The sequence below is a fragment of the Nocardia implantans genome (assembly GCF_035544775.1).
In the GTDB taxonomy this organism is placed as follows: domain Bacteria; phylum Actinomycetota; class Actinomycetes; order Mycobacteriales; family Mycobacteriaceae; genus Nocardia; species Nocardia implantans.
Genome location: NZ_JAYKYQ010000018.1, coordinates 1 through 109,376, shown reverse-complemented (window position 1 = coordinate 109,376; position 109,376 = coordinate 1). Strand labels below are relative to the sequence as shown.

The following is a 109,376-nucleotide window of genomic DNA, read 5'->3' as shown; positions in this document are numbered from 1 at the left end:
GACGAACGCGCCATCCACGCCATGCCGGAGGACGTCACCGCTCGGCTCGCCCGATTCATCGGCACCCTGACGGCGCCCGAGAACGCCACGGTTCATGAGCTGTCGCGTGTCCGTGCGGGCCGATTCCGCCGCGATGGCAGATGTTCCCGTTCCGGCGCGGTTCCCGCGTCCACTGTCGACGAGCGCCGCCGCACCGGGGCGCGCAGGTTCGCCGCGGCAGCCGCGGTGATCGTCACCGTCGCCGCGGCGGGCTCGGTCGTCTCGACGATGGACGGCCGTGACGCCCCTGTCCCCGCCGCGCGTCTCGCCGTCGGCGACGACGAACTCACCGCCACCCTGGCGCTCGGCACGCTGGGCCGCCACACCGTCACCGGCTTCCTGTCCGACCCGGAAGCGTTACGGCGCTGCGTCCGCGCGAACGGGCTCGACCGCGCCGTGCTCGGTTCGGCCGACATCGCGTTCCAGGGTGATGACGCGGTGCTCGTCCTGCTCAACGGTCCGCGCCCGCCCGCCATCACCGTGCTGGTCGTCGGAACCGGCTGCGACACCGGTGCCCCGCAGCGAAAGGTGGTGCGGGACATCGGCTGATCTCGTCGCGGCAGGTCACCCTGTGCGCAGCGCACGGCAGCCGGCCAGTAGCGCGGTAGGCTATGACAGTCGTCATGGCCGAGGGAGGAGAAGGGGTGGCCGAAACGCCGCAGGCGCGGGATCGGATGGTGGCGGGCGCGGCCGACATGATCCGCCGCCACGGTTTGAACGCGACCAGCGTGCGGGAACTGGCCAAGCACGCCCAAGCGCCGCTCGGCTCCACCTACCACTACTTTCCCGGCGGCAAAGCGCAACTTGCGGCCGAAGCCGTGCGCTTCGCCGACACCCTGACCGCCCGCGAACTGGCGCAAGGGCTGGCGGCCGGACCGGTCACCGGATTGCGGACGTTCGCGGACATGTGGCGAAAGGTGCTGGAAGACAATAATTTTCAGGCCGGATGCCCGGTGCTCGCGGTCTCGATCGAGGCGCAGGGCGATGACGGCGGGCCGCAGCGGGCCGCGGCGGCCGCGTTCGAGAACTGGACCCGGCTGTTCACGCGGTCGTTGCGCGACCACGGTGCGAGCGCGTCCGACGCCGAGCAGACCGCCACCCTGATCATCGCCGCGGTCGAGGGCGCGGTGGCGATGTGCCGGGTTGAGCGCGGCACCCGCCCGCTCGACCGCACCGTGGACAAGCTCGAATTCCTGATCCGAGCCATCACCGGCGCTCGAGCGCCGCGCCCGAACGCGGCGACCTAGCGTGCGGGTTTCGTCGCGCTGACGTACTGCAGCAGGCGATGGACCCGCTGGTCGATCTCCACCAAACCCTCCTCGGCGAACAAGGCGGGAAAGGTCCGGCCGCCGAACACCCGCAGTCCGCTCAAACCGCCCACCACGCGGCTCACCTCACCGATCGGGTTGGCGGCACGGTGGCTGGTGGTGATGGCGATGCGGCCACCGGGTGCGAGGACGCGGATCATCTCGCGAGCGGCGACGAGCGGGTCCGGGATGAGGTAGAGGGCGCCGAAACAGCAGACCGCGTCGAAGGTTCCGTCCGCGAACGGGAGTCTGCGCGCGTCGCCGCGCAGATATCCGACGCGCGGTCCGGCGTTGTCCGCGACGGCGCGCGCCAGCATCGGCTCGGAGTAGTCCAGGCCGATCGCGTAGCCGTCGCCGGACAGCTCCTCACTCAGGTACCGGGTGAAATTGCCCGGCCCGCAAGCGATGTCGAGCACCTTCTGCGCGCCGCCGAGCCGCAGGGTCGCGACCGCGTCACGCCGGTCGGACGCGGTGGTCCGCCCGCTGGCGAGGTAGAACAGGGCCGGCCGCCACGCTCGCTCGTACACCGCGGCGAGCGCGGGGGCGTTCATCGTCTTCCGTGCGAGATTCACCGGAATGCGTCCCTCAGGCGCGGTCGACGGTGATCGTCATGCCCGCACCGCGCAGCCGCTCGGTGAGCGCGTCGCCCATCGCCGCGGCCGGGGTGAGGATGCCGGCGAGCTCGGGTTGCTTGTCGGTGTCGAATGCCAGGCACAGGCCGCTCTCCCCGAGCAGCACGGCGGTGGCCTGGTAGCCGGGGTCGCCGGAGCCGGAGAAGGTGGCGACGTACTTCGCGCCCGAGGTGGTGTGCGCGAACGTCTTCATGGTGAACCAGCCGCTCTTGCGCGCCTGCTCGCTCGGCCCGGTGCCGGGCTTGGGCAGCACGCGATCGAGCAGTTTGCGGCCCACCGCTGCCCGCGACAGCAGCGCTCCCGCGGTCATGCCCGCCACGATGCCGCCCGCCATGCCCGCCGCGACCAGCGGCGCCATCCGCGACTTGCCCGCGCTCATCACCTCGCGGTAGCGGAAGTTCTTGCCGTACACCCAGCCGAGCAGGCCGTTGGAGCGGCGCACGATCTTGGTGTTGTGCGCGGCCATGACGAATGTGCTCACCCATCCGTCCAGGCTCGGGTCGATGGCGCTCGCTCGCGACAGCGCCTGATCGGACTGGCGGCCGACGTCGGGATCCATCGACTTGTCCGGGCTCAGCGAGTACGGGTGCGACATCACCTTGCCCTTGGCCGGGTCGGCGGCGATCGCCTCCATCATGGCGCGGCCGGAATCGATGGTTCCGCCGCTGACGCCGCCCTTGAGCGAAGCCACCAGCGTGGTGTCGGCCAGCTCGCCGGTGTTGTCCTCGACCGTGCGGCGATAGAGCTGGTACACGCTCAGATCGGACGGGATCGAGTCGTAGCCGCAGGAGTTCACGATCTTCGCGCCCGTGGCGGCGGCCTGTTCGTGGTAGGCGTCGATGGCGTCGCGGATGAACAGCGGCTCGCCGGTGAGGTCGGCGTAATGGGTGCCCGCCTTGGCGCAGGCCGCCACCAGCGGCATCCCGTAGCGCAGGTATGGGCCGACCGTGGTGACCACGACCTTGGTGCGCGCCGCCAGCTCGTCCAGCGCCGTCTGGTCGTTCGAGTCGGCCACCACCAAGCCCCACTTCGCGGCCTTCGGGCCGAGACTCTCGCGCACAGCGGTCAACTTGTCCAGCGATCGTCCGGCCAGCGCCATCCGGGCGGATTCCGGCGCGGCCCCGACGAGATATTCCGCGGTCAGCTTGCCGACGAAACCCGTCGCGCCGAAGAGGACCAGGTCGTATTCCCGTGTGTCTGCCATGGTTTTCCGTTCTGCGGTCGTGTCGCCGGGCGGCGGCTACTCGGTGGTCTTCTTGCGCGGCCGTTGCGGCGCGGCGCGGGGACGGTCGGCGAGCCAGGCGTGATGGGCCCGGCCGAGTTCGGTGACCGGTGGTTCGTCGTAGAGCCATTCCCTGGCGATGCGATGCCAGTTCGCGGTGCAACCGAGGTGCCCGAGCATGCCGAAGGTCAGGAAGTCGGCGCGGCGCGAGAAGAGATGCTCCGGCGGCAGATTCTGCTGCTTCATGCCGGTGAACTCGCTGGCTCTCGGATCGACCGCGAGCAGGAAGGCGCCGCTGGCCAGCTCGGGGGTGATGGTCAGTTCCTCGTCCACCAGACACCATTCCGAGGCGGCCAGCACGTATTCCAGGCACTCCTCCGCGCCGATCTCCTGCGGCGAATCGATGACGCCGCGCTTGATCATCAACTCGCGCAGGTCTTCCGCGCGATCTTCGGCGGCGGCCCGCAGGCAGACCAGCTCGAACTGCACGTGCTCGGCATCCATACGGTTGAACAATCCGAAATCCAGGAAGCCGACCCGGCCGTCCGAGGCCAGCAGCACGTTGCCCGGATGCGGATCACCGCAGAATTCGTTGAAGGTGAACAGCGATCCCACGTAGAACCGGTAGATGATCTCGCCGATGCGGTCGCGCTCCGCCTGGGGCAGCTGCCGGATCTCATCGAAGCCCTTGCCCTCCACGTATTCGGTGACCAGCACCCGCGTGGTGGAGAACTCCGGCAGCGAGCGCGGCACGATCACGAACGGATGCCCGGCGTACAGCTCGGCGATCTGCAACTGGGTGGCCGCCTCGGCCCGGTAGTCGAGCTCGGCCTCCATGTTCAGCCGCAGCTCGTCCAGCACCGCGGGCGTCACCCACGGCATCGCGGACTGCAGCACGCGCCGGAACATGGCTAGATTCTTCAGATCCGCGCGCACGGCGGCGTCGATGCCCGGGTACTGCACTTTCACCGCGACCTGGCGGCCGTCGTGTAGTCGGGCCCGGTACACCTGGCCGATCGAGGCGGCGGCGACGGGCTCGGCGTCGAACTCGGCGAAGACCGCGTCGAGCGGCTTGCCGAAATCGTCCTCGATCACTTGGCGCATGGCCGCGAAGGAGACCGTCGGGGCCGCGTTGCGCAGCACGGCCAGGCGTTTCTGGAATCGCTCCCGATGATCCTCGGGCACCAAGTCGAGATCGAGCACCGACATCATCTGCCCGAGCTTCATGGCGACGCCCTTCATGGTGCCCAGCACCGTGACCACCTGCTCGGTGGTGCGGATCATCGACTCCTCGGCCATCTTCGCCCGGACCGCCTCGGATCTGCCCCGCATGGTCAACCGCGTGCGCTGGTTGCGAAGCACCGAACTGGCTGCCACCGCGCCCAGCTTCGTGCCACGAGCAAGCCGAGAGGTCGGTACTTGCTTCGCCATCGAGGTACCTCCGTTGGTGCCGCGGTCGGAGCGACGGACACGCGGGCGGCAGCGTGCGGGACCATGGTGTCCCGCGCGGACCGCCGTCGAGTACGGCGCCGGCGGTGACGCAACACACTCGGCGCACCGCTCGGGTTCAGACTAACCAAGGTTCCGGCAAAGTCGACAGTGCCGGTGAACTTTTGCAAGCGGTCCAGCTAGCACCGGGGGCCGATGGCTCGATTCAGTCTTGGGCGGGCGTCTCGGGGGTGGGCAGCACGTGCGGCTGCGCGTTGAACGCCGCGGGCGAACCGCCTGCCCGGGCCATGCCCTCGATGGCGCTCCAGGCGAGCATGGTGAGGTAGTCGATCACGTCCTCGCGCGACAGCGACTTGTTGGTCGACCACCAGTGCGTGGCCAACTGAATGCCGCCGACCAGCACATACGACGCCAGCGCCGCGCCCTCGGTCGCCACGCCCCGGTCCTTGGCGCGCTCGGTGATGACCGCGCACACCACCTCGGCGAAAAGCTTCTCGAACTCCGCCAGCGAGGACTGGTCGGCCGAGCCGTTGCCCATGATGAAGCGGTAGACCTCGGGGTCCTCGTCGACCGTGCCGACGTACTCGGCCAGCGCGGAGCGCACCAGCTGGTATTCGTCGGCGTCCAGGCTGATCGCGCCGTACACCCGCGGCATCAGCGTGGTTTCGATGAACCGCTGCATGGTCGCGTGGACCAGGTCGTTCTTGTCGGAGAAATAGCGGTAGAGCACGGTCTTGGAGACGCCGATCTCCGCGGCGATCTCGTCCATGCCCGCGTTGCTGCCCCTGGTGCGCACGGCGGCGAGGGTGCCGTCGACCAGTTCCTCGCGGCGATCGATCTTGTGTTGCCGCCACCGGCGCTTGCGGCCGTCCATCCGGCCGCTGCGCACCGCCGACGGTCGCTCGCCGACATCGACAAGGTCTTCGGTGGACAGCGTGGGCTCCCTCGTTCGTAAGTGCTCCGGTGGCTACCAGCTTAGGTCCCCGCTACCCGTGATATGCGCTTTTGAGCCCGGATGCGGTAGGAACCACAGTCCGCAGGCCCGGTGCGTCCGATTTGTGTGAAGTCGCTCGCCCCGCTCGCCACTGCGCCGGGCACAGCAGAATGGGAGGCATGGAGAAAGCTCCCGGCAATACCGCGGTGCTGGACGCCCCTGCCGCGCCTGCCGCCGCGCCCCTCGGCTTCGCCGCCGTGCTCGACGAGGCGGCCAAGCGTCGTGACCTGTGGCGGATGAAGGCGTTCGCCACCGGCCTGCTGGCCATGGCCACCGCGATCTATCTGTTCTGCCGCTGGACCGAATCGCGCGGGGCGGGCGGCGACTGGGTCGGTTACCTGCGGGCCGCCTCGGAGGCGGGCATGGTCGGCGCCCTGGCCGACTGGTTCGCGGTGACCGCACTGTTCCGGCATCCGCTCGGCCTGCCCATCCCGCACACGGCGATCATCCGGCGAAAGAAAGACCAGCTCGGCGCCAGTCTCGGCACCTTCGTGGGCACCAACTTCCTGGCGCCGGAAGTGGTGTCGGCGAAGTTGAGTTCCGCGCAGGTCTCCCTGCGGGTCGGGCGCTGGATGGCCGATCCTGGTCACGCCGCGCGCGTGGCGCAGGAGAGTTCGACGATCCTGCGCGCCGTCGTCGGCGTGCTGCGCGACGAGGACGTGGAGCAGGTCATCGACAACACCATCGTCAAGCGGATCGCCGAGCCGCTGTGGGGTCCGCCGATCGGGCGGGTGCTCGCGGAACTGCTCGCCGACAACCGGCAGCTGGCGCTGCTGGACCTGCTCGCCGAGCGCGCGCACCAGTGGGCCCTCGGATCCCAGGAGACGATCGATCGGATCGTCCTGCGGGACGCGCCGCAGTGGGCGCCGAAATTCGTCAACATCCTGCTTTCCGAACGGATCTACCGGGAACTGGTGGAGTTCACCTGGAAAGTCCGCTCCAACCCGGAGCACGAGGTCCGTCTCGCCGCCAATCGGTTCCTGGAGGAATTCGCCGAGGACCTGCAATTCGACGACGCCATGATCAAAAAGGCCGAGCGGGTCAAGGCGCAGATCATGGGCCGGGAGGAGATCACCGGACTGGCCTCGGCCACGTGGCGCGCGGCGAAGCGGCTGATCCTGGAATCCGCCGACGATCCGAACAGCACGCTGCGGCGCAAGGTCGCCGAGAACGTGCAGCAGCTCGGCGAGCGCCTGCGCGACGACGCGGATATGCGGGCCAAGGTCGACGGCTGGATCGATCGCGGCGCGCGCTACTTGGTGGAAAACTATGCCGGTGAGATCAGCACCCTGGTCACCGACACGGTTGCCCGGTGGGATGCCGATGAAGCGAGCAAGAAGATCGAATTGCAGGTCGGCCGGGATCTGCAATTCATCCGCATCAACGGAACCGTCGTCGGTTCGCTTGCCGGACTGGCGATCTACACGATTTCCCACGTGATGTTCGGCGGTTGATCCGCGGCGTGCGGAACGTTTGCCGAAACTCTGCTAGCAGACTGCTTGCAATAGCTAGCACCCTGACCTAGAATCGAATTCGTACAACCCGCCAGAAGGTGAGTGATGGCTGACCAGCCCGAGGTTTCCGCCGAGTACACCGACAGATCGGACGAGCACTCGTCCGGCGCCGGGGAACGAGGGGGTCGCGTCGTCAGTGCGGCGCACGACATCGGAGGCTTCATCAGGGCGCAGCGAGAAGCCGCGCAAGTCTCGCTGCGTCAGCTCGCCCAGCTGGCGGGGGTGAGCAATCCGTACCTCAGTCAGATCGAGCGCGGACTGCGCAATCCGTCCGCCGAAGTGCTCACGCAGATCGCGAAGGCGCTGCGGGTCTCTTCGGAGGTCTTGTACGTACGGGCTGGCTATCTCGAGCAGCGGCCGCACAGTCCGGTCCGGGACGCACTGCTCGCCGACACGTTCATCAGTGAGCGGCAGAAGCAGGTGCTGCTGGACATCTATGAATCGTTTCGCCGGGAAAACGGAGGAAACGAGGCAGGGGGGGATGTATGGGACAGCGACGTTCCGCGCACGACAACCGAAACTCCGCCACGCCAGGAGAACGAAACACCATGACCGAGAAGAACGCCACCGTCACCAAGCCCTTGCTCGCCACCGTCGGCGCGGGTGACGCCCTCTACACCGCCGTCAACGACGCCTTCGCCCAGGTGCGCGAGCGCGCGGCGGCCACCGAGGTGCAGGCCCGGGTGGAGGAGGCGCGCGAGCGCTTCGCCAACGTTCCCGCCGATGTCCAGGACCGATTCGAGTCGCTGCGCGAGCGGCTGTCGGGTCTGCCGTCGGAACTGCCCGACGACCTCGCCGAGCTGCGCGAGAAGTTCACCGCCGAGGAGCTGCGCGCGCTGGCCGAGAAGTACTACCGGCAGGCGCTCGACCTCTACGCCGACCTCGCCGTCCGCGGTGAGGAGGCCATCGAGCGGCTGCGCGCCAACCAGGTCGTCGATGAGCGGATCGGCAAGGTCGAGACCCTCTACGGCGACGCGGTCAGCCGCGCCGAGGACGTGCTCGAGCGCGTCAACGGGCTGCTCGGCCGCCCGGTCAAGGCCGAGGTCGAGGTCGAGGCCGACGCGGTGGCCGACCCGGCGCCGGTCGTCGAGGCCGAGGTCGTCGAGGTGACCACCGAGGCCACCCCGGCTCCGGTCACCAACGGCGCGCCGAAGAAGGCGCCGGCCAAGAAGGCCGCCACCCCGGTCGCCAAGAAGGCTCCGGCGAAGAAGGCCGCCCCCAAGAAGGCCTGATCCGCCCGCGGCAGAGACGATTCGACGCCCTCGCGCACCCCTGGTGCGCGAGGGCGTTGCTTCTATGATGGGTGGGGTGAATATGGTGCACGGATTGACCGGGATGATCCTGCTGGTGCTGTGGCTGGCGGCGCTCGGTGCGACGATTTTCGCGCTGATCCACGCCGTGCGTCAGCGTCCGGACGCGTTCACCGCGGTTGACAAGCTGACCAAGCCGATCTGGCTGGCGATTCTCGGGGCGGCCGTGCTCGTGCTCCTGCTCTCGCCCGCGGGTCTTGGCCTGCTCTCCTTCGCGGCGATCATCGCCACGGGTGTCTACTTGGCCGATGTGCGGCCCAAGGTGGACGAGGTGCAGCGGGGTCCGCGCTGGTGAGGGTGGAGTTCGCCGACGAGTAAGGGTGCTTGCACTAGCAAGCGGCGCGAATCGGGGTTACTGTATCTAGCAGTAACACAAAGGAGTGTCCGATGCGTGCCATGCTGCCGACCGCGTTGACGAGCTTCCCGGCCCTGCTCCGGAGCTTGCGCGACGCGCACAGCGCCGACCTGCGTTCCCGTACCTACCGGACCGCCGCGTTCAACCCGCCGACCGCGCCTCGCGAGGTGATTCCGGTCCGGGCCGGTGACGGGGCGCGGCTGCGCGTGCACGCCTACGGCCCGTCGGACGCCCCGGCCGTCGTGCTCGTGCACGGCTGGACCTGCTGCCTCGAATACTGGAATCCGCAGATCAACGCGTTCGCGGGCGAATACAGGGTGATCGCGTACGACCAGCGCGGTCACGGGGAGAGCGAATACGGCTCCAGCGAGCTGACCATGGACTTGCTGGCCGACGACTTGGCCGCCGTGCTCGACGCCGCGCTCGCGCCGGGACAGCGCGCGGTGCTGGTCGGACACAGTCTCGGCGGCATGACGCTGCAGGCGTGGGCCGGGCGCTACCCGGAGCGGGTCGCGCGCCAAGCGCTCGCGGTGCTGCTGACCAATACCGCGGCGGACCGGCTGATCCTGGAAACTACGGTCGTGCCGCTGCTGAACCGGCCGCTGCGGCTGCTGCAACTGAAAGTGCCGCTGCCGTTCCTGTTCGGCAGGCTGGGGCTCGCAGCCCCGATCGTCTTCCCCCCCATCGCGCCGGTGCGCTGGCTGTTCGCGCGCCAGATCCTCAACACCGCGGCCAAGGGCGAGTTGTTGGATTTCAGCATGGCCATCGTGCGGTCGTGTCCGGCCTGGGTGCGCTCGAAGTTCGGTTTCCTGCTGGCCACGATGGATGTCGGTGAGTCGGCCCGCGACCTGGTCGTGCCGACGACGGTGATCTCGGGACAGTTCGACGACATGACGCCGCCGGTGCACTCCGAACGCATCGTCGAACTGCTCCGGCAGACCGGCAGCCTCGCGCGTTACCAGGTGCTGCCCACCGGCCATCTCGGGAATGTCGAAGCCTACGAGCGGTTCAACGAGGAACTCGCGCGCGTTCTGACCGCGGCGAACAAGCCGAGCCGCGCCGATCTCGCGGGCTGACGCGCCGGGGGTTCGCGCCCCTCAGGAGAAGACGACCGTCCGGCGGCCGTGTACGAGGACCCGGCCCTCCAGATGCCAGCGCAGCCCCCGCGCCAGCACCACCCGCTCGATGTCGCGACCCTGGCGGACCATGTCGCGCACTTCGTCGGCGTGGTCGATGCGGATGACGTCCTGCTCGATGATCGGGCCCGCGTCCAGTTCGGCGGTCACGTAGTGGCAAGTGGCTCCGATCAGCTTCACGCCACGGGCGAACGCCTGGTGGTACGGGCGAGCGCCGACGAACGAGGGCAGGAAGCTGTGGTGGATGTTGATCGCCCGGCCCGCCCAGTGCTCGCACAGTTCGGCGGGTAGCACCTGCATGAACCGCGCCAGCACCACCGCGTGCGGGTCGTGCGCGTCCACCAGGGCGCGCACCTCGTCGAACGCTGGGCCGCGCTCGGCCGGGTCCTTGGGGAACGGCACGTGATGGAACTTCACCCCGTGCGCCTCCGTCATCGCGGCCAGATCCGGGTGGTTGCCGATCACCGCCTCGATGGTGGCGGGCAGTTCACCGCTGGCCGCGCGCCCGAGCAGGTCGTGCAGGCAATGGCCGTCCTTGCTCACCAGCAGGACCGCGCGGCGGCGCGCGCCGGAGTCCAGCAATTGCCATTCGGTATCCGGTCCGAGATCCGCGGCCACCCCGGCGAACCGGTCGCGCAGTTCCGCGATACCGAACGGCACCGTCGCGGCCCTGATCGCCTGACGCGTGAAGAACCAGCCGGTATCCGCGTCGGAGTGATACCCGGCCTCCACGATCGAGCCGCCGAACTCGGCGATGAACGACGTGATCCTGGCGATGATGCCCGGCCGATCCGGGCAGCCGAGAGTCAGCACATAGCGGCGGTCGTCCAGGGCGGATGGAGCGGAACTCATGAGCACATCCTCCCAGGCGCGCTGTGCGTTGATCATCGAGCCTCTGGGGCTATGATTGAAGTCAGTGAAGGCAATGGCGCTATTGCTGTCAAATCGGAGCAGGTGAGTGGATATGGCAAGGCTGACCGTTCGCGATCTACCCGACGACGTCCGCGAGGCGTTGCGTGTACGTGCCGCGCAGCATGGACGCAGCACCGAGGCGGAGGTGCGGGCAATCCTTATCGAAGCCGTTTCTCCCGTGGCGCAGGTGGAGCTCGGGTCGTTGCTCGCGGAGATCGGGCGCGAGGTCGAACTCACCGACGACGAATTCGAAGCGCTGAACGCGCGTGATCGACGGCCGGGTAGCCCCGTGGAGTTCGAGTGATCGTTCTCGATACGAACGTCATTTCCGAACCGCTGCGCAAAGCTCCAGACCCTGGCGTAGTCGCTTGGATCAATGCGCAACCTCTGCGCACTCTCTACCTGTCAGCTGTCACTGTCGCCGAGTTGCGGTTCGGCATTGCCGCGATGCCTCCCGGTAGGCGGCGAGACAACTTGCGCGACAAATTCGAAACTCGTGTGTTGCCCCTATTCGCAGGACGAGTACTCGCCTTCGATATCACCACCTCTGCGGTGTATGCCGAACTCATGGCTGCCGCCCGCGCCACCGGAGCTGCGATCGGTACTGCCGACGGCTATATCGCCGCGACCGCCAGCGCTGCTCGGATGGCCGTCGCCACTCGCGATACCGCGCCGTTCCGAGCTACCGGAGTGCCCGTCATCGACCCGTGGGCCTAGCGCCCGCTGCGCACGACCAAGCGCTGAGCCGGGGCTCAGAGGTGGTAAAACGGCTCCGCGTAATGGAATTCGCCGGTGATCTGGGAGTCGTAGGCCGACAGGGAGCGGACCTGGAAGTGGCTGATCCAGGCCGGGTCGTCGGGGGTGATGCCGAGACGGGCGGCGGGCACGAAACCGAAGCGCGGGTAGAACTCCAGGCTGCCGAGCAAGCCGATCAGTGGTTCGTCGAGCGCGTCGGCGGCGCCGAGCGCCGCGTGCATGAGGGCCGAGCCGACTCCGGCGCCCTGATGGTCGGCGAGAACGCCGATCGGGCCGAGGGCCAGCACGGGGAACGGGCCGACCGCGGCTCTGGTCAGGCACACGTGGCCGATCACGCTGTCGTGCTCGATCGCCACCAGCGACAGCGTGGGGATCCAGCCCTCGTCGCTGCGCAGCTTCGCGACCAGATCCACCTCTGGCGGGGCGGCGCCGGGACGATCACCGGACGCGGCGGCGTGGGCATAGCGAGGCGCGAATGCGCTGCGATGCACCGCCGCGATCGCAGTGGCGTCGTCGACGCGTTCGCGACGGATCAGCACGGTCGTCTCCTCCCGGACGAAGTAGGGCCCATCCGCGCACGTCGGTCGGTCGACCGTGGCGTCACGTGGTCCGATGCGCCATCAGCTACGAGTGTGCGGGAACTGCCGCCGGGCGCGCAACGGAATTCGCGTCCGGTATGCCAGACTCTCACCCCATGGCAAGTTCCGCGTCGCTGACCAGGGCCGAAGTGGCCGCCATGATCGATCACACGCTGCTCGCCCCGGAGGCGACGCCCGCGCAGGTCGGCGCGCTGATCGAAGACGCGCGGGCGTTGGGCGTGCTCGCGATCTGTGTGTCGCCGTCCATGTTGCCGGTGCGCGCGCCGGGACTGGTGGTCGCGACGGTCGCCGGATTCCCTTCCGGGAAGCATCATTCCCTGGTCAAAGGCGCCGAGGCGCGGCTGGCGGTGGACCAGGGCGCCGCCGAGGTGGACATGGTCATCGATGTCGGCGCGGCGCGCGCGGGTGATTACACGGCGGTGTTGTCGGACATCGTCACGGTGCGCGAAGCGGTCGGCGATCGAGCGCTGTTGAAAGTGATCATCGAATCCGCCGCGCTGCCGGACGAAGCGATCGTGCGGGTGTGCCAGGTCGCCGAACGCGCGGGCGCCGATTTCGTGAAGACCTCCACGGGATTTCATCCCGCGGGCGGCGCGAGCGCGCACGCGGTGCGGTTGATGGCCGAAACGGTCGGCGACCGGCTGGGTATCAAGGCCAGTGGCGGTATCCGCACCGCCGAGGCGGCCGCGGAGCTGATCGCGGCGGGCGCGACCCGGCTCGGGCTGTCGAGATCGCGCGAAGTGCTCGACGGCTTCCCGGCCTGACCAACAGCGGAAGACGTTCGCCCACATCGCCGAAGCGTTTGCGTGCGGCCGAAATGCCGTGCGGCGCTGCGGGTCAGCAGCGCATGTCGGAGCTGTCGCCGGAAGACTCGAGCTGGGTTCGCCCACCGGAGAGGTGGACATCGACGCCTGAGTCGGTGACCTTCAGGTCGGTCGCCGTCATGCCGAGCGGGTAGCTCTGCAGGCTCTTGGTGAACAGGTCGACGATGCCCTGCACCAGATCGGAGGGCAGGCCGATGCCGAGCAACTGCGCCGACATCGTCTCCACCTGCACCGTGCCGTTGACGATCTGCGGCTTCAGTTGGAGTTCGGCGAAACCGCCGAGCACCGACAGAGTGAGCATGCCGGTGCTCGCCGAGGAACTCACCCCGCTGACCATGCCGCCGAGGGTTTCCTGAATGCCTTCGTTGCTCCAGGTGACGTCGGCCGAGGAGCTGCCGATCACGCTTCCGTTCCGATCGGAGACGTCGACGTCGCGGAAGACGGCGTGCACCACCATCCCGACGGCCGGACCGAACTTGGAGTCGTCGCTGTTCACCTTCACCGAGGGCACCTTGCCGTCGATCCAGGTGAGCAGCATCGGCTTGGGCCCGAAGCCCACGTCGATCTTCGACCCCATCTCCTTCTCGAACTGCGAGCTGATGCAGTTCGAGACCGTGTGCCTGGCATAGGCCTCGCCGCCGACCAAGACCGTGGCGAGCAGAATCGCTACCACGGTCAGCGCGATCAGCAGGCCCCGCCGGTTGATCGTCGAGGTTGAGGTTGCGTTCGTACTCATGGCCAAAATTCTTCCCGACCTTTCTGTGCCGTCTCTGAGGAGGCAGTGAGGGGTTCGAATGTGACATGAAGCACAAAAAGCGAGCGTAGCCTGATGCCCATGGCTGGCGAAGCGGCAAGCCGCGCGATCGGATCCGCGGAACAAGGATGGCGCGTTCTGCGTCGCTGGGCCGGTCGGCACGCCGGTTTCTTCACGACTCGTCAGGTGCTGCGCACCGGGTGTGGGGCCCGGGTGCGGGCAGGTCTCGGTGACGGCTCGGTGACCAGGGCCGGAGTGGGCATGCTCCGGTTGGCCGGGTGGCGGGACGGTCCGCTCGACGAATACGCGATGTGGGCGGCCTGGTTCGACGGCGCCGCGGTGGTCTCCCATCAGAGCGCGGCGGAGCTGCACGGGCTCGGCAGTCTGCGCCCGCGGTTCCTGCATCTGTCGGCGCGGGCGGGACGCCCGCCGGTGACGCCGCGGCTTGTGGTCGTGCGCCGCGCGCTGACCGGCGCCGAGGTGGAATCGGCTGGTGCGTTCCTGGTGACGACGCCGGTGCGTACGGTGCTCGACCTGGCCGAGTCCGATATCGGGCAATCCGCCTTGAACGAGGTGGTGGCCGACGCGGTGGCCATCCACCGCTGCGCGGGCGGGGAGATCACCGACGCGGGGGCGCGCCTGTCGCCACGCGCCGCGCGCCGGGTGTACCGGGCGCTTGCCGTAGCGTGACGAAACCGCGCCGGCGTCAACCGAGCGGCGCGACCGCCGACCACGGCACCGAGAGCACGTTGTCGCGCAGGCGGCGGCGGTAATGGCGGATCGGGAACCCTTCGGCGTGCAGCGCCCGCGCCGCCGCGCGCCAGCGGACGCGGGGACCGTACGGCCCCAGCGGCGCGGCGTGCGCCCAGACGCGATCGGCGGCGGCGAGCAGCGTGTGGATCGGTTCACCGGGAATGTTGCGGTGGATCAACGCCTTCGGCAGGCGTTCGGCGAGGTCGGAAGGGCGCTCGACGGTGAAGGGATCCCAGGCCAGGGTGAGCGAGCGCGGCCCGTCGCGGTCGAGCAGAATCCAGGCGCAGCGCCTGCCCAATTCGTCGCAGGTGCCGTCGACCAGCAGCCCGTCCGGCGCCAGCCCGGCCAGCACCGTCGACCATGCCGCGCCGACCGCCGATTCCGGGTACTGCCGCAGCACGTTGAAGGCGCGCACCAGAACCGGTCGCAGCCCGGCCAATTCGAATCCGCCGCGGGCGAAGGTGACGCCGTCGCGGCCGGGCACCACGCGCTGCGGGTCGATCTCCAATCCGACGACCCGCACGTCGGCGCGGATCATGCGCAGCCGGGCGGCCAGCTCGAACGTGGTCCACGGGCTCGCGCCGTACCCGAGATCGACGACCAGTGGATCGGGCGCGACGCGCAGCCGATCGGCGACGAGGTCGTCGTTGATCAGCCAGCGGTCGCTGCGGCGGAGACGGTTGACGGCGGTGGTGCCACGAGTGATGGTGCCGACCGGTCTGGTCAGCGAGTGGGGTGCTGTTCTTCCAGCCACTGCACCGTGAACTCTGCCTCGCCGCGGAACAGGTCGACCAGGTTGACCAGCATCAGCTGTTCCAGGCGCGGGCCGACCATGGGGATGAACACCTTCGCCTCGGACGAGAAGCGCATCGTGCAGCCGGTGTCGGTGGGGAACAGGCGGATCGTGCCGCCGAGGCTGCCGGGGCCCGCCGGGATGGACGCCGAGTACTTGCCGGTGGTCTCATCCTCGGCGTACGGGCTGTAGAACTCCTTGCGGGTGATCACCATGTCCTTGCGCATCACCGTCTGGGCGATCTCCGGGAGCATGTCGCGGGGCAGTACGTGGTGCAGTTCGACAGAGATTCCGTCGTCGCCTGCCTCCAGCCGGGCCACTTCGTTGCCGGGGGTGTACTTCCGCATCTCTTCCATCCGCGCGTCCCAGTAGTCGCGGTTCGACAGCGCCGCGTACAGCTCTTTCGTGGTGTGCAGCGGATAGCGGGCGGAGTAGTCCAATCGGCGTGCCATGGGCTCACAGGTTACCGGGACCGGCGGCGCCGACCTCGCCGGGCGGGTGGAGTGCGGAACTCACACGAATGCCGGGACGGCACGATGTGACGTCGAACAGTGACCGCGCTGCGCGGCCGGTCAGTGCGCCGCGAGCCAGTTCTCGGTGAACTCCGCCTCGTTCTTCAGCAGCTCGGTGAGGTGCTCGGCGATCGCCTTCTCGATCTTGCTGCCGAACAGCGGGATCTTCACCTCGATGGTGCCGTCGACCGTGGTGACGGCGCCGGAGCCCTCGGCGGCCAAGGCGATGGCTCCGCGCACCTCGGCGGGCGCGCCATCGACGCGCGCGGTGAAGGTGGCCTGGTCTCCGGTCCAGTGCTCGACGCGCGGGATGATCAGATCGCCCGGCCGCACCGCCGTGATCGCGGCGGGGAGCAGTTCGGCGGCGATGGCCTGCACCATCTCGACACGCACTTCGTCACCGCTGATGGTGACCGAATCCAGCCGGGCGTTGGGGCCGCCGACCTGCGCGATGCGATCCTTCCAGTACTGGTCGTTCGCGAAAGCCGCGCGCACCGCGGCGGTCGGATGGGTATAGCGGGCCGTGTACGCCAGCGGTGTAGCCATGGCTCCACACGCTACCGTGTGGCGCTCGCGCTCCACGAGCCGTGCTGTCCGATCTGCTCGTGGGCTGAATACGCCAGCTCGTAGCCGATAGCGCGCACGCTACCGTTTACCACCGTGCGAACTTCACGAGTGGTTCCGTCGGATCTTCTCGCCGGCACCGGCGCGCGGCTGCGCGCAGGCGTGCGGCTGGCGGAGCTGACCACGCTGCGCGTCGGCGGCCCCGCGCTGGTCGCCGAATGCGCGACGACCGAGTCGCTGGTCGCCACGGTCCGCGCGCTGGACGCCGCCGGTGTCCCGGTGTTGCTGCTCGCGGGTGGTTCCAATCTGCTGATCAGTGACGACGGCTTCGACGGCGTGGTGGTGCGGATCACGACCACCGGCGTCGAGATCGGCGACGGCGGTGTGGTGGCCGAGGCGGGCGCGAACTGGGACGCGGTGGTGCGCGCGACGGTCGAGGCCGGTCTCGGAGGATTGGAGTGCCTGTCCGGCATTCCCGGCTCGGCGGGTGCGACGCCCGTGCAGAACGTGGGCGCCTACGGCGCGGAGGTGGCGAACCTGCTGCGCCGGGTGCGTCTGCTCGATCGCGCCAGCGGCGAGATCCGGTGGGTGGAGCCGGGCGAACTCGGTTTCGGTTACCGCACCAGCGTGCTCAAGCACCGCGACGACGCCGTGGTGCTCGCGGTCGATTTCGCGCTGCGCGCCGACGGTTCCAGCGTGCCGCTGCGGTACGGCGAGCTGGCCTCAGCGCTGGGCGCTTCGGACGGCGAGTCCCGCCCCGCCGCGCAGGTGCGGGAGGCGGTGCTGCGGTTGCGCGCGGGCAAGGGCATGGTCCTCGATCCCGCCGATCACGACACCTGGAGCGCGGGTTCGTTCTTCACCAATCCGGTGGTCGCGCCGGAGCGGGTGGCGCAGGTGCGCGCCGCGATCGCCGCCCACGTGGGCGACGTCGCGGTGCCGACCTACCCCGCGCCGGACGGGGTCAAGTTCTCCGCGGGCTGGCTGATCGAGCGGGCGGGTTTCGCCAAGGGCTTCCCCGGCGACGGCGCGCCCGCCCGGCTGTCGACGAAACACACACTGGCACTGACCAATCGCGGCGGCGCGGCGGCCGACGATGTGGTGGCGCTTGCCAGGACCGTCCGCGACGGCGTGGCAGAGCGTTTCGGGATCCGGCTGGAACCCGAACCGGTCACCGTGGGCGTCACGCTCTGACCCGTTGAGGCCGACACCACACGCTGCGCCGACGGGGCGCGGCGGGCGGCGCGCGTAGATTCGACGAAGTGAACCACCGCACCATGATCCGCCGATCGGTTGCCGTGGTGTCGGCCGTCCTGCTCGTGGTCGTCGCCGCGGTGGCCGGCTGCACGATAGACCGCGGCTCCGGCAAGCCGGGTCCCGCCGCGGGCCCGATCGCCAAGGCGACGTTGGCTCCCGCCGACGACGCGACGAACGTCAACCCGACCGCCCCGGTCTCGGTGACGATCAGTGACGGCACGATCGATCAGATCGCGCTGACCAACGCCGCGGGCAAGCAGGTCCGCGGCGAACTCGCACCGGACCGGCGCGCCTACACCATCACCGAGCCGCTCGGCTACGACGCCACCTACACCTGGTCGGGCACCGCCGTCGGCACCGACGGCAAGCCGATCCCGATCGACGGCTCGTTCCACACCCTGACGCCGAAGAGCACCGTCCCCGCGACCCTGAACATCGGCGACAACCAGGAGGTCGGCATCGCGGCGCCGATCATCCTGCAGTTCAAGTCCTCCGTGTCGAACAAGGCGGCGGTGGAGAAGGCGCTCACCGTCACCACCGACCCGCCCACCGAGGGCGCGTGGGCCTGGTTCCCCGACGACGGCGGCTCGCGCCTGCACTGGCGTCCGAGGAACTACTGGACGCCGGGGACCAGCGTGCACGTCTCGGCCCGGCTCTACGGCCTTGACCTGGGCGGCGGCAACTACGGCGATTCCGATCTGACCACCGATTTCCGCATCGGCCGCAGCCAGATCGTCAAGGCGAACGCCCCGAGTCACCGCATGCAGGTGGTCCGCGAGGGGCAGACGATCTTCGATTTCGCGGTGAGTTACGGCGAGGGCAACGAGGCGCGCAACGTCACTCGTTCCGGCATCCACGTGGTCACCGAGAAGTACGAGGACTTCATGATGTCGAATCCGCCGTACTACACCAACGTTCGCGAGCGCTGGGCGGTACGCATCTCCAACAATGGCGAATTCATCCACGCCAACCCGGAATCGCTGTCGGCGCAGGGGTCGGCGAACGTCACCAACGGCTGCATCAATCTGTCACCCGCTGATGCCCAGGCGTATTTCCCCACGTCCTTGTACGGCGATCCGGTCGAGGTGACCGGCACTTCGATCCCGCTTTCGGCCGCCGACGGCGACCTCTATGACTGGACCATCGACTGGGACACCTGGAAAACCATGTCCGCGTTGCAGGGCGCGCCCTCGGCTGTGGTCTCCGCCACCCCCCTGCCGCCGCGGCCCGCCGGAGCACGCTGACCGGTTCTAGCGCACCTTCACGTTCGGCTCTTCGGTCGCACCGTCGGCGTGTTCCGCCTCGACCTTGCGATCGGCCTCACGTTGGGCGTGCACCGCATCGTGCCGCTCGGCGAGCAGGTCGCGGATCTCGGTCAGCAACTCGATCTGGGAGGGCTCGGCCGCCTTGGGCGTGCCGAAGCGGTTCTTGATCGTCTTCATGGGCAGGATCAGCACGAAATACAGCACCGCGGCCACCATGACGAAATCGATGGTGGCCGTGATGATCGGGCCGACGGCGATGAAGGTAGCGGGCTTGGACGGGATCAACTGCACGCCGAGGCCGAGCTGATTGGTGCTGCCGAACACCGCCAGCAGCGGATTGATCACACCTTTCGTCACCGAGGTCACCACGGAGGTGAACGCGGTGCCCATGACGACGGCGACCGAGAGGTCGATGACGTTCCCGCGCATCAGGAACTCTTTGAAGCCCTTGAGCATGTGCCGAGTCACTCCCATCCGATGTCCTTACGCTTGCGGCTTCTGGGATGCTAACGGCTCGGGGCGAAGAGCGAAGGTCCAGCGATTCGCGGCCGGACCGGACGATACCCCGCGCTATGAGGTGCGGCGGGCGAACCGGCCCGCATCCGCCTGGTCGCGCGGCTTGATGATGATCTGGTCCAAGTTGACGTGCGCCGGCCGCGACGCGACGAACCCGATGACCTCCGCGATGTCCTGGGCGACCAGCGGATCGATGCCTTCGTACACCTTGGCCGCGCGCTCGGCGTCGCCGCCGAAACGCACCAGCGAGAACTCGGTCTCCACCGCGCCGGGCGCGATCTCGGTGAGCCGCACCGGCTGCCCGAGCAGCTCGCCGCGCAGCGTGCGGTGCAGCACGGCCTGGGCGTGCTTGGCAGAGGTGTAACCGGAACCGTTGTCGTAGGCGGTGAACGCGGCCACCGACGTGACGGTGACGATCAACCCGTCACCGGAGGCGATCAGCTTCGGCAGCAGCGCCTTGGTGACGCGCAGCGTGCCGAGCACGTTGGTCTCCCACATCCAGCGCCAGTCGTCCAGGTCGGCCTCGGCCACCGTGGCCAGGCCCTTGGCGCCGCCCGCGTTGTTGACCAGCACGTCGACGCGCTCGACCGCTTCGGTGAACGCCCGCACCGACTCGTCCGAGGTGACGTCGAGCGCCACTGCCGTGCCGCCGATCTCGTCGGCGAGGCGGCGCAGACGATCGACCCTGCGCGCACCGACGTAGACGTGATAGCCCTGCTTCGCCAGTTCGCGGGCGGTGGCCTCGCCGATTCCCGAGCTGGCTCCGGTGACGACGGCGGTGCGAGTGCTCATGCGAACAGATCCTAGGTGCGCGTGGTTCGCCGGGGCCGTGCGGTCACCGCGAGCACGGTTAGCCTCGGTGCATGGCTATACGGGACGTGGTGAGCGCGGACGGAACGAACATCGTCTACCGGGTGAGTGGTCCGGCGCAGGGCAGGCCACTGGTGCTGCTGCACGGCTGGTCGGCGAACCTGCGCTGCTGGGGCGGCGCCGCCGACGACCTCGCCGCGCTCTTCCGGGTGATCGCCGTCGACCTGCGCGGCCACGGTTACTCCGACATGCCCGCGGCGGGCTACGACGATCCGAAGAACTGGGCCGCCGACGTCGCGGCGGTGCTGGCGGCCGAAGACATCGAGTCCGGCGCGGTGCTGCTGGGCTGGTCCTACGGCGGGATCGTGCTGTCGGACTATCTGACCGCCTACGGCACCGGTGCCGTGGCGGGCGTCGTCTACACCGGCTCGATGGCGAACATCGGCCCCGGCGTGCCCGGCGCGGCCACGGGCAGCATGATGCAGGAGGCGATTCCCGGCGTCTTCGAGGAGAGCGCGGGGCGGGCGGTGCGCGCCTTCGGTGTGTTCGGCAACGCCAACACCGGACCCGGCACGGACAAGGGGCCCGATGCCCAACGCTTGTTCGGAGCCAGTCTCGCGACCCCGCCCGCGGTGCGCAAAGCGCTGTTCTACCGGACCGTCGACAACACCGAGACCCTCCGCACGCTGGACGTTCCGGTGCTCGTCCTGCACGGGACGGCCGACAGGGTCGTCCCCGTCGACAACGGCCGCTACATCGCGGAGGCGGCGCCGAACGCGCGGATGTCGTTCTGGGAGGGCGCCCAGCACGGCTTGTTCATCGAGGACCGCGCGCGGTTCGTCGCGGAGGTGAGCGCGTTCATCGAGAGCTTGTGATCGGAATCATGTCTGCTCTGTGATAGCTCTCACTTGCCGCGGATAGCGTGTCTGGGCCGGGGAACGCAACGTGCACTATGGATAGTGTGAGTCAGCGCCTGGACCTACGGCCGAACCGTATCGCCGTGTTATCGGTGCACACCTCACCACTCGCTCAGCCCGGTACCGGCGACGCGGGCGGCATGAACGTCTATGTCCTGCAGACGGCCGTCGAGCTGGCTCGCCGCGGCACCGAGGTGGAGATCTTCACCAGGGCCACCGCGTCGAACGTTCCGCCCGTCCAGGAGGCCGCGCCCGGCGTGCTGGTGCGCAACGTGGTGGCGGGCCCGTTCGAGGGGCTCGACAAGCACGATCTGCCCACCCAGCTGTGCCCGTTCACCGCGGAGGTGCTGCGTCAGGAGGCCAGGCACCTGCCGGGCCACTACGACCTGGTGCACTCGCACTACTGGTTGTCCGGCCAGGTCGGCTGGTTGACCAGGGATCGGTGGCGGGTGCCGCTGGTGCACACCGCGCACACCCTGGCGGCGGTGAAGAACGCCGCGCTGGCCGAAGGCGACTGTCCGGAACCGGCGACCCGCGAGATCGGCGAGAAGCAGGTGATCGCCGAATCCGACCGGCTGGTCGCCAACACCGCCGAGGAGGCCCGCCAACTGGTCGAACTCTATGGCGCCGACGCCGAGCGCATCGACGTCGTGCCGCCCGGCGCCGACCTGGCCCGCTACCGCCCCGGTGACAAGGCCGCCGCCCGCGCCGAGCTCGGGTTGGCCGCCGATGAGCGGATCGTCGCGTTCGTCGGCCGCATCCAGCCGTTGAAGGCGCCCGATGTGCTGGTGCGCGCCGCGGCCGAGGTCTTGCGCGCCGACCCGGAACGAAAACTGCGCGTGCTGATCGTCGGCGGTCCGTCCGGCAGCGGGCTGGAGCGGCCCGACGCGCTGATCGATCTGGCCGCCGAACTCGGCATCGCCGAGCGGGTCAGCTTCCTGCCTCCGCAGCCGCCGCAGCGGCTGGTGCTGGTCTACCGCGCCGCCGACCTGGTCGCGGTGCCCAGCTACAACGAGTCCTTCGGCTTGGTCGCGATCGAGGCGCAGGCCAGCGGCACGCCGGTGCTGGCCGCCGACGTGGGTGGTCTCGGCACGGCCGTGCGGCACGAGGTGTCCGGGCTGCTCGTCCCCGGCCACCGCACCGCCGATTGGGCCGACGCCCTGCGCTACCTGCTCGACGACCCGGACCGGCTGCACCGGATGGGTGAGCGGGCCGTCACGCACGCGGCCAATTTCTCCTGGGCGCACACCGCCGACGGACTGCTGGCCAGCTACGCCGCGGCCATGGCCGGTTTCCGGGACGAGCGGGCGGTCTTCGGCGGTCGCGGCTTGGCGCACAGCGATGTGCGGGAGGATGCGTACGACCGGGTGTCCGCCGACCGCACCGGCCTGGCCGGCGAGCGGACGGCCGCCCTGCTCGGTGAGAACAGTCAGGCGAGATCGCGGGCGCTGTGGCGGCGCCGGATGGGAGTACGCCGATGAACGAGGTGCAGACGACCGCGCGACTGATCGACGAGACGCTGCGGGATCGGGAGATCGAATACACCCGGCCGGGGGAGGAGACCTTCGTCGTCGTCCTGCCCGGCGAACGCAAGCTCAAGACCACCGTGATGGTGACGGTGGGCAAGCACGGGGTTCGCTTCGAAGCGTTCGTCTGCCGCAAGCCCGACGAGAACTTCGAAGGCGTGTACAAGTTCCTGCTGCGCCGCAACCGCAGGCTTTATGCCGTCGCGTACACCCTCGACCGGGTCGGCGACATCTATCTGGTCGGCCGCATGTCCGGGCACGCCGTCACCGCCGACGAACTGGACCGGGTGTTCGGGCAGGTGCTCGAGGCCGTCGACGCCGACTTCAACGTGCTGCTGGAACTCGGCTTCGCGGAATCCATTCGGCGCGAATGGAAGTGGCGCGTCTCACGGGGCGAGTCGCTGCAGAACCTGCGCGCCTTCGAGCATCTGGTCGATTCCGCCGACAAGCCGTAGCCGGTCGTCGCCGGGTCCGGCCCGCCGGGTGACAATCGCGGGTGGTTCGGTTCGGCGAAGGGACGGCATGGCGATTCTCGCTCTGGACATCGGCGCGACGAAGTTCGCGGCCGGGGTGGTCGGCCCCGGCGCCGAGGTGCGCGACGTGCGCCGGGTGGACGTACCCGGCGCGGGAGTGTGGGACGTCTGTCGCGAACTGCTGCTCGCGGTCGCGGGGGCGGAGCCCGTCGGCGCGGTGGGGATCGGCGCGGCCGGGCCGGTGGATGTGCGCACCGGCGTCACGGGTCCGTTGAACATTCCCGAGTGGAGAGCGGGCTTCCCCATCGTGGCCGCCGTGCGGGAGCTGTTTCCCGCCGCCGCCATTCGTTTCGCGATCGACGGCGCCTGCCTGGCGCTGGCCGAGCACCGCATGGGCGCGCTGCGCGGGGTGTCCGACGCTCTGGCCATGACGGTGTCGTCGGGAGTCGGCGGCGGAATCGTGGCGGACGGGAAGGTGCTGCTCGGGCGCACCGGAAACGCCGGGCACGTCGGGCACATCGTCGTGCCCGACTGGGACACGCCGTGCGGCTGCGGCGGCCGCGGCTGCGTCGAGGCGGTCGCGAGCGGCATGTCGTCGGTGCGGTGGGCGCGCGAGCAGGGCTGGTCGGGCACCACGGGGGCACGGCTGGCCGCGGACGCGCACGCGGGCGACGAGATCGCCGTCGCCGCGCTGCGCCGGGCGGGCACCGCGCTCGGCGCAGCGATCGCCTCGGCCGCCGCCCTGCTCGACGTCGACCGGGTGGTGATCGGCGGCGGTTTCGCGCAATCCGGTGCGCCGCTGTGGGATCCGCTGCGCGCCGCCGTGCACGCGCACGCCGGGCTGAGATTCCTGCGCGGACTGCGTGTGGAACTCTCCGCGATCAGTCACGGGGCGACGCTGGCGGGCGCGGGCGTGCTCGCCGCGGAAGAACTCGCCTGACATGGCGCTTTCCCGCGGGCGCAGCGACGGGCGGACGGGAACCGATGCGACCGCCGCGAGCGCACATGGGAGGATGGCCGCATGACGTACACCCTCGTGCTGCTGCGCCACGGCGAAAGCGAATGGAACGCCCTGAACCTGTTCACCGGCTGGGTGGACGTGCATCTGACCGACAAGGGCATCGCCGAGGGCAAGCGTGCCGGGGAGTTGCTGGCCGAGCACGGCATCCTGCCGGACGTCGTCTACACCTCGCTGTTGCGTCGCGCGATCTCCACCGCCAACATCGCGCTGGACGCCGCCGACCGGCACTGGATCCCGGTGATCCGGGACTGGCGGCTCAACGAGCGCCACTACGGCGAGCTGCAGGGCAAGAACAAGGCGCAGATCCGGGAGAAGTACGGCGACGAGCAGTTCATGCTCTGGCGCCGCAGCTACGACACCCCGCCGCCGCCGATCGACCCGGCCAACGAGTACAGCCAGGAAGGCGACGCGCGCTACGCGGGCATCGACGTGCCGAAGACCGAGTGCCTGCTCGACGTGGTCAACCGGATGGTGCCGTACTGGGAGTCGACCATCTCCAAGGACCTGCTGTCCGGCAAGACCGTGCTGGTCGCCGCGCACGGCAACTCGCTGCGCGCGCTGGTCAAGCACCTCGACCAGATCTCCGACGAGGACATCGCGGGCCTGAACATCCCCACCGGCATCCCGCTGCGGTACGAGCTGGACGAGAACCTCCGCCCGGTGCGCCCGCACGAGTACCTCGACCCCGAGGCGGCCGCCGCGGGCGCCGCCGCCGTCGCCGGTCAGGGCGGCAAATAGTCCGCATCACGCAGTACCGACGCGCTGTCACCCGGATCGGGTGGCAGCGCGTCGTCGTTTCGATGGGCGGTAGGCGTGCGTTGCCGTGCGACACGCCGGAGCGCTGCCGGTCCCTCCGCGACGCGACGTCGGCGGTTTAAGTTACCCACTGTTTTTACCGGCAAGTAAGTCGGTACACTCTGGTCGTTCGACCAGCCGAGAGGTGGATCACGTCCGATGAAGAACGCGTTGCGGGCCACGGTTGCGGCGGTTGCCGCCACGATGCTCGTCCCCTTGTCAGCCGGCGGCGCCGATGCCGTCGCGCCGCCGACCGGCCCTGACGGCGGCGCTGCGGGAGCGGCCTGGACGGCCACCCAGGATGGTCCACAGCAGTACCCGAACATCAACATCCAGTGGGACGTCCCCATCACGATGAGCGACGGAACGGTCCTGAAGGGCAACGTCTACCGGCCCGCCGACGTCTCCGGCCGCCCCATCGACACCCCCACGCCGACGATCGTCAACCTGACCCCGTACACCAAGCTGGTGTCGAACCTGGCCGATCACGCGCAGTCGATCCCGGGGCTGTCCGACGCGCTGATCGAATTCTTCCGGCAGATCGACATGAGCGGCACCCCGCTGTCCGGCGTCACCGATCTGACCAAGGCGTTCGGCGGCGGCGAACTGCGCAACTTCACCGTCGACCGGCAGCTGATCAAGAGCGGCTACACGCAGGTGGTCGTCGACGTGCGCGGCACCGGTTTCTCCCAGGGCGTCTGGGACATGCTGCGCGGACGTGAGCAGCAGGACACGGTCGAGGTGATCGACTGGGCGTCGCGCCAGCCGTGGTCCAACGGACGCGTCGGCATGAACGGCATTTCCTACTCCGGGATCAACCAGGTGCAGGTCGCCGAGAAGCGCCCGCCCGCCTTGCAGGCGATCTTCCCCGTGGTGCCCGGCAGCGATCTGGTCAACGACGTGCTCGCGCCGGGCGGCGGATTCGGCTTCAACTTCATCCCGCTGTGGCTGACCGCGATCAACGGCCTCAAGTTGATCCCCGATCTGGCCTCGGTGCTCAACGGACAGCTGGACACCACGTGGCTGGCCGACCGCGCCCGCGACCCGTTGACCTTCATGGACGTGCTGCTCAACGTTTACACCACCGCGCGCATCGAAGATCTCGACCCGCGCGCCAAGGAGTTGCTGACCGACGGTTCCGGCCCGCGCCAGGACTGGCTCGGTGATCCCAGCGACATCCGGACGCCGACCTTCGTCACCGGCGGCTGGCACGACCTGTTCACCTACTCCGAATCCAAGATCTACAACGAGATCCCGCTGCCGCCGGGCCACAAGCAGCTGCTGATGGGCAACACCTATCACCTCAACTCGGGCAACGAGTACGGCAAGCCGGGCCTGCCGCCGCGGCTGGACGTGCTGCAGCGCGCCTGGTTCGACCGGTGGCTCAAGGACGTCGACAACGGCATCGAGCAGTACGGCCCGATCACGCTGCGCCAGCAGGGCGGCGGCTGGATCACCACCGAATCGTTCGCCGCGCCGACCGCCGCCGCGGATTCGGGGCAGGCGGTGCATCGCAGGATGTATCTGTCCGCCGCGTCCAGCGGTACCGCGAACAGCTTGTACGACGGTTCGCTCGACGCCGCGGGCACCGGCGAGCCGGCGCGCCTGACCGTCGCGCCCGGCCTGACCAGCCTGTGCTCCAACGACGCCGCCCAGGGCACCGCCGGTGTGCTGTCGGTCATCGACGGGTGCGCGAAGGACTCCAGGGTCGAGGAACTCAACGGCCTGACCTTCACCAGCGCCCCGGTCGCCGAGCCGACCACGATCTCGGGGCGAATCGCGGTGCGGCTCAACACCGTCCAGGACGCCGCCGACGGGTACTGGGTGGTCACGGTGAACGACGTCGCGCCGGACGGGCAGTCGAGCGTGCTGTCGTCGGGGCAGCTCATGGCCTCGCTGCGGGCGATCGATGAGGCGAACAGCAGCAAGTCGGCCAACGGCGACTACACCGATCCCCGGCCGTTCACCTCGCTGGAGCAGCGGCAGCCGACCGTCCCGGGCGAGGTGACCACGCTGGACATCGCGCTGCCCGCCACCGAGGCGATCCTGCAACCCGGGCACCGGCTGCGCGTCGACGTGTACGCCGGCAACTTCCCCAAGGGCCTGCCGATCCTGCCGATGCTGATCGACACCGGCATGCGGCCACAGCATGTGGAGCTGGACCCCGGCCGTCCGAGCTTCGTCAACGTGCCGGTCGGTGGCAATCCGGGCTGGTAGATCCGGGGCGGGGTCCGAGCGTGCACCCGCGCGCATCATGCGTGACGCTGCGGGGTATGGGTGCGGGTGCACGCTCCGGCCCGGTCAGTCGGCGACGGCGAAGGCGGCCGCCAAGGGCGGGAACATCGCGCGGGCATCGTGCCCGGCGAACCAGAGGCCGACGGTGAACACCGACAGAGCCTCCAGATACCGGGCCCGGTGCAGGCCGCCCGCCGGGAACGCTCGCGATCCCAGGTCTTCGGCGAGCGTGGCGACCGCTCGCAGCGCGGCCTCGTCGTCGCCGCATAGCGGCACCGCCAAGCGGCGGCCGTCGAAGACGCGCGCGTCGGCCTGCCATACCTCGGCGGCGCACAGGTTGAACGCCTTCACCACGTGCGCCTCCGGCGCCAGCGCCGCGATCCGTTCCGCCACAGCGTCTTCGGCGAGCACGAAGCCGGTGGCCCCCTCAGGGGCCGCCGCGTCCGGGGTGAAGGCGTTGGTGCAGTCGATCACCGTGCGTCCGGCCAGTAGATCCGCGACCGCGTGCAGCACTTCCGGCAGCGCGGGCACGGGTAACGCGAGCAGCACGACGTCGCCGAAACCCGCCGCGTCGGCGATACTTCCGGCCCGCCCACCGATCGAGGCCGCCGATTCCGCCGCGGCACTGCCGGACCGCGCGCCGATGAGCACTTCGTGCCCCGCCACGCTCCAGCCGCCGCCGAGTGCCCGCGCCATCGCGCCCGCGCCGATGATTCCGATTCGCATCCGAACTCCTGACTCGAAAGGTGTGCGCCGCCGACGCTAGGGACTGCGAAAGGCACCCTGAGGTGCGCAACGGCGCTGGCAAGCTGGAGGCGTGAGCGCAGCACCCATCGACCCGGTCGGCTCCGAGCGGGTGGACTTCGCGTCGTACGGCGACTTCGAATCCGACTGCCCGGCCCGCATGGGCGTGGACATCTTCGGCAACTCCTGGCTACCGGTGCTCGTCTATCTGCTGCGCGAGGGACCCATGCGTCCGGGCGAGCTGCGCACGGCGATCGGCGGGATCAGTCAGAAGATGCTGACGCAAACGCTGCGCCGAATGGAGCGGATGGCGCTGGTGCGCCGTCACCGGTACGCCGAGGCCCCGCCACGGGTGGAATACGAGCTGACCGAGGCGGGCGTTGATCTGTTGATCCCGATCTACGCCCTCGGCGAGTGGGTGGACAAGCACGGCGCGGCGGTGAACGAGGCGCTGGCCGCAGCCGAGGACGAAGTGAACCGACCGGCCGGTGGATACGGGGCGGATACCTGACGTCGAACAGCGCGTAAACATGCGGCTAACGGCGCCGGAAGGGCCTATGACCTGCGCGAAACTTCGTGTACCCCGCGTCGGGCGACGGGTCGGCGACCGTACGATTCAAGTGTGAGTGTTCCCCAGGCCGTGCTGCTGGCCATCTTGGCGGCTGTCGTCGGCCTGGCAGTCGGCGGGCTATTGATCCCGTATGTGAATGCCAGGCAGGCCGCGCGCAGGCAGGCCGAGTCCGGTCTCACCATGTCCCAGGTTCTCGACCTGATCGTGCTCGCCTCCGAGAGCGGGATCGCGGTCGTCGACGAGTACCGCGACGTCGTGCTGGTCAATCCGCGCGCCGAGGAACTCGGCCTGGTCCGCAACCGCCTGCTCGACGAGCGCGCCTGGGCCGCCGTGGAGAAGGTGCTCGCCACCGGGGAATCCGCGGAGTTCGACCTCACCGCCAAGAATCCGGTCCCCGGCCGTGGCCGCATCGCGGTGCGCGGCGTCGCCAGGCAGCTGTCGCGCGAGGAGACCACCTTCACCGTGCTGTTCGCCGACGACGATTCCGAACAGGCGCGCATGGAGGCCACCCGGCGCGACTTCGTGGCCAACGTCAGCCATGAACTCAAGACCCCGGTCGGCGCCATGAGCCTGCTGGCCGAAGCCCTGCTGGAGTCCGCAGACGACCCCGAGGCCGTGCGGCACTTCGGTCAGCGCGTGCTCGGCGAATCGCGCCGTCTCGGCAAGATGGTGACCGAGCTCATCGCGCTCTCCCGCCTGCAGGGCGCCGAGAAGCTGCCCGAACTCGAGGTGGTGGACGTGGACACCGTGGTGACCCAGGCGGTCGACCGTTCCCGCACCGCCGCCGAAGCCGCCGGGATCACGGTCAGCACCGACCGCCCGAGCGGGCTCGAGGTGCTCGGCGACGAGACCTTGCTGGTCACCGCTCTGTCCAACCTGGTGGAGAACGCGATCGCCTACTCGCCGCCCGGCTCCCACGTGTCGGTGAGCCGATCCCTGCGCGGCGATCACGTGGCGATGGCGGTCACCGATCGCGGCATCGGCATCGCCAAGGAGGACCAGGAGCGGGTGTTCGAACGGTTCTTCCGGTCCGACAAGGCGCGTTCGCGCCAGACGGGCGGTACCGGTCTGGGTCTGGCTATCGTCAAACACGTGGCCGCCAACCACAACGGGGAAATCACCCTGTGGAGCAAGTTGGGCACCGGATCGACGTTCACCTTGCGCATACCCGCCCACCACGAAGCAGGCGCCGACGACGACAACGACGGCGCCGTGGTGAGCACGATAGAAACAAGCCCGCGTCCCACCGGACCGGGCCGACCGAATGGTGTGGAGGCACGCAGATGACGAGTGTTCTGATCGTCGAGGATGAGGAGTCGCTGGCCGATCCGCTCGCGTTCCTGCTGCGCAAGGAGGGTTTCGAGGTCACCGTCGTCGGTGACGGGCCGTCCGCGCTCGCCGAGTTCGACCGGTCCGGTGCGGACATCGTCCTGCTCGACCTGATGCTGCCCGGCATGAGCGGCACCGACGTGTGCAAGCAGTTGCGCACCCGCAGCGGGGTGCCGGTGATCATGGTCACCGCGCGCGACAGCGAGATCGACAAGGTGGTCGGCCTCGAGCTCGGCGCCGACGACTACGTCACCAAGCCGTATTCCGCCCGCGAGCTCATCGCGCGCATCCGCGCCGTGCTGCGCCGCGGGGCGGGCGACGAACCCGAGGGCTCCACCGAGAGCGGCGTGCTGGAAGCGGGCCCGGTCCGGATGGACGTCGACCGGCACACCGTGATGGTGAACGGCAAGCCGGTCACCTTGCCGCTCAAGGAGTTCGACCTGCTCGAATACCTGCTGCGCAATTCCGGGCGGGTGCTCACCCGAGGTCAGCTGATCGACCGCGTGTGGGGCGCCGACTACGTCGGCGACACCAAGACCCTTGACGTGCACGTCAAGCGGCTGCGCTCGAAGATCGAAGCGGATCCGGCCAAGCCGGAACATCTGGTCACCGTGCGCGGCCTCGGCTACAAACTGGAGGCATGAGCGGCCCGCGAGGCGAGAACACGAAACGGCCGAGAGCACTGCGGTGCTCTCGGCCGTTGCCGTTCGTGGTCGCTCAGGGCAGGTAGATCCAGGTGGTGCCGAGGGGGGTCTCGGTCTTCTGCAGGGTGATCCAGCCCAGATCGTCTTCCTGCATGCAGTCGTAGAGGTCCGCGGTGCTGGTGCCGCGGCAGGCGATGGTGTGCGAGGTGCCGTAGGGGCTGGCGATCAGCAGCTTGCCCGCGGCCTTGGCGTTGACCGCGGCCGGATCGGTGGCCGACACGAACTCCGTGGTGAAGTCGAAGAACTTGTGCGGATCGCCGTTCGGCTCGGCGTGGGCTACTCCGGTGAGCGAGAGGGCGGCGCCCAGTGCGATGGTCGCCGCGGCGAGAACTTTCTTGGACATAACGGCACATCAAACCCGATCCGGGTGAAGCTCGCATGGCGACGGGGTGAACCGCCCGAGCGAGCGCACCGCCGGAGGCCACCCGATCGAGCGCTCGGTCGGCAAACGATCAGGCGAACGGATCGGCGGTATCGCGCATCCGATCGGCGTGCACCGTCGCCGGGTGCACGGCGATCAGGCCGAGACCCTCGCGGCGCTTGCAGTGCCTGGCCAGCTCGGCGTAGGCGGGCGCGCCGATCAGTTCGGTCAGCTCGGGGGCGTAGGACTGCCACACCGGCTTGGCGCCGACATGGGCGTCGGGGGAGCCCGAGCAGTACCAGTCCAGGTCCGCGCCGCCCGGTCCCCAGCCGCGGCGGTCGTACTCGGTGATCACGGTGCGCAGGATCTGCACGCCGTCGGGCCGGTCCACCCAGTCCTGGGTGCGGCGGATCGGCAGCTGCCAGCACACGTCCGGCTTCACCTCCAGCGGCTCGATGCCGCGCCGCAGCGCCATGGAGTGCAGGGCGCAGCCGATGCCGCCCGCGAAGCCGGGACGGTTGAGGAAGATGCACGCGCCGTCGAACCGGCGCGTGCGCAGCGCCGGCTCGTCGTCCAGTTCGTCGAGTTCCAGATAGCCGCTCTTGGTGACCTTGCCCTGCGCGTTGGTCGCCTCGCCGCGCAGCTGCCAGTCCTCGGGTGTGAGCATCTTCACAGCGCGGCTCAGCCGTTTGCGGTCGTCGTCGTCGGAGAGGAACGCGCCGTGCGAGCAGCAGCCGTCATCCGGCCGGTCGGCCAGGATGCCCTGACAGGCCGGGGTGCCGAACACGCACGTCCACCGCGACAGCAGCCAGGTCAGATCGGCGACGATCAGATGCTCGTCGTTTGCCGGATCGACGAACTCGATCCACTCGCGCGGGAAGTCGGGTTCGACTTCGGGGGCTGGGTCGATCTTCCCCGCTGGTCGGGGCCGGGTCGGGCTGCTCGGTGATGCGCCTACCGTCACAAAAGAGGACGCTAACAGCTCAGTCGCCTGGGCTGAAGTGCAGCACCACCCAGTACCGTGTTCATGTGCGGCTTGGGGTACTCGATGTCGGAAGCAATACCGTTCACCTGCTCGTGGTGGACGCGCACCGTGGCGGTCACCCCCTGCCGATGAGTTCGACGAAGGCCACCTTGCGGCTCGCGGAGAACATCGATGCCGCCGGTTGCATCACCGAGGCCGGCGCGCAACGGCTGATCGACACCGTGGCCGAATTCGCCAGCATCGCCGAGACCTCCAGATGCGTCGAGCTGATGCCGTTCGCCACCTCGGCGCTGCGGGAGGCGGCCAACTCCGAGGAGGTGCTCGGCCGCGTGCGCGAGTCGACGGGCGTCGACCTGCGGGTGCTGTCCGGCGTCGACGAGGCCCGGCTGACCTTTCTCGCGGTGCGCCGCTGGTACGGCTGGAGCGCGGGGCGCATTCTCAACCTGGACATCGGCGGCGGTTCGCTCGAGATGACCAACGGCGGCGACGAGGAGCCGGACGTCGCGCTGTCCTTGCAGCTGGGCGCGGGCCGGTTGACCAGGGAATGGCTGCGCGATGACCCGCCGGGCAAGCGCCGTGTCGCGGTGTTGCGGGACTGGCTCGACGCCGAGCTGGTGGTCCCGGCGAAGAAGCTGCTCGAGCCCGGCAAGCCCGATCTCGCCGTCGGCACGTCGAAGACGTTCCGATCCCTGGCCAGGCTGACCGGAGCGGCGCCGTCCGCCGCGGGCCCTCGGGTGCGTCGTACACTCACGAGTTCGGGCCTGCGCCAACTGATCGCGTTCATCTCGCGGATGACGGCGGCGGACCGTGCAGAATTGGAAGGCGTAAGTTCCGATCGGTCACAGCAATTGGTGGCCGGCGCACTGGTCGCGGAGGCGAGTATGCGGGCACTTTCGCTCGATACTTTGGAGATTTGCCCGTGGGCGCTGCGCGAAGGGCTGATCCTGCGCAAACTGGATACCGATATGAATGGTGGACCCGAAGCAACGTACTCAGCGGGCTCGGCGACCGGTGACGGTCGGCCCGCGCCCGGCGGCGCGCCTTCGCCGGGCTCGATCGGGACGGTGTCGTCATGAGCGAGGACTCCAAACAGCTGTCGGTCGCGGAACTGCTGGCGCGTAACGGCCAGCAGGGCGGCGCCTCGTCCGGCGGGGGCAGACGCCGCCGCAGCGGCCGCGGCATCTCCGTCGCCGAACTGACCGGTGACCTGCCGGTCATCCGGGACGGCGGCGGCCACTCCGCGCACGCGGCGCCGGATTCCGGTGCGGACGAACCCGCCTACGCGCCGCCCTCGTTCGATCCGCCCGCGCCGGAACCGGTTTCCTACTCGCCCGATCCGCAGCCCGATCCGTCGTCGTATTCGCCCATTTCGGGTCCGATCTCGATGTACGACCCGCTGGCCGGTTACGCGCAGCCGGACCCGCCGCGGGCCGATCCGCCGCCCGGGCGCTCCAGCCGCGTCATGCCGGGCCGGGAGATGCCCTCCGCGCGCCACAGCACGTCGTTCGATCCGCTGTCACCGGACACTCCGGTGTCCGATCTGTTCTCGGCCGCGCCCGGTCCGTACGCCCCCGATCCGCCCGCGGCGCCGGAGACGCCCCCGCGCTCGGGGCGAAGGCGCAGGCGGGAGGAACCCGAAGAAGAGGCCACCGAGGTACGGTCCTGGCAGGAGGCCCGGTCCGAATCGTTCGGCCTGGACGCGCTGTCCGACCGCGGGTTCGGCGAAGCGAGCCGCAACGGCCACGGGGACCTCGATGAACCCGGCTTCGGCCGCTCGCCCTTGCCCGAGCGCAACGGCGCCAGGGGCGGGCGCGCGGCAAGGCGCAGGGCGGCGGAGGCCGCGGAAGCCGCGGAAGCCGCCGAGGACGTGGGTCCGTCCACCGCGGCCTGGTCGCCGTCCACCGGCGGTTTCGCCCCCGAGTCGCAACCGCTGCCCCTCGCGCCGCCGCCCGATCCGAGATCGAAGCCGGGCAGGCAGGCTCCGCCCGAGCCGCCGGAGGCGCATCGAAGACCAGCCCGTCGCGAGGGCGTCGGCGAGAACGGATTGCCTGCCTGGTCGGCCCGTCGGCACAAACCGCAGGCCGAACCGGCGCCGGAATCCGGCGGCCTCCCGACCGCCGCCTGGTCGCTGGCCAGCCAGGATCAGCAGCTGCTGTCCGGCCAGACGGTCGCCGGCGACCTGCTGCGCGAAGGCGCCGAACGGGCCGAACGCGGCGCGGCGCAGCACCACGGCCGTGGCGGTCGCGCCGGCGTCGCCGCCGCGGAACTGGACGGCGTCACCGACGTCTACGAGCCGATCGCACTGGACGAGGACGAAGACGACGACGACTTCGACGACGAACCTCGCGCCGTCACCAGGGCCGCCTCGCCGCGCAGGTCCAGGGCGGCCAAGAAGTCGGAGGACGACGAGAACCGGCGCCAGTGGATGATCCTCGGCGGCCAGAGCACCGGCGCTGCCGTCGCGGGCATGCTGCTGTTCAAGGGCTTCGAGCGGATGTGGGAGATGCTTCCCTGGGTCGCGCTGGCCCTGGCGATGATCGTGATTCTCGGCCTGGTGGCCCTCGTGCGGATTCTGCGCAGGACCGACGACATCCTCAGCACGGTGATCGCCGTCGTCGTGGGCATCTTCGTCACGCTGGGACCACTGGCCTTTCTTCTCAGTACGAACTGAGGCGGGAGCGAGGCGTGGTGAATATCGGGCAGGCGAACGAGACCGGGTCGAGGTCGCACGCGGGCGCCGGACCGCAGGAAGACGCCGGGGGCGGGTCCCGGCCGGGGCAGATCCGGGTGGGCCTGTCCACCGCCTCGGTGTATCCGCAGAACACCGAGGCCGCGTTCCGTTACGCCGCCGAACTCGGCTACGACGGCGTCGAGCTGATGGTCTGGGCCGAACCGGCCAGCCAGAGCATCGCCACCGTGCAGGCCTACTCGCGCCGGTACGGCGTTCCGGTGCTCGCGTTGCACGCGCCGTGCCTGTTGATCTCGCAGCGGGTGTGGGGCTCGGATCCGGTGGCCAAACTCGCGCGCAGCGTGCGTACGGCCGAAGCGCTCGGCGCGAGCACGGTGGTGGTGCATCCGCCGTTCCGCTGGCAGCGCCGCTACGCGGCCGGGTTCGCCGAGCAGGTGGCCGAGCTGGAGGAAGGCAGCCCGGTGATCGTTGCGGTGGAGAACATGTTCCCGATGCGGGCGGACACGCTGTTCGGCCGACGTGAAGGCGCGGTGCGCAGGCTGGAGCGCCGTGGCGGCCCCGGTCCCGCGCTCACCGCCTTCAGCCCGTCGTACGACCCGACCGACACCGGGTTCGCCCACTACACCCTGGACCTGTCGCACACCGCCACCGCCGGAGCCGACCCACTGGCGCTGGCCGCCCGGATGGGCTCGGGTCTGGCCCATTTGCACCTCGCCGACGGCAGGGGCGCCGCGCACGACGAACATCTCGTTCCCGGCGAGGGCACCCAGCCGTGCGAGGAGTTGTGCGCGAGCCTGGTCCGCACCGGTTTCACCGGCCAGGTCGTCGCGGAGATCAATACGCAGAACGCGCGCACCACCAAGGACCGGGCCGAGATGTTGCATCGCACGCTGGCCTTCGCCCGCAGGCATCTGACCGAGGCCGCCGCGCCCACTCCCGCGGGCGCGCGCCACAGCTCGCCCGAGCCGCCGATGTGACGCTCGTCGCTCCTCCGGTATGCGGCCATGTGGTCGGTCACCGGGTGCGTTGTACGTTGTACGAACCCGGTGCCGACAGCGCGGCAGCGCAGGACGCGATCGGGTGAGGTCGACGCAGGACAGGAGTGAGGATGACGACGGAGCTGACGGCCGATTTCGGCCCGGCGGCCACCACCGACGCACCGTTCAGCCAGGTGTGCGCGCTGGAACCGGTGCCGCCGACGACCCCGGACACCGGCCGCTACCTGGGTTTCATCGACGACATCTGGACCATCGGCCCGAAGGTGCACGGCGGAACCATGGTCGCGGGCAGCGCGGCCGCGGCGACGAATTGGCTGCGCGCGACCGATCCGGCTCTGGTCGGGATGGCGCCGGTCGCCGCGAGTTCCGATTTCCTCGGCGCGCCCAACCCGGGCGAGGTCGAATACGAGGTGCGTGTGCGGAAGATCGGCAGGCAGATCTGCCTCGCCGACACCGACCTCGTCCAGGACGGTCGCGTCCTGGTGCGCACGGCGCTGACGTTCAGCCGCCTCGACGACGCGAACCCGATCTACGCGCCGGAACACTCCGATATGCCCACGCAGCCGCCCGCCGATGCCATCGGCTACGAACCCGGCTCGCAGATGGGCGACATCGTGCACGTCGGCCGGGGCGCCGACATCCATCTCGACCGCGAGTGGGCCCGCTTCCTGGCGGGCGCGAAAGGCGAGCCGCGCCTGCGGATGTGGATCCGCCCGCGGCCGGGGGACGAGCAGGACCCCGATGTGGCGATGTACTTCGCCATGATGAGCGCCGACATGAGTCCGCCGGTGCCGATGAACCTCGGCCACTTCGGCTGGGCGCCCACCGTGCAGATGACCACCTACCTGCGCCGCAGGCCCGCACCGGGCTGGCTGCGGATCATCGCGACCACGCACGAGGTGGGCGAGCGCATGTTCGACGAGGATCAGCTGGTGCTCGACTCCACCGGCGCGGTCGTCGCGCAGAGTCGTCAGCTGGCGCTCGTTCCCCAGCGCTGAGCCCGCGCGCGCGCCGTCTAGCCTTGAGGCCCATGACGAGAATTGCGGTGATCGGTGGCGGGCGCATCGGGGAGGCGTTGGTCGCCGGGTTGCTGGAGTCCGGGCGGCTGACCAAGGACTTGGTCGTCGTGGAGACCCATCGGGAACGGGCCCATCAGCTCGCCGAGCGCTTCGGCATCCGGGTCACCGACGACCTGGCCGATGCCGCCGTCGGCGCGGACCTGCTGGTGATCGCGGTGAAGCCGGGCGACGTCGACGCCGTGCTCGCGCCGCTGGGCAAGGCCGAGATCGGCAGCGACCGCGATCAGGTGCTGGTGTCGCTGGCGGCCGGTGTGCCGACGGCGCGGTTGGAGGGCAAGATGCCCGCCGGGTTCCCCGTGGTGCGGGTGATGCCGAATACGCCGATGCTGGTGGGGCAGGGGATGAGCGTCATCGCGCCGGGGCGCTACGCGCGCGAGCAGCATCTGGAACTGGTGACCGAGGTGCTCGGCGCGGTGGGCAAGGTGGTCACCGTGTCCGAGAGTCAGATGGACGCCGTCACCGCGGTGTCCGGATCGGGGCCCGCCTACTTCTTCCTGGTCGTCGAGGCCATGGTGGACGCGGGCGTCGGGCTCGGGCTCACCAGGGATGTGGCCACCCAGCTGGTCGTGCAGACCATGGTCGGCTCGGCCGCCCTGCTGGACAGCTCGACCCAGACCGCCGCGGAATTGCGCGCCGCGGTGACCTCACCCGCGGGCACCACCGCGGCCGCGATCCGCGAACTGGAGCGCGGAGGACTACGCTCGGCGTTCTGGGAAGCTCTCTTCGCATCGAGGCAAAGGTCGGCCGAACAGGGCGCGTCAGCGGAATGACCGGTCGGTTCGAAATCGGAAAACCCGATTTCTCACTCCCGTCGCAGTAACACCACTGGTCCCGCTAAGCTCTCAAGTAGCACGTGCGTGTCTGTTCCGCCGGTGGGGAAGCCGGCGGCGCGGACGTGCCGGAGGTCAATGGTGCAATGATGTCTGCGAACAAGATGTCTGCGAATTCCGGAGCGTCCGGCGGCTCCGGTCCAGCGGGCGGTCGGGGGAATTCCCGCACACAGCGTGAGGCCGCGACACAGGGGCAACCCGTGCTCGGCGGCGGCACCCAGTTTCTCACCGTCGCCGAGGTGGCGAGTCTGATGCGGGTGTCCAAGATGACGGTCTACCGGCTGGTGCACTCGGGCGAGTTGCCCGCCGTGCGCGTCGGCCGGTCGTTCCGGGTGCACGCCAAGGCCGTGCACGACTATCTGGAAACGTCCTACTTCGACGCCGGATGAGGCGGTTTCGAGACCGCTGGGGCGTGACGGTACGATAGCTCCTCGGTTCGTGTTCGCCCGCCGGTGGCATCGCTGTTGGTTGCCCCGTGGTATCCGGCGGCGCGAACACGGGGCGTGAGGCTTGCCGCGTGACCCCGGCCCGTCGGCCGGGGCCAGGGCAGACGGGCGTCCGGCAATCGCGCACGGGCAGCGTGCGCGCCGAGTAGAGAGAACGCGAGGACAACCCTATGGGTTCTGTGATCAAGAAGCGCCGCAAGCGCATGTCGAAGAAGAAGCACCGCAAGCTGCTTCGCCGCACGCGTGTCCAGCGGCGCAAACTCGGCAAGTGAGCATCGCTGCGTGGTAGCCGCGCGGGCCCGTCACCAATAGGTGACGGGCTCTTTTATTTGAAACTTGCAATTTTGAAATCACCGTTTGTATCACGTGACTGAAGTCATCGTTAGATCCTGGTTAATACTCTCGGCGGAAGGGTAGGTACCCGCTACCCTTGGCACTGGGAATAATCACAAAGGCGGCTGGCAAGGGAAAGCGGGTGCCGGTGAGTTCTGAGGGTCGGGAAGCGCACGCGCCGAAGGTCGTGCTGGTCACCGGGGCCAGCCGCTTCTTCGGCGGCACGGTCGTCGCCCGCCTCGCTCAGCAGCCCGGGATCGAGCGGATTCTCGCCGTCGACACGATGACGCCGAGCCGGGAGTTGCAGCGGCGCATGGGCCGCGCCGAATTCGTGCGCGCGGACATTCGAAACCCCTTGATCCGTAAGGTGATCGATGGTGGCGAGGTGGACACCGTGGTGCACACCGCGCTTCTGACGCGCCCGCCTGCGGGCGGCGGTCGCGCGGTGATGAAGGATCACAACGTCCTCGGCGCCATGCAGCTGTTCGCGGTCTGCCAGAAGGTGGCATCGGTGCGCCGGGTGGTGCTGCGCTCGTCCTCGGCGGTTTACGGGTGCAGCGCCAAGGATCCCGCGAAATTCACCGAGGAAATGAGCGCGCGCACACCGCCGCGCGGCGGGTTCGCGCGGGACCTGATCGATATAGAGGGTTATGTTCGCGGGCTGGCCCGGCGGCGTCCCGATATCGCCACGTCAATTCTGCGGTTCGCCCCCATCGTCGGCCCCCGGCTGGCCGCTCGCGGCGTGCAATATCTGCGTTCGCCGGTGACCCCCACCGTATTCGGCCGGGACGCCAGAATGCAGCTGCTGCACGAGGAGGACGCGGTAGCCGCCTTGACGCACGCGGCGCGCGGCGCGGCGGCAGGCACGTACAACATCGCGGGCGACGGCGCGCTGTCGCTGTCGCAGGCGGTCCGGCGGGCGGGCCGGATCGAGGTGCCCGTTCCCTTCACGGTGTTCCGCACCGCTGGGCGCCTGCTCATGGGCCCGGTGATGCGGGAGTTCTCCGCCGAACAGCTCGACTATTTCCACTTCGGTTGTGGCCTGGACACCACACGCATGCGCACCGAATTCGGTTTCGTGCCACGCTGGACAACGGTGCAGGCGTTCGACGACTTCATCGGGGGCGCAGCGTTGCGGCCCGTGGTCGATCCAGCGTGGATCGACGCCGCAGAACACAAACTGCTCGGCCTGCTCGGGGCCGGTACGGGAGCACACCAATGAATGACGTAGCGAAAGTCATCCAACTCCACGATCTCCAGATCGAGGCGCGCCAGCGGCCCGTGCCACGGCGGCAAGCCGCGCCGAGTCCGGTGACGTCGCTGGCGGAGCGGCGCGCGGCGGTGGCGCCCGCCGCGCCCCAGTCGCTGTCGGGCGTGCTGCGCGGCGCCCTCGGCAAGCAGATCGCCAAGACCGCGGACTTCGCGCGCCGCAGGCTCACCGGCGACTACCAGATCGACGAGTTCGGTTTCGACGAGCACCTGCTCGAGTCGGTCATCCTGCCCGCCCTGCGCCCGCTGTCGGACCTGTGGTTCCGGGTCGAGGTCAGCGGGATGGACAACCTCCCGGAAGCGGGCGGCGCGCTGATCGTTGCCAATCACGCGGGCACGGTGCCGCTCGACGGCCTGATGTTGCAGTTGGCCGTGCACGATCGCCACCCCAAGCAGCGTGCGTTGCGGTTGCTCGCGGCCGATCTGATCTTCGAGACCCCCGTGCTCGGGGTGCTGGCTCGCCGGGCCGGCCATACGCTGGCCTGCCGGGAGGACGCCGAACGGCTGCTGCGCTCCGGCGAGCTGACCGGGGTGTTCCCCGAAGGATTCAAGGGCGTCGGCAAGCAGTACACCGATCGCTACAAGTTGCAGCGCTTCGGCCGCGGCGGCTTCGTCGCCGCGGCGGTGCGCACCGGCGTGCCGATCATCCCGTGCTCCATCGTCGGCTCCGAGGAGATCTACCCGAAGCTGGCCGACATCAAGCCGCTGGCCCGGCTGCTCGGCCTCCCGTACTTCCCGGTCACGCCGTTGTTCCCGCACCTGGGTCCGCTCGGCGCGGTGCCGCTGCCGTCGAAGTGGTACATCGAGTTCGGCGCCCCCATCCCGACCGCGCTGTACGAGCCGGAGGCCGCCGACGATCCGATGACCATGTTCGAGGTCACCGACCAGGTGCGCGAGACCATCCAGCAGACGCTCTACAAGCTGCTCACCAAGCGCCGCAACGTATTCACCGGTTAGATTGGCCGCGCCTCTGCGCGGCGTGTGCGCGGCCCCTCATGGCTCGAAAGACGTGGCTGTGATGAGCTGGGCGCGTTCGCCTTTCAGTGAACGTCGCGGCGGCGAGTGACCGCTGCTGCGACGGCGCCGCCCGCCGCGCCCAAGGCGAGCGCGGTGGGCACGCCGATCTTGGCGGCCTTGCGGCCGGTGCGGAAGTCGCGGATCTCCCAGCCCCGGTTCTTGGCGACTTCGCGCAGATCCGAGTCCGGGTTGATCGCCACGGCGGTGCCGACCAGCGAGAGCATCGGCACGTCGTTGTGGCTGTCGGAGTACGCGGTGCAGCGCTTGAGGTTCAGGCCCTCGCGGATCGCGAGGGTGCGCACCGCGTGCGCTTTGCCGAGCCCGTGCAGGATGTCGCCGACCAGCCGCCCGGTGAACTTCCCGTCCACGCTCTCGGCCACGGTGCCCAGCGCTCCGGTGAGCCCGAGCCGCTTCGCGATCACTTGCGCCAGTTCCACGGGGGTGGCGGTCACCAGCCACACCTGCTGGCCCGCGTCCAAGTGCATCTGCGCGAGCGCGCGGGTGCCCGGCCAGATCTTGTCGGCGATGATCTCGTCGTAGATCTCCTCGCCCAGCGCGGCCAGTTCGGCGGTCGAACGCCCGGCGATGAACGCCAGTGCCTTCTCCTTGCCGCTGGCCATGTCGGTGCTGTTCTCCTTGCCGGTGACCCGGAATTTCACCTGCTTCCAGGCGACGTCCACCAGATCGGAGGTCTTGAAGTACTTGCGCGCGGCGAGACCGCGGGCGAAGTGCACGATCGAGGCACCTTGCACCATGGTGTTGTCGACGTCGAAGAACGCCGCCGCGGTGAGATCGCGCGGCGCCTCAGGGCCCGCGGCCTCGGCCTCGCCGGCGGCCAATTCGGCGTCGTGCAGGGTGAGCGCCGCGTCGGCGCTGGCCTCACCGGCCAGATTGGCCCGCAATTCCTCTTCGGTGGGGCCGAAGGGGCTGCGCGAGATGCGGGCGAGCTGGTCCTGCAGACCCTGGCCCATCTGGCTCAGATTCCATCGCGCCGGAAACTCACCGAATCGTCCCGCGATGAATCCGGCCCTCGCCACCCTCGATCGTTCCGGCACCAGTACCTCCGCCCGTCGCGCGAACCATGTCAACAGTAGCCGGATCGGCCGACAGTCACGGCGGAAGGCGGCGCGCGACACAATCGCGTGGCGCGTACCGAGCCTTCGCGGCGTCGCGCCGCGGATTAAATTCCGGTCATGACCAATCACACACATTCGGTGACATTGCTGACTCGCGCGGGCTGCGGACTGTGTGCGACGGCACTGGAACAGCTGCGCGTGATCTGCGCCGAATTCGGTATCGAACCGGGCACCCTCGACGTCGACGAAGCCGCCGCTACCGACCCTGGCCTGCGCGCCGAGTACGGCGACCGGCTTCCCGTCGTGCTGCTCGACGGCCGCGAGCACAGCTATTTCGATGTCGACGAGACCCGATTGCGGGCCGACCTGAAGCGCTGAGCGCGCCGTTTTCCGTCCGATTCGGCCGCTGTGCTGGTCGCGGCGGAAAATGAGGCCAATTTCACCGACTTTGTGCAGGGCTTCACAAGCAGTTACGGTGGTGGCAACGCGACCCGCATGCCGAGGCTGCGGAGCCGCCCCGAAATCCGAAACTTCGACCCCATGGCACCGGACCGTCCCCGGTCAGAGGGGGTCGAGCGACGAACCGGAGCCCGAGGCCCGGGACGAGGAGCCGACGACGTGACAGAGCAGCATGAGGCGCCAGGCGGCGTCTCCGGCAGGGCTCTGCAGAAGGACATCCCGCAGGCCACCGTCGCGCGGCTGGCTACCTATCTTCGGGTCCTCGCCATGTTGGCCGACGACGGTGTTGCCATCGTATCGAGTGAGGAACTGGCTGTCGCGGCGGGTGTCAATTCGGCCAAATTGCGCAAGGATCTGTCCTTCCTCGGCCCCAACGGGGTGCGCGGCGTCGGCTACGACGTGGCCAAGCTCCGCGCCCGGATCGAAGACGTGCTCGGCCTGTCGCAGGGTCATCGCGTCGTGCTGGTCGGCGCGGGGAACCTGGGCCGGGCCCTGGTCGGTTACGGCGGGTTCCGGCGGCGCGGATTCACCGTCGTCGGCATTCTCGACAGCGACCCGGAGGTGATCGGCATGCCGGTCGCGGGCTTGGTGGTGCGCGACGTCGCGGAACTGCCCGCGGCGGTCGCCGAGCTGGAACCGACCATCGCGGTGATCACCGTTCCCGACGACGCGGCCCAGGACGTGTGCGATCGGCTCGTCGCGTCCGGATTGCAGTCGATCCTGAGCTTCGCGCCCTGCGAGCTGGTCGCACCGGCGACGGTCGAGGTCCGTCGCGTCGACCTGGCCGTCGAGATGCAGATGCTGTCGTTCGAGCGGATGCGCAACGCGGAGCAGGCTCCGCTGCCGGAGGTCGCGCACGCCGGATCGGGCCGCATCGCGCACCGCCTGCCGACATCGCACACGGCGCCTGCGCACCCGGCACTCCAGCACGCGACAACCCCGCATACGACAACCTCGCATACGGCAACGGAGCCAAGCAGCAAGGGATCGGTGGTCACACCATGAGCGTTCTTCTCGTCGGCATCTCACACCGCAGCGCGCCGGTCCCCGTGCTGGAGAAGGTGGCCGTCACCGACGCCGACCGACCCAAGCTGATCGACCGCCTGATCTCCTCCAGTCACGTGTCCGAGGCGATGATCGTCTCCACCTGCAACCGGGTCGAGGTCTACGCGGTGGTCGACGCCTTCCACGGCGGTCTCGCCGAGATCGGCGACCTGCTGACCAAGCACTCCGGCCTGCCGATGCCTGATCTGACCAAGCACGCCTACGTCCGCTACTCCGAGGCCGCCGCCGAGCACCTGTTCGCGGTGGCCAGCGGGCTGGACTCGATGGTGATCGGCGAGCAGCAGGTGCTCAGCCAGATCCGCGGCGCCTACGCCTCCGCCGACGCGCAGCGCGCGGTGGGACGGACCCTGCACGAGCTGGCGCAGCACGCGCTGCGGGTCGGCAAGCGGGTGCACGCCGAAACCGGCATCGACCGCGCGGGCGCGTCGGTGGTGTCGGTCGCGCTCGATCGCGCGCAGCAAGTGCTCGGCCCGCTGGCAGGCCGGACCGCCGCGGTGGTCGGAGCAGGCGCGATGGGCGGTCTCGCGGTCGCGCATCTGTCCCGCGCAGGCATCGGCCGGATCATCGTGGTGAACCGCACCATCGCGCGGGCGCGCAGACTCGCCGAGACCGCGCGGTCGCACGGCGTCGATGCCGAGGCCATGGAGCTGTCGCGGCTCACCGAGGCGATGTCGGCGACCGATGTGGTGATCACCTGCACCGGCGCGGTCGGCGCGGTCGTGACGCTCGCCGACACCCACCGCGCGCTCACCGACCGTGAGCGCGGCGAGGAATCCGCCACGGTGGAGCGGCCGTTGGTGTTCTGCGATCTCGGCCTTCCGCGCGATGTGGAGCACGCCGTGGCCGGGCTGCCCGGCGTCACGCTCATCGACATCGAGACGCTGCAACGCGATCCGGCGGCGGGAGCCGCCGCCGACGACACCGCCGCCGCCCGGTCGATCGTCGCCGACGAACTCGCGAAGTACCTGGCCGGACAGCGGATGGCCGAGGTGACCCCGACCGTGGCGGCGCTGCGCCAGCGCGCCGCGGAGGTGGTCGAGGCGGAACTGCTGCGGCTGGATTCGCGGCTGCCCGGTCTCGCCGACCCGGAACGCGACGAGGTCGCGCGCACGGTGCGCCGGGTGGTCGACAAGTTGCTGCACGCGCCGACGGTGCGGGTCAAGCAGCTGGCGTCCACACCGGGCGGCGACAGCTACGCCGAGGCGCTGCGCGAATTGTTCGAACTGAAGCCGGGCGCGGCCCAGGCGGTCGCAGCGCCGATGGAGATCACCGCGCTCGCGGGCGATCGCGCCGAGATCACATTGGCCGACGGGGAGATCGCGCTGGCCGACGACTTCACCGCGGGCCATCGCGGCGAGGGACAGGGGCAGACGGCATGACCATGGTCCACCAAGAAGGCAACGCCACCGCGGGCGGCACTCGCGCACCGTGGCGGATCGGCACCCGAGGGAGCCTGCTCGCGCTGACCCAGGCGGGCACCGTGCGCGACGCGCTGATCGCGGCCGGGCAGCCCGCCGAGCTGGTCGTGATCAAGACCGCCGGTGACCTGTCCTCGGATCCGGTGCAGAAGATCGGCGTCGGCGTGTTCACCTCCGCGCTACGCGACGAGCTGGCCGCGGGCACGATCGACATCGCCGTGCACTCCTACAAGGACCTGCCGACCGCGCAGGACCCGCGCTTCACCATCGCCGCCATCCCGCCGAGGGAGGACCCGCGCGACGCGCTGGTCGCGCGCGACGGGCTGGTTCTCGGTGAGCTGCCCGCCGGCGCCAAGGTCGGCACCTCCGCGCCGCGCCGCGCCGCCCAGTTGCGGGCGCTCGGGCTCGGCCTGGACATCGTCCCGCTGCGCGGCAACCTGGACACCAGGCTGCGCAAGGTGAGCGAGGGCGAACTGGACGCCGTGGTGGTGGCCAGAGCCGGACTGGCCCGTATCGACCGGCTGGACGCGGTCACCGAGTCGCTGGAGCCGGTGCAGATGCTCTCCGCGCCCGCGCAGGGCGCGCTCGCGGTGGAATGCCGCAGCGACCACACCGCGCTGGTGGAGATCCTCTCCGGCCTGGACGACGCGGCCACCCGCGCGTCGGTCATCGCCGAGCGGGCGCTGCTGGCCGAACTGGAGGCGGGCTGCACCGCACCGGTCGGCGCGGTCGCCGAGGTGGTGGAATCGCTCGACGACGACGGGCGGATCGTGGACGAGCTGTCGCTGCGCGCGTGCGCGGCGGCCGTCGACGGATCCGACGTGCTGCGAGCCTCGGTGGTCGGCGCCCCCGGCGACGCCGCCGAACTCGGCCGCGCGCTTGCCCGCGAGTTGCTCGACATGGGTGCGCGCGAGTTGCTCGCCACCGAACCGGACGACGGTTCCCCCATCCGGGCGGTGAGTTCGCCCGCCACAGACTTGCCCAACCCCAGCCCAATGGAGAACAGCCGATGAGCGGAAGCATAGGCACCGTGCCCTCGGGTATGCCGGAGCCGAGCGCAAGCGAGGTGCAGGCATGAGCCGAGCCACGAAGAAGCACCCCGGTCGCATCCTTTTCGTCGGATCGGGTCCGGGTGACCCGGCGCTGCTCACCGTACGGGCCCGTGAGGTGATCGGGCGGGCGACGCTGGCGTTCACCGACCCCGACGTCGACAAGGGCGTGCTCGCTCTGATCGGCACCTCGGTCGAGGCGGGTCCCGACGGGGAACGTCCGGTCGACGTGCGGCCCGCGCTGGGCGAACCCGCCGAGGTGGCCAAGACGCTCATCGCCGAAGCGCGCGCCGGGCACGACGTGGTCCGCGTGGTCGCGGGCGACCCGCTGACCACCGACTCGGTGATCGCCGAGGTCAACGCCGTCACCCGGTCGCACATGGTCTTCGAGGTACTGCCCGGCCTGCCCAACGGCTCCGCGGTGCCCAGCTACGCGGGCATCGCGCTGGGTTCCGGGCACACCGAGGCGGACGTGCGCGGCGAGGTGGACTGGGCCGCGCTCGCGGCCGCGCCCGGTCCGCTGGTGCTGCACGCGACCTCCGGTCATCTCGCGGAGACCGCGAGCGCCCTCGTCGAGCACGGCATGGCTCCGCAGACCCCGGTCGCGGTGACGGTGCGGGGCACCACCCGCCAACAGCGCACCATCGAGGCCACCTTGGCCACCCTGAACAGCGCGGCCTCCGAACTGGTCGGCCCGCTGGTGGTGACCATCGGCAAGGTGGTCGCGCAACGCTCGAAGATGTCCTGGTGGGAGTCGCGCGCGCTGTACGGCTGGACCGTGCTGGTGCCGCGCACCAAGGACCAGGCAGCGGAGATGAGCGAACGGCTCGTCACGCACGGCGCCATCCCGATGGAAGTGCCGACCATCGCGGTCGAGCCGCCGCGCAGCCCCGCCCAGATGGAGCGCGCGGTCAAGGGTTTGGTCGACGGGCGCTACCAGTGGGTGGTGTTCACCTCCACCAACGCGGTGCGCGCGGTGTGGGAGAAGTTCGCCGAGTTCGGTCTGGACGCGCGGGCGTTCTCCGGTGTGAAGATCGCCTGCGTGGGGGAGGCGACCGCGGACAAGGTGCGCTCGTTCGGCATCAACCCCGAGCTGGTGCCCAGCGGCGAGCAGTCCTCCGAGGGCCTGCTGGCCGACTTCCCGCCCTACGACGACGTGTTCGACCCGGTGAACCGGGTGCTGCTGCCGCGCGCCGACATCGCCACCGAGACGCTGGCCGAGGGTCTGCGCGACCGCGGCTGGGAGATCGATGACGTCACCGCCTACCGCACGGTGCGCGCGTCGCCGCCGCCCGCGGAGACCCGCGAGATGATCAAGACCGGCGGTTTCGACGCGGTCCTGTTCACCTCGTCCTCCACGGTGCGCAACCTGGTCGGCATCGCGGGCAAGCCGCACGCACGCACCATCGTGGCCTGCATCGGCCCCAAGACCGCCGAGACCGCCATCGAATTCGGCCTGCGCGTGGACGTGCAGCCCGATGTGGCCCAGGTCGGTCCCCTGGTCGAAGCGCTGGCCGAGCACGCGGCCCGGCTGCGCGCCGAAGGACTTCTGCCGCCGCCGCGCAAGAAGAGCCGCCGCAGCAGGTAGCTGTGTTGGATTTGCCGCGACTTCGTCGCCGCGAACGCGCATGCTCGGTCTCGCTTCGCTCGAAACCTGTGGTCGGGGTGCGCTGGGTGCGTGAGTGGTTCGAGGTCGCGACCCGGTGCGCGGTCAGGGCCGCCGACTGTCGGGAGCGAGCGCGATTCGGCGCGGGGTGCCGCGGCCATCTGATGGCGCACACGTGAGCCGGGTCGCGAACGGCGGATGCTGAGTCTCGCTTCGCTCGAAAGACGTGGTTGAGCTGGCGTATTCGGGGGCGAGTGGGGCTTCTCTGTTGGGGGCAGCCCTCATTCGAGGCCGGAGCAATGTCGGATGTGGCCGGGTGCCGCGTCGAGAAGTGGGCTCGCTTGTCCGAGCCGACCCGGCCGCGGATCTTCGAGACCATCGAGCTCGAGATCAACCTGCCAGAGCATCAGGACACCGCGATGGCTTCCGCAGCGGGCGGTCCGCTGTTCGCCTACGACACCCACTACTGCGCCGCGAACCGGGCGGCCGATCCCACGGCCCTGGCGCGCAGTTGGACGTCCTCGGGCATCCGCGCCTTCGATGTCCGGGACCCGGCGGCGGTCCGGGAGATCGCCTACTACGGAGATCCGGACGGGTATGAGCTGGACCCGGTACAGCCGACTCGGGGTCGGCTGTACCGGGTCCAGCTGTAGGGATCAGCGCGGGCTGCGCCACTCGAAGGTCAGTACCGCCTGCGCATCAAGGTGCGGACCATGGCGCAGGTGGCGTCCGACGGCGGGCGGATGCCGATCACCTCGGCGGTGTGCCGGATCCGCTTGTTCGTCGCGTAACTCGGCGCGTAGACGCCCGAGTCGAGCAGGGCGATCGCCAGGCGCATCGCCTTGAGCCGCCGGTTGTGCATGACGTACCACGCCCGGGGGCGGCCCGGTGGCAGCGGGCGCTTCTGTAAAGGGGAGTAGGGGCGATCGATGAGAACGGTTTGCGGTGTGCGCATTGGCATCCCTCCCGTGGCGATCGGGGGCGGGCGAGCCCCCTCGAACGTACCTTCGATTCTACCCGGGGGTACCGACAAATTCCGCTGGCCAGAAGGGTTTTCGAGGGCCGGACGGGCGGCGGTCACAGATCGTGCAGCAGCCGCAGCGACTGCGGATGACCGAGCGCGGCCGCGCGTTCGAGCCACTGCCGCGCCTCCAACTGCGCCGGCGTGCGGCCGGTTGCGATGGCGGCGGCGGTACGCAGTACTTCAGGGTCGGCGAAATCACCTGCGAGGTAAGGAGTGTTGGCGGCGCGCAGCAACAACGCGAGGTGGAACATCGAGTCCGGATCGCCCGCTTCGGCGCCCCTGCGCAACCACCGCTCGCCCTCGGCGGGTTCGCCGCGGTCCAGATACAGGGCGCCCAGCACCGCCATCGCATCGGTTCTTCCCCGTCGCGCGGCCTCGGTGAGCAGGTCTATCGCGCGGTCGAATTCGCCGCGGCGCGCCAGGCGCAGGCCGAGACTGCGCATGGCCGTGGGATTTCCGGCGCGAGCGGCTCGCTCGTACCACTGCTCGGCCTCTTCGTCACGTCCGCGCCGGTTGGCGATGACGCCCATGTTGCACAGCGCTTCGGGCAACCCGCGCTCGGCGGCGGGCCGCAGCCAGCGCTCGGCCTCATCGATATTCCCGCGCTCGGTGTGCAGCAGACCCAGCTGCACGCCCGCCGCCTGGTTGCCTCGCGCGGCGGCGGTCTCCAGCCAGTGGATCCCCTCGCCGATCCGCCCGTCGGCTCCCAGCAGCGCGCCGAGCATGCCCATCGCGGGCGCGCTGCCACCCGCGGCGGCCCGGCGCAGCCAGTGTTCGGCGCCCGCCGCGTCGCCCGCGTCCCACAGCGCTTCGGCGCGCCGTTGCATGGCGAGCAGTTCGAGCTCGCTCGGCGGCTCGGTCATCTCAGCAGCCCGTCTCGCGGTACCCCACGCCGTCCATCATCGCGCTTGTTCCATCGGGACGTGGTACCCGTTCGCGTGCGCGTACGCGGTCAGCTGCGCGTCGTAGTTGCGCAGGCTGTCCAGCAGCCAGGTGTGCCCGGTGTCCTTGACGACCACGATCGGCCCGCGGCTGCCCGGCGGGAGCGTGGGCACGGAGCCGTCGAGGTACCAGGATGTGGTCGACCACGGGAAGATGAAGGCCCAGCCGATGTCGGCGACCCGGTGCGGCGGGCCGAGTTGGAGGGGATCGGCCGGGGTGGCATGCCGTGCGCTGTGCTCGGCGAGCAGATGCCGCGCGCTGTTGCGGGCCACGCGCACGTCCAGCGGTCCGGAGGCGGTGTCCGGAAACCGCAGGCTGGTCTCCGCCCCGGCGCACAGCCGTCGGCCCGCCGCCTCCGTCACCTGGCACGGTCTGCTCTGCAGGCGCAGGAAGACGCTGCGGGCGGTGTCGGAGTAGCGCAACCCGACGGTGGCGTCCTCCGTGCCGCCGACCAAGTGCGTCCCCCGGCTGCGTATCCATTCCGGCTCGTCGGGACGGATGCCGAGCATCCGGAAGGCGACGTGCGCGCCCGGCATGACCTCGGGCGGGGCCGATTGCCGCGCGACGAACTCGACGCCGAAGTTCTGCCCGGTGGCGTCGGTGGCCCGCCAGATCCGCAGCACGGACGCGGGCGCAGGCAGACCGTCGGTCAGCACGGGCCACCAGTCCGCCAGCAACACCGCCGCCCACGATTCGAAGTCGGCGGCTCTGGCCAGCGAGATGTCGATGTGCGGATCGGTCATGCTTGTCCCCCAGCGGGTCTCGCCTAGTCGGAGTATGCGCCTTCGCACCTGGGAGAATGTGTGATTTCGCACACTGTTATCACACGGATGACATGAGTGTTCCGCGGATAACGGGCGGTAGCTGTCCCAGAAGGTCTGAATCGCTGCCGGGGAGCAGGCCACGGGCGCCGGCGACAGCCGATCGCACCGGGCGTATCGTGCGATTCATGACCGGAATGGACCGCCCACGGCGGTTGCGCCGCACCCCCGCTCTGCGTCGTCTCGTGGCCGAAACAACACTGGAACCACGGCAATTGGTCCTGCCGATGTTCGTGGCCGACGGCCTGACGGAACCGCATCCGATCGGCTCCATGCCCGGCGTGATGCAGCACTCGCTCGACTCGCTGCGCAAGACGGCTGTCGAGGCGGTCACGGCGGGTGTCGGCGGCATCATGCTCTTCGGCGTGCCACGCCCCGAGGACAAGGACGCGGTCGGCAGCGCGGCCAGCGATCCGCGCGGCATCCTCAACCGCGGCCTGCGCGCCCTCGCCGACGAGGTGGGCGGCTCGACCGTCGTCATGGCCGACACCTGTCTGGACGAGTTCACCGACCACGGGCACTGCGGCGTGCTCGCGGCCGACGGCGCGGTGGACAACGACGCGACGCTGGACCGCTACGTCGAGATGGCGCTCGCCCAGGCCGAAGCGGGCGCCGACCTGCTCGGCACCAGCGGCATGATGGACGGCCAGGTCGGCGCGATCCGGCGCGGGCTGGACGCGGCCGGGCGCGTCGACACCGGCATCCTGGCCTACTCCGCCAAGTACGCTTCCGCGTTCTACGGTCCGTTCCGTGAGGCCGTCGCTTCCTCGCTGGAAGGCGACCGGCGCACCTACCAGCAGGACCCGGCCAATCGCCGCGAGGCGCTGCGTGAACTGGAACTGGACCTGGCCGAGGGGGCCGACATCGTCATGGTCAAGCCGGCCATGGCGTATCTGGACATCCTGCGCGAGGTCGCCGATCACTCGACTGTCCCGGTCGCCGCCTACCAGATCTCCGGCGAGTACGCGATGATCACCGCCGCCGCCGAACGCGGCTGGATCGACCGCCGCGGCGCCATCCTCGAGTCGCTGCTGAGCATTCGCCGGGCCGGCGCGGATTTCGTGCTCACCTACTGGGCGACCGAGGTCGCGAACTGGCTGTCGTGACGAATATGGCGGGACCGTTCGTCGCCGGCCCGGCCCGGCCCCCGATGCCGGAGGACGTCGGTACGGCGCGGCAGCTGTGGTGGGGTGTCGTCGGGTTCGGCGTGGTGCAGTTGACGGCCTCGATCGTCGCCGCGCTGGATCAGCGGCGCTCGTTCGCCGAAGAGGTCTTCGAGCAGGCCAGGGTGCAGGATCCGCAGGTCACGATGGCCAGCGCCGAACTGATGGTGTCGCTGGTCTACGTGGTCGTCGTGCTGATCGGGCTCGGTCTGTCCGCGCTCGCTCTGGTGATCGTGCACCAGTTCGGGCGCGGCAAACCGTGGGCGCGCACCGTGCTGACGGTGCTGGGCGCGTGGTCCGTGGTGATCGGCGTCGGCGCCCTGCTGGCCATCGACGCCGTGACCGGGACCGCCTCGCTCGTCGCGGGCGGCGCTTCCATCGTGCAGGCCGTGCTCGCGGCGGGCGCCATCTACCTGTCTCACCGGCCCGACGCCACCGCCTACTTCCAGCCGGGCAGGCGCTGAGGCTCCGATGCAACACGTTCCCAATTTGTCCGAGACAGTCCGGCATGTATGGTGAGGGTTGTCACAGTGGACGTGGGAACCGGTAGTCGTTTGCCATGCGTTGTCGTTCATTACGCGCGCGAACTCGGCAAATGGCTCCGGAGGATCGGAGGCATCGATGCGAGTGGTGATCCAGCAGCCGCACAGCATTCGTCGGGATCTGGCCGTCTTGAGCCTGCTGATTCTGTTCGCCGTGCTGACCGTCGCCGTGCTGTTGCTGCCCGGCCTGAGTCGCTGATTCCGCTCTTCGTCGTGCCGGCGCGCGCTGCCGTGGGGGCACCGGCGTGAGCGCCGAGGCCATCTTGTTCACCGAGCCGGGCGCCCACTGGCGCGCCGTGGCCTACGGGCCGATCCTGTGCCTGGCCATTCTCTCTCTCGAACTCGTCACCGGTGGCGAGGTGCACTGGTTCGCCCTGCTGTTCTGCGCCGCGCTGATCGCCGGTTTCGTCGCGCTGCAAGTGGTCGCGGGCAAACGGCACGTCAGCGTGGAACTCACCACGGAGACGCTGCGCTCCGGCACCGAGTCGCTGCCGCTGGACTCGATCGCGGAGGTGCTCCCGGAACGGGACGAGGACTCCTGGGACGACGAGGAGTGGGAGTCGGCCAGGGCGCTCGGCGAGCTGACCGGCGTGCCGCGCCGCCGCACCGGCATCGGTCTGCGGCTGGCCGACGGCAGCCTGGTGCAGGCCTGGGCCCGTGATCACAAAGCGCTGCGCACGGCGCTGACCGAGGTCGTCCAGCGTGATCCGAACGGAGTGGACCGATGAGGCGCTGGCTGGTGGCGGTGCTCGTGGAAGTGGATCTGTTCGTGCTCGCGCTGGTCGGGGCGGTGTTCAGCGCGCGTGCGGGCGTGCGGACCACCGACTTCCCGCCCTCCGGCGACGCCCCTGGCTTCACCGCGGTCCGCTACGTCGCGCCGTGGTGGCTGTTGGCCACGGTGCTCGTCGCGGTGGCCGGCGTGCTCGCCATCGACGTCGTCGCCCGGCTCGCGCGCCGCCCGCTTGCCGCGGGAACCGCGCGCTGATCAGCGCCAACCCGCTTGCGGCCGTTTGATGCCGCGCGCCGAGGGAACGCTGATCACATGAAACCAACTGTCCAGCGAACACTTTTGGGTGCGGTGGCGGCCGGTGTGATCGGCGCGGCCGCTGCCGTACCAGCCACCGCGTCCGCCGAAACCGTTCCGCAAGAGCCTGTTCCGGTGACACCGGTTTTCCTGGCCACCCCACCCGCGCCGCTGCTGCACGCCCTACCGACGCCGTTGGCGTGCCTGGTGACGACCGGCTTCGCCGCGTTCTGCCTCGGCATCACGTAGCCACACATTGCCTGCGAACCCTCGCGGACGGCGCGACGACGGGTTACCGTGCTACCGCGCTCCGTTCGGCGCCCGACGCGGGCCGACCGCGCGCTTTGGTTGGAATGGCTCTGTGGCCGTTAGTATTTCGGCCGTAGTTGGAACGCGCGTCGATGAAGGAAAGTGTTTGATGAACCGGTTCGCCGTGAAGATCTGTGCCGCGTTTGCCGTGGCCGCCGCCCTCGGTTTCGCAGCCGCGCCCGCCGGCGCGACTCAGGGACTGCCACTGGAGGACGCGAACCCGGTCGACGCGCCGATCTTCGTGCCGGATTCCGGTTCCGCGGGCCCCTACAACGGGTTCATGTGCATGCTGCACACCATGTCGGCGCAGGTGCCCTGCATGTACGCCTGACCGCGCGCGTTCAGTTCCAGTGCTGGTAGATGTCCAGCACACGGCCACCGCGGGTGCCGGGGGCGTTCAGATACACGGTGACCGTCCCGTCCGGATGGCCCGCCGCCTCCAGCACCACTTGGCGCAGCGTGGCGTGCACCGCGCCGCGATCGTCGCGGTAGATGGCGGAATCGTTCTTCAGCCCCGCGCCGATCCGGTTGGGTGGGACGAACATGGTGACCACGGCGGGAATCGGCCCCCCGGCCAGCGCCGTGGTCGCCGCGTGGTCCAACGGGATGGCCAGCCGCGCCTCGTCGAGTTGATCGAGCGGCTGCGCGGCTGCGGACCCGGCGCCGAGTGCCATGGCGGCCCCGGCGACGACGGTGAGCACACCCACGCTGACGATGGCAATCCGCATGCAGACCCTCCCGAACGATGGACGAATGTGAGCTGAGACTACGCACCGGCAACCTCTCAGCGATCGAATTACGCGCGAACCCCACCTCGGCGTGTTGCCGGGCGGCTGCGGCCTGCATCACTGCACTACACCCTGTCGTCAAGCCGATTTTCCGGTGCTGAGAGACTGGAACTCGTGAGTTCTTCTCCGCGCGTGACCAGTGCAGCTGTGCCGGTTTCCGCACAGCTCTTCGACCGGGCGAGTTCGGTGATCCCGGGTGGCGTCAACTCTCCGGTGCGGGCATTCCGGTCCGTCGGCGGCACACCGCGATTCATCACATCGGCCGACGGCTGCACACTCGTGGACGCCGACGGCAACGAGTACGTGGACCTGGTCTGCTCCTGGGGTCCGATGATCCTCGGCCACGCGCATCCGGCGGTCGTCGAGGCGGTGCGCGCCGCGGCAGGCGGCGGCCTGTCCTTCGGCGCGCCGACCGAGGCCGAGATCGAACTCGCGGAGGAGATCGTGCGGCGGGTCGCGCCGGTGGAGCGCGTACGGCTGGTGAACTCCGGCACCGAGGCCACGATGAGCGCGGTCCGGCTGGCCCGCGGCTACACCGGGCGCACCAAGATCATCAAGTTCGCCGGTTGTTATCACGGCCACGTCGACGCGCTGCTCGCCGACGCGGGCTCCGGCGTCGCCACGCTCGGGCTGCCCACCTCGCCTGGCGTGACGGGCGCGCAGGCCGCCGACACCATCGTGCTGCCCTACAACGACCTCGACGCCGTCGCCGCGGCGTTCGCCGCGAATCCCGGGCAGATCGCCTGCGTGATCACCGAGGCGGCGGCGGGCAACATGGGCGCGGTCGCGCCGCTGCCCGGCTTCAACGCGGGCCTGCGCGCGCTCACCGCCGAGCACGGGGCGCTGCTCGTCATGGACGAGGTGATGACCGGTTTCCGGGTCAGCGCCGCCGGTTGGTTCGGCCGGGAAGGCGTCGCGGGCGATCTCTACACCTTCGGCAAGGTGATGAGCGGCGGCCTGCCCGCGGCCGCGTTCGGCGGTCGCGCGGAGATCATGAACCACCTCGCGCCGCTCGGTCCGGTCTATCAGGCGGGAACGCTGTCCGGTAACCCGGTCGCGGTGGCCGCGGGCCTCGCCACGCTGCGCGCGGCAGACGACGCGGTGTATGCCGCGCTCGACCGCAACGCGCAGCGTCTCGGCGAGCTGTTCACCTCGGCGCTCACCGACGCAGGGGTCGGGCACCAGGTCCAGTTCGCGGGCAATATGGTGAGCGTGTTCTTCGCCGAACGCCCGGTCACCGACTACGCCGCCGCCAAGGCGAGCGAGACCTGGCGCTACCCAGCGTTCTTCCACGCCCTGCTCGACGGTGGCGTGTACGCGCCGCCGAGCGCGTTCGAAGCATGGTTCGTCTCCGCGGCGCTCGACGAGGACGCGTTCGACCGTATCGCTGCCGCCCTGCCCGCCGCCGCGCACGCGGCGGCGGCCGCCACCCCCGAAGGATCCCGCGCGTGACCTCCGACCTCGACCAGCCCGATGCCGACCGGCGGGAGCCGGCCAAGCCGTCCGCCGAGCCGGAGGCGACCGTGACGCACGGCGCGACCGCCGTCGCGCTCGATCCGGTCGCCGACGCGACCGTGATCGACGCCGGTGAGCAGTTCGCCGCCGCGAGCGCCGGGACACAGGCCGCTGACCTCGCTTCCGAGGGTTCGAGCCTGGTCGACGCGGGCGCTCATTTCGCCGCGGCCGCCGCGTCGTCGGACGCGCAGGTCGCCGCGGCGCGCAAAGGCGACACGCAGGCTTCGGACCAGACCGAGAGCGCCGGAACCGAGGCCGAGCCCGCCGACGCGCGAACTCGCGCCGATCGGGTGCACGACGGCGGCACCGCGATCGAAACGATCGTGCACGTGCTGCGCCACGGTGAGGTGCACAACCCGAACGGCATCCTCTACGGCCGCCTGCCCGGCTTCAGCCTCTCGGTGACGGGGCGCGCGCAGGCCGCCGCGGTCGCGCGCACCCTGGCCGATCACGACATCGCCCTGGTCATCGCCTCGCCGCTGCAGCGAGCGCAGGAGACCGCCGAGCCGATCGCCGCGCAGCACGACGTCATCGTGCGCACCGACGAGAACCTCATCGAGGCGGGCAACACCTTCGAGGGCCTGCGCGTCTCGGTGGGCGACGGCGCGCTGCGCAAGCCGCGGCACTGGTGGAAGCTGCGCGACCCCTTCACCCCGTCCTGGGGCGAGCCGTATCTGCAGATCGCGCACCGCATGCTGGCGGCCGTGAACAAGGCCAGGGTCGAAGCGGCCGGACGGGAAGCGGTGCTGGTCTCCCATCAGCTACCGGTGTGGACGCTGCGGCGGTTCCTGCAGGGGCAGCGCCTCTGGCACGATCCGCGTCAGCGGCAGTGCTCGCTCGCGTCGCTGACCTCGCTGGTCTACCACGGCGACACCCTGGTCGACATCGTCTACTCCGAGCCAGCGGGCGGCTCCGACCCCTCGGTACACGGCGCATGACGCACCGCACCGCGTTCTCCCACCCGCCCTCGGCGCGCGCCGGGCGGGTGCTGCCGGTTCTGCTCGCGTGCGTGGCGCTGATCGCCGCGCTCGCGGGGTGTTCGACCGGTTCGGACGCGGTGGCCTCGGGCGGCACCTTCGAATTCGTCTCGCCCGGCGGCAAGACCGACATCCGCTACGACCCGCCCGCCGCGCGCGGCACCATCGGCAAGCTCTCCGGTCCCGACCTGATGACGGCGGGCAAGACCGCCTCGGTCGAGGACTACGCGGGCAAGGTCGTGGTACTCAACCTGTGGGGCCAGTGGTGCGGTCCGTGCCGCGCCGAAGCGCCCGCCCTGGAAAAGGTCTACGAAGCGACCAAGGACAAAGGCGTCGCCTTCCTCGGCATCAACGTCCGCGACCCGCAACAGGACAAGGCCCAAGATTTCGTGGTCGACAACAAGGTCGGCTACCCGTCCATCTACGACCCGTCGATGCGCACGCTCCTGGCGCTCGGCGGGAATTTCCCAACCAGTGTCATCCCGACCACGCTCGTCCTCGACCGGCAACACCGGGTCGCCGCGGTATTCCTGCGGTCCCTGCTCGCCGAGGATCTCCAGCCAGTAGTCGAAAGTATCGCCGCGGAGGAAGAACAGTGAATCGCGACCGTCGTACCCGCCACCTGCGTGCCTGCCGGCCACGACAGGGCGCCCGACGCATCGGCGGCGGATGGGCCGTCGACGACAGGTGGGCGGGCATCGCCACCGTGCCGCGCAGCGTCGCGGCAGAGTCTTTGCTGGATTTCGCGGTGTTCGACGGCGAGGAACCCGCGGCCACCGAGCGGACCGTGGCGCCGCGCCGTGGCGCCGGACGATCGTCCGAGGACGCTGTGGAGGACTCGGTGTGACGCTCGCGCGCACCGCGCCGCGTACCGGGGAGGACCTGTGATGGTGCTCGCCGGAGTCGGTGATTCGTTCCAGCAGACGGCGGCCTCCGGGCCGCTGCTGCTGGCGCTCGGCGCGTGCCTGCTCGCGGGTCTGGTGTCGTTCGCCTCGCCGTGTGTGGTGCCCCTCGTGCCGGGGTACCTGTCCTACCTGGCCGGACTGGTCGGCGCGGAGGCGCCGCCCGCCACGGTGGCGGAGGCCGCCGGCACCCGCGTCGCGACCGCCGAGCGGCCGCTGCCCTCGGGACGGATGCGAGTCGCGGGTGCGGCCGGTTTGTTCGTCGCCGGTTTCACCGTGGTCTTCGTCCTCGCCACCGCGACCGTGTTCGGCGTCATCCAGACCCTCAACGTGAACCGGGAACTGCTGCAGCGCATCGGCGGTGTGGTGACGATCCTGATGGGCTTGGTCTTCATCGGCCTGGTGCCCGCGTTGCAGCGCGACACCCGGATGGAGCCGCGCAGGCTCACCAGCCTCATGGGCGCGCCGCTGCTGGGCGGGGTCTTCGCGCTGGGCTGGACGCCGTGTCTCGGTCCGACGCTGTCGGGCGTCATGGCGGTAGCCGCGGGTACCGACGGGACGACGGCGGTGCGCGGGGTCGCGCTGATCGTCGCGTACTGTCTCGGCCTCGGCCTGCCGTTCGTGGTGCTGGCGTTCGGGTCGGCGAGCGCGCTGCGGGGGGTCGGCTGGCTGCGCCGCAATTCCCGCACCATCCAGATCATCGGGGGCATGTTGCTCGTCGCGGTCGGCGCCGCGCTGGTCACCGGGGCGTGGGACCAGTTCGTCGCCTGGGTGCGCGACGCGTTCGTCTCCGAGGTGACCCTGCCGATATGACCGTGACCGACCATCCCACGATCGAAAGCCCCGAGCGTCCGCCGCGCCAATCCCTGATCGGACGGGCGTGGGCGTTCGCGCGCAACACCTGGCGCGGGCTCACCAGCATGCGCACCGCGCTGGTGCTGCTGTTCCTGCTGGCCTTGGCCGCGATCCCCGGCGCGCTGCTGCCGCAGCGCAACCTCAACGAGCAGAAGGTCGAGCAGTACATCGCCGACCGGCCGAGGCTCGGCCCGTGGATGGACCGCTTCGAGCTGTTCGACGTGTTCTCCAGTTTCTGGTTCACGGCCGTCTACGTGCTGCTGTTCATCTCCCTGGTCGGTTGCATCCTGCCGCGCACGATCGACCACTACCGCGCGCTGCGCACGCCGCCGGTGCGGGCGCCGCGCAACCTGACCAGGCTGCCGCACCACTACACGGGTGCGGTCGAGCGGTCCCCGCAGGAGCAGATCGACCACGCCCGCGCCCAGCTGCGCGGCTGGCGCACCGAGGTACGCCCCGGTCCGCGTGAGGGTGAACTGGCGCTGTCGGCGGAGAAGGGCTACACCCGCGAACTCGGCAACCTCGTCTTCCATCTCGCGCTGGTCGGGCTGCTGATCGCCATCGCGGCGGGCAAGCTGTTCGGCTACGAGGGCAGCGTCATCGTGCTGGCGAACAACGGCCCCGGCTTCTGCACCACCTCGCCCGCGGTGTTCGATTCGTTCAAGGCGGGCAACGTCAACGACGGCACCGGCATGACGCCGGTGTGCGTGCGGGTGAAGGACTTCCAGGCCGATTACCTGACCAACGGGCAAGCGGAGATGTTCACCGCGAACCTCTCCTACCAGGCGGGCGACGACCTGCGGACGAACACCTGGCGCGACACCCGGGTGCAGGTCAACCATCCCCTCCGCGTCGCCGGTGACCGGCTCTACCTGCAAGGACACGGCTACGCGCCGACCTTCACGGTCACCTTCCCCAACGGTCAGACCCGCACCGAGTCCATCCAGTGGCGGCCCGACGACGCCTCGACGTTCCTGTCCAGCGGCGTGCTGCGGATCGACCCGCCCGGCGGGATGTACGCCAGCGACGAGGAGCGCCGCAAGAACCAGATCGCGATCGAAGGGCTGTTCGCCCCCACCGCGATGTTCCACGGATCGCTGCTCAGCTCGGCGTTCCCCGCGATGAACGATCCTGCGGTGGCGGTCGACATCTATCGCGGCGACACCGGCTTGGACACCGGTAAGCCGCAGTCGCTGTTCGCCCTCGACCCCGAGCAGGTCAAACAGGGCAGGCTGACCAAGGAGGCCAGGGTCAATCTGCGCCCCGGCGAGTCCACCACGCTGCCGAACGGCACGAAGGTGACCTTCGACGGTGCCCAGGAGTTCGTGAATCTGCAGGTCTCCCACGACCCCGCTCAGCAGTGGGTGCTGGTGAGCGCGCTGCTGATGATGGCGGGTCTGCTGGCCTCGCTGCTGATCAAGCGCAGGCGGATCTGGGTGCGGGTCTACCCGGCCGACGACGCAGCCGGTACCGTTGACCAACGACGCACTGTAGTAGAGATGGGCGGGCTCGCCAGGACCGACCAGGCGGGCTGGGGCGGCGAGTTCGACCGGCTGCGCGCGCGCCTGCTCGATGAGCACGCCGAGACCACGGGAGAGTGACGATGCCGATCGACGAGACCATCGCCAGGTACAGCGACTTCGCCTTCAAGACGGCGATCGTGGTGTACGCGCTGGTGCTGGTGCTGCTGATCTGGCAGTACGCGACGGCGCGCAGCCGTCAGGTCGCCGAGCGCGAACTCGTGACGGTGGGCGGCGGATCGACGCCGCAGGGACCGGGCCGGGTCGCCGAACCCGCGCGGCGGCCCCTGTCAGAGCGGCTGGGCAACATGGCGTTCTCGGTGCTCATGGTGGCCATCGCGCTGCACGTGGGCTCGATCGTGCTGCGCGGCTTCGCGACCCACCGCTTCCCGCTGGGCAACATGTACGAGTTCGTCACCATGGCGACGGCCGCCGCCGTGCTGGTCGGGATCGGGCTCCTGCGCGAGCAGCGCTACCGCGCCATGTGGGCGTTCCTGCTGGTCCCCGTGCTGATCCTGCTGTTCCTCGCCGGCACGGTGCTCTACGCCGACGCCGCGCCCGTTGTGCCCGCGTTGAAGTCGTTCTGGCTGCCGGTGCACGTCACCATCGTCAGCGTGGGCAGCGGCGTGTTCCTGTTCGCGGGCGTGGCGAGCATGCTGTTCCTCTACCGCCTGCGTCAGCCGGACGGCCAGGAGTCGGCCAACGTCCTCGGCGCCATCGCCCGCCGCCTCCCCGACGCCCGCACCCTGGACCGGCTCGCCTACAAGGCCACCATCATCGGCTTCCCCCTCTTCGGCGCGGGCGTCATCCTCGGCGCCATCTGGGCCGAAGCCGCCTGGGGCCGCTTCTGGGGCTGGGACCCGAAGGAAACCTGCTCCTTCATCGCCTGGGTCCTCTACGCCGCCTACCTCCACGCCCGCGCCACCTCCGGCTGGCGCGACACCAAGGCCGCCTGGATCAACATCGCCGCCTTCGTCGCGATGCTGTTCAACCTGTTCATCATCAACATGGTGATCAGCGGGTTGCATTCGTATGCTGGGTTGAACTAATAGGCATTGACCAGCGCGTTCGTTCGGCGGGCTAGTTGCCAATCCTGTTCGAGTCTCCGGTACGCAGTAGTGGCGAGCCGAGCCTCGAGTATGCCGCCAACCGTCGCCCGCGTCGTCTCGTCGGCATCGGGCCGTAGGCGGGCGTAGTAGCGCAACGCCGTCGGCCAGTTGGAACTCCCCACCGGCGGCCCCTCAGTGGGGAGCTATCTGGCCGTCAAGCCAATCCCGCAGCAACACCTCGGTAGCAGCTGTATGAGGTGAAATGCCGTGCCGGTTCGGCTTGACCTCAACCTTTATCAAGGTTTGATTATCGAGGAATGAGCATTTTGTTCCACAACACCATGCGGATAACCGACGGTCATCTCGAACAGTTCAAGGCGGCCGTACAGCGGGCGGTGGCGTTCGTCGCAGAGCATGGCCCGCAGCTGATGGTGCAGGTCTTTCTCGACGAAGACCGCGGGCTTGCACACAGTTTCCAGCTCTATCACGACTCGGAGGCAGTGCTCGCACACTGGAAGTTGTCCGATCCCTACATCCAGGATGTGATGGAGCACTGCACTATTCAGTCGTTCGAGACCTACGGCGAGATGTCCGACGAGGTGCTCGACGGACTGCGTGCTGGACCCGTCGGCGAGGTGACGGTACGGCGAGCGCTCACCGGCTTCACTCGATTCCGACCGTCCGTACGGTAGCCACGAACCGCCCCTCGCACACCTAGGGCCTACAGCTGTAGCCCGGAGTTGCGTGCGACACCCCCTCGGCAACATCCGATGTTCGGCGGGATGCGGGCAGTGTGCCAGCGGCGGCAACTGGCCTCAACTCGCGAAACTCGCGGCTGAGGGGCGGTTGATGTCGGCATCAATCTGATCAGTTCACCCGAGGACTGGTGTCGTCGCCGTTGGCGAACGATTCCCCCGTCACCGCCCTCGCCACATTGGACCGCAAGCACTTCTCCATCGTCCGGTCCAAGGCGGGTCAGCTGCTGCTCGTGCCCTAGCTCCGTGCGTCCTGAGTCAGTGTCTGCCACACCATTTCGGCATGTTGCTTTCACCCGCCGAACGGCTGGACCTTCCCGAGTCGATGGCGTGGGAAGAATTGGTGCGACTCCCCAAGAGATCGCGGAGCAGATCGAGCTGTGGGACGGCCGAGTGGTGTGGGTAGGGCGCGAACCCGGCGAACGCCAGGTGTCCACACGTCGTCTGACGGACTCGCTCGAACGCTGTGTGCAAAAGTCGATGTCTGACGAGCCGGAGCACTGCTGGCGGGTCAGCTTCGAAACCAGCTTGTTCCTGGGGCCTACCGGGAAATCCGACTTCCTGACGCCGGACTTCCTCGTCTACCGCTGTCTCGAATCGCCGGATCAGGATGTGCGGGGAAGCGATGTCCTCCTGGTCGGGGAAGTTGTGTCCCCTTTGAATACGCAAACGGACATCGAAGCCAAGAAATGTCGCTACGCCAGCGCTGGCATCCCGTGGTACTGGGAGGTGACGCTGGCCCGTGAGGTCAGCGCGATCGCCGTCGTCCGTGCATACGGCCTCGACATCGGCCATGCGCGACTCCCGGACGGTGCACAGCCACTCCACTCCGCCAACTACATCGTCGCGGCAGAGTGGACCCACGAGAACTCGGCCAGTCTCGAATTCAGCCGTCCGTTCCCGATCGCCATCCCGTGGACCGAACTCGAATACTGACCAAGATCCCCCTGCACCGCGCCGTACCGAATCCGCTGTAGGTTTCGAATCGCCGTAGGCACCGCGCTACCGCAACCCTCTCGGTGCGAATGACACGATCGGGGTCGGCTCCATGCGTTTCGGTGACTGGCCGACTGAGACCCTGAGATGCCACCTGAAGCCAGGAGGTTCGACGTCATCCAACCTGTCGGTCGCCGCTGGTAGAACCAGATTGCCTCGATCCCCGATCAGAGAGCGAGGTGCGTGCATAATGAACGGAGATGGTCGACGAAGCAGGGAGGGTAAGTCGCCGATGACCGTTACGGTCGAACACAGCACGTCTGAGGAACTTCGCCAACGACACCGCGAGGTCTTGCGCCGCGTCGGGATGACGCGAGAGGAGATCGGGGAGCTCGCGGCTCAATACACCCTGACGCCAGAGGAATTGGCGGCGTGGGATGAGCTGCGGTCCATCGAGTTCCTTCTCGAGGATGCGTGAGCAAGGACACCGGTCTCGAGGAGCAGGCCAAGCGGTTCGCCCTGGATGTTTCGACAAGGGCTCTGATGTGCCTGGAAGGCAGCCCTAGCTCGGATCAGCTGACGGTGGAGGCCTCGCCGAAAGGCGGCCGCTATGCATTCGCGTATCAGCAGAGTATCCATGCTGAGCTGGGCAGTCCTGCAATAGGTACGTCAAACTCGGATTCGAGCTGACGTTCGACCGGTCTGGGCGTCATCTCGCTGTGCACAAGTCCACATTCCAGCTCTTGGAAAAGCGTGGCAAGAAGCCGATCGCGCGGATCGAGTACGTTCGCGACGCTCATACGGTGCCGTGTTCGCACGTCCACGTGCACGCTGAGAGTGGGCTCTTCACTTATCTGTTGTCACAGACTGGCCATCCGACACCTGCTGCGATTCAGTCAATCCATGTTCCTACCGGCGGGGACCGCTTTCGCCCATGTGTCGAGGACTTCATCGAGTTTCTCATCCGCGACTGTCGCGTGGCGGGGCGGGACGGATGGGAGGCCGAAGTGGCTGAGGGCCGAGAAGAGTGGCGGCGCATGCAAACAGCGGCTGCCGTGCGAGACCGACCAGAGGTAGCGATCGAGGAATTGCGGCGGCTCGGCCTCATCGTCACGGGTGTGGCGGACGCTGCCAGGCCGTCTGCGAGGGCCCGATATTAGGGGTCGCGTAACCGTCGGCGGGCCGCCTACATAGCAGAACGGCGCCTGTGCATGACACTGCCGAATCGGTGGATCGGAGTGGGGGCACGGGCGGCCTGATCAACATTGGCCGAGACCATGTCCGCCGCTTCGTAAGCGGTCCGTCACTGCCCGGCCCAACGGCTCGGGTACCGACACACCCCAGACCATCGAACCCGCCCGCACCACGATGCGGCCGAGGGCGACGGGGTCTACCCCGGCCGGGAGCTGGCAGACCAGCCGGTAGAACGCGCACCGCCCGTTCGGTGTGGTCAGATCGAAACCGCCCATGCCCGCCGCGCTCATCCCTGCGCCTCAGCGTCCCCGGACACCGGCGGCGTCGCGTACAGCGCGCGGCCGAGCATCACGTGCCCCGGCATGATCACGCTGCACACCCGCGTGAACTCCGCCGGGACCGATCCGCCCAGGTGCGCCATCCCAGGGACGATCACCGCACCCGCGCGGGCCACGTGCACCATCTCGAGCACGTTCGCTGCCGCGACCAGCGGCGCAGTGCCCGGCGCAACCACGTACGTGGCAGCCGGCGTGTACCCGTGGCGACGGGCCAGCATCGCGATCGTGGCCTGATCACCGACCGCGTCGGCACCTGCGACAGCCACGCACCGCAGCCCGATAGCCAGTGCGCCTTCCGCGCGTGCCAGCGCGCCGCGCAACGGTATCGACTCGTCTTTCAAATACACCGCGATCCGCCGCAATTCGGCCGTCCCCGCCGAATACAACCCCCGCCGACTGCTCGCATCCATCCCCTGCGCCTCCCTGCAATCCGATTGGAAAGCACCCGACGCCGAGGGCATAGCACCAGCCAGCGTTCACGTCTGTCCTGGCGCGGCCGAGATGACGAAGGCGGCCGGCTCACCCCGGCGTCGGGGCCGGGGAAAGCGTCACAGGTGGAGAGGCTGTCCAACAATGGCACTCTCGGCAAACGATCCAGCGAAAGTGCCATTCGGAGTGGACATCTCAGTACTCCAGTCGCAGGAGATCCGCGAGATCTCGCATCTCAGGAGTCAGGGTGCGTCGTCTGGAGATGATCCGGCCCAGCAAATCCTTAGCGGACCGCTGTTCGATCAGCCACGGTCGGGCCTCACGGGAAAGCTGAACCAGCACGTCGAACGCGGTGTCATAACTTCGGAGTTCGATGTGTGCCGCGGCGACGTCGAGCAGATGTCTGTTGCGGTTGTCGGAGGTCGGGCGCAGCCCCGGTGGTACGTCTCGGGCCAGCCGCAACGCGAGGTCGGGACGGTCGTCCACGATCGCATTCTCAACTCGCTTCATGGCGACCGTGGCTGGCCCGAACGTCGTCCAGTATTGGTGATAACTCCCTGAGTCTCGGTTGACCGCTGCGGCTGCCGCGTTCGCCAGGCGCATCATGTCGTCTGCTTCGTCCGGCCGGTTGTCTCGTATTGCCGCGGCTGAGCCGCGCAACAGCAACCACCCCCACGTCGACAGTTCACGTGTTGTGGCAACCGACAGGCGCGGTTCGATACGGTCCGCCCACGACACCGCCAAGGTGCGAACCTGCTCGAACTGCCGTTCCACGAGTAGCAGCCAGCACAGAGTGATCACTGCCGACGCGGCGTCGAGTACGTTCCCGGTCGACTCCGCGTCCCTCAGCGACTGCTCGAGTGCGGTCCTCGCGGACTGTAGTTGCCGAGTCTGGACCAGCACCGACCCGACCAATTGCAGAATCCGGGAGCGCATGAGCGGCGTCGCGGCGCGTCCATCGAGGATCAGATGGGGAAGTAGCCGACTCAACTGCTCGTACTCGTTGTCGTGGTAGAGCTTCACGGCCGCGACCAGTGATTCGATCATGCTCCGCTCGGCGGGAGTTTCGGCCGCGTGTCCGTCCGCGATCGACACGAGAGCCCGCCGGGTAGGAAGCCAGAGTTCACCGCCCTCGGTCTCGGGTCGGCCAGGGGTGGGGCCGAGTAGCGCCGAGAGCGGGCAGCCCATCGCCACGGCCAGCCGTCGAAGCGTCTGAATGCGAGTGTCGTCGCGCTCGCCCTGTTCGATCTTGCGAATCAGAGATAGTGATACTCCTGAACTCTGGGCGAGTTCACGTTGGGTCAGACCGCTCCGCTTGCGTACAGACCGCAAGCGTTCCCCGAGATCTGTGCTCATGTCCCGAGGCTACGGGAGCTACCGATACTCGTCAGGCGCTCAACGACCGAGCCGGGTTCGAGGTCGAGGGCGTGTTGCGCTCGCACTACCGGCGGCGCAGCGGCGAGGTGTGGGACGCGGTGCTGATGGGGCTGTCGTTGAACGACGCGGCCTGAGGGGCAACTATTTCGCGGAATTATGGGGTTTTTATTGGCACGTCTGCGCCAAAAGAATTGAATGCGGACGTTTCAGATTGTGGAGCTCGAAATAAGCGGGAACGACTTCGGATCGTGGCATAGTTTCGCGGCAACATGCCGAAATATTCACCGGCAGAACGAATAACGTTTCGAGCCTCGGCGCCTTAAGGGACACAAGACTTCGCATGTCTGTTAATAAGCCCGTGTAGGCGGCCGTGTCGTGCGCTCGCGGCGTGTGGTACGCGCGCGTACGGAGCCCTACAGGCGGGCCACGCAGACGACGAAATGTCGCTGCTGATAAACGATTCCGCTGTCGGCCGAGCCGCAGGCGTTGACGTCCACGGTGTTCTGCTTGATGTCGATCACCCGGACCGCGCCCGGGGCGTGGGCGGCGCAGTCGAGGCGCTTAGGGCTGCCGGGGATCAATTCCATGCAGCCGCCGACGACCCAGTCGATGTCCAGGCACAGCGCGGCCTGTGTCGCGCCGCGCAAGGTCTCGTTGTAGGTGTGGTCGGCGTCGGTGGGGCACGTGGAGCCAGCCGGTGCCTTCTCGATGACCTTGTAGACCGAATTCGGGCTGCCACAAGCGGTTTTATCGATCGCGCCCGCGCCGCCGAACTGCACGCATTCGCCGATGTTCACCTGCATGCTCGTGGCGCTCTTGTTCGACGCGCCGCGCAGCGCCGACGTGGTCGGCAATGCCTCCGTGGTGGTCGGCAACGGCTCCTCGGTGGTCGGCGGCGGCGTTGATGCGGTCGAGGCGGTGGCGGCCTGGGCGGCGGCCTTGGCCGGCTCGTCGGCCGGACCGGACATCGACAGCGCGGCGACGACCACGAGGGTGGCCGCCACCCCGGTCCCGACCATGAAGGCGGCCAGGGTGATACCGGCGCGGACACGTTGGCGCGACACGTCACGTCCTCCAGAGCTGTAAACCCTTCGAACCCACCTAGCGACCCGAAGTTGTGAATCTTGCGTATCGAAGACCACGCCATGCTTACACTACGCGGCACGTCCGCGTCGAGTTTTCCTTCCCGGGAGCAGTGATCCGCCATGGGAATTCACCTGGGTGCCGCCATCGGCGGCCCGAGTGATCACAATCGGATAACGAACCGCTGGATCATGTGTGCCGGTCGTCAAGTCTGGAAACAAGTCACGGGCGCTGTACAGTCACACGCCATCCGGCCTCCGGAGCCGGTGTCTCGGTGAGAAGGAATTCCAGAATGAAGTTCGGCACTATTGCCGCCATTGCGCTCGGTGCGGTTGCCGCAGTGGGCATCACAGCGGGGGCCGCGAACGCGAAACCTGTGGAGCCGGAGCGTGAGATCACGACTACCGGCGTAGAGCAGGGGGTCGACTACCACACCACGGTCTCGCGCGAGACCGGAGCGATCACCACCGCCGTCGAGCACGGCGCCTTCGCGGTGGCCGACGACGGCACCAAGATCAGGCTGACCTCCGACACCGGAGCCGTGGTGGCCGAAGTGCCGCTGACCTTCCAGGTTTCCGGCAGCAAGCTGTCGGTCGCGCACGAAATCAGCGACAGCGGACGGCGTCTGGCGCTCACCCCGGTGGCAGGCGCCAAGGAGATCGGCGAGATGCAGCCGATCAGCTCGATGAACCGGCTCATCGCCGAGCTGAACCAGAACGTGGTCGGCGTGGTCGGCGGCGCGCTGCTCGGCGGACTGCTCGGGGCCTTGATCGGCCTCGGCTTCTTCAGCATCATCACCGGCCCGATCGGCTTGGTCGTCGGCGCGATCGCGGGCGGAGCCATCCAGGGCGGGCAGCCGTTCATGGACGCGCTGATGGCGGTCGTCAACGGCGAGCCCTGATCGACACCACGGATCGGGTGCGGCAGGCGCACCGCAGCGCGCCTGCCGCACCCGGACCGGGTCGTCGATCGCCGTGGCGTTGAAGGTTCGACCCACGGCAGAGCGAGAAAGAACGCGCGAACGCCGAATACCGCTGGACGCGTGCTATCGCGCGGATGATGCGAAGCTCAGCGCTCGGCGGAACCGGACTCGCCGTCACGGTGCTGGCGGGATAGTCGCCAGAGGAACTCCGGGTCGTCGTCGGGTCCGATGACGCGCTTGCGCTGTGGTGAACGCGTCTGCGGGGCAGTGGGTCCAGTCCGCTCGGGGCCGAACGCCTTCCAGCACAACACCGCTATTGCCACCACCGCGATGAGTGCCAACAGGTACGTCACGTCGCTCACCTCCTGGTTACGAGGGTAGCCGCGGACGTGACTCCAGCACACCGCAGACGCGAAAATGGTCTGCGGGCGAGCGCGGACCCGAGCACGACAGGTCCGCGCGCCCTGCGATCAGCGTGCTGCGGTCGCCTCGGTGGTCAGCGACTTGAGCAGCTGGAGTACTTCCGATTCGCGAAACCGGCGATGTCCGCCCGGTGTGCGCAGCGACCCGAGGCGCCCGGCGTGAGCCCAGCGCGTCACGGTCTTGGGGTCGACGTGGAACAGGGCAGCAACCTGGCCCGGAGTCAGCAGGGTGTCCTGGCCGCCGACGGTGATCGCAGTCATAGCAAACCTCTCCGTTCTCGACAGTTCCCTCATCAGATGGCGCCATCGTCGCACTGAAACCCCTAGGTACTCGAACCACCTACAGTTGGTAAAGGGGAGGTAATAGACAAATCGGATGCGCGCCCCACCCCCGGCTGTTGGGCGTGCACCGGGGGCGGGCAACAGCTTCGCATAGGCTGAGGGATGTGCGTGACGCGAATCCACCAAAAGGTGCTTCCGGACAGCAAACGGCTGGCGCTGGTCGTCGTCTGGCCCGCAATCTGGCCCTTTACACCGTCGCCAGGTTGGGTCTCGTGGTAGTGCTCGCCGCGCTGATCGTGCTGGCCGCGCGGCTGGTGTCGGTGGACATCCCCATCGTGGTCGCGGCCTTGTTCGCGCTCATCATCGCGATGCCGCTGTCGCTGGTGCTGTTCAAGCGGCTGCGAACCAAGGTGAACGAGGACATCGCCCTGGTCGACGAGCGCAGGCGCCGGGACAAGGCCGAGCTACGGGCGCGGCTGCGCGGCGAGGAGCCGCCCGCTGGGCCGGAGTCGGGGACGTCCGCGTGAAGTCCTGCGATCACACCGCGCCGCGCGAGTGGGTCGACAACGCGGTGCGGCTGATCGACGCCGACACCCAGCGCAGCGCGGACACCCACTTGCTGCGCTACCCGCTGCCCGCCGAGTGGAACATCCAGCTCTACCTGAAGGACGAGTCCACCCACATCACCGGCAGCCTCAAGCACCGCCTGGCCCGCTCGCTGTTCCTGTACGCGATCTGCAACGGCTGGGTCACCGAGGGGACGACCGTGGTGGAGGCGTCGTCGGGTTCGACGGCGGTCAGCGAGGCCTATTTCGCGAAGCTGCTCGGCTTGGACTTCGTCGCGGTGATGCCCGCGAGCACCTCCCCGCAGAAGATCGCGCTGATCGAGGCGCAGGGCGGTCGCTGTCATTTCGTGCGCCGTCCGCCGGACATGTACACCGAGGCGGCGCGGCTCGCGGCCGAATGCGGCGGGCACTACATGGACCAGTTCACCCACGCCGAGCGCGCGACCGACTGGCGCGGCAACAACAACATCGCCGAATCGATCTTCCAGCAGATGGCGCTGGAGACCAATCCGGTGCCGGAGTGGATCGTGGTCGGCGCGGGCACGGGCGGGACCAGTGCCACCATCGGCCGCTACATCCGGTACCGCAGGCACGCGACCAAGCTGGCCGTGGTCGATCCGGAGAACTCCGCCTTCTACGGCGGCTACGAGACGGGGGACGCGGGCTATCAGACCGGGATGCCCTCCCGGATCGAAGGCATCGGCCGCCCGCGGGTGGAGCCCTCGTTCGTCGGTCAGATCGTGGACCGCATGTTCGAGGTGCCCGACGCGGCGTCCATCGCGGCGGCGCGGTTCGCGAGCGCGCGGCTCGGCCGCCGGGTCGGCGGATCGACCGGTACCAACCTGTGGGGCGTTTTCGCGTTGATCGCCGAGATGCTGTCCGATGGCCGCGGCGGCAGCGTGGTCACCCTGCTGTGTGACGGCGGGGATCGCTACGCCGGAACGTATTTCGACGACGGGTGGGTGGCGTCCCAGGGTCTGGAGCTCGCGGAGCCCACCGCCGTGTTGGAGAAGTTCGTGGCGACCGGAATCTGGGACGCCTGATCGGTTCACGCCCCGGGTAGGGGTTCGTCGTTCGCCTAAAAGCGGAACGGGGCTCTGTCGCGTCCTGGTTCGTCAATTTTTGTTGACATCGCGCGCGATCGTCAATCAAAATTGACGACATGACGGAAGCAACCACACTCGCGGCGGCCGCGGGCAGCCCTGATCCCAAGGTCGGGCTGCGCGCGGTGCTCGCGCTACGCAGGCTGCTCGAACGTCTCGAGGCGATCCAGGTGGCCAACGCCCGTGCTCAGGGCTGGTCGTGGCAGGCGATCGCGGAGGCGCTCGAGGTCAGCAAGCAGGCAGTGCACCAGAAGTACAACCGGAAAGGCAGGATCCGCTGATGTTCGAGCGGTTCAGCAGGTCTGCGCGCACGGCGATCGTCGTCGCCCAAGAGGACGCGCGCGAACTCCACGCGTCGAATATCGAGGTGGAGCACGTATTGCTCGGCGTGCTCGCGCAGGCCGAGCCGGAGTTGACGACGTTGCTCGCCGAAGCGGGGCTCACGCGCGACGGCGTGCGCCGCGCGCTGGCCGAACAGGGCAACGGGATACCCCTCGGCCCCGAGGACGCCGAGGCCTTGCGCTCCATCGGCATCGATCTGGACGCCGTCCGTGAGTCGCTGGAAGCGCATTTCGGCGAAGACGCGCTCGACCGGGCCGCGCCGGACCCGCGCCGCGGCCCGTTCCCTTGGAGCCGCGGCGGGTACTACGGGCACATTCCGTTCACGAAGGACGCGAAGAAGGTGCTCGAGCTCGCCCTGCGTGAGGCGTTGGGCCGCAAGGACAAAACCATCGAGTCGGGGCACATGCTGCTCGGCATACTGCGCGCCCCGAACCAGACGACGGAGCGCCTGTTCGGCGGTTCCGCCGCGATCGGCGAATTGCGGCCCAAGGTGCACGCCCTGCTCGACCGTGCGGCTTGAGCGGGCGGACATGCGCCGCTGTAGTTCGAGTTCTTCGGCGGCGCATGTCCGCGTCCGACGCCTAGCATTGGGCCATGCAGCTCGTGATTCGGTTGATCATCAACGCGGTGGCCATCTGGCTGGCGGCCTTCTGGGTCGACAAGATCGACATTCTCGCCCCCGAGGGCGGCAACGGCGCCAAGATCGGGGTTGTTCTCGCCGTGGCCGCGGTTTTCACGGTGGTGAACGCCCTGGTCAAGCCGATCGTGAAGCTGTTGTCGCTACCGCTGGTGATCGTGACGCTCGGCCTGTTCCTGCTGCTGATCAACGCGCTCATGCTGTGGCTGACCGCCGAGATCACCGAAGCGTTCACCGATTACGGCCTGCGCGTGGAGGGTTTCTGGGCCGCGGTGTTCGGCGGCATCATCGTCTCGATCGTGAACTGGGTGCTCGGCATCCTGGTCCCGGACGAGGATTAGTCCGCGCGGGCGCGAACGCGCGACGCTTCGTCGCGCTTCGCGTGAGCGGGCCCACGTGGTCGGCTCGATCCGCGCGGCCGGGCGCGCTAACCCAGCCCGACCGCCAGCGCCGTGATCGCCGACCAGGCCAGCAGCGCCAAGCCGGAATCGCGCAGCGCGGGAATCAGTTCCAGACCGCCTTTGCCGCCGCGCACCGGCGCGTTGGCGCGCACGGCGAGCGGAATCGCGAGCAGCCCGGCCAGCGCCAACGGCGTGCGGGCGGCCAGCGCCAACGTCGCGAGGAACGGCACGGTGAGCAGCACCAGGTGCAGCGTGCGGGTGCGTGGGTCGCCGAGTTTCACCGCGAGCGTGACTTTCCCGGAATCGGTGTCGGTGGGGATGTCGCGCAGGTTGTTCGCGACCAGCACGGCGCTGGAGAACGCGCCTACCCCGATCGCGAGCAGCGCGCCGACCCAGTCGATCCGGCCCGCCTGCACGAATTGGGTGCCGAGCACGGCGATCAAACCGAAGAAGACGAAGACCGCGACCTCGCCGAATCCGCTGTAGCCATAGGGCTTGCTCCCGCCGGTGTAGTACCAGGCGGCCGCCAGGCAGGCCGCGCCGATCAGCAGCAGCCACCAAGCGCTGGTCAACACCAGCGCCAAGCCGAAGACGGCTCCGACGACCAAGCTGACGATCGCGGCCGTCTTCACCGCCGTGGGCGAGGCCAGCTTCTGCCCGACCAGGCGCAGCGGGCCGACCCGGACGTCATCGGTGCCGCGGACACCGTCGGAGTAGTCGTTGGCGTAGTTCACGCCGATGATCAGCGCCAGCGAAACGAGCAGCGCGAGAATCGCTTTCCACCACACCGCGCCATCGATCGACGCGGCGGCGCCGGTGCCGGCGAGCACCGGGGCGATCGCGTTCGGCAGGGTACGTGGTCGCGCGCCCTCGATCCATTGCGCTGCAGTAGCCATGTTCGCAGCATAATCGGCGCAGCCGGACGGAGTCCGTCGTCAGCTACGCGCATGGCCGCAGCGAAGGCGGAGGTACGCATAATCGGCGCAGCCGGACGGAGTCCGTCGTCAGCCCACGCATGGCCGCCGCGATCAGGCCGTTCCGGCCATCACCGCCTCCTGCATCCGTGCGAGTCCCTTTTCGAAATCCCGGCCGACGAACTTGTCCATCGGAATGAACCTGCCGATGACACTCATCAGACCGGTCTGCTGCCCGGTCATCCGCCAGGTCACCTCGGTGCCGGTCTCGACCGGATCCAGCGTGAAGGTCACCATGTTGGTGGCCTTCATCGGCTTCAAGAACTCCAGCCGCACGCCGATCTCCCGGTCGGCGCTGCCGACGATCTCCATGCTGCCCGCTCCGGCCTTGCGGTTGCCGCTCCAGGCGTAACGCGCGCCGACCCCGGATTCCGCGCCGGAATAGCTGCGCTGCAGTTGCGGGTCGAGGTCCTCCCACGGCGACCACTCGACCCACTTGCGGAAATCGTTGATCAGCCCGTGCACGCGCGCGGGGTCGGCCGTGATCACGGCCGATCGGACCACCTCGAACTCAGCCATGGGGGTCACACTATGCGACCGACCGCTCGCAGTGGCGGCAAAGAATTCGTGTCGAGCTTCTCCGGCCCGCTCGCCTACGATGACCGCGGGATGTTTCCGGAGCACAGCGGCCCGCACGGCCACAGTCGAGCAGTGACGACGCCCGCAGGCGAATCGGTCGTGGTGGCCTTGCTGGGCGAGGTCGCGCTGCGCCGGGACGGCCTGCTGACGCCCTTGCCGGGTGCACGCTCCCGGCTCCTGCTCACCGCCCTGGCCCTGCGGCCAGGCCGCAGCCGAGGCGCACAGGCCCTGATCGAGGAGGTCTGGGGCGAACAGCCGCCGCGTTCGCCGATGAACGCGCTGCACACGCAAGTCTCCCGGCTGCGGTCGGCGCTGCCGGAGGGCGCGCTGGAGATCGGTCCGGCCGGCTACCGGTTGACCCTCGGCGCCGACCAGGTCGACTTGTCCTCGGTGGGCGAGCGGGTGGCGCGGGCGCGCGAACTGCACGCGGCGGGCGACCTCCCGGGATGCCTGGCCCGGATCGCGGAAGCGCGGGCGCTGTGGCGCGGGGATCCTGGCGCCGATCTGCCGCCGGGCGATCTCTCCGACGAGCTGCGGGCCGCGGCCGGACGGCGTCTGGCCGAACTCGACGAACTCGAACTCACCGCACGCGAGGACGGCGGCGACATCGACGGCGCTCTGGGCCTCGCCCGGCTGCGCGCCGCCGCCGAACCGCTGGACGAGCCCGCGCAGCAAACCCTGATGCGCCTGCTGGCCGCGGCCGGACGGCCCAACGAGGCGGTGGAATCGTTCGCCGCTTTCCGCTCCCGGTTGGCCGAGGAACTCGGCACCGACCCGGGACCGGCGCTGACGGAGATCCACACCGCGATCCTGCGCGGGGAGCGGGTGGGGCGCGCCGCGCAGCGCTCGGGCAACTCGGCGACCGACGACGGTCTCCGGGCGCAGGACGTACCGCAGACACCGCACCTCGCCGCCATCGGCCTGCGCGCCGCGCCCAACGCGCTGCTCGGCCGGGCCGCCGATATCACCGCGTTGACCGAACTGCTCCGCGATGCCCGGGTGGTGACCGTGCTCGGTCCGGGCGGTGCGGGCAAGACCAGGGTCGCCAACGAGATCGGCTGGCAGGCGGCGGCCACCTGTCCGGTCGCGCTGGTCGAGCTGGCCTCGGTGCGGGCCGACGGCGACGACGCCAGGGTCGAGATCGAGGCGGCGATCGCCGCGGTGCTCGGGCTCAGCGAGGTCACCTTCGACACCGCGACGCTGCGATCCGGGCAGCCCGTCGATCTGCGCAGACGGCTGCACGACGCGGTGTCGGCCCGCGCGATGCTGCTGATCCTGGACAACTGTGAGCACCTGATCGACGCCGTCGCCGTGGTGGTCGCCGATCTGATCGGCGCCGCGCCCCGGCTGACCGTGCTCACCACGAGCCGTTCGCCGCTGACCATCACGGCCGAGACGGTGTATCCCTTGCCGCCGCTGACCATCCATCCGGCGGGCTCACCCGCCACCGAGCTGTTCGCCGCGCGGGCGCGAGCGGTGCGGCCCGGCGTCCGGCTGGATCCGGACGTGGTCGCCCAGCTGTGCCACACCCTCGACGGGCTGCCGCTGGCCATCGAGCTGGCCGCGGCCCGGGTGCGCGTGATGAGCGTCGAGGAGATCAACGAGCGGCTGGCCGATCGGTTCGCGCTGCTGCGCCACGGCGACCGCAGTTCGCCCGAACGCCACCGCACGCTGCACGCGGTGATCGACTGGAGCTGGAATCTGCTCGACACCGAACAGCAGGCGACACTGCGCCGGTTGTGCCGGTTCCCGGCCGGTTTCACGCTGTCGGCGGCCGAGGCGGTCGCGGGCGGAGCCGACGTGACCGACGTCGCCGCGGCCGTCGACGGCCTGGTCAACCAATCGCTGCTCACCGTGCTGGACGACGAGACGCTCGGCACCCGGTACCGGATGCTGGAGACGGTGCGGGAATACGGTGAAGAGCAGCTGACCGCCACGGCGGGGGAGCCGGAAACGGTCGACACCCGGATGATGCGGTGGGCCAAGGACTACGCCGACGACGTGGCGGGCCGGTACATGACCGGCGATCAGTTCCACCTCGCGCTGGCCCTCGCGGCGGAGCTGGACAACTTGCTCGCCGCGCTGCGCTGCGCCATCGAACGACGCGACGCGGCAACGGCATACACGGTGTTTCCGGTCGTCGGCACGCTGTGGTTGATTCGCGGATCGCATTCGGAAGTGATCGCGTGGGCCGAGCGGGTCATCGAATTGGAGGTGGCCGACTTCGGCCAGGACGGGCCACGTCCGGACCTCGTGCTCGTCACCTATCAGATGACCCTCCTGCATCTCGCCTACACCGACGGCGGCACCAGGGAACTCGCGCGGCTGCGTCAGCGCGTGCGCCGATTGCTGCGCTCCTGCTCGGAGGTCAGCGAGACCATCCGCTTCGTCGGCCGTGTCGTGCTCACCAGAGCCGACGGACGCGGGCTGAGCAGGCTGCTCGCCGAGGCGGTGCGCTCGCCCGATCCCGAGACCAGGGCCTCGGCGCTGCTGTTGCGGGCCAACATCCGCGAGAACCTCGGTGACGTGCGCGGCTCCACCCTCGACGCGGACAAGGCGTTGCACGTCCTCGGGCGCGACAACGTCTGGAGCGTGGCCATGGTGTCCAGGCACCTCGGCCAGGTCTGCGGGCAGGTCGCCCAGTACGCCGAAGCGGTGACCTACTACCGCCGCGCGCTCGAAGTGCTGCAACGGCTCGGCGCCTACGAGGACACCGTGGAAATCCACAGCTATCTGGTGGGCGCGCTGGTCGGCGCGGGCGAACTCGAGCAGGCCCGGCGGGACCTCGCCATCGTGTTCGGCACGCCGGACCTGGACAACGCGTCCTTCGGGCAGAATCGGCTGCTGTCCACCGTGATGCAGAGTTCGGCGGAAGTCGCGCTCGCGGAGGGGGATATCGCAGGCGGGTTCGCTCGCTACGAGCGCGCGCTGGAGCTGTTCGGCTGGCCGGACAACAACTTCCTCAATCCGGGGCCCGGCGCCCTGATGCTGGCCGCGGCGGCGCTGGACGCGCGGGTGCTGCACGGCGCCGCCGACCGGAGCGCGGGCCTGTCCGCGCAGCTGGCCGAGATCGCCGTACCGATGATGTCGCAGTACCGGGACCTGCCGCAGATCGGCGCCGTCGCCTGTGCGATCGGCTCCTACCTCATCGCCGTCGATCGTGCGGCCCCCGTGGGTCTGGACATGCTGATCCTGGCTCCGAACGTCTTGTGCCGACAGGACTACCCCTCGATGCGGTGGCAACGGCACCTGGACGCGGCGATCGCGAAACTCGGCGCGGAGCGGGTCGACGAAGCCCGCCGCCGCCTCGGCCACCTGCGCCGCACCGAGTCCGCGGATCGCATCATGCGGATGCTCGCAAGCCTGGCCGACGCGCACTGACTCTCGCGGGGATACGAAAGCGGGCCGGGTGACAAGGTCACCCGGCCCGCTCCTGCCGGAAAACTCACGCCCGGCGCATGTACGCCCGGACCGTGAGCGGCGCGAAGATCGCGATGACGACCAGCGAGCCGAGCAACGACCACGCCAGATCGCTGCCGAAGGCGGCGCCGTTCATCAACCCTCGGCACGCGTTCACCATGTAGTACACCGGGTTCACGTGGTTGAGGCCCTGCATCCAGCCCGGCATCGTGCTCACCAGCGCGAAGGCGCCGGACATGAAGGTCAGCGGGAACATGATCATCATCGAGATGCCCTGCACGCCCGCCGCGCTCTTGCCGGTGACCCCGACCAGCGCCCAGATCCAGCTGATCGCGAACGAGCAGAAGACGATGACCAGACCCGCCGCGACGACCCCGAGCACACCGCCATCAGGGCGATAACCGATGGCGATGCCGACGACGATGGTGAGCACGGTGGCGAGGGCGTAGCGCACCATATCCGCCAGCAGGGCGCCGGCCAGCGCCGAGATGCGGGCGATCGGCAGGGACTTGAACCGGTCGAAGACGCCCTTGTCCATGTCCTCGCGCAACTGGGTGCCGGTGACGACCGAGGTGAGCACCACGGTCTGCACCAGGATGCCGGGGATCAGGACCGGCAGGTAGTCCTGCACGCTGCCGCCGATGGCGCCGCCGAAGATGTAGGCGAACAAGGCGGTGAACAGGATCGGCTGGATCGTCACGTCGAACAGCTGCTCGGGCTTGTGCTTGATCTTCAGCAGGCCGCGGTAGGCCATGGTGAACGAGTTCGCCGCCGCCTGGACCAGCGGGACGCGGTTGCTCACTTCGGGAATGTTCGTCGGCGCCGTTCGGCGCGTTTCGGTCGCGGTGATGGTGGTCATGGTCGTGCTCCTTCTGGGCGTGCGCCGGCATGGTCACGCGGGCTGTCGCCCGCGGGATGGACGCTCATGCCGCGCTTCTCGCGGGATCGTCGGTGGTGTCGTCGGCGGGGTGGCCGGTGATGGTGAGGAAGACCTCGTCCAGGCTGGGCTTGGTCACGGTGATCTCGTCCACGCCGATTTCCCACTCCCGCAGGCGGATCAGCAGATCAGCGGTGACGCCCGCGTCGGTCAGCGGCGCGGTGAGTCGCCCCGCCTCCGGCGTGATCTGCGCTTCCGCGCCGAGGAAATCGCCGATGATGCGACGGGCTTCGTCGAGCTGGCCGCGATCGACCAGAGTCAGATGCAGCGACGAACCGCCCACGGAAGCCTTCAGTTCGTCGGCCGTGCCGTCGGCGATCACCTTGCCGTGGTCGATCACCGCGATCCGGTCGGCCAGCTGGTCGGCCTCGTCCAGGTATTGCGTGGTGAGCAGCACCGTCGCGCCCTCGCGGACGAGGCGGCGGATGGTGTCCCACATCTGGGCGCGGGTGCGCGGGTCGAGGCCGGTCGTCGGTTCGTCGAGGAACAGCAGCGGCGGCGTCGCGATGAGACTGGCCGCCAGGTCGAGCCTGCGCCGCATGCCGCCGGAGAAATGCCGCAGCGGCTTGTCCGCCGCCTCGGTGAGATCGAATTCCTCCAGCAGTTCGGCCGCCTTGCGCCTGGCCTCGACCCGGCCGAGGCCGAGCAGGCGAGAGAAGACGATCAGGTTCTCGGTGGCGCTCAGGTCCTCGTCGACCGAGGCGTACTGCCCCGTGACGCCGATGAGCGAGCGGACGGCCGTCGGCTCGGCGACCACGTCGTGGCCGAAGATGCGTCCGGTGCCGCCGTCCGGTCGCAACAGGGTCGCGAGCATCCGGATGGTCGTGGTCTTGCCTGCGCCGTTCGGTCCGAGCACGCCGTACACCGAGCCCTGCGGCACCGCCAGGCTCACGCCGTCGACGGCCCGCTGTTCCCCGAACACCTTGACCAGGCCGTCCGCCTCGACGGCGAGCGCTGAAGTTGGTGCGAAAGAAGTCATGTGGACAACTGTGGACGCCTTGACTTGCACTGCTCTTGCACAGCGCTGTCACATCGGCCTTGCGTCGCGGCCCTCTCGTGGCTTGCGTCGGGGGTCGTTGACCACCGGCGCTCAGGAGGCAGGCGGCGTCGCCGCGGGCAGGGCCGGTGGTGGCCGCTGCCCGGTGATCCGTTAGCGGTTCGAGTCGGCCAGCAGGTATTCGCGGAGCTTGGCGCGGTCGGGCTTTCCGGGGCCGCGCAGCGGGAACTCGTCGAGGATCGCCAGTTCGCGGGGGGCGGCGATGGAGTCCAGTTCGGCGGCGACGTACTCGCGTAGCTCGGACAGGCTGGGCGTGGCGCCGGGGGCGGGGATCACCGCGACGGCGACGTGCTGGCCGAGCCGTTCGTCGGGCAGGCCGAGGACGACCACTTCGCTGATGGTCGGGTGGTTGATCAGCACGGCCTCGACCACCTGCGGGATCACCAGCAGGCCTCCGGTGGTGATCGCCTCGTCCAGCCGCCCTGTGATGCTCAGGACGCCGTTGTCGAAGGTGCCCGCGTCCTCGGTGCGGAACCAGCCCGGCTCGGCGAAGGCGGGATGGTCGGGCTGATTGCGGTAGCCCGAGGCGATCATCGCGCCGCCCAGCACCACCCTGCCGTCTTCGATCCGGACTTTCGTGCCCTCCAGCGGCACGCCGTCGTAGACGCAGCCGCCGCAGGTCTCGCTCATGCCGTAGGTACGCACCACGGTGATTCCCGCCGCTCGCGCGCGCTCGTAGACCGGCAGGGGAGTGGCCGCGCCGCCCACCAGCACGCCGTCGAGCTCGGCCAGAGCGGTGGTGGCGACCGGCGACTCCAAGGCTTTGATCAACTGGGTCGGGACCAGGGCGGTGTAGCGCCGCTCCCCGCGCATACCCGAGATGGCGCCCGCGAGGGCCTCTGGCAGGAATCCGCCGGACACGTCCAGCACGGTGGGTTCGGTTCCCGCCAGGATGCTGCGCAACAGCACCTGGATCCCGGCGATGTGATGGGTCGGAAGGGCCAGCAACCAGTTGCCGGGGCCGCCGAGCCGGTCATGGGTCGCGGTGCCGCTCGCGCGGAGGGCCGCCGAGCTGAGCATCGCGCCCTTCGGCACACCTGTGGTGCCGGAGGTGGTCACCACCAGAGCGATGTCCTCGTCGATCGGCTCACCCGGCGACAAGGCGTCGCTCAGGCGTCTCGCCTCGCGCCGATCGCTGGTGGGAATGGGGAGCCATGCGGCCCCGCTACCTTCCAGCGCCTCCCGCAGGTGCGGCATGACGTCGCCGAGACCGGAGCCGGTCGGCATCGGCAAGGTACGCAGTTTCTTGGTCATGCCATGCCTCGCCGCTCGCCCGGCTCGGTGCTGCCCAGAGCCGCAGTCCCCATGGCTCGCTCGCTGCACTCCCTCACGATAGGGATCGTGTCATGCCCGCGCCGCCGCGTGCGGAACGGGTCGGTATGCCGGAGTGGCGCGACCGTGGCGCGGCCACCCGGTGGGATCGGGGCTGAAGTACGACAGGCATCGATACTGCGATTCACTCGTCGGATGGGACACGGACACAGCCGGCCCGGACGTCGGCGGTCGGGTGGCCATCCGAGCGTTATCGTCCTCGCCGCTCGACGCGTTGGCAACTCGGTGCGGCCCGCCGTACTACCGAACGGAACCGTTGCTAGGACTCCTGCCAGCGGGTATCCCGCCGGATCGGATGGGTCGGCGGGACCTCGACCAGAACGATCGGCACACCGTCGGGATCGCGCACCCACATCTCGTGCAAACCCCACGGCTCCTCGACCGGGGCCCGATCGATCGGGATGCCCTTGAGCGCCAGCTCCGCCGCCGCGTCGGACACATCGCGCACCTGAAGCCAGATCGCGCCGTCGAACGACGACGGCTGGCCCGACCCGCCGTGCGATGCCACCTCGATCAGCGACTGTCCAGCGAAGAACACCGTTCCGCCCGGATACTCCCGCGCTACGGCCAGTTCCAGCCCGTCTCGATAGAACGCGAGCGTGGCCTCGTAGTCGGCGGGCCGAAGGATGATGCGGCTGCTGAGGATGTCCATCAGAAGTACCAGGGGTAGGGGGTCCAGTCCGGCTTGCGTTTCTGCAGGAACGCGTCGCGGCCTTCGACGGCTTCGTCGGTCATGTAGGCCATCCTCGTCGCCTCGCCCGCGAAAAGTTGCTGGCCCACAAGACCATCGTCCAGCAAATTGAACGCGTACTTCAGCATGCGCTGGGCCTGCGGAGACTTGCCGTTGATGTCGGCGGTCCACTCCAGCGCGACGTCCTCCAGTTCGGCGTGGTCGACGACCTTGTTCACCGCGCCCATCTGGTGCATCTCCTCGGCGGTGTAGGGACGGCCGAGGAAGAAGATCTCGCGGGCGAACTTCTGGCCGACCATCTTGGCCAGATACGCGCTGCCGTAGCCGCCGTCGAAGCTGCCCACGTCGGCGTCGGTCTGCTTGAACCGGGCGTGTTCGCGGCTGGCCAAGGTGAGATCGCAGACCACGTGCAGGCTGTGCCCGCCGCCCGCGGCCCATCCGTTCACCAGCGCGATCACCACCTTCGGCATGAAGCGGATCAACCGCTGCACCTCGAGGATGTGCAGGCGGCCGGCGCGGGCCTGGTCGACCGTATCGGCCGTCTCGCCGCTGGCGTACTGGTATCCGCTACGGCCGCGGATGCGCTGGTCACCGCCGGAGCAGAAGGCCCAGCCGCCGTCCTTGGGGCTGGGGCCGTTGCCGGTGAGCAGCACCGCGCCGACGTCCGAGGTCATCCGCGCGTGATCGAGCGCCCGGTAGAGTTCGTCGACCGTGTGCGGGCGGAACGCGTTGCGCACCTCCGGCCGGTCGAACGCGACACGCACGGTGCCCTGCTCGATGTGCCGGTGATAGGTGATGTCGGTCAGGTTCTCGAATCCCGGAACGGGGCGCCACAGCTTCGGATTGAACGTCACCGGGCAATGCTAGGTCTCGCTGGGCTCGAAAGTCGTGGTCGGGGCTGTGAGCGGCGCCGGAGCGAGGTGGGCGGGCCGTCGGTCTCGCACGCGGGCGGCGCGATGGAGCGGCCCCGAACCCCGGCTGGTCTCGCCGGGTCGCCGGGATCTCGATTTGACGGTGTAAAACCACGCGTTACCGTGCAGGTATGAGCGAGCAAGTGAAACCGGTTATCGACCGGAGCGCGGTGGACCGATCCCGGTACGAGAAGCACGGCGGGTTCCCGAAGGTCACGGCCGCGAAGGTCGGGCCGAACTTCGGCGGATTCGTGGACGCCATGCGGACGTTGCAGGATCTCGCGGTGTCCGTGGACGCGCCGGAGGAGATCTTCGGGGCCGCGCAAGCCAAAGCTCGTGAGCTGATCGACCTGCTCGAGCCCTACCGCGCGCCCGAATTGCAAGGCCCGGCGGGCCGCGCCGTCGAATTGCCGGGGCGGGGAAGCCTTCTGCTGCTGCCGTGGCAGGTGGTCTCGGCGGGCCCGGACGGCATCGAGATGACCGGTGTGTTCCGCCGCTTCCATCTCGGCGGAAACGGGGCCGCGCACGGCGGCGTGCTGCCGCTGCTGTTCGACGATCTGCTCGGCATGATCGTGCATTACGCCGGACGGCCGATCAGCCGCACCGCGTACCTTCACGTCAACTACCGCAAGATCACTCCGCTGGAGACGCAACTGACGGTTCGCGGAAGGGTCGACCGTATCGAAGGGCGAAAAACTTTCATCACCGCCGAATTGCTCGATGAGCAGGGCGATCTCCTCGCAGACTGCGAAGGTCTGATGGTCGAGTTGCTACCGTGGCAGCCGTAGCCGGGTGAATGCTGGCGCGGGCACGTATAGTTGCCCTCGCTCGTTCATCGATACCGATCCGGAGGAACCTGAAAGTGGTTGCAGCACTGTCTGAATCCCTGCTCGACGACGCGAAGCGCCCGGCTTTCCTTGCCGATGCCGTCGAGGTTCTCGACGCCGAGGTGTCGGACAAGGGTGGTGCGTCCGGCCTGGCTGTGAAGGGTGGCTACGCGGCGGTCAAGAAGATCAGCCCGTCCATCGTGCCCGATGCGCTGGAGTCGTTGGCGCCCAAGCTGGTCGCGCAGCTGGAGCCGTTCTGGCAGGAGTACACGGCGTCGGGCACCGGCAAGTTCGCCGACCTGCTCGTCGCCAAGTCCGACGAGGTCGCCGAGGCGTTGCTCGCCGTCACCGACGCTCGCGCCGAGGCCTCCAGCCGCCCTGCCCTGCAGAAGGTCTACTCCTCGATGCGTTCTTCGGCGAAGAAGAACGTCATCGAGGCGCTGCCCCGGGTCGGCGACCTGATCGAAAAGCACGCTCGGTAGTTTTTCCAGCGCCTGCGGCGCTGGGTGTTCGCGGCCCCTTTGTGGCTCGCGTCCGAGCGACCACCGCTGGCGACTGCGTCGCGGACGCGGCGGCCGCTCGGACGCGAGCCGGGCTGTGTTGGTTTTTCCAGCGCCTGCGGCGCTGGGTGTTCGCGGCCCCCTTATGGCTCGCGCCCGAGCGACCACCGCTTGCGACTTCGTCGCGGACGCGGCGGCCACTCGGACGCGAGCCGGGCCGCGAACGGCGCATGCTCGGTCTCGCTTCGCTCGAAACCGGTAGTCGTGCTGGTACCGTCGCGTGACGAGGCAAGGTCATGATTTGAGCCTTGCCTCTGGGCGCGCTCGAATGTCCGGGCGCTGGCGGTATGTCGCGGACGTGGTGGCTAGCGGCTGTATGCGGGTTCGACAGTTCGAAGCGGAGCTGACCGTAGGAGCCAATTCGGGGGTAGAGCAGGCTTGCAATGGGGACGCTGAGGGGTCATAGACTCAGCGGCCGCTTCCAGCCATCGGCGAGTCTGTTGGGGTGGCGGCCGATCGACTATCGCCGAGCGCGTCCGCCGATACGCTCGGTGCGTCGGCGGTCCTCGCCGCAGGCGTGATCTGACGGCACGGTTGTACGAGGACTCCGCAATCAGTTCATTGCGATCCCCGCGACCGTGGGAAGCCCGCCCGTGGGCGACGACACAGTGTGATTGCGAACCTCCCGGCGGGGACTTCTAGTTGACTGTCTGCCAGTCTGGAGGCGTGAACCCGTCTACAGCACAAGCGCAGGTCGTCGTCGACGAACTCGTGCGCGGGGGCGTGCGGGATGTCGTCCTGTGCCCCGGCTCCCGGAACGCTCCGCTGGCGTTCGCCCTGCAAGCCGCCGATTCGGCCGGGCGACTGCGCCTGCACATGCGGATCGACGAGCGCACGGCGGGCTTCCTCGCCGTCGGGCTCGCGCTCGCGAGCCGGCTCCCGGTCCCGGTCGTGATGACCTCGGGCACCGCGGTGGCCAATCTCGGGCCCGCCGTGCTGGAGGCGAACTACGCTCGCGTCCCGCTGGTGGTGCTCAGCGCCAACCGGCCCTATGAACTGCTCGGCTCCGGCGCCAACCAGACCGTCGAACAGTTCGGCCTGTTCGGCAGCCAGGTCCGCGCGACCATCTCGCTCGGTCTCGCGGAAGAGGAGGCGGGCGACGCCGAGCATGCGCCGTACGGCCAGCAGAACAGCCAGTGGCGTTCGGCGGTCTGCCGGGTGCTGGCGGCGGCGCGCGGCACGCGCTCCGGCAACGCGGGCCCGGTGCACTTCGACGTCCCGCTGCGTGAGCCCCTGGTACCCGACCTGGCGCCGGGCGAGACGGCTCCGACGGGACGCGCGGGCGATCGTGCCTGGACCGAGACCCAGTACGCCACCTTGGACGTGCCGCTCGATCTCGACCTCACTCCGGACACCGTCGTGATCTCCGGTCACGGCGCCGGCTTCCGGCCGGAGCTGGCGGACCTGCCGACCGTCGCCGAGCCCACCGCCCCCATGCACGGTCCCGCGCTGCACCCACTGGCGTTGCCGCTGCTGCGGCCCGCGCAGGCGATCATCACCGGCCGCCCGACCCTGCACCGGCAGGTGTCGAAGGTGCTCGCCGATCCGGACATCCGGGTCTACGCGCTGACTACCGGCCCGCGGTGGCCCGACGTGTCCGGCAACGTGGTCGGCACCGGCACCCGCGCCGTCACCGTCGGCGCCCCGAGGCCGCAATGGCTGGAGCACTGCCGCGAGCTGAACGCGAGAGCCGACCAGGTGGTGCGTGGCGAACTCGCCCGCCACCCGAAACCCACGGGGCTGCACGTCGCCGCGGTGGTGATGGACGCGCTGCGCGACGGCGACCAACTGCTGCTCGGCGCCTCGAACCCGGTCCGGGACGCGGCGCTGGTGTCGCATCCGCGTCCCGGCGTCAAAGTGCTGTCCAACCGCGGCGTGGCCGGCATCGACGGCACGGTATCCACCGCGGTGGGCGCGGCGCTGCACCATGACGGGCGCACCATCGCCCTGATCGGCGACCTGACCTTCCTGCACGACGCGTCCGGCCTGCTGATCGGACCGGGCGAACCGCGGCCCGCGGATCTGACCATCGTCGTCGCCAACGACGACGGCGGCGGCATCTTCGAACTGCTCGAGCAGGGCGACCCGCAATACGCGGGCGTGTTCGAGCGGGTCTTCGGCACCCCGCACGGCATGGATCTGGCCGCCTTGTGCGCCGCCTATCGCATCCCGCACCGGCAGGTGGACCCGCAGCAGCTGGCCGTCGAGCTGACCGCGCACGCGCATGGCATGCGGGTGCTCGAGGTGGCCACCGAGCGGTCCAGCCTGCGGGAACTGCACGCGACGGTGCGAGCCGGGATCCGGCCCTGACCGGGCGGTCAGAAGTCGAATTCCTCCTCGGGGTCGTCATCGATCGGAACCGCGATGGACTGTTCGAGCACATCCGCCGGGTTCGCCTCGAAGGTGTCGCGCTCCAGAGCCGCCCGCCCGACCAGCTCGTCCTGCTCGGGCAGGTCATCGGCGAGCACGGGTTCCTCCGGATACGCCGGAACCGACTGCTCGGCGAGATCGGCCTCAGGGACCGCGTCGGCAAGGGGATCTGACATCGTGCGCTCCTCTCCGCGTAGGCCTCTCGCTCGGCATACCCGTCGTGGCACGCCGCAATCGAGGCGGACGATCAACTCCGACTGCATCGAGGATGCCCGCGGCCGGGCCGCAGGGCAAGCACCGGAGGCTTACGGTTGTCGCGCTTCGCCTGCCCGCGGCGCAGTCGCGTCCGCGGGGTGTTCCACGAGCGCGAGCATGCGCCCGGCCATGAACCGCGCGGTCCGCACCGCCGTCCCGGATCGCGTCACTTCGCTCACTTCGACCACCCCTCGCGCGATCCGTACCTCGACTCGCCGCCCCGCTCGGGTGGCCGCGATCTCATAATTCCGGGACCCGTCGCCGACATCGACGACGATCTCCACCCGATCACCCTTCATCTTTCAATTGTCCGCTTTTCCAGGACTTTTCGCCGCTACGGGTTGATCTCGGAACGGCCCGCCGATCAGTTTCGCCGCCTCGCGCCGTCTCCATATGCGGAGACGATTCACACCCGAGGAGGCCAGATGGAACCCGAGTTCGACTTCGAGCCCGCGGCAGCCGCGTTGGCGACCGTTGTCGGCGGCATCGCCGACGATCGGCTCGCGGCGCCGACGCCGTGCGCCGACACCACGGTCCGCGATCTGCTCGCCCACGTGGTCGATCTGACCGAGGCGTTCCGGCAGGCGGCCACCAAGGAGGCGGTCGGCGGTTCGGTCGCGCCCGCGCCCCCTGCCGAGCGTGCCTTGCCGGAGGACTGGCGTGAGCGCATTCCGGCCCAGCTCGATGCCTTGGTGACGGCGTGGCGGGAGCCGGCGGCCTGGGACGGCGTGACCGAGGCCGGGGGAGTGAGCGAGCCCGCCCCCGTGATGGCCAGGATCGCCCTGGACGAGGTGGTCGTGCACGGCTGGGACCTCGCGAAGGCCACCGGCCAGACCTTCTCGTGTGCCGCCGGGGATCTGGCGACCCTGCTGGACCTGCTGCGCGACACGCCCGCCGAAGGGGTGCCCGGTCTGTTCGGGCCCGTGCTGCCGGTCACGGCTGATGCCACCGCTTTGGAGCGAGTCCTCGCTCTCACCGGCCGCCGCGCCGACTGGACCGCACAGGACAGGGGAGCGGTGCTCGGTTAGCCGGCGGTGGGCACGAACGTGCCCGCGCGTACGGCATCGACGGCGGCGCGGGCGGCGGTGTCCGCCGCGGCGTCGTCGATCGGATCGCCGCTGGCGAGCAACCGGTAGTACAGCGGCGCCGACACCGCAGACAGCACCGCGCGCGCGTCGGTGCGCTCGGGTGCTTCGCCGCGCGCGATCGCGGACGTCACACAGGCCGACCATTCGGTGAGGCGAACGTCGTAGAAGTGGCGCAGGGCGGCCGCGGCGGACTCGTCGCAGGTGGCGGCCGCGATCACGGCGCGGAAGAGCCTGCCCTGGCGGGGATCGGACAAAGTTTTCGCCACCAGGCGGGCGTTGGCGGTGAGATCACCGAGAAGCGAGCCGGTGTCGGCGTGCGGCAGCGACTGCTCGGCCATGTCGGCCAGCAGGTCGGCGATCAGGCCGGTGGGCATGCGCCAGCGGCGGTAGACGGTGGTCTTGCCGACCTCGGCGCGCGTCGCGACCTCCGCGAGATCCAGGTGTGCGAAACCTCGTTCGGCCAGCAGGTCACCCGCGGCTCGCAGTACGGCCGCGCGGACGCGTGCGGTGCGTCCACCTGGCCGGATCGATCCGGGTTCCATCGCCATAACGGGACTCCAGTTTCATTTGCGGGCGAACGGGTGTACCGTCCGAAGTGTTAACGGAACTATAGACCCTTTAGGAGGTCCGCCCGGTGAACGCACGGACGATGGATACGCAGATGGAGTACCGGCGGCTCGGCGCATCCGGCCTGCAGGTCCCGGCGCTGAGCTTCGGCGCGGGCACCTTCGGCGGGCGCGGAGAGCTGTTCGGCGCGTGGGGCGACACCGATGCCGAACAGGCGCGACGGCTGGTCGACATCAGTTTGGACGCGGGCGTGAACATGTTCGACACCGCCGACGTGTACTCCGACGGAGCTTCCGAGGAGATCCTGGGTGCCGCCGTCAAGGGCAGGCGTGACCGAGTGCTGTTGTCCACCAAGGCGACATTGCCCACCGGACCGGGGCCGCGGGACGCCGGTTCCGGCCGGGCCAGGTTGATCAATGCGGTGGAGGGATCGCTGCGCAGGCTGGGCGCCGACTACATCGATCTGTTCCAGCTGCACGCCTTCGACGCCGGCACGCCGGTGGAGGAAGTCGTCGCCGCGCTGGACGATCTGGTGCGCGCGGGCAAGATCCGTTACGTCGGCGCGTCGAACTTCGCGGGCTGGCAGTTGATGAAATCCCTCGCCGTGGCGGATCGCAACGGTCTGACCAGGTACGTCGCGCATCAGGTCTACTACTCGCTGGTCGGGCGCGACTACGAGTGGGAACTCATGCCCCTGGGCCGCGACCAGGGCGTCGGCGCGGTGGTCTGGAGTCCGCTGGGCTGGGGCAGGCTCACCGGGAAGATCCGCCGCGGGCAACCACTTCCGGAAGGAAGCCGCCTGCACCGCACCGCCGAGGCCGGTCCACCGGTGGACGATGAGAAGCTGTACGACGTGGTGGACGTCCTCGACGAACTGGCCGCCGAAACCGGCAAGACGGTCCCGCAGATCGCCCTCAACTGGCTGCTGCGCCGCCCCACCGTCGCCACGGTCATCGTCGGCGCCCGCAACGAGGAGCAGTTGCGCCAGAACCTCGGCGCGATCGGCTGGGAACTCGACGCCGACCAGATCGCCCGCCTCGACAAAGCCAGCGCCACCACCCCGCCCTACCCCTACTACCCGTACTACCGCCTCCCGGACTTCACCCGCCTGAACCCACCCGCGGTGTGAGCGAGGACGGTCAGTCCGCTTGTCGGATCCGTCTTGTTCTTCGACGGAGCGGGGCGCGGCTGTGTTCCTCGATGTGACGTGCATCACCACGGGGGCGGCCGCCTGATCCGGCCGGTCAGTACACGTCGCGGACGTAACGCTTTTCGGCGATGAGCTGCTTCTTGAACGCCAGTGCGCCGTCCTCGTCGAGCTTGCCGTGGATACGGGCGATTCGTAGCAGTGCTTCGTCGACGTCCTTGGCCATGCGGCTGGCGTCGCCGCAGACGTAGAAATGTGCGCCGTCGCGTAGCCAGGACCACAGCTCCGCGCCGTGCTCGATCATGCGGTGCTGCACGTAGATCCGCTCCCGCTGGTCGCGGGAGAAGGCCAGGTCGAGGCGGGTGAGGAAGCCGGAACGGAACATGTCCTCCAGCTCAGCGCGGTAGTAGAAATTGTGCGCCGCATGCTGATCGCCGAAGAACAGCCAGTTGCGCCCGGTGCAGCCGAGGGCCCTGCGCTCCTGCAAGAAACCGCGGAAAGGGGCGATGCCGGTGCCGGGGCCCACCATGATCATCGGCGCTGTGGGGTCGGACGGAGGACGGAAATGCGGTGCGCGCTGCAGGAATATCGGCACCGTCGGGTCGGCGGAGTCGGCGAGGAAAGTCGAGCACACCCCGCCGCGCCGCACCGCCGAACCGGTGGCCGCCGGGTCGCCATAGCGCACGATACCGACGGTCAGTTCCACCTCATCCGGGGTGAACAGCGGACTCGACGAGATCGAATACTGGCGCGGCTGCAGTTTCTTCATGGCTGCGAGCCACTCCACCAGATCGGCCCGCACGGGGAAGTCGCGCAGCACGTCCACGGCCTGACGATCCCACAGGTAGTTCGCCAGCTCGTTGCGGTTGTCCCGGCGCAGCAGTTTGGCGAGTTTGCCGCTGGGGTTGCGCTCGGCGAGGAAGCCGAGCAGATCCGAGCCGACCTTGGTGATGTCGAAGTGCGTGCGCAGCGCCTCGGCGAGGGGGATCTCACGCTCGTCGACCTCGACCGTCCGGCGACCGTCCAGCCCGGTGGCGGCGAGCCATTCGGTGACCAGAGCGGTGTTGTTCACGGGCCACACGCCCAGCGAATCGCCCACCTCGTACCGGGCGTCCAGGCCGCGCAGATCGAACGCGAAGCGGCGCACTTCTTTCGGTGATCCCGCGGTCGAGAGCAATTCGTTGCGCACCAGAGCGGCACGAATCGGCGCGTTGCGCGTGAACGGCGCGGTGCGAGTGCGTCCGGGCGCCGGGGCGACGGTCGGCAGTTCCACCGTGGCCACTCCGCCCCGGGGCGCGGGTCCGGCGGGTCCGATTCCACCGCTCACCGGCACATCGGGGGAGGGATCCTCGCCCAAGGCGGTCAGGACGGCATCGAGCCAGCGCCGCGCCGCGTCTTCGTAATCGGGCTCACTGTCGACGCGGGGAAGCAGCCGGGTCGCGCCCAGTTCGGCGAATTTCTGGTCGAGTTTGCGGCCGTAACCGCAGAAGTCGTCATAGGAGGAGTCGCCGAGCGCGAACACGGCGTAGCGCACACCCGTCAACCGCACGACGCCGCCGGCCAGCCGATCCCAGAAATCGGCTCCGTTGTCCGGCGGGCCTCCGTCGCCGAACGTGCTGCTGACCACGAGCACGTCGCCTTGGAGCGCACCCGGGTCGCAGGAGTCCAGGTCCGACAGTCGCGGTGTGAAGTCGTGTTCGGCGAGGTGCGCGGCGACGGCGGCGGCGAACTGTTCGGCGGTGCCGGTCTGCGAGGCCCACAGGACGGTGACCGTGCGAGCGTCGTCCGCCTCCGTCGTGGTCGCCGCATCACGCGAATACATCCCGGCCAGCAGCCCGTCGACCCACAGCCTGGTGTGCGCGGACATCGGCGCCGAATCCGGGAGCACCGGCTGACCGGTCACCGGAATTGCTTGCAGCGCAGCGAGATAGCCGCTGAGGTAGATTCGCTCCGTCTCGCTGAGCGTGGGGGCGGTGCCGCTGTCGAGACCGAGCACGGCGGCCAGCGGATGCGCCGCCTGTGCCGCGGGCAGCGCGGCGGGAATCTGCGGCTGCGGCACCGAAGCCACCCGGCGCAGCGCGACCGCGCACGCCTTGAACTCCGGTTGCAGCGAGGCCGGATCGACCGCGTCGTTGGTGACCGCGTTGATGGTCAGGTATTCGCCATGCTCGTCGTTCCAATGGAACGGCGCGAAGCAATCACCCTGCCGTACCCGGTCGCTGACCCGCACCGGCAGCACGGCGCGGCCACGGCGGGAGGCGATCTCGAGCTGGTCGTCCGCGCGCAGGCCGAGCCGCTCGGCGTCGGCCGGATGCACCTCGACGAACGGGGCGCCGGTCAGCTTGGTCAGCTTGTCGATCTTGCCGGTCTTGGTCATCGTGTGCCACTGGTGTTGCAGACGGCCGGTGTTCAGCAGGAACGGGTAGTCGTCGTCGGGCATCTCGTCGGGCAGCATGTGCGGCCGCGGCCAGAACACGGCGCGGCGGCTCGGCGTGGCGAAGGCCAGCCGGGGCCGGCGGCCGTTCTCGTCGACGAACGGCGTCTGGCTGATTCCATCGTTGACGTAGCGGATCGGATTGCGCCTGCGCTCCGGCTCCGCGCACGGCCACTGCATCGGCCCTTCCCGCAGCGCCGCATAGCTCACCCCGCGCAGGTCGTAGCCGGTGGCGGGATTCGCGAACCGCGTGATCTCGTCGAACACCTCGGCGCTGGAGGCGAAGTCGAAGCCGGGGAAGCCCATGGCGGTGGCGACGTCGGCGATGATCCGCCAGTCCGGGCGCGCGTCGCCGATGGGCGGGACCGACTGCTGCAGCAGGGTGAGGTTGCGTTCGGAATTCACCATCACCGCGTCGGCTTCCGCCCAGAGCGTGGCGGGCAGCAGCAGGTCGGCGTAGGCGTTGGTCGCGGTCTCGGTGTAGGCGTCCTGGGCGATCACCAGTTCGGCCGCTTCCAGCCCCGCGATCACGGTCTTCCGGTTGGACACGGTGGCGACAGGGTTGGTGCAGATGATCCAGGCCGCTTTGATCGTCCCTTCGGACAGTCCGCGGAACATCTCCACCGTTCCCGGCCCGGCCTCGGTGCGCAGCGTGCCCGGCTCCAGTTCCCACACGGTCTCCACGAACCTGCGGTCCTCCGCGGAGAGCACGCTGCGCTGACCGGGCAGGCCGGGGCCCATGTACCCCATCTCGCGCCCGCCCATCGCGTTCGGCTGCCCGGTGAGCGAGAACGGCCCGCTACCGGGACGACAGATCGCGCCGGTGGCCAGGTGCAGGTTGCACAGCGCGTTGGTGTTCCAGGTGCCGTGCGTGGACTGGTTGAGTCCCATCGTCCACAGCGACATCCACTCGCCCGCCGCGCCGATCCACTCGGCGGCGGTCCGGATGTCGGCCTCGGCCAAGCCGGTGATCTCCGCCACCCGCTCCGGCGGATAGTCGGCCAGGAACTCCGGCATCGACTCCCAGCCCTCGGTGTGCTCGGCGATGAATTCCGCGTCGATGTGGCCGCCTGCCACCAGCAGGTGCAGCAGACCGTTGAGCAGCGCGAGGTCCGTGCCGGGCGCGATCTGCAGGAACAGATCGGCGCGCGCGGCGGTCTCGGTGCGGCGCGGATCGACCACGATGAGCTTGGCCCCCGCCTTGAGCCGATCGGCCATCCGCAGGAAAAGGATGGGATGGCAGTCGGCCATGTTCGCGCCGATGACGAAGAACAGGTCCGCGTGCTCGAAGTCGTCGTAGGAGCCGGGCGGGCCGTCCGCGCCGAGCGACTGCTTGTATCCGGTGCCCGCGCTGGCCATGCACAGCCGCGAGTTCGCCTCGATGTGCACCGTGCGCAGGTAACCCTTGGCGAGTTTGGTCGCGAGGTACTGGGCCTCCAGCGACATCTGCCCGGAGACGTACAGCGCGATCGCGTCCGGTCCGTGCTCGTCGAGGATCGCGCGCAACCGGGTGGCGGCCTCGTGAACGGCCTCGTCGACGGGAAACGGCACCGGGACCTGACCGCGTTCGAAGCGCCGGTAGGCGGTCTCCATCCGCCCCGGCGTGCGCATCAACTCCGCGTGAGTCGCACCCTTGGTGCACAGCCTGCCCGCGTTCGCCGGATGCAGTTTGTCGCCGCTGACCTTGGCGATCACCGGCTTGCCCGCGTCGTCGGCGGCGGTCGACACCGTGATCCCGCAGCCCACGCCGCAGTACGAGCACGCCGTTGTGGCGGTGCCGTCGCCGCGGCCGGTCACTGGATCGGTCATGTCTCCGATCATGCGGACCGCCGATTGCGCCGGATTTACCTCGCGTTAGCGGCAGGTGACATTCCTCCTCACCGCTGCAGGATCGGCCGGTGAGGTGTGATCGATGTCTCCGGATCAGCCGAGCTTGTAGGCCCGGTGCAGGGCCACCACGCCCCCGGTGAGATTGCGCCACTTCACCGACGACCACCCGTTCGCGGCGATCCGCATCGCCAGCCTGCGCTGATTGGGCCACTCCGAGATCGATTCGGCCAGGTAGACGTAGGCCTCGGGATTACTGCTCACCACGCGCGCCACCTTGGGCAGCGCCTTCATCAGATACTCCAGGTAGACCGTGCGGAACACCGGCAGCACCGGCGCGGAGAACTCGCACACCACCAGCCTGCCGCCGGGCTTGGTGACCCGCAGCATCTCCCGCAGCGCGAGATCGGTGTCGGCCACGTTGCGCAGCCCGAACGAGATGGTCACCGCGTCGAAGGAGTCGTCGGCGAACGGCAGCGCCATCGCGTCGGCCGCCACCATCGGCACGTCGCGGAACCGGCCCGCGCTGAGCATGCCCTTGGAGAAGTCGGCCGCGAGGCACCAAGCGCCGGATTTCTGCAGTTCCAGCGTCGATACCCCGGTGCCTGCCGCGAGATCGAGCAGCCGCTCGCCCGGCCGTGCCGCCAGCGCCTTGCGTGTCGCCCAGCGCCAGTAGCGATCCTGCCCGGCGGAGATCACCGTATTGGTCAGGTCGTAGCGCCGGGCGACGCCGTCGAACATCGCCGCGACCTCATGCGGCTGCTTGTCCAACGAGGCACGGTTCGATTGCGTTTTCGCCACGCCAAGACCCTAACTCGCGGTCTGTTACGAACCGAGCGCGGCGCGTGGATACCTCCGTCACGTTCCGGCCGTGTTCACGCCGTATGCGGCAACCGAATCCGCGTGCCGGTCACTTCGGCGTAGTGGCCCATCAGCTGCGCGCAGACGGCGGGCCAGGTCCGGGACAGCACCGATTTCCGCGCCGCACCGGCGAATCGGGTCCGCAGCTGTGCATCGTGCAGCGCCCCGACAGCACTCGGCAGCAGCTCGCCGAACCGGTCCACCGGAAGCAGATAGCCGTTGCGGCAGTGCGCGATCAGGTCGCGCGGGCCGCCCGCGTCGGGACCGATCACCGGGACACCCGATGCCAGCGCCTCCTGCACGCCCTGGCAGAACGTCTCGTGCTCGCCCGCGTGCACCATGACGTCCAGGCTGGCGTACGCCCGCGCCAGCGCTTCGCCGCCGAGTTCGCCGGTGAACACCGCGGTCGGCATCAGCCGGGTCAGCCGCCTGCGCTCCGGCCCGTCGCCGACGATCACCAGTTGGACATCCGGGTCGGCGGCAAGCACCGCGAGCCGCTCGACGTGCTTCTCCGGCGCGAGCCGCCCGACGAAACCGACCAGCAGCCGGTCACGGCCTGCGCGCCAGGCGTCCCGCAATACGGCGCAGCGGGCGCTCGGGGTGAACCGCGCGATGTCGACACCGCGCCCCCACCGGTGCACGCGGGGGATGCCGTGCCTGGCCAGGTCCTCCGCCGCCGCACTGGACGGGGCGAGCGTGCGTGTCGCGCCCTCGTGGATGCGCCGGGTCCAACCCCAGGCGGCGCGGCTCGCCAGCCCGAGCCCGTAGCTCTTGGCGAAACCCGCCACGTCGGTCTGATACACCGCGACGGTGGGCAGATCCAGCCGCAATGCCGCGCCGAGACCGCCGGCCCCGAGCAGGAACGGCGAAGCCAGGTGGACCACATCGGCGTCGAAGTCCTCGATGGCCGAGACGATGCCAGGCTGCGGCAGCCCGACCGGCAGCGAGCTGATCTTCGGGACCATGACCGCGGGAACGCGGTGGACCGGGAAGCGCTCGTAGCGCCGCGGCGCGGCGGGCTGTCCGCGCGGGGTGTCCGGCGCGATGATCAGCGCGTCGTGCCCGTTCCGGTCCAGGTGTTCGAGCACCCGCAGCACGGAGTTGACGACGCCGTTCATGTTCGGCAGGAACGACTCCGCGACGATCGCTACACGCACGTTTCCCAGCCTGACCGCCGCACCGCGCCACGCCGCCACGCCGAAGTGAAGCGCACGGGAAGATCCGGCGAACTATGGGAATCGGGCGGCTTCCTCGGTGGTGCGGATCTCAGGCCTGCGGCGCCGGCCTGCCCACGGGAGCGGGATGACGCCTGCCCGCGCGGACGAGCAGCCACAGCGCGGGCAGCGCGAGCAGCCACACCACGACGATCACCGACAACGCGGGCGGAATGGCGACGCGCACGTCCCGGCCCTCCACCCGCACCAGGTCCGGGTCGCTGCGGCGGTACTCCACACGAATCCGCTCACCCGCGGTCAAGTTCGTGGGATACAGCACGCCGACCTTCGGATTGTGCGTCTCGCCGTCCGGCGTGACATACATGACCGCGGAGCGCAGCCGCCCCGCCGAGAGCACCTCGGCCGTGGTGCTGCCCTTGTCGGAGCTGATCAGATAGTCGTTGCGCCACGCGGCCAGCACCAGCAGCCCGACGAGCACGCTCACCGCCGTCGCGGCGACGAGCACGCCGATCCTGGCCCGTCGCAGGCGGATCGGCCGCCCGGTGAACTGGCTGGTTTCCGACACCGCCACAGGCTACCGACCGGCTCGGCTACGGTGGCGGCCATGTCCCGAAAATTCAGCTTCACCGTGCCGTACACAGTCCCGGTCGAAGATCTCCACCGGGCACTCACCACCGACGACGTCTGGCGGGCCCGCTTCGCCGACGCACCGACGGCGACGCTAGACCTGTCGCATCCCGACGGCGCGGGCACCATTCGCATCCATATGACCGAAAAGGCCGCCGAGGACAAGGTGCCTGCGCTGGTCCGCAAGGTGCTCAAGAGCGAACTCACCTTCTCCCGCACCGACCACTGGCAGCCGCTGGTGGGTGAGGTCGCCAAGGGCACCTTCGAGGCAAGCACCGGCGGCATCAACACCGCGATGTCCGGGTCCTACGAGATCCGCTCCACGGCGGAAGGTTCCGAGATCGAGGTCGTCGGCACCGTGCAGGTGAAGGTCCCGGTGGTCGGCGGGGCGATCGAGCCGCTCGCCGAGCAGTTGCACCACCGGGTGCTCAACAGCGAGCGCAAATTCATCGAAGAGTGGCTTTCCGCGAAACCGACCGCCTGAGCAGGCGCGTTGCCCCAGCGAGCGCCGGGGCAACGCCGTCGCGGCCTAGGCGAAGTCCTGTGGCGAGAACTCTTTCGGCTCGACCAGCACCAGCCAGTTCCCCGAGTTGTCCCGGATGATCGCCTCGGTTCCGTAGGGCCGTTCGGCGGGCGGCTGCACGAACTCCACCCCTTTGGCGGTGAGCTCTTCGAAGGTTTTCTGGCAGTTCCCGGTGCGCAGGCCGAGCGAGCCGTGCGTGCCGTTGGCCAGCGCGCGCCGGACGGCGTCGGCATAGTTCTCGTCCAGCGGCGGGCCGGGAAGCATCAGCGTGATCTCCAGCTCGGGGTGCGCCGGATGCGCGACGGTGACCCAGCGGAAGCCGTTGTCGCCCATCGTGACGTCGCTGGTCTCGACGAACCCGAGCTTGTCGACGTACCACTCTTTCGCGGCGGTTTGGTCGGTGACGTACACGGTGACCAGGGAAACGTTCGTAATCGTCGTCATGCGGCCAGGCTATGGGGAGCGCCGCGCCACCGGCTTCTCCGAAATTGCGCCGTTCGCTCAGCCGCGCGGCGTGCGGTCGGAGAGCCCGTGCATGAACACGAAGCAGCCGGGAATGCGCGGAGCGCCGTCGGCGAACTTCGCCTGGTACTCCGACGGCGTGACCCCGACCAGCTGCCGGAACTTGCTGCTGAACGAGCCGAGGCTGCTGTAGCCGACCAGCATGCACACCTCGGTGACCGTCAGATTGGTCGCGCGCAGCAGATCCTGGGCGCGTTCGATGCGCCGCTCGGCCAGGTACACGGCCGGGGTGCGGCCGTAGACCGCGGCGAACGCGCGCAGGAAGTGATACTTCGACACCCCGGCGGCGGCCGCGAGCTCGTCCAGATTCAGCGGGTCGGCGTAATGGCGATCGGCCAGATCCCTGGCTCGGCGCAGATGCGGCAGCAGATACAGCGGGGGCGACCCGCGAGTTTCCCGATCGGCCATCGCGCCGCCCTCGTCCCTAGGCGAACGGCGGACGCTCGTCGAAGCGCAGCGACGCCCGCCCCGCCATCCGCCACGCCCGCGCGGTCAGATCGACGTCCTCGTCGGTGACCAGATTGCCCATCACGCGGACCGCGGTGCGCTGCAAGTACTTCGACCGCATCACCGGAGGACCGCCCAGCGGCACCATGCGCGGGTGCGTGGCGAGGCCCGCGATCCGCCGGGCCACCGAGAACGTGCGGCCGTAGCGAGCGCGCAGCGTCTGCGGCCAGATCGTGGTGAAATCGGGTTCGTCCAGCAGGGCGGCCAGCATGTGGCCGCCCTCCAAGCCGTAATCGATGCCTTCACCGTTGAGCGGATTCACACACCCGGCGGCGTCGCCGATCAGCACCCAGTTGCGGCCCGCGACGTTCGACACCGCCCCGCCCATCGGCAGCAGGGCCGATGCCACCGCTCGCAGCGAACCCTCGAACTGCCATTCCTCGGTGCGCAGCGCGGTGTAGTGCGCCAGCAGTGGCTTCAACGCGATGTGCGAAGGACGGCGCTCCGTGGCCAGCGACCCCACACCGATGTTCACCTCGCCATTGCCGAGCGGGAACACCCAGCCGTAACCGGGAACCAGCTCGCCGGAGGCGTCGCGCAACTCCAGGTGCGAGGTGATCCACTGATCATCGCTGCGGCCGGACTTGATGTAGGCCCGCGCGGCGGTGCCGTAGGCGTACTGCCGGTGCCAGACGCGGCCGAGCAGCCGCCCGATCGGCGAACGCACCCCGTCGGCGACCACCAGCGTGCGGCAGGCGATGGTGCGCGTGCCGTCGGCCGTACGCACCGTCACACCCGTGACCCGATCACCCTCTCGGGTGACATCGATTACTTTCGTGCCGTCCACCATGCGCGCGCCCGACTTCACCGCCGTCTCGCGCAGCTTGTCGTCGAGTTCGGTTCGCGGCACCGCGCTTCCGTACGTCGGGAAGGAACCGCCCGGCCAGCTCAACAGCGCCTCGCGGCCGAAACCGGTCATCCGGAGCCCGTGGTTGACGACGTGCGCGCGCACCCACTCGCCGAGCCCCAGCTGCTCCAATTCGGCGGTCGCACGCGGCGTGAGCCCGTCACCGCAGGTCTTGTCCCTGGGAAAGACGGCGGAATCGACGAGCACCACGTCCCGTCCCGCCCGCGCCGCCCACGCCGCCGACGCCGATCCGGCCGGGCCCGCGCCGACGACCAGCACCTCGGCCCGGCTGGGCAACGCGTCCTCGTCGCGTGCGGGACTCGCTTCCGGTGAACCCATGCGGTCCATACTCGCAGGGCCGTCGCGCCGGTGTCGACGGCGGTCGCGCTCGCGTCGTCGACGGTCACCAGCGAGCCGGTGCGGCACTGGACGATCCACCACAGAGTGACGGTGTTCATGGGCCATCCGACCGGGACACGCTAGGTTCTCTACCGTGGGGTCGGACGCATCGCTGGGAGAAGGAATGAGCACATCGGCCATGAGCGAGCGCAGCGAGCGAATCATGGACACGGCGGGCACGATCGTGGCCGGGGTCGACCTCGGTGACGTCGGGCTAGCCGACACGGTGCGCAACGGCTTGGCCGACGTGGAGAAACTCCTGGTCGACGAGCTGTCCGACGGCGCGGAGTTCCTCCAGGAGGCCGCGCTGCACCTGGCCAAGGCAGGCGGCAAACGATTCCGTCCGCTCTTCACCATCCTCACCGGACAGCTCGGCCCTCGCCCGGCCGATCCCGCTCTGATCACCGCGGGCACCGTCGTCGAACTCGTGCACCTGGCCACGCTGTACCACGACGACGTGATGGACGAGGCCCCCATGCGCCGCGGCGCCCCGAGCGTCAACTCGCGGTGGGGGAACAACATCGCCATCCTCGCGGGCGACTACCTGTTCGCACACGCGTCCCGGCTCACCTCCACCCTCGGCCCCGACGCGGTGCGCATCATCGCCGAGACCTTCGCCGAACTGGTCACCGGCCAGATGCGCGAGACCATGGGCGCCCGCGAGACCCAGGACCCCGTGGAGCACTACCTGCGGGTGGTGTGGGAGAAGACCGGTTCGCTCATCGCCGCCGCGGGCCGCTTCGGCGGCACCTTCTCGGGCGCGGACCCCGAGCACGTCGAGCGACTGGCCCGCCTCGGCGACGCGGTCGGCACCGCCTTCCAGATCTCCGACGACATCATCGACATCTCCTCCGCGTCCGAGCAGTCCGGCAAGACCCCCGGCACCGATCTGCGCGAAGGTGTGCACACCCTGCCGGTGCTGTACGCGCTGCGCGAAGAGGGCGCCGAAGGCGACCGCCTGCGCAAACTGCTCGCCCGCCCGCTGGAGACCGACGACGAGGTGAAGGAAGCACTCGACCTGCTCGCCGATTCCCGCGGCATGGCGCTGGCCAAGGAGAAGCTCCAGGGCTACGCCGACCTCGCCTACGCCGAGCTGTCCGCGTTGCCCGGCGGCCCCCCCAACGACGCGCTGGAGCGGCTGGTCCGCTACACCATCGAACGCGTTGGGTGAGCTGTGTTCGATTTGCCGCGACTTCGTCGCGGCGTGTTCGCGGCCCTCTGATGGCTCGCGTGTGCGCGACCGCCGCTTGCTCCTTCGTCGCGTACGCGGCGGCCGCGCACACGCGAGCCGGGCCGCGAACGGCGCATGCTCGGTCTCGCTTCGCTCGAAAGTCGTGGTCGGGGTGCGCTGGGCTCGTGAGTGTCCGAGGGCGGGACCCGGTGTACTGCCTTCTTCGTCGCTCAGGTGGCGCGCAGACGTGAGCCGGGCCGCGAACGGCAATGCTCGGTCGGAAGAGAGGTCGCGGTGCGTTCGGCGTGGCCGCGGGGGAGTCGCCGGCGCCAGGGCACACTGCCGTAGCCGGCAGCGAGGTGGGCTTCACCGGAACTTTGCCTGGGGCTTCTATCGTTTATCTGCTGTAAGGCGACTCGGTGAACGGGGGAGCGGCAAGGGAGACGTATGCACGGGCACGGGTTTGCGAACGGGCTGAAGACGTTCGGGCTGATGGTGGGTCTGTCGGCCCTCATCGTGTTCATCGGCGCGCTGTTCCGCAACCCGACGATTCTCGTCGTCGCGATCCTGCTCGCGGTGGGCATGAACGCCTACGCCTACTTCAACAGCGACAAGATCGCCTTGCGGGCCATGCACGCGCAGCCGGTCAGCGAGCTGGAGGCCCCCGTCATGTACCGGATCGTGCGTGAGTTGGCCACGCTCGCGCGCCAACCGATGCCGAGGCTGTACATCAGCCCCACGAACGCGCCCAACGCCTTCGCCACGGGACGCAATCCCCGCCATGCCGCGGTCTGCTGCACCAGCGGCATCCTGCAACTGCTCGACGAACGGGAGTTGCGGGCCGTGCTCGGCCACGAACTGTCGCATGTCTACAACCGCGACATCCTCATCTCCTCGATCGCGGGAGCGCTCGCCGCGGTCATCTCGGGCGTGGCGAACATGGCCGTCTACTTGTCCATGTTCGGTGGCAATCGCAACGGCGAGGGCCCGAACGTGCTGGCCGTGCTGCTGGTGTCGCTGCTCGGCCCGATCGCGGCCACGCTGATCAAGCTGGCCGTCTCCCGCTCCCGCGAATTCCAGGCCGACCAATCCGGCGCCGAACTGACCGGCGACCCGCTCGCGCTGGCTTCCGCGTTGCGGAAGATCGAACGCGGCGTGCACACCGCCCCGCTTCCGCCCGAGCCGCGGCTGGCGTCGCAGTCGCATCTGATGATCGCCAACCCGTTCCGTCCGGGTGAGCGGGTGGCCCGCTGGTTCTCCACGCACCCGCCGATGAACGAACGCGTCGCCCGGCTGGAGGAGATGGCGGGCGGACCGCGCCGGTACTGAGTCCCGCGGTCTCAGTCGTCGGCGGCCAGCTGGGCTTCGAAGGCGCGGAACGTATCGACGAACAACTTCCGCTGCTGGGGCGTGAGCGGTTCGAGCACCGCGCGCCAGGCACGGGCACTGCGCCCCAGCCACTTGTGCACGGATATCTCATGTGCCGGCGCGATGGCGACGATGGTGCGTCGCCGGTCGGCCGGGTCCGCGCCGCGCTCGAGCACGCCTTGCTTGCTGAGTTCGGCGACCATCAAGCTCACCGTCGTCGGCGCGACCTCCAGCCGCGCGGCCAGATCCGTCACCGTGGTCGGCCCGTCGAACACCAGGTTGGCCAGCAGCGACAGGTGCCGCGGCGCCAGCGAGAACGACTCCAGCTCCTTCGGGACGCCCAGCTTCTTGGCCCGGCCCACCACGCGGGGCATCAGCAGCAACAACGTCCGGATGCCCGCGTCCACACCGAGTCCGGCCCGCTCCTCGGTCGACATGCGCCGCGGTGAGCGTTCAGCGGTAGTTGACGAACTGCAGCGCGATCCCGAAATCCTCGCCCTTCAGCAGGGCGATGACGGCCTGAAGATCGTCGCGTTTCTTGCTGCTCACCCGCAGCTCGTCGCCCTGGATCTGCGCCTTAACGCCCTTGGGGCCCTCGTCCCTGATCTTCTTGGAGATCTTCTTCGCGTGCTCGGAGTCGATGCCCTGCACCAGCGAACCGGTGATCTTGTACACCTTGCCGGAGGAGACCGGCTCACCCGCGTCGAACGCCTTCAGCGAGATGTCGCGGCGGATCAGCTTCTCCTTGAACACCTCCAGCGCGGCCTTGACCCGCTCCTCCGCCTCCGCGGTGAGCACGATCTTGTCCTCGCCGGACCATTCGATCGACGCGCCGGTGCCGCGGAAGTCGTAGCGGGTGTTGAGCTCCTTCTCCGCCTGATGCAGGGCGTTGTCGACCTCCTGCCGGTCGACCTTGCTCACAACATCGAAAGACGAATCAGCCACGCTGCGCTCCTGTTCTGACGGTCCGACGGGTGAGCTGAGCCCGGACGCTTCCAGCCACCGTCAGTTCTACCCGGAGACCCGAGGGTAGTCGCGTCGCAGGGCCGATAGCCAGCCGGTTTGCATTCAGGGTGCGGGTTCGATGTATTCTGCTCAGCGCGCCGAGAAAGCGCGAACGGCAGGTTGCCCGAGCGGCCAATGGGAGCAGACTGTAAATCTGTCGGTGAAAGCCTACGTAGGTTCGAATCCTACACCTGCCACTCCGCTCACCAGGCGAGCCCTGTACGCAGAAAGCGCGTACAGGGCTCGCTTCGTAATGTCTTGTGGGGGTGCAACCCCCACGCCCCGCCCGGCGGGTCTTCGCCCCCCGGACCCCCCTTCCAGTGGTTGCGGTGGGCGCGGATCTTTCGTTCGTACGGCGCGCGTTCCAAGTGCGGCGTGGGCGTATTGGTCTCATGCGTGCCGTTGTCTGGGTGCGCTGATCGCTTACCGTCATTCGTGGGTGGGCATCGCGTCCGCGCATGGCGGCCGGTTGGATGCCTTTTCGGTCGTTCTCATCGGTTGCTTTGTTCGTCGATCGACAGATGTGTCGTGGAGATTTCGGTCACTTCGGGTAGGCGATTCGATCAGGTATTTGTCGAGCGGTGGCCTCGCGGTTCCGGGGTCGCCGTGCGGTGTGGTTCGGCGGGAGGCTTCGCGGATTGCTCGTCGGATCGGTGTCGCGCAGGCGGCGCGATCGTGAGTGGTGGACGCTTCCCGGTGGGCCAGGAATGGCGGCTCGCCGCGTTCGTGCGTGGGAAAATGCCCTTCTGACCACGCGGTTTGGTAGTGGGAGCGTCGAGTGTGTAACCTCGTTCAAGACTTCACCGCGCTGAGGTCGAGTGTTTGGGGCTCGGTGCGGAAGTAGTCATGCCCCCTTAGCTCAGTCGGCAGAGCGTTTCCATGGTAAGGAAAAGGTCAACGGTTCGATTCCGTTAGGGGGCTCGCCGGATTGCCGGTGGTGACCGACTCGGCATCGCTCCCGTAGTGCGGGCTCGGCACCATGGCAATGCGACGCCGTGGCGGTGTAGCTCAGTCGGTAGAGCAAACGACTCATAATCGTTGTGTCGCCGGTTCAAGTCCGGCCATCGCTACCACAACCGATACAAGCCCATCAGGTACCGGAAAGAAGGCATATCGTGGCCGCGAAGTCCACCGATGTCCGGCCAAAGATCACCTTGGCCTGCGAGCAGTGCAAGCATCGCAACTACATCACCAAGAAGAACCGGCGCAACGACCCGGACCGGCTGGAGCTGAAGAAGTTCTGCCCGAACTGCGGCACGCACCGGGCGCATCGCGAATCCCGCTAGTCATCCACGCGTGACCTACCGCGTGGTGTAGCGCCGGGAGTCGCATCCCGGTATCTCGGGCCGTGGCACCGCGAGGGCCGGACAACTGTCCGGCCCTGACGCATTTTCACGGTGTGGGTGCGGTGGTGAGCGCTCCGCAGACTCCGGGTGACGGGGTCAGATAGGTACAGTCCTCCCGTGACAATCAACACCGGTACAGACGAAGCGGTCCAGACGGGCGAGGCGCTCGACCCCGCGACGAACGCAGCGGCGATGGTCGGACACCACTACCGCGTCGACGACTACTACGAGGTCGGCCGCGAGAAGGTGCGTGAATACGCCCGCGCCGTGCAGGACTACCATCCGGTGCACTGGGACGAGGACGCGGCGCAGGAGTACGGGTACGACAACCTGCTCGCGCCGGTCACCTTCATCTCCCTGGTCGGCATTCTCGCTCAGCGCAAATTGTTCGAAGAGGTCGTCACCGGTTACGACCTCAGCCAGATCATGCAGACCGATCAGATTCTGGAATTCCATCGCCCGATCAAGGTCGGCGACCAGCTCACCTGCGATGTCCACCTGCACTCGTTCCGGCAGGCCTTCGGCGGCGACATCATCGTGACCAAGAACATCGTCACCGCGCAGAACGACGAGTTGGTGCTCACCACCTACACCACCCTCGTCGGCCGCAGCGGCGGCGACATCGACCCGAACCTCAACGCCGCCGTCCGCAACGTGCTCATGCACGGCATCGGCGAGGACGCGCCGGGGCACCGCCCGCGTTCGCTCGCGGTCAGCCAGGCGCCCGCCGCTGTCGTGCCGCCCGCGCAGGGCGTACGCACGAAGCACGCCCTCCGGTTCGAGGACGTCGCGGTGGGCGACGAGCTGCCGACGCGCATCGTCCGGCTCACCCGCGGCGATCTGGTGAACTACGCGGGCGTCTCCGGCGACGCCAACCCGATCCACTGGAGCGACGAGGTCGTGAAGCTGGTCGGTCTGGACAACGTGGTCGCGCACGGCATGCTGACCATGGGACTCGGCGGCGGTTTCGTCACCTCGTGGCTCGGCGATCCCGGCGCGGTCAAGGAATACAACGTCCGCTTCACCAGCCCGGTCTACGTCGGCTCCGACGAGGCCGCCGAAATCGAGTACACCGGTAAGGTGAAGTCGGTCGATCCGGAGACCAGGACCGCGGTCGTGGCCATCGTCGCCAAGTCGGCGGGGAAGAAGATCTTCGGCCGCGCCACCGCGACGGTGCAGCTGGCCTGACCAGGGACAGCGACCCGGATTGGCTAATGGCGCGCACGGTAACGTACACTCAGGTTTCTGGGGTCGCCAGCCGCTGCGCGCTGCTCTGAGGGGCTGGTTCCAGGCGGTCCGCGCGGATCGCCCACGGGGCCGGCAACTGCCGGAGCGGCGCGCGTGTTGTGTGACACCAGGACACAACTGAATATCGGAACAGTGGTTGGACAGCCAACATCGTCCGACCAAAGGGGCGTAGCTCAACTGGCAGAGCAGCGGTCTCCAAAACCGCAGGTTGCAGGTTCAAGTCCTGTCGCCCCTGCCCTGGATGCCAGCGACGAGAGAGGATCGACGTGAGCGAGCGTAGCGAGCGAGCCATTGGCACAGCGCGCATCGCGCACGGCGGCACCGAGCGCAGCGAGGAGAAGGCGTGAGCGACGAGCGGGACATTCGCCGCGGCGCACATGCCGCCGACGACGGCGATGACACCGCCGCAGCGACACGGCCGAGCGGAAAGCGATCCGCGCGGCGGACTCGCGCTGGGTCCTCGCAGGTCGATACGGGCGCTCTCGCCACGCTCGACCGTCCGTCGCGGAAGGCAACCAAGGCGACCGATCGGGCCGAACGCAAGAAGTCGGGTAATCCGTTCAAGCGTTTGATCAAGTTCCTGCGTGAGGTCATCGCGGAACTGCGCAAGGTGATCTGGCCCAACCGGAAGCAGATGGTCACCTATACGAGCGTTGTTCTGGTGTTCGTGATTTTCATGGTCGCGTTCATCAGCGGGTTGGATCTGGCGTTCATCAAGGGTGTCAACTGGCTGTTCGGCTAGCTGAACGACGCCGACGCCGGTAGCCGAGCCCGGGGCGGACACGGGCGGCAGTGATGTCGCCGCGCGCCCGGCCCGGCACGCAGAGGATGTACGTGACGACACAGGAAGCGAGTGCCCCAGTGAGCACCCCGGAGAACGACACACACGACAAGTTCCCGGCCGACGACGCGGTGGCCGAGCCCACCGACTCCGTCGAGGAGTTCGCGACCGACGAGCCCGCGGTCGAGGAATCGGAGCCCGCTGAGTCCGCCCCTGCCGCCGCCGTCGATGCCGAGCCCGCCGATCCGGTCGCCGAGATGAAGGCAGCGCTGCGGCGCGCCCCCGGCGAGTGGTACGTCATCCACTCCTACGCCGGCTACGAGAACAAGGTGAAGGCCAACCTCGAGACCCGCGTGCAGAACCTGGACCTGGAGGACTACATCTTCCAGGTCGAGGTGCCCACCGAAGAGGTCACCGAGATCAAGAACGGCCAGCGCAAGCACGTCAACCGCAAGGTGCTGCCCGGCTACATCCTGGTCCGCATGGAACTCAACGACGAGTCGTGGGGCGCGGTGCGCAACACTCCCGGCGTCACCGGCTTCGTCGGCGCCACCTCGCGCCCGTCGCCGCTGTCCATCGACGACGTGGTGAAGTTCCTCGTCCCGGCAGCGCAGCAGCAGAAGAAGCCCGCCGCGGCGGCCGCGGCGGCCACCCAGGAGACCGCGGGCGGCGAGGTCGCGCCGAAGCCGGTCATCGAGGTCGACTTCGAGGTCGGCGAGTCGGTGACCGTCATGGACGGCCCGTTCGCGACGCTGCCCGCCAGCATTTCCGAGGTCAACGCCGAGCAGCAGAAGCTCAAGGTGCTCGTGTCGATCTTCGGCCGCGAGACCCCGGTCGAGCTGGCGTTCACCCAGGTGGCGAAGATCTAGATCCGTTCCGTCCACGACGGGATGACGCGCCCGCGCCGCGGGTCGACGCACAGACTTGCAAAGAGCAAGGGACACCAACACCTAGGAAAGAAAGATGCCCCCCAAGAAGAAGAAGCTCGCCGGGATCATCAAGCTTCAGATCCAGGCCGGCCAGGCGAACCCGGCCCCTCCGGTCGGCCCCGCGCTCGGTCAGCACGGCGTCAACATCATGGAGTTCTGCAAGGCGTACAACGCCGCGACCGAGTCGCAGCGTGGCAACGTCATCCCGGTCGAGATCTCGGTGTACGAGGACCGGTCGTTCGACTTCAAGCTGAAGACCCCGCCCGCCGCCAAGCTGCTGCTGAAGGCCGCGGGTGTGCAGAAGGGCTCGGCGGAGCCGCACCGCAACAAGGTCGCCAAGGTGACCATGGACCAGGTGCGCGAGATCGCCAAGACCAAGCAGGAAGATCTGAACGCCAACGACCTCGATCAGGCGGCCAAGATCATCGCGGGCACCGCGCGTTCGATGGGCATCACCATCGAAGGCTGAGCGGAATCGCTCCCTGGTGGGAGGGCCGGCCAGGCCCGATAACCACGTCTGACTACCGACAAGGACAGAGAATCATGGCAAAACGAAGCAAGGCGTACCTCGCCGCGGCCGAGAAGGTCGATCGCACGAAGCTCTACTCCCCGCTGGCCGCCGCGCGCCTGGCGAAGGAGACCGCAACCACCAAGACCGACGCGACCGTCGAGGTCGCCGTGCGTCTCGGTGTGGATCCCCGCAAGGCGGACCAGATGGTCCGCGGCACGGTCAACCTGCCGCACGGCACCGGTAAGACCGCCCGCGTCATCGTCTTCGCCGCTGGCGAGAAGGCCGCCGAGGCCGAGGCCGCCGGTGCCGACGCCGTCGGCGCCGAGGACCTGATCGAGCGGATCCAGGGCGGCTGGCTGGACTTCGACGCCGCGATCGCCACCCCGGACCAGATGGCCAAGGTCGGCCGGATCGCGCGCGTTCTCGGCCCGCGCGGCCTGATGCCGAACCCGAAGACGGGCACGGTCACCACCGACGTGACCAAGGCCGTCAACGACATCAAGGGCGGCAAGATCAACTTCCGCGTCGACAAGCAGGCCAACCTGCACTTCGTCATCGGCAAGGCGTCCTTCGACGACAGCAAGCTGGTGGAGAACTACGGCGCCGCGCTGGACGAGATCCTGCGCGCCAAGCCGTCGACCGCCAAGGGCCGCTACGTCAAGAAGGTGACGGTCTCGACGAACACCGGACCGGGCATCCCGGTGGACCCGAACCGCACCCGCAACCTCCTCGAAGAGGACGCGTAAACAGCGGCTGAGCCGAACCACGACGGCGGGAACGCGTACTGCGTTCCCGCCGTCGCGCGTTCGCGGACTAATCCGACCTGTGGCGCGGTTGGGTTCTTTGTGACCGTTGTTCTGTTGATCTCGGGCAGCACTCGCGCCGCCTCCACCAATTCCGCCGCGCTGCGCACCGTCTCGGCCGTCGCCCCGGCGGGTGTCGAGGCCGTCTGGTACGACGGCTTGGCGGACTTGCCCGCCTTCAACCCGGACGACGACGGCACCGCTCATCCATCGGTTGCCGCACTCCGCGAACAACTTTCGCGCGCCGCCGCCGTGCTGTTCTGCACGCCCGAATACGCGGGCACGCTGCCGGGCAGCCTGAAGAACTTGCTGGACTGGACCGTCGGCGCGGGCGATCTGCATGACAAACCGGTCGCCTGGATCACCGTCGCCGTCCCAGGGCGCGGTGACGGCGCGACCGCGACGCTGCGCAGCGTGCTCGGCTATGTCGGAGCCGACATCGTTTCCGATGCCTGTCTGCGGCTGCCGGTGCTGCGCGAGGACGTCGGTCCGGACGGATTGATCGCAGGCACAGAATTCCGGCCCGGCGCCGTGAACGTGCTGCGCGAGCTGGTCCGGCATGCCGAGAGCGCGACGTCGTGAGAACCGTCACCGGCGGGGTCTCCCGTCGAGCGGCGTAGTGGAATACACGCCGGCACACAACGATTCGGCGGCCGGACGGTTTCGGTCCGGCAGGCGGCCTGACCCCGTTTTGGCAGATGGAAGCCCGTCCGGGTACATTGGAGTTCAGTTATCGACGAGTTCGATCGCTACCCAATCCGTTCTACCGAAGACCGTTGGTCGCCGATCCCGCATGGGTTCGGTCGAAGGTCCGGCGACATTGCCGGCGGCCCACGCAGGGAGAGCCGAGGCTGGGAATTGATCCGGGTGTGCGCCGGATCGGTTTTCCTGTTGCGCCCCGGAACGCTCTGCGTTCGGGGCGTTTGTTTTGTCGCCGGCCCCTGATCGGTAGTTCGCGTATACGAACCGACCAATCAGAGAGGAGGCGAAGTATGGCGAAACCCGAGAAGGTCACCGCGGTCGAGGAGATCGCGGAGCAGTTCAAGAGCTCGACGGCCACCGTCGTCACGGAATACCGTGGCCTGTCGGTCGGCAAGCTCACCGAGCTGCGGCGCGCGCTCGGCGCCGAAGCCACGTACTCCGTCGCCAAGAACACCCTGGTCAAGCGTGCCGCCGCCGAGGCGGGCGTGGAAGGTCTTGACGAGCTGTTCGTCGGGCCGACCGCGATCACCTTCATCACGGGTGAGCCGGTCAACGCGGCCAAGGCCCTGAAGACCTTCGCGAAGGACAACAAGGCGCTCATCATCAAGGGCGGCTACATGGACGGCGCTCCGCTGTCCGTGGCCGAGGTCGAGCGGATCGCCGACCTGGAGACCCGCGAGGTGCTGCTGGCCAAGCTGGCGGGCGCGCTCAAGGGCAACCTCACCAAGGCCGCCGGTCTGTTCAACGCTCCCGCCTCGCAGGTGGCCCGCCTGGCCGCCGCGCTGCAGGAGAAGAAGCAGGCCGAAGAAGGCGGATCGGCCGCCGAGTAAGACCCGTGCGGCACGACCTGCCCGCATAGACATCAACTACCGAAAGGAACACAACAATGGCCAACGTTGACGAACTGCTCGAGACCTTCGGCAACATGACCCTGCTCGAGCTGTCGGACTTCGTGAAGAAGTTCGAGGAGAAGTTCGAGGTCACCGCGGCCGCTCCGGTCGCCGTCGCCGCCGTCGGCGGTGCCGCCGCTCCGGCCGAGGCCGCCGAGGAGCAGGACGAGTTCGACGTCGTGCTCGAGGGCGCGGGCGACAAGAAGATCCAGGTCATCAAGGTGGTCCGCGAGATCGTCTCCGGCCTGGGCCTGAAGGAAGCCAAGGACCTCGTCGAGAGCGCTCCGAAGCCGATCCTGGAGAAGGTCGCCAAGGAGGCCGCCGAGGCCGCCAAGGCGAAGCTGGAAGAGGCCGGCGCCAAGGTCTCGGTCAAGTAATTCACGACCGAACACGCCGAACGGGCGGTCCCTTATGGGGACCGCCCGTTTTGCGTTTTCTGGCAATCTCGCCGCTATCGCCGATACCGAAAGGATTGCGGAGTTACTACGGAGTCAGGTTGGGGTGTGCCCGATCTGTCCCATGAGTTACAGTGACCGAACCCACACGTGACGACCGTGATGACCGAGCTCGCGGTTCGCCGGTGGGGCAGCTCGCTGAGAATTGTGGAGGTTGGCGTGGGCGTCGAGGTCAGGACCGAGAGTGTGACCAAGTCTTTCGGTTCCCAGCGTATTTGGCAGGATGTGTCGTTGACGTTGCCTTCGG

122 protein-coding genes and 4 tRNA genes (1 of these 126 running past the window's edge) are annotated in these 109,376 nt (G+C 69.0%); 82 read left to right on the top strand and 44 right to left on the bottom strand.

Annotated elements, in window-relative coordinates; translation table 11 throughout:
- Positions 1–588, top strand: partial view of an RsmA family anti-sigma factor gene (locus U3653_RS31085; RefSeq protein ID WP_195083172.1) — the 3' portion only. The gene continues 183 nt to the left of window position 1, outside the view; the window shows 588 of its 771 coding nt (coding positions 184–771); its start codon lies off the left edge, out of view; its stop codon occupies positions 586–588.
- Positions 589–662: 74 nt separating this feature from the next.
- Positions 663–1,286: a TetR/AcrR family transcriptional regulator gene (locus tag U3653_RS31080; protein WP_195083171.1), complete on the top strand. Its 624-nt coding sequence runs from the start codon at positions 663–665 to the stop codon at positions 1,284–1,286.
- On the opposite strand, the gene U3653_RS31075 is transcribed toward U3653_RS31080, so the two are convergent.
- The 4 genes from U3653_RS31075 to U3653_RS31060 form a co-directional block, all read right to left on the bottom strand.
- Complete coding sequence (locus U3653_RS31075) at positions 1,283–1,918, bottom strand: class I SAM-dependent methyltransferase (protein WP_195083170.1); 636 nt, start codon at positions 1,916–1,918, stop codon at positions 1,283–1,285. The two genes, U3653_RS31080 and U3653_RS31075, sit on opposite strands and share 4 nt — an antisense overlap.
- Before the next feature lie 13 nt (positions 1,919–1,931).
- Positions 1,932–3,182, bottom strand: a complete 1,251-nt coding sequence (locus U3653_RS31070) for a saccharopine dehydrogenase family protein (RefSeq protein WP_195083169.1) — start codon at positions 3,180–3,182, stop codon at positions 1,932–1,934.
- 36 nt (positions 3,183–3,218) lie between these two features.
- The gene (locus tag U3653_RS31065; protein ID WP_195083168.1) at positions 3,219–4,631 is read right to left on the bottom strand and encodes an ABC1 kinase family protein; all 1,413 of its coding nucleotides are present in this window, start codon (positions 4,629–4,631) and stop codon (positions 3,219–3,221) included.
- Positions 4,632–4,854: 223 nt separating this feature from the next.
- Positions 4,855–5,523 carry a TetR/AcrR family transcriptional regulator gene (locus tag U3653_RS31060; RefSeq protein ID WP_084485797.1) on the bottom strand — a complete coding sequence of 223 codons (669 nt, stop codon included), beginning with the start codon at positions 5,521–5,523 and terminating at the stop codon, positions 4,855–4,857.
- 239 nt (positions 5,524–5,762) lie between these two features.
- Between U3653_RS31060 and U3653_RS31055 the strand changes: the two genes are divergently transcribed.
- The 5 genes from U3653_RS31055 to U3653_RS31035 all read left to right on the top strand — a co-directional run bounded on the left by U3653_RS31055 (position 5,763) and on the right by U3653_RS31035 (position 9,898).
- The gene (locus U3653_RS31055; RefSeq protein ID WP_195083166.1) at positions 5,763–7,097 is read left to right on the top strand and encodes a DUF445 domain-containing protein; all 1,335 of its coding nucleotides are present in this window, start codon (positions 5,763–5,765) and stop codon (positions 7,095–7,097) included.
- A 105-nt stretch (positions 7,098–7,202) separates the two neighbouring features.
- On the top strand, positions 7,203–7,709 hold the full coding sequence (locus tag U3653_RS31050; protein WP_067797276.1) for a helix-turn-helix domain-containing protein: 507 nt from the start codon (positions 7,203–7,205) through the stop codon (positions 7,707–7,709).
- A complete protein-coding gene (locus tag U3653_RS31045) occupies positions 7,706–8,389 on the top strand; it encodes a heparin-binding hemagglutinin (protein WP_195083165.1) in 684 nt (227 codons plus the stop codon). Before U3653_RS31050 ends, U3653_RS31045 begins: the two co-directional genes overlap by 4 nt.
- Positions 8,390–8,471: 82 nt before the next feature.
- Positions 8,472–8,762 (top strand): DUF2516 family protein, encoded by a 291-nt coding sequence (locus U3653_RS31040; protein WP_040870424.1) that lies wholly within the window; start codon positions 8,472–8,474, stop codon positions 8,760–8,762.
- A 92-nt stretch (positions 8,763–8,854) separates the two neighbouring features.
- On the top strand, positions 8,855–9,898 hold the full coding sequence (locus U3653_RS31035) for an alpha/beta fold hydrolase (RefSeq protein WP_195083164.1): 1,044 nt from the start codon (positions 8,855–8,857) through the stop codon (positions 9,896–9,898).
- Between the two features lie 21 nt (positions 9,899–9,919).
- Here U3653_RS31035 and purU read toward each other — a convergent pair whose 3' ends face one another.
- Complete coding sequence (gene purU, locus U3653_RS31030; protein WP_195083163.1) at positions 9,920–10,810, bottom strand: formyltetrahydrofolate deformylase; 891 nt, start codon at positions 10,808–10,810, stop codon at positions 9,920–9,922.
- A 112-nt stretch (positions 10,811–10,922) separates the two neighbouring features.
- On the opposite strand from purU, the gene U3653_RS31025 reads away from it, so the two are divergent.
- Together U3653_RS31025 and U3653_RS31020 are read left to right on the top strand one after the other, a co-directional pair.
- Positions 10,923–11,174 (top strand): FitA-like ribbon-helix-helix domain-containing protein, encoded by a 252-nt coding sequence (locus U3653_RS31025; RefSeq protein WP_195083162.1) that lies wholly within the window; start codon positions 10,923–10,925, stop codon positions 11,172–11,174.
- Positions 11,171–11,587 carry a type II toxin-antitoxin system VapC family toxin gene (locus U3653_RS31020; protein ID WP_195083161.1) on the top strand — a complete coding sequence of 139 codons (417 nt, stop codon included), beginning with the start codon at positions 11,171–11,173 and terminating at the stop codon, positions 11,585–11,587. The genes U3653_RS31025 and U3653_RS31020 overlap by 4 nt, the downstream gene beginning before the upstream one ends.
- Positions 11,588–11,622: 35 nt before the next feature.
- On the opposite strand, the gene U3653_RS31015 is transcribed toward U3653_RS31020, so the two are convergent.
- Complete coding sequence (locus U3653_RS31015) at positions 11,623–12,165, bottom strand: GNAT family N-acetyltransferase (protein ID WP_195083160.1); 543 nt, start codon at positions 12,163–12,165, stop codon at positions 11,623–11,625.
- A gap of 155 nt (positions 12,166–12,320) precedes the next feature.
- Here U3653_RS31015 and deoC point away from each other — a divergent pair, with 155 nt between their 5' ends.
- Positions 12,321–12,989, top strand: a complete 669-nt coding sequence (deoC, locus tag U3653_RS31010; RefSeq protein ID WP_195083159.1) for a deoxyribose-phosphate aldolase — start codon at positions 12,321–12,323, stop codon at positions 12,987–12,989.
- A gap of 73 nt (positions 12,990–13,062) precedes the next feature.
- Here deoC and U3653_RS31005 read toward each other — a convergent pair whose 3' ends face one another.
- Positions 13,063–13,785 carry an LmeA family phospholipid-binding protein gene (locus U3653_RS31005; RefSeq protein WP_195083158.1) on the bottom strand — a complete coding sequence of 241 codons (723 nt, stop codon included), beginning with the start codon at positions 13,783–13,785 and terminating at the stop codon, positions 13,063–13,065.
- Positions 13,786–13,884: 99 nt separating this feature from the next.
- Here U3653_RS31005 and U3653_RS31000 point away from each other — a divergent pair, with 99 nt between their 5' ends.
- Positions 13,885–14,493, top strand: coding sequence for a hypothetical protein (locus U3653_RS31000; RefSeq protein WP_195083157.1), 609 nt, complete (start codon positions 13,885–13,887; stop codon positions 14,491–14,493).
- Positions 14,494–14,509: 16 nt separating this feature from the next.
- Here U3653_RS31000 and U3653_RS30995 read toward each other — a convergent pair whose 3' ends face one another.
- The 3 genes from U3653_RS30995 to U3653_RS30985 all read right to left on the bottom strand — a co-directional run bounded on the left by U3653_RS30995 (position 14,510) and on the right by U3653_RS30985 (position 16,407).
- Positions 14,510–15,310, bottom strand: coding sequence for a class I SAM-dependent methyltransferase (locus U3653_RS30995; protein ID WP_323124659.1), 801 nt, complete (start codon positions 15,308–15,310; stop codon positions 14,510–14,512).
- Positions 15,280–15,801: a DUF2505 domain-containing protein gene (locus U3653_RS30990; protein ID WP_195083156.1), complete on the bottom strand. Its 522-nt coding sequence runs from the start codon at positions 15,799–15,801 to the stop codon at positions 15,280–15,282. The genes U3653_RS30995 and U3653_RS30990 overlap by 31 nt, the downstream gene beginning before the upstream one ends.
- A gap of 120 nt (positions 15,802–15,921) precedes the next feature.
- Positions 15,922–16,407, bottom strand: a complete 486-nt coding sequence (locus U3653_RS30985) for a DUF2505 domain-containing protein (protein WP_195083155.1) — start codon at positions 16,405–16,407, stop codon at positions 15,922–15,924.
- A gap of 129 nt (positions 16,408–16,536) precedes the next feature.
- On the opposite strand from U3653_RS30985, the gene U3653_RS30980 reads away from it, so the two are divergent.
- Together U3653_RS30980 and U3653_RS30975 are read left to right on the top strand one after the other, a co-directional pair.
- On the top strand, positions 16,537–17,616 hold the full coding sequence (locus U3653_RS30980; RefSeq protein WP_397069748.1) for a UDP-N-acetylmuramate dehydrogenase: 1,080 nt from the start codon (positions 16,537–16,539) through the stop codon (positions 17,614–17,616).
- Between the two features lie 83 nt (positions 17,617–17,699).
- The gene (locus U3653_RS30975; RefSeq protein WP_195083191.1) at positions 17,700–18,923 is read left to right on the top strand and encodes a L,D-transpeptidase; all 1,224 of its coding nucleotides are present in this window, start codon (positions 17,700–17,702) and stop codon (positions 18,921–18,923) included.
- 6 nt (positions 18,924–18,929) lie between these two features.
- Here U3653_RS30975 and mscL read toward each other — a convergent pair whose 3' ends face one another.
- Together mscL and U3653_RS30965 are read right to left on the bottom strand one after the other, a co-directional pair.
- Positions 18,930–19,418, bottom strand: a complete 489-nt coding sequence (gene mscL / locus U3653_RS30970; protein ID WP_323124660.1) for a large conductance mechanosensitive channel protein MscL — start codon at positions 19,416–19,418, stop codon at positions 18,930–18,932.
- 96 nt (positions 19,419–19,514) lie between these two features.
- Positions 19,515–20,252, bottom strand: a complete 738-nt coding sequence (locus U3653_RS30965) for an SDR family NAD(P)-dependent oxidoreductase (protein WP_195083154.1) — start codon at positions 20,250–20,252, stop codon at positions 19,515–19,517.
- 71 nt (positions 20,253–20,323) lie between these two features.
- Here U3653_RS30965 and U3653_RS30960 point away from each other — a divergent pair, with 71 nt between their 5' ends.
- The 6 genes from U3653_RS30960 (at position 20,324) to U3653_RS30935 (ending at position 27,219) form a co-directional block, all read left to right on the top strand.
- Positions 20,324–21,145, top strand: a complete 822-nt coding sequence (locus U3653_RS30960) for an alpha/beta fold hydrolase (protein ID WP_195083153.1) — start codon at positions 20,324–20,326, stop codon at positions 21,143–21,145.
- Between the two features lie 77 nt (positions 21,146–21,222).
- Complete coding sequence (gene mshA / locus U3653_RS30955; protein ID WP_195083152.1) at positions 21,223–22,668, top strand: D-inositol-3-phosphate glycosyltransferase; 1,446 nt, start codon at positions 21,223–21,225, stop codon at positions 22,666–22,668.
- Positions 22,665–23,168, top strand: a complete 504-nt coding sequence (locus tag U3653_RS30950; RefSeq protein WP_195083151.1) for a type III secretion system chaperone family protein — start codon at positions 22,665–22,667, stop codon at positions 23,166–23,168. The genes mshA and U3653_RS30950 overlap by 4 nt, the downstream gene beginning before the upstream one ends.
- 67 nt (positions 23,169–23,235) lie before the next feature.
- Positions 23,236–24,126, top strand: a complete 891-nt coding sequence (locus tag U3653_RS30945; RefSeq protein ID WP_195083150.1) for an ROK family protein — start codon at positions 23,236–23,238, stop codon at positions 24,124–24,126.
- Between the two features lie 81 nt (positions 24,127–24,207).
- The gene (locus U3653_RS30940) at positions 24,208–24,945 is read left to right on the top strand and encodes a phosphoglyceromutase (protein ID WP_195083149.1); all 738 of its coding nucleotides are present in this window, start codon (positions 24,208–24,210) and stop codon (positions 24,943–24,945) included.
- Between the two features lie 216 nt (positions 24,946–25,161).
- Positions 25,162–27,219 carry a CocE/NonD family hydrolase gene (locus tag U3653_RS30935; RefSeq protein ID WP_195083148.1) on the top strand — a complete coding sequence of 686 codons (2,058 nt, stop codon included), beginning with the start codon at positions 25,162–25,164 and terminating at the stop codon, positions 27,217–27,219.
- Positions 27,220–27,303: 84 nt separating this feature from the next.
- Here the strand turns inward: U3653_RS30935 and U3653_RS30930 are convergent, their stop codons facing one another.
- A complete protein-coding gene (locus U3653_RS30930; protein ID WP_195083147.1) occupies positions 27,304–27,963 on the bottom strand; it encodes an NADPH-dependent F420 reductase in 660 nt (219 codons plus the stop codon).
- A 91-nt stretch (positions 27,964–28,054) separates the two neighbouring features.
- Between U3653_RS30930 and U3653_RS30925 the strand changes: the two genes are divergently transcribed.
- The 3 genes from U3653_RS30925 to U3653_RS30915 all read left to right on the top strand — a co-directional run bounded on the left by U3653_RS30925 (position 28,055) and on the right by U3653_RS30915 (position 30,525).
- The gene (locus U3653_RS30925) at positions 28,055–28,492 is read left to right on the top strand and encodes a winged helix-turn-helix transcriptional regulator (protein ID WP_323124661.1); all 438 of its coding nucleotides are present in this window, start codon (positions 28,055–28,057) and stop codon (positions 28,490–28,492) included.
- A 111-nt stretch (positions 28,493–28,603) separates the two neighbouring features.
- Positions 28,604–29,839: a sensor histidine kinase gene (locus U3653_RS30920; protein WP_195083146.1), complete on the top strand. Its 1,236-nt coding sequence runs from the start codon at positions 28,604–28,606 to the stop codon at positions 29,837–29,839.
- Positions 29,836–30,525 carry a winged helix-turn-helix domain-containing protein gene (locus U3653_RS30915; RefSeq protein ID WP_195083145.1) on the top strand — a complete coding sequence of 230 codons (690 nt, stop codon included), beginning with the start codon at positions 29,836–29,838 and terminating at the stop codon, positions 30,523–30,525. The genes U3653_RS30920 and U3653_RS30915 overlap by 4 nt, the downstream gene beginning before the upstream one ends.
- A 73-nt stretch (positions 30,526–30,598) precedes the next feature.
- Here U3653_RS30915 and U3653_RS30910 read toward each other — a convergent pair whose 3' ends face one another.
- Together U3653_RS30910 and U3653_RS30905 are read right to left on the bottom strand one after the other, a co-directional pair.
- Positions 30,599–30,928, bottom strand: coding sequence for a hypothetical protein (locus U3653_RS30910; protein ID WP_195083144.1), 330 nt, complete (start codon positions 30,926–30,928; stop codon positions 30,599–30,601).
- 109 nt (positions 30,929–31,037) lie between these two features.
- Positions 31,038–31,910 (bottom strand): DUF3109 family protein, encoded by an 873-nt coding sequence (locus U3653_RS30905; RefSeq protein WP_323124662.1) that lies wholly within the window; start codon positions 31,908–31,910, stop codon positions 31,038–31,040.
- Between the two features lie 65 nt (positions 31,911–31,975).
- Here U3653_RS30905 and U3653_RS30900 point away from each other — a divergent pair, with 65 nt between their 5' ends.
- From U3653_RS30900 to U3653_RS30860, 9 genes are all read left to right on the top strand, one after another.
- Positions 31,976–33,007, top strand: a complete 1,032-nt coding sequence (locus U3653_RS30900; RefSeq protein WP_195083187.1) for a Ppx/GppA family phosphatase — start codon at positions 31,976–31,978, stop codon at positions 33,005–33,007.
- Positions 33,004–34,602 (top strand): Rv0497 family membrane protein, encoded by a 1,599-nt coding sequence (locus tag U3653_RS30895; RefSeq protein WP_323124663.1) that lies wholly within the window; start codon positions 33,004–33,006, stop codon positions 34,600–34,602. The genes U3653_RS30900 and U3653_RS30895 overlap by 4 nt, the downstream gene beginning before the upstream one ends.
- Positions 34,603–34,718: 116 nt before the next feature.
- The gene (locus U3653_RS30890) at positions 34,719–35,597 is read left to right on the top strand and encodes a sugar phosphate isomerase/epimerase family protein (protein ID WP_195083186.1); all 879 of its coding nucleotides are present in this window, start codon (positions 34,719–34,721) and stop codon (positions 35,595–35,597) included.
- Positions 35,598–35,728: 131 nt separating this feature from the next.
- Positions 35,729–36,616, top strand: coding sequence for a thioesterase family protein (locus U3653_RS30885; protein ID WP_195083143.1), 888 nt, complete (start codon positions 35,729–35,731; stop codon positions 36,614–36,616).
- 32 nt (positions 36,617–36,648) lie between these two features.
- A complete protein-coding gene (gene proC / locus U3653_RS30880; RefSeq protein WP_195083142.1) occupies positions 36,649–37,467 on the top strand; it encodes a pyrroline-5-carboxylate reductase in 819 nt (272 codons plus the stop codon).
- A gap of 146 nt (positions 37,468–37,613) precedes the next feature.
- Positions 37,614–37,916 (top strand): helix-turn-helix domain-containing protein, encoded by a 303-nt coding sequence (locus tag U3653_RS30875; protein ID WP_379044736.1) that lies wholly within the window; start codon positions 37,614–37,616, stop codon positions 37,914–37,916.
- Positions 37,917–38,143: 227 nt separating this feature from the next.
- Positions 38,144–38,245, top strand: a complete 102-nt coding sequence (locus U3653_RS30870) for a 30S ribosomal protein bS22 (RefSeq protein WP_003402602.1) — start codon at positions 38,144–38,146, stop codon at positions 38,243–38,245.
- Between the two features lie 209 nt (positions 38,246–38,454).
- A complete protein-coding gene (locus U3653_RS30865) occupies positions 38,455–39,528 on the top strand; it encodes an NAD-dependent epimerase/dehydratase family protein (protein WP_323124665.1) in 1,074 nt (357 codons plus the stop codon).
- Positions 39,525–40,532: a lysophospholipid acyltransferase family protein gene (locus U3653_RS30860; protein WP_195083141.1), complete on the top strand. Its 1,008-nt coding sequence runs from the start codon at positions 39,525–39,527 to the stop codon at positions 40,530–40,532. Before U3653_RS30865 ends, U3653_RS30860 begins: the two co-directional genes overlap by 4 nt.
- Before the next feature lie 83 nt (positions 40,533–40,615).
- Here U3653_RS30860 and U3653_RS30855 read toward each other — a convergent pair whose 3' ends face one another.
- Positions 40,616–41,563 (bottom strand): HAD family hydrolase, encoded by a 948-nt coding sequence (locus tag U3653_RS30855; protein ID WP_323124666.1) that lies wholly within the window; start codon positions 41,561–41,563, stop codon positions 40,616–40,618.
- Positions 41,564–41,785: 222 nt separating this feature from the next.
- On the opposite strand from U3653_RS30855, the gene U3653_RS30850 reads away from it, so the two are divergent.
- The 6 genes from U3653_RS30850 (at position 41,786) to U3653_RS30825 (ending at position 47,918) form a co-directional block, all read left to right on the top strand.
- A complete protein-coding gene (locus U3653_RS30850) occupies positions 41,786–42,046 on the top strand; it encodes a glutaredoxin family protein (RefSeq protein ID WP_195083139.1) in 261 nt (86 codons plus the stop codon).
- A 240-nt stretch (positions 42,047–42,286) separates the two neighbouring features.
- Positions 42,287–43,132, top strand: a complete 846-nt coding sequence (locus U3653_RS30845; protein WP_195083138.1) for a redox-sensing transcriptional repressor Rex — start codon at positions 42,287–42,289, stop codon at positions 43,130–43,132.
- Positions 43,129–44,571, top strand: coding sequence for a glutamyl-tRNA reductase (locus U3653_RS30840; protein ID WP_195083137.1), 1,443 nt, complete (start codon positions 43,129–43,131; stop codon positions 44,569–44,571). The genes U3653_RS30845 and U3653_RS30840 overlap by 4 nt, the downstream gene beginning before the upstream one ends.
- Positions 44,568–45,623 carry a hydroxymethylbilane synthase gene (hemC, locus tag U3653_RS30835; RefSeq protein ID WP_323124667.1) on the top strand — a complete coding sequence of 352 codons (1,056 nt, stop codon included), beginning with the start codon at positions 44,568–44,570 and terminating at the stop codon, positions 45,621–45,623. Before U3653_RS30840 ends, hemC begins: the two co-directional genes overlap by 4 nt.
- Positions 45,624–45,684: 61 nt before the next feature.
- Positions 45,685–47,247, top strand: coding sequence for a bifunctional uroporphyrinogen-III C-methyltransferase/uroporphyrinogen-III synthase (locus U3653_RS30830; protein WP_067810871.1), 1,563 nt, complete (start codon positions 45,685–45,687; stop codon positions 47,245–47,247).
- 359 nt (positions 47,248–47,606) lie between these two features.
- The gene (locus tag U3653_RS30825; protein ID WP_195083136.1) at positions 47,607–47,918 is read left to right on the top strand and encodes a hypothetical protein; all 312 of its coding nucleotides are present in this window, start codon (positions 47,607–47,609) and stop codon (positions 47,916–47,918) included.
- 29 nt (positions 47,919–47,947) lie between these two features.
- Here the strand turns inward: U3653_RS30825 and U3653_RS30820 are convergent, their stop codons facing one another.
- The 3 genes from U3653_RS30820 to U3653_RS30810 form a co-directional block, all read right to left on the bottom strand.
- Positions 47,948–48,220 carry a hypothetical protein gene (locus U3653_RS30820; RefSeq protein ID WP_195083135.1) on the bottom strand — a complete coding sequence of 91 codons (273 nt, stop codon included), beginning with the start codon at positions 48,218–48,220 and terminating at the stop codon, positions 47,948–47,950.
- Positions 48,221–48,342: 122 nt separating this feature from the next.
- Positions 48,343–49,152, bottom strand: coding sequence for a tetratricopeptide repeat protein (locus U3653_RS30815; RefSeq protein WP_195083134.1), 810 nt, complete (start codon positions 49,150–49,152; stop codon positions 48,343–48,345).
- A gap of 36 nt (positions 49,153–49,188) precedes the next feature.
- Positions 49,189–49,974 carry a hypothetical protein gene (locus U3653_RS30810; RefSeq protein ID WP_195083133.1) on the bottom strand — a complete coding sequence of 262 codons (786 nt, stop codon included), beginning with the start codon at positions 49,972–49,974 and terminating at the stop codon, positions 49,189–49,191.
- Positions 49,975–50,180: 206 nt separating this feature from the next.
- Here U3653_RS30810 and hemB point away from each other — a divergent pair, with 206 nt between their 5' ends.
- The 6 genes from hemB (at position 50,181) to U3653_RS30780 (ending at position 53,421) form a co-directional block, all read left to right on the top strand.
- Positions 50,181–51,158, top strand: a complete 978-nt coding sequence (hemB, locus tag U3653_RS30805; RefSeq protein ID WP_195083132.1) for a porphobilinogen synthase — start codon at positions 50,181–50,183, stop codon at positions 51,156–51,158.
- Between the two features lie 5 nt (positions 51,159–51,163).
- Positions 51,164–51,679, top strand: a complete 516-nt coding sequence (locus U3653_RS30800) for a hypothetical protein (RefSeq protein ID WP_195083131.1) — start codon at positions 51,164–51,166, stop codon at positions 51,677–51,679.
- A gap of 323 nt (positions 51,680–52,002) precedes the next feature.
- Complete coding sequence (gene mce1N, locus U3653_RS30795; RefSeq protein ID WP_195083130.1) at positions 52,003–52,485, top strand: transport-regulating membrane protein Mce1N; 483 nt, start codon at positions 52,003–52,005, stop codon at positions 52,483–52,485.
- Entirely contained in the window at positions 52,482–52,742 is a 261-nt protein-coding gene (locus U3653_RS30790) for a hypothetical protein (RefSeq protein ID WP_195083129.1), read from the top strand. The genes mce1N and U3653_RS30790 overlap by 4 nt, the downstream gene beginning before the upstream one ends.
- A 57-nt stretch (positions 52,743–52,799) precedes the next feature.
- On the top strand, positions 52,800–53,030 hold the full coding sequence (locus tag U3653_RS30785) for a hypothetical protein (RefSeq protein ID WP_323124668.1): 231 nt from the start codon (positions 52,800–52,802) through the stop codon (positions 53,028–53,030).
- A gap of 169 nt (positions 53,031–53,199) precedes the next feature.
- Positions 53,200–53,421, top strand: a complete 222-nt coding sequence (locus U3653_RS30780) for a hypothetical protein (RefSeq protein ID WP_195083128.1) — start codon at positions 53,200–53,202, stop codon at positions 53,419–53,421.
- Between the two features lie 10 nt (positions 53,422–53,431).
- On the opposite strand, the gene U3653_RS30775 is transcribed toward U3653_RS30780, so the two are convergent.
- The gene (locus U3653_RS30775) at positions 53,432–53,818 is read right to left on the bottom strand and encodes a hypothetical protein (RefSeq protein ID WP_195083127.1); all 387 of its coding nucleotides are present in this window, start codon (positions 53,816–53,818) and stop codon (positions 53,432–53,434) included.
- Positions 53,819–54,010: 192 nt separating this feature from the next.
- On the opposite strand from U3653_RS30775, the gene hemL reads away from it, so the two are divergent.
- The 11 genes from hemL to U3653_RS30720 all read left to right on the top strand — a co-directional run bounded on the left by hemL (position 54,011) and on the right by U3653_RS30720 (position 63,077).
- Positions 54,011–55,330, top strand: coding sequence for a glutamate-1-semialdehyde 2,1-aminomutase (hemL, locus tag U3653_RS30770; protein WP_435406603.1), 1,320 nt, complete (start codon positions 54,011–54,013; stop codon positions 55,328–55,330).
- Between the two features lie 353 nt (positions 55,331–55,683).
- Positions 55,684–56,331: a histidine phosphatase family protein gene (locus U3653_RS30765; RefSeq protein WP_195045987.1), complete on the top strand. Its 648-nt coding sequence runs from the start codon at positions 55,684–55,686 to the stop codon at positions 56,329–56,331.
- Complete coding sequence (locus tag U3653_RS30760; protein WP_195083125.1) at positions 56,328–56,969, top strand: TlpA disulfide reductase family protein; 642 nt, start codon at positions 56,328–56,330, stop codon at positions 56,967–56,969. Before U3653_RS30765 ends, U3653_RS30760 begins: the two co-directional genes overlap by 4 nt.
- Positions 56,966–57,217, top strand: a complete 252-nt coding sequence (locus U3653_RS30755; RefSeq protein ID WP_195083124.1) for a hypothetical protein — start codon at positions 56,966–56,968, stop codon at positions 57,215–57,217. Before U3653_RS30760 ends, U3653_RS30755 begins: the two co-directional genes overlap by 4 nt.
- 40 nt (positions 57,218–57,257) lie before the next feature.
- Positions 57,258–58,085, top strand: coding sequence for a cytochrome c biogenesis CcdA family protein (locus tag U3653_RS30750; RefSeq protein ID WP_195083123.1), 828 nt, complete (start codon positions 57,258–57,260; stop codon positions 58,083–58,085).
- Positions 58,082–59,728, top strand: coding sequence for a cytochrome c biogenesis protein ResB (gene resB, locus U3653_RS30745; protein WP_195083122.1), 1,647 nt, complete (start codon positions 58,082–58,084; stop codon positions 59,726–59,728). The genes U3653_RS30750 and resB overlap by 4 nt, the downstream gene beginning before the upstream one ends.
- Positions 59,729–59,730: 2 nt before the next feature.
- A complete protein-coding gene (ccsB, locus tag U3653_RS30740) occupies positions 59,731–60,696 on the top strand; it encodes a c-type cytochrome biogenesis protein CcsB (protein ID WP_195083121.1) in 966 nt (321 codons plus the stop codon).
- A 317-nt stretch (positions 60,697–61,013) separates the two neighbouring features.
- Positions 61,014–61,388, top strand: a complete 375-nt coding sequence (locus tag U3653_RS30735) for a hypothetical protein (protein WP_323124669.1) — start codon at positions 61,014–61,016, stop codon at positions 61,386–61,388.
- A 393-nt stretch (positions 61,389–61,781) separates the two neighbouring features.
- Positions 61,782–62,387 (top strand): Uma2 family endonuclease, encoded by a 606-nt coding sequence (locus U3653_RS30730; RefSeq protein WP_323124670.1) that lies wholly within the window; start codon positions 61,782–61,784, stop codon positions 62,385–62,387.
- A gap of 292 nt (positions 62,388–62,679) precedes the next feature.
- The gene (locus U3653_RS30725; RefSeq protein ID WP_195083120.1) at positions 62,680–62,865 is read left to right on the top strand and encodes a hypothetical protein; all 186 of its coding nucleotides are present in this window, start codon (positions 62,680–62,682) and stop codon (positions 62,863–62,865) included.
- Positions 62,862–63,077 carry a hypothetical protein gene (locus U3653_RS30720; protein ID WP_323124671.1) on the top strand — a complete coding sequence of 72 codons (216 nt, stop codon included), beginning with the start codon at positions 62,862–62,864 and terminating at the stop codon, positions 63,075–63,077. Before U3653_RS30725 ends, U3653_RS30720 begins: the two co-directional genes overlap by 4 nt.
- Before the next feature lie 790 nt (positions 63,078–63,867).
- Here the strand turns inward: U3653_RS30720 and U3653_RS30715 are convergent.
- The 3 genes from U3653_RS30715 to lppU all read right to left on the bottom strand — a co-directional run bounded on the left by U3653_RS30715 (position 63,868) and on the right by lppU (position 66,789).
- Positions 63,868–64,329, bottom strand: coding sequence for a hypothetical protein (locus tag U3653_RS30715; RefSeq protein ID WP_195083119.1), 462 nt, complete (start codon positions 64,327–64,329; stop codon positions 63,868–63,870).
- Positions 64,330–64,543: 214 nt separating this feature from the next.
- Positions 64,544–65,704 (bottom strand): helix-turn-helix domain-containing protein, encoded by a 1,161-nt coding sequence (locus tag U3653_RS30710; protein ID WP_195083118.1) that lies wholly within the window; start codon positions 65,702–65,704, stop codon positions 64,544–64,546.
- A 434-nt stretch (positions 65,705–66,138) separates the two neighbouring features.
- Positions 66,139–66,789 carry an LppU family putative lipoprotein gene (lppU, locus tag U3653_RS30705; RefSeq protein WP_195083117.1) on the bottom strand — a complete coding sequence of 217 codons (651 nt, stop codon included), beginning with the start codon at positions 66,787–66,789 and terminating at the stop codon, positions 66,139–66,141.
- Positions 66,790–67,100: 311 nt separating this feature from the next.
- On the opposite strand from lppU, the gene U3653_RS30700 reads away from it, so the two are divergent.
- Positions 67,101–67,709, top strand: a complete 609-nt coding sequence (locus U3653_RS30700) for a DUF8020 domain-containing protein (protein WP_067810386.1) — start codon at positions 67,101–67,103, stop codon at positions 67,707–67,709.
- A 167-nt stretch (positions 67,710–67,876) separates the two neighbouring features.
- Here U3653_RS30700 and U3653_RS30695 read toward each other — a convergent pair whose 3' ends face one another.
- Both U3653_RS30695 and U3653_RS30690 read right to left on the bottom strand, forming a co-directional pair.
- Complete coding sequence (locus U3653_RS30695) at positions 67,877–68,083, bottom strand: hypothetical protein (protein WP_043733248.1); 207 nt, start codon at positions 68,081–68,083, stop codon at positions 67,877–67,879.
- A gap of 117 nt (positions 68,084–68,200) precedes the next feature.
- A complete protein-coding gene (locus U3653_RS30690; protein ID WP_039802103.1) occupies positions 68,201–68,413 on the bottom strand; it encodes a BldC family transcriptional regulator in 213 nt (70 codons plus the stop codon).
- A 185-nt stretch (positions 68,414–68,598) separates the two neighbouring features.
- Between U3653_RS30690 and U3653_RS30685 the strand changes: the two genes are divergently transcribed.
- From U3653_RS30685 to U3653_RS30665, 5 genes are all read left to right on the top strand, one after another.
- Positions 68,599–68,961 (top strand): DUF4229 domain-containing protein, encoded by a 363-nt coding sequence (locus U3653_RS30685; RefSeq protein WP_195083116.1) that lies wholly within the window; start codon positions 68,599–68,601, stop codon positions 68,959–68,961.
- Positions 68,958–70,043 (top strand): L-cysteine desulfhydrase Cds1, encoded by a 1,086-nt coding sequence (gene cds1 / locus U3653_RS30680; protein ID WP_195083115.1) that lies wholly within the window; start codon positions 68,958–68,960, stop codon positions 70,041–70,043. The genes U3653_RS30685 and cds1 overlap by 4 nt, the downstream gene beginning before the upstream one ends.
- 119 nt (positions 70,044–70,162) lie before the next feature.
- Complete coding sequence (locus U3653_RS30675; protein WP_067810393.1) at positions 70,163–70,384, top strand: helix-turn-helix domain-containing protein; 222 nt, start codon at positions 70,163–70,165, stop codon at positions 70,382–70,384.
- Positions 70,384–70,965, top strand: coding sequence for a Clp protease N-terminal domain-containing protein (locus U3653_RS30670; protein WP_195083114.1), 582 nt, complete (start codon positions 70,384–70,386; stop codon positions 70,963–70,965). The genes U3653_RS30675 and U3653_RS30670 overlap by 1 nt, the downstream gene beginning before the upstream one ends.
- Positions 70,966–71,039: 74 nt before the next feature.
- Positions 71,040–71,423, top strand: coding sequence for a phage holin family protein (locus U3653_RS30665; RefSeq protein ID WP_195083113.1), 384 nt, complete (start codon positions 71,040–71,042; stop codon positions 71,421–71,423).
- An 86-nt stretch (positions 71,424–71,509) separates the two neighbouring features.
- Here U3653_RS30665 and U3653_RS30660 read toward each other — a convergent pair whose 3' ends face one another.
- Positions 71,510–72,379 (bottom strand): 1,4-dihydroxy-2-naphthoate polyprenyltransferase, encoded by an 870-nt coding sequence (locus U3653_RS30660; RefSeq protein WP_195083112.1) that lies wholly within the window; start codon positions 72,377–72,379, stop codon positions 71,510–71,512.
- A 132-nt stretch (positions 72,380–72,511) separates the two neighbouring features.
- Positions 72,512–72,976, bottom strand: coding sequence for an SRPBCC family protein (locus U3653_RS30655; protein WP_195083111.1), 465 nt, complete (start codon positions 72,974–72,976; stop codon positions 72,512–72,514).
- Between the two features lie 132 nt (positions 72,977–73,108).
- On the opposite strand from U3653_RS30655, the gene U3653_RS30650 reads away from it, so the two are divergent.
- Positions 73,109–76,417: an ATP-binding protein gene (locus U3653_RS30650; RefSeq protein ID WP_323124672.1), complete on the top strand. Its 3,309-nt coding sequence runs from the start codon at positions 73,109–73,111 to the stop codon at positions 76,415–76,417.
- Positions 76,418–76,481: 64 nt separating this feature from the next.
- Here U3653_RS30650 and U3653_RS30645 read toward each other — a convergent pair whose 3' ends face one another.
- The 5 genes from U3653_RS30645 to U3653_RS30625 form a co-directional block, all read right to left on the bottom strand.
- Entirely contained in the window at positions 76,482–77,315 is an 834-nt protein-coding gene (locus U3653_RS30645; RefSeq protein ID WP_195083110.1) for an ABC transporter permease, read from the bottom strand.
- A gap of 64 nt (positions 77,316–77,379) precedes the next feature.
- On the bottom strand, positions 77,380–78,372 hold the full coding sequence (locus U3653_RS30640) for an ATP-binding cassette domain-containing protein (RefSeq protein WP_195083109.1): 993 nt from the start codon (positions 78,370–78,372) through the stop codon (positions 77,380–77,382).
- Positions 78,373–78,543: 171 nt separating this feature from the next.
- Positions 78,544–79,704 (bottom strand): o-succinylbenzoate--CoA ligase, encoded by a 1,161-nt coding sequence (gene menE, locus U3653_RS30635; RefSeq protein ID WP_195083108.1) that lies wholly within the window; start codon positions 79,702–79,704, stop codon positions 78,544–78,546.
- A 337-nt stretch (positions 79,705–80,041) separates the two neighbouring features.
- A complete protein-coding gene (locus tag U3653_RS30630) occupies positions 80,042–80,434 on the bottom strand; it encodes a VOC family protein (RefSeq protein ID WP_195083107.1) in 393 nt (130 codons plus the stop codon).
- Positions 80,434–81,327, bottom strand: a complete 894-nt coding sequence (locus U3653_RS30625; RefSeq protein ID WP_067810427.1) for a 1,4-dihydroxy-2-naphthoyl-CoA synthase — start codon at positions 81,325–81,327, stop codon at positions 80,434–80,436. The genes U3653_RS30630 and U3653_RS30625 overlap by 1 nt, the downstream gene beginning before the upstream one ends.
- A gap of 188 nt (positions 81,328–81,515) precedes the next feature.
- Here U3653_RS30625 and U3653_RS30620 point away from each other — a divergent pair, with 188 nt between their 5' ends.
- The 3 genes from U3653_RS30620 to menD all read left to right on the top strand — a co-directional run bounded on the left by U3653_RS30620 (position 81,516) and on the right by menD (position 85,081).
- Complete coding sequence (locus tag U3653_RS30620) at positions 81,516–82,172, top strand: PaaI family thioesterase (protein WP_195083106.1); 657 nt, start codon at positions 81,516–81,518, stop codon at positions 82,170–82,172.
- A 74-nt stretch (positions 82,173–82,246) separates the two neighbouring features.
- Entirely contained in the window at positions 82,247–82,693 is a 447-nt protein-coding gene (locus U3653_RS30615) for a DUF6918 family protein (RefSeq protein WP_195083105.1), read from the top strand.
- A 744-nt stretch (positions 82,694–83,437) separates the two neighbouring features.
- Complete coding sequence (menD, locus tag U3653_RS30610) at positions 83,438–85,081, top strand: 2-succinyl-5-enolpyruvyl-6-hydroxy-3-cyclohexene-1-carboxylic-acid synthase (RefSeq protein ID WP_195083104.1); 1,644 nt, start codon at positions 83,438–83,440, stop codon at positions 85,079–85,081.
- A gap of 8 nt (positions 85,082–85,089) precedes the next feature.
- On the opposite strand, the gene U3653_RS30605 is transcribed toward menD, so the two are convergent.
- Both U3653_RS30605 and U3653_RS30600 read right to left on the bottom strand, forming a co-directional pair.
- On the bottom strand, positions 85,090–85,317 hold the full coding sequence (locus tag U3653_RS30605) for an Rv3202a family protein (protein ID WP_195083103.1): 228 nt from the start codon (positions 85,315–85,317) through the stop codon (positions 85,090–85,092).
- Between the two features lie 129 nt (positions 85,318–85,446).
- A complete protein-coding gene (locus U3653_RS30600) occupies positions 85,447–85,695 on the bottom strand; it encodes a DUF8836 family protein (protein ID WP_195083102.1) in 249 nt (82 codons plus the stop codon).
- Between the two features lie 126 nt (positions 85,696–85,821).
- Between U3653_RS30600 and U3653_RS30595 the strand changes: the two genes are divergently transcribed.
- Entirely contained in the window at positions 85,822–86,424 is a 603-nt protein-coding gene (locus tag U3653_RS30595) for a TIGR03086 family metal-binding protein (RefSeq protein ID WP_195083101.1), read from the top strand.
- Here U3653_RS30595 and U3653_RS30590 read toward each other — a convergent pair.
- Positions 86,421–87,032 (bottom strand): TetR/AcrR family transcriptional regulator, encoded by a 612-nt coding sequence (locus U3653_RS30590; protein ID WP_195083100.1) that lies wholly within the window; start codon positions 87,030–87,032, stop codon positions 86,421–86,423. The genes U3653_RS30595 and U3653_RS30590 overlap by 4 nt on opposite strands.
- 113 nt (positions 87,033–87,145) lie before the next feature.
- Here U3653_RS30590 and U3653_RS30585 point away from each other — a divergent pair, with 113 nt between their 5' ends.
- Positions 87,146–88,180, top strand: coding sequence for an aldo/keto reductase (locus tag U3653_RS30585; protein ID WP_195083182.1), 1,035 nt, complete (start codon positions 87,146–87,148; stop codon positions 88,178–88,180).
- A 115-nt stretch (positions 88,181–88,295) separates the two neighbouring features.
- On the opposite strand, the gene U3653_RS30580 is transcribed toward U3653_RS30585, so the two are convergent.
- From U3653_RS30580 to U3653_RS30565, 4 genes are all read right to left on the bottom strand, one after another.
- Positions 88,296–92,453, bottom strand: coding sequence for a bifunctional nitrate reductase/sulfite reductase flavoprotein subunit alpha (locus U3653_RS30580; RefSeq protein WP_195083099.1), 4,158 nt, complete (start codon positions 92,451–92,453; stop codon positions 88,296–88,298).
- A gap of 102 nt (positions 92,454–92,555) precedes the next feature.
- Positions 92,556–93,260, bottom strand: a complete 705-nt coding sequence (locus tag U3653_RS30575; RefSeq protein ID WP_195083098.1) for a demethylmenaquinone methyltransferase — start codon at positions 93,258–93,260, stop codon at positions 92,556–92,558.
- Positions 93,261–93,334: 74 nt separating this feature from the next.
- A complete protein-coding gene (locus U3653_RS30570; protein WP_323124674.1) occupies positions 93,335–94,477 on the bottom strand; it encodes a glycosyltransferase family 4 protein in 1,143 nt (380 codons plus the stop codon).
- A 109-nt stretch (positions 94,478–94,586) separates the two neighbouring features.
- Positions 94,587–95,060, bottom strand: a complete 474-nt coding sequence (locus tag U3653_RS30565) for a DUF3592 domain-containing protein (RefSeq protein WP_195083097.1) — start codon at positions 95,058–95,060, stop codon at positions 94,587–94,589.
- A 39-nt stretch (positions 95,061–95,099) separates the two neighbouring features.
- On the opposite strand from U3653_RS30565, the gene U3653_RS30560 reads away from it, so the two are divergent.
- The gene (locus U3653_RS30560) at positions 95,100–95,606 is read left to right on the top strand and encodes a DUF2505 domain-containing protein (protein WP_195083096.1); all 507 of its coding nucleotides are present in this window, start codon (positions 95,100–95,102) and stop codon (positions 95,604–95,606) included.
- A 45-nt stretch (positions 95,607–95,651) separates the two neighbouring features.
- On the opposite strand, the gene U3653_RS30555 is transcribed toward U3653_RS30560, so the two are convergent.
- Genes U3653_RS30555 through U3653_RS30545 form a run of 3 tightly spaced genes read right to left on the bottom strand, consistent with a single transcriptional unit; the run spans position 95,652 to position 97,860 of the window.
- Positions 95,652–96,089 carry a VOC family protein gene (locus U3653_RS30555; protein ID WP_195083095.1) on the bottom strand — a complete coding sequence of 146 codons (438 nt, stop codon included), beginning with the start codon at positions 96,087–96,089 and terminating at the stop codon, positions 95,652–95,654.
- 57 nt (positions 96,090–96,146) lie between these two features.
- A complete protein-coding gene (locus U3653_RS30550) occupies positions 96,147–96,575 on the bottom strand; it encodes a helix-turn-helix domain-containing protein (RefSeq protein ID WP_195083094.1) in 429 nt (142 codons plus the stop codon).
- 16 nt (positions 96,576–96,591) lie between these two features.
- A complete protein-coding gene (locus U3653_RS30545) occupies positions 96,592–97,860 on the bottom strand; it encodes a geranylgeranyl reductase family protein (RefSeq protein WP_195083093.1) in 1,269 nt (422 codons plus the stop codon).
- 184 nt (positions 97,861–98,044) lie between these two features.
- On the opposite strand from U3653_RS30545, the gene U3653_RS30540 reads away from it, so the two are divergent.
- A complete protein-coding gene (locus tag U3653_RS30540; RefSeq protein WP_323124675.1) occupies positions 98,045–99,091 on the top strand; it encodes a polyprenyl synthetase family protein in 1,047 nt (348 codons plus the stop codon).
- A 447-nt stretch (positions 99,092–99,538) separates the two neighbouring features.
- Complete coding sequence (gene htpX / locus U3653_RS30535; RefSeq protein WP_067810450.1) at positions 99,539–100,420, top strand: zinc metalloprotease HtpX; 882 nt, start codon at positions 99,539–99,541, stop codon at positions 100,418–100,420.
- An 11-nt stretch (positions 100,421–100,431) separates the two neighbouring features.
- Here the strand turns inward: htpX and U3653_RS30530 are convergent, their stop codons facing one another.
- Positions 100,432–100,896 (bottom strand): MarR family winged helix-turn-helix transcriptional regulator, encoded by a 465-nt coding sequence (locus U3653_RS30530; RefSeq protein ID WP_195083092.1) that lies wholly within the window; start codon positions 100,894–100,896, stop codon positions 100,432–100,434.
- A gap of 16 nt (positions 100,897–100,912) precedes the next feature.
- Positions 100,913–101,404: a YajQ family cyclic di-GMP-binding protein gene (locus U3653_RS30525; protein ID WP_039802015.1), complete on the bottom strand. Its 492-nt coding sequence runs from the start codon at positions 101,402–101,404 to the stop codon at positions 100,913–100,915.
- 174 nt (positions 101,405–101,578) lie between these two features.
- On the opposite strand from U3653_RS30525, the gene U3653_RS30520 reads away from it, so the two are divergent.
- From U3653_RS30520 to rplL, 13 genes are all read left to right on the top strand, one after another.
- Positions 101,579–101,661: transfer RNA gene (locus U3653_RS30520), tRNA-Tyr, on the top strand.
- A gap of 651 nt (positions 101,662–102,312) precedes the next feature.
- Positions 102,313–102,385, top strand: a tRNA-Thr gene (locus U3653_RS30515).
- Positions 102,386–102,461: 76 nt separating this feature from the next.
- Positions 102,462–102,537, top strand: a tRNA-Met gene (locus U3653_RS30510).
- 42 nt (positions 102,538–102,579) lie between these two features.
- The gene (gene rpmG, locus U3653_RS30505; RefSeq protein WP_011211653.1) at positions 102,580–102,750 is read left to right on the top strand and encodes a 50S ribosomal protein L33; all 171 of its coding nucleotides are present in this window, start codon (positions 102,580–102,582) and stop codon (positions 102,748–102,750) included.
- A gap of 183 nt (positions 102,751–102,933) precedes the next feature.
- Entirely contained in the window at positions 102,934–103,998 is a 1,065-nt protein-coding gene (locus tag U3653_RS30500) for a fused (3R)-hydroxyacyl-ACP dehydratase subunits HadA/HadB (RefSeq protein ID WP_323124677.1), read from the top strand.
- Positions 103,999–104,220: 222 nt separating this feature from the next.
- A tRNA-Trp gene (locus U3653_RS30495) sits at positions 104,221–104,293 on the top strand.
- A 108-nt stretch (positions 104,294–104,401) separates the two neighbouring features.
- Positions 104,402–104,800, top strand: a complete 399-nt coding sequence (gene secE, locus U3653_RS30490) for a preprotein translocase subunit SecE (RefSeq protein WP_195083091.1) — start codon at positions 104,402–104,404, stop codon at positions 104,798–104,800.
- A gap of 119 nt (positions 104,801–104,919) precedes the next feature.
- Entirely contained in the window at positions 104,920–105,708 is a 789-nt protein-coding gene (nusG, locus tag U3653_RS30485) for a transcription termination/antitermination protein NusG (protein WP_357113147.1), read from the top strand.
- 94 nt (positions 105,709–105,802) lie between these two features.
- Entirely contained in the window at positions 105,803–106,237 is a 435-nt protein-coding gene (gene rplK / locus U3653_RS30480; protein ID WP_040783829.1) for a 50S ribosomal protein L11, read from the top strand.
- A 74-nt stretch (positions 106,238–106,311) separates the two neighbouring features.
- On the top strand, positions 106,312–107,025 hold the full coding sequence (gene rplA / locus U3653_RS30475) for a 50S ribosomal protein L1 (protein ID WP_067810457.1): 714 nt from the start codon (positions 106,312–106,314) through the stop codon (positions 107,023–107,025).
- 99 nt (positions 107,026–107,124) lie between these two features.
- The gene (locus tag U3653_RS30470) at positions 107,125–107,664 is read left to right on the top strand and encodes an NADPH-dependent FMN reductase (protein WP_195083089.1); all 540 of its coding nucleotides are present in this window, start codon (positions 107,125–107,127) and stop codon (positions 107,662–107,664) included.
- 410 nt (positions 107,665–108,074) lie between these two features.
- Positions 108,075–108,614, top strand: coding sequence for a 50S ribosomal protein L10 (rplJ, locus tag U3653_RS30465; protein WP_067810461.1), 540 nt, complete (start codon positions 108,075–108,077; stop codon positions 108,612–108,614).
- A 56-nt stretch (positions 108,615–108,670) separates the two neighbouring features.
- Positions 108,671–109,051 (top strand): 50S ribosomal protein L7/L12, encoded by a 381-nt coding sequence (gene rplL / locus U3653_RS30460; RefSeq protein ID WP_043733084.1) that lies wholly within the window; start codon positions 108,671–108,673, stop codon positions 109,049–109,051.
- The last annotated feature ends 325 nt before the right edge of the window (positions 109,052–109,376 follow it).

What these genes read in the sequence shown, in the direction of transcription:
- U3653_RS31080 (WP_195083171.1), top strand. Translation starts at nt 663, where the DNA reads ATGGCCGAGGGAGGAGAAGGGGTGGCCGAAACGCCGCAGGCGCGGGAT.
- U3653_RS31070 (WP_195083169.1), bottom strand. Translation starts at nt 3,182, where the DNA reads ATGGCAGACACACGGGAATACGACCTGGTCCTCTTCGGCGCGACGGGT.
- U3653_RS31065 (WP_195083168.1), bottom strand. Translation starts at nt 4,631, where the DNA reads ATGGCGAAGCAAGTACCGACCTCTCGGCTTGCTCGTGGCACGAAGCTG.
- U3653_RS31060 (WP_084485797.1), bottom strand. Translation starts at nt 5,523, where the DNA reads ATGGACGGCCGCAAGCGCCGGTGGCGGCAACACAAGATCGATCGCCGC.
- U3653_RS31055 (WP_195083166.1), top strand. Translation starts at nt 5,763, where the DNA reads ATGGAGAAAGCTCCCGGCAATACCGCGGTGCTGGACGCCCCTGCCGCG.
- U3653_RS31050 (WP_067797276.1), top strand. Translation starts at nt 7,203, where the DNA reads ATGGCTGACCAGCCCGAGGTTTCCGCCGAGTACACCGACAGATCGGAC.
- U3653_RS31045 (WP_195083165.1), top strand. Translation starts at nt 7,706, where the DNA reads ATGACCGAGAAGAACGCCACCGTCACCAAGCCCTTGCTCGCCACCGTC.
- U3653_RS31040 (WP_040870424.1), top strand. Translation starts at nt 8,472, where the DNA reads ATGGTGCACGGATTGACCGGGATGATCCTGCTGGTGCTGTGGCTGGCG.
- U3653_RS31035 (WP_195083164.1), top strand. Translation starts at nt 8,855, where the DNA reads ATGCGTGCCATGCTGCCGACCGCGTTGACGAGCTTCCCGGCCCTGCTC.
- purU (WP_195083163.1), bottom strand. Translation starts at nt 10,810, where the DNA reads ATGAGTTCCGCTCCATCCGCCCTGGACGACCGCCGCTATGTGCTGACT.
- U3653_RS31025 (WP_195083162.1), top strand. Translation starts at nt 10,923, where the DNA reads ATGGCAAGGCTGACCGTTCGCGATCTACCCGACGACGTCCGCGAGGCG.
- deoC (WP_195083159.1), top strand. Translation starts at nt 12,321, where the DNA reads ATGGCAAGTTCCGCGTCGCTGACCAGGGCCGAAGTGGCCGCCATGATC.
- U3653_RS31005 (WP_195083158.1), bottom strand. Translation starts at nt 13,785, where the DNA reads ATGAGTACGAACGCAACCTCAACCTCGACGATCAACCGGCGGGGCCTG.
- U3653_RS31000 (WP_195083157.1), top strand. Translation starts at nt 13,885, where the DNA reads ATGGCTGGCGAAGCGGCAAGCCGCGCGATCGGATCCGCGGAACAAGGA.
- U3653_RS30990 (WP_195083156.1), bottom strand. Translation starts at nt 15,801, where the DNA reads ATGGCACGCCGATTGGACTACTCCGCCCGCTATCCGCTGCACACCACG.
- U3653_RS30985 (WP_195083155.1), bottom strand. Translation starts at nt 16,407, where the DNA reads ATGGCTACACCGCTGGCGTACACGGCCCGCTATACCCATCCGACCGCC.
- U3653_RS30975 (WP_195083191.1), top strand. Translation starts at nt 17,700, where the DNA reads ATGATCCGCCGATCGGTTGCCGTGGTGTCGGCCGTCCTGCTCGTGGTC.
- mscL (WP_323124660.1), bottom strand. Translation starts at nt 19,418, where the DNA reads ATGGGAGTGACTCGGCACATGCTCAAGGGCTTCAAAGAGTTCCTGATG.
- U3653_RS30965 (WP_195083154.1), bottom strand. Translation starts at nt 20,252, where the DNA reads ATGAGCACTCGCACCGCCGTCGTCACCGGAGCCAGCTCGGGAATCGGC.
- U3653_RS30960 (WP_195083153.1), top strand. Translation starts at nt 20,324, where the DNA reads ATGGCTATACGGGACGTGGTGAGCGCGGACGGAACGAACATCGTCTAC.
- mshA (WP_195083152.1), top strand. Translation starts at nt 21,223, where the DNA reads ATGGATAGTGTGAGTCAGCGCCTGGACCTACGGCCGAACCGTATCGCC.
- U3653_RS30950 (WP_195083151.1), top strand. Translation starts at nt 22,665, where the DNA reads ATGAACGAGGTGCAGACGACCGCGCGACTGATCGACGAGACGCTGCGG.
- U3653_RS30945 (WP_195083150.1), top strand. Translation starts at nt 23,236, where the DNA reads ATGGCGATTCTCGCTCTGGACATCGGCGCGACGAAGTTCGCGGCCGGG.
- U3653_RS30940 (WP_195083149.1), top strand. Translation starts at nt 24,208, where the DNA reads ATGACGTACACCCTCGTGCTGCTGCGCCACGGCGAAAGCGAATGGAAC.
- U3653_RS30935 (WP_195083148.1), top strand. Translation starts at nt 25,162, where the DNA reads ATGAAGAACGCGTTGCGGGCCACGGTTGCGGCGGTTGCCGCCACGATG.
- U3653_RS30930 (WP_195083147.1), bottom strand. Translation starts at nt 27,963, where the DNA reads ATGCGAATCGGAATCATCGGCGCGGGCGCGATGGCGCGGGCACTCGGC.
- U3653_RS30915 (WP_195083145.1), top strand. Translation starts at nt 29,836, where the DNA reads ATGACGAGTGTTCTGATCGTCGAGGATGAGGAGTCGCTGGCCGATCCG.
- U3653_RS30910 (WP_195083144.1), bottom strand. Translation starts at nt 30,928, where the DNA reads ATGTCCAAGAAAGTTCTCGCCGCGGCGACCATCGCACTGGGCGCCGCC.
- U3653_RS30895 (WP_323124663.1), top strand. Translation starts at nt 33,004, where the DNA reads ATGAGCGAGGACTCCAAACAGCTGTCGGTCGCGGAACTGCTGGCGCGT.
- U3653_RS30885 (WP_195083143.1), top strand. Translation starts at nt 35,729, where the DNA reads ATGACGACGGAGCTGACGGCCGATTTCGGCCCGGCGGCCACCACCGAC.
- proC (WP_195083142.1), top strand. Translation starts at nt 36,649, where the DNA reads ATGACGAGAATTGCGGTGATCGGTGGCGGGCGCATCGGGGAGGCGTTG.
- U3653_RS30875 (WP_379044736.1), top strand. Translation starts at nt 37,614, where the DNA reads ATGATGTCTGCGAACAAGATGTCTGCGAATTCCGGAGCGTCCGGCGGC.
- U3653_RS30870 (WP_003402602.1), top strand. Translation starts at nt 38,144, where the DNA reads ATGGGTTCTGTGATCAAGAAGCGCCGCAAGCGCATGTCGAAGAAGAAG.
- U3653_RS30860 (WP_195083141.1), top strand. Translation starts at nt 39,525, where the DNA reads ATGAATGACGTAGCGAAAGTCATCCAACTCCACGATCTCCAGATCGAG.
- U3653_RS30855 (WP_323124666.1), bottom strand. Translation starts at nt 41,563, where the DNA reads ATGGGCCAGGGTCTGCAGGACCAGCTCGCCCGCATCTCGCGCAGCCCC.
- U3653_RS30850 (WP_195083139.1), top strand. Translation starts at nt 41,786, where the DNA reads ATGACCAATCACACACATTCGGTGACATTGCTGACTCGCGCGGGCTGC.
- U3653_RS30840 (WP_195083137.1), top strand. Translation starts at nt 43,129, where the DNA reads ATGAGCGTTCTTCTCGTCGGCATCTCACACCGCAGCGCGCCGGTCCCC.
- hemC (WP_323124667.1), top strand. Translation starts at nt 44,568, where the DNA reads ATGACCATGGTCCACCAAGAAGGCAACGCCACCGCGGGCGGCACTCGC.
- U3653_RS30830 (WP_067810871.1), top strand. Translation starts at nt 45,685, where the DNA reads ATGAGCCGAGCCACGAAGAAGCACCCCGGTCGCATCCTTTTCGTCGGA.
- U3653_RS30820 (WP_195083135.1), bottom strand. Translation starts at nt 48,220, where the DNA reads ATGCGCACACCGCAAACCGTTCTCATCGATCGCCCCTACTCCCCTTTA.
- U3653_RS30815 (WP_195083134.1), bottom strand. Translation starts at nt 49,152, where the DNA reads ATGACCGAGCCGCCGAGCGAGCTCGAACTGCTCGCCATGCAACGGCGC.
- U3653_RS30810 (WP_195083133.1), bottom strand. Translation starts at nt 49,974, where the DNA reads ATGACCGATCCGCACATCGACATCTCGCTGGCCAGAGCCGCCGACTTC.
- hemB (WP_195083132.1), top strand. Translation starts at nt 50,181, where the DNA reads ATGACCGGAATGGACCGCCCACGGCGGTTGCGCCGCACCCCCGCTCTG.
- U3653_RS30800 (WP_195083131.1), top strand. Translation starts at nt 51,164, where the DNA reads ATGGCGGGACCGTTCGTCGCCGGCCCGGCCCGGCCCCCGATGCCGGAG.
- U3653_RS30790 (WP_195083129.1), top strand. Translation starts at nt 52,482, where the DNA reads ATGAGGCGCTGGCTGGTGGCGGTGCTCGTGGAAGTGGATCTGTTCGTG.
- U3653_RS30785 (WP_323124668.1), top strand. Translation starts at nt 52,800, where the DNA reads ATGAAACCAACTGTCCAGCGAACACTTTTGGGTGCGGTGGCGGCCGGT.
- U3653_RS30780 (WP_195083128.1), top strand. Translation starts at nt 53,200, where the DNA reads ATGAACCGGTTCGCCGTGAAGATCTGTGCCGCGTTTGCCGTGGCCGCC.
- U3653_RS30775 (WP_195083127.1), bottom strand. Translation starts at nt 53,818, where the DNA reads ATGCGGATTGCCATCGTCAGCGTGGGTGTGCTCACCGTCGTCGCCGGG.
- U3653_RS30760 (WP_195083125.1), top strand. Translation starts at nt 56,328, where the DNA reads ATGACGCACCGCACCGCGTTCTCCCACCCGCCCTCGGCGCGCGCCGGG.
- U3653_RS30750 (WP_195083123.1), top strand. Translation starts at nt 57,258, where the DNA reads ATGGTGCTCGCCGGAGTCGGTGATTCGTTCCAGCAGACGGCGGCCTCC.
- resB (WP_195083122.1), top strand. Translation starts at nt 58,082, where the DNA reads ATGACCGTGACCGACCATCCCACGATCGAAAGCCCCGAGCGTCCGCCG.
- ccsB (WP_195083121.1), top strand. Translation starts at nt 59,731, where the DNA reads ATGCCGATCGACGAGACCATCGCCAGGTACAGCGACTTCGCCTTCAAG.
- U3653_RS30735 (WP_323124669.1), top strand. Translation starts at nt 61,014, where the DNA reads ATGAGCATTTTGTTCCACAACACCATGCGGATAACCGACGGTCATCTC.
- U3653_RS30725 (WP_195083120.1), top strand. Translation starts at nt 62,680, where the DNA reads ATGACCGTTACGGTCGAACACAGCACGTCTGAGGAACTTCGCCAACGA.
- U3653_RS30715 (WP_195083119.1), bottom strand. Translation starts at nt 64,329, where the DNA reads ATGGATGCGAGCAGTCGGCGGGGGTTGTATTCGGCGGGGACGGCCGAA.
- U3653_RS30710 (WP_195083118.1), bottom strand. Translation starts at nt 65,704, where the DNA reads ATGAGCACAGATCTCGGGGAACGCTTGCGGTCTGTACGCAAGCGGAGC.
- U3653_RS30700 (WP_067810386.1), top strand. Translation starts at nt 67,101, where the DNA reads ATGAAGTTCGGCACTATTGCCGCCATTGCGCTCGGTGCGGTTGCCGCA.
- U3653_RS30690 (WP_039802103.1), bottom strand. Translation starts at nt 68,413, where the DNA reads ATGACTGCGATCACCGTCGGCGGCCAGGACACCCTGCTGACTCCGGGC.
- U3653_RS30675 (WP_067810393.1), top strand. Translation starts at nt 70,163, where the DNA reads ATGACGGAAGCAACCACACTCGCGGCGGCCGCGGGCAGCCCTGATCCC.
- U3653_RS30670 (WP_195083114.1), top strand. Translation starts at nt 70,384, where the DNA reads ATGTTCGAGCGGTTCAGCAGGTCTGCGCGCACGGCGATCGTCGTCGCC.
- U3653_RS30665 (WP_195083113.1), top strand. Translation starts at nt 71,040, where the DNA reads ATGCAGCTCGTGATTCGGTTGATCATCAACGCGGTGGCCATCTGGCTG.
- U3653_RS30660 (WP_195083112.1), bottom strand. Translation starts at nt 72,379, where the DNA reads ATGGCTACTGCAGCGCAATGGATCGAGGGCGCGCGACCACGTACCCTG.
- U3653_RS30655 (WP_195083111.1), bottom strand. Translation starts at nt 72,976, where the DNA reads ATGGCTGAGTTCGAGGTGGTCCGATCGGCCGTGATCACGGCCGACCCC.
- U3653_RS30645 (WP_195083110.1), bottom strand. Translation starts at nt 77,315, where the DNA reads ATGACCACCATCACCGCGACCGAAACGCGCCGAACGGCGCCGACGAAC.
- U3653_RS30640 (WP_195083109.1), bottom strand. Translation starts at nt 78,372, where the DNA reads ATGACTTCTTTCGCACCAACTTCAGCGCTCGCCGTCGAGGCGGACGGC.
- menE (WP_195083108.1), bottom strand. Translation starts at nt 79,704, where the DNA reads ATGACCAAGAAACTGCGTACCTTGCCGATGCCGACCGGCTCCGGTCTC.
- U3653_RS30630 (WP_195083107.1), bottom strand. Translation starts at nt 80,434, where the DNA reads ATGGACATCCTCAGCAGCCGCATCATCCTTCGGCCCGCCGACTACGAG.
- U3653_RS30620 (WP_195083106.1), top strand. Translation starts at nt 81,516, where the DNA reads ATGAGCGAGCAAGTGAAACCGGTTATCGACCGGAGCGCGGTGGACCGA.
- U3653_RS30605 (WP_195083103.1), bottom strand. Translation starts at nt 85,317, where the DNA reads ATGTCAGATCCCCTTGCCGACGCGGTCCCTGAGGCCGATCTCGCCGAG.
- U3653_RS30600 (WP_195083102.1), bottom strand. Translation starts at nt 85,695, where the DNA reads ATGAAGGGTGATCGGGTGGAGATCGTCGTCGATGTCGGCGACGGGTCC.
- U3653_RS30595 (WP_195083101.1), top strand. Translation starts at nt 85,822, where the DNA reads ATGGAACCCGAGTTCGACTTCGAGCCCGCGGCAGCCGCGTTGGCGACC.
- U3653_RS30590 (WP_195083100.1), bottom strand. Translation starts at nt 87,032, where the DNA reads ATGGCGATGGAACCCGGATCGATCCGGCCAGGTGGACGCACCGCACGC.
- U3653_RS30585 (WP_195083182.1), top strand. Translation starts at nt 87,146, where the DNA reads ATGGAGTACCGGCGGCTCGGCGCATCCGGCCTGCAGGTCCCGGCGCTG.
- U3653_RS30580 (WP_195083099.1), bottom strand. Translation starts at nt 92,453, where the DNA reads ATGATCGGAGACATGACCGATCCAGTGACCGGCCGCGGCGACGGCACC.
- U3653_RS30560 (WP_195083096.1), top strand. Translation starts at nt 95,100, where the DNA reads ATGTCCCGAAAATTCAGCTTCACCGTGCCGTACACAGTCCCGGTCGAA.
- U3653_RS30555 (WP_195083095.1), bottom strand. Translation starts at nt 96,089, where the DNA reads ATGACGACGATTACGAACGTTTCCCTGGTCACCGTGTACGTCACCGAC.
- U3653_RS30550 (WP_195083094.1), bottom strand. Translation starts at nt 96,575, where the DNA reads ATGGCCGATCGGGAAACTCGCGGGTCGCCCCCGCTGTATCTGCTGCCG.
- U3653_RS30545 (WP_195083093.1), bottom strand. Translation starts at nt 97,860, where the DNA reads ATGGGTTCACCGGAAGCGAGTCCCGCACGCGACGAGGACGCGTTGCCC.
- U3653_RS30540 (WP_323124675.1), top strand. Translation starts at nt 98,045, where the DNA reads ATGAGCACATCGGCCATGAGCGAGCGCAGCGAGCGAATCATGGACACG.
- htpX (WP_067810450.1), top strand. Translation starts at nt 99,539, where the DNA reads ATGCACGGGCACGGGTTTGCGAACGGGCTGAAGACGTTCGGGCTGATG.
- U3653_RS30530 (WP_195083092.1), bottom strand. Translation starts at nt 100,896, where the DNA reads ATGTCGACCGAGGAGCGGGCCGGACTCGGTGTGGACGCGGGCATCCGG.
- rplK (WP_040783829.1), top strand. Translation starts at nt 105,803, where the DNA reads ATGCCCCCCAAGAAGAAGAAGCTCGCCGGGATCATCAAGCTTCAGATC.
- rplA (WP_067810457.1), top strand. Translation starts at nt 106,312, where the DNA reads ATGGCAAAACGAAGCAAGGCGTACCTCGCCGCGGCCGAGAAGGTCGAT.
- rplJ (WP_067810461.1), top strand. Translation starts at nt 108,075, where the DNA reads ATGGCGAAACCCGAGAAGGTCACCGCGGTCGAGGAGATCGCGGAGCAG.
- rplL (WP_043733084.1), top strand. Translation starts at nt 108,671, where the DNA reads ATGGCCAACGTTGACGAACTGCTCGAGACCTTCGGCAACATGACCCTG.